The 115,343-nt window shown below is 50.0% G+C and carries 91 protein-coding genes, 2 tRNA genes and 1 riboswitch (2 of these 94 running past the window's edge); of the genes, 57 read left to right on the top strand and 36 right to left on the bottom strand.

Annotation, left to right across the window (positions count from 1 at the left end):
• The 3 genes from ACTJJS_RS26055 to ACTJJS_RS26045 all read left to right on the top strand — a co-directional run.
• Positions 1 to 175: the 3' end of a hypothetical protein gene (locus ACTJJS_RS26055; RefSeq protein ID WP_440666222.1), read on the top strand. It extends 1,637 nt beyond the left edge of the window; only the last 175 of its 1,812 coding nucleotides appear in the window; the start codon falls outside the window, past its left edge; the stop codon is at positions 173 to 175.
• Complete coding sequence (locus ACTJJS_RS26050) at positions 175 to 1,110, top strand: hypothetical protein (RefSeq protein WP_440666221.1); 936 nt, start codon at positions 175 to 177, stop codon at positions 1,108 to 1,110. The genes ACTJJS_RS26055 and ACTJJS_RS26050 overlap by 1 nt, the downstream gene beginning before the upstream one ends.
• A 338-nt stretch (positions 1,111 to 1,448) precedes the next feature.
• Positions 1,449 to 2,544 (top strand): IS3 family transposase gene (locus tag ACTJJS_RS26045; protein ID WP_440666220.1). Its coding sequence is split into 2 segments (ribosomal slippage): positions 1,449 to 1,711 and positions 1,710 to 2,544, totalling 1,098 coding nucleotides; the frame shifts between segments, so codons are not numbered across the junction.
• Positions 2,545 to 2,807: 263 nt separating this feature from the next.
• On the opposite strand, the gene ACTJJS_RS26040 is transcribed toward ACTJJS_RS26045, so the two are convergent.
• Positions 2,808 to 2,881, bottom strand: a tRNA-Pro gene (locus tag ACTJJS_RS26040).
• A 180-nt stretch (positions 2,882 to 3,061) separates the two neighbouring features.
• Positions 3,062 to 3,229, bottom strand: coding sequence for a phosphatidate cytidylyltransferase (locus ACTJJS_RS26035; RefSeq protein ID WP_168874509.1), 168 nt, complete (start codon positions 3,227 to 3,229; stop codon positions 3,062 to 3,064).
• 100 nt (positions 3,230 to 3,329) lie between these two features.
• On the opposite strand from ACTJJS_RS26035, the gene ACTJJS_RS26030 reads away from it, so the two are divergent.
• The 4 genes from ACTJJS_RS26030 (at position 3,330) to ACTJJS_RS26015 (ending at position 10,481) form a co-directional block, all read left to right on the top strand.
• On the top strand, positions 3,330 to 3,941 hold the full coding sequence (locus ACTJJS_RS26030) for an RNA polymerase sigma factor (protein WP_168874510.1): 612 nt from the start codon (positions 3,330 to 3,332) through the stop codon (positions 3,939 to 3,941).
• A 66-nt stretch (positions 3,942 to 4,007) separates the two neighbouring features.
• Positions 4,008 to 5,024, top strand: coding sequence for a FecR family protein (locus tag ACTJJS_RS26025; protein WP_440666218.1), 1,017 nt, complete (start codon positions 4,008 to 4,010; stop codon positions 5,022 to 5,024).
• A gap of 77 nt (positions 5,025 to 5,101) precedes the next feature.
• A complete protein-coding gene (locus ACTJJS_RS26020; protein WP_440666217.1) occupies positions 5,102 to 8,647 on the top strand; it encodes a SusC/RagA family TonB-linked outer membrane protein in 3,546 nt (1,181 codons plus the stop codon).
• A 25-nt stretch (positions 8,648 to 8,672) separates the two neighbouring features.
• Positions 8,673 to 10,481 (top strand): RagB/SusD family nutrient uptake outer membrane protein, encoded by a 1,809-nt coding sequence (locus ACTJJS_RS26015; protein WP_440666216.1) that lies wholly within the window; start codon positions 8,673 to 8,675, stop codon positions 10,479 to 10,481.
• Between the two features lie 133 nt (positions 10,482 to 10,614).
• Here ACTJJS_RS26015 and ACTJJS_RS26010 read toward each other — a convergent pair whose 3' ends face one another.
• Positions 10,615 to 11,331, bottom strand: coding sequence for a phytanoyl-CoA dioxygenase family protein (locus ACTJJS_RS26010; protein WP_440666259.1), 717 nt, complete (start codon positions 11,329 to 11,331; stop codon positions 10,615 to 10,617).
• Between the two features lie 242 nt (positions 11,332 to 11,573).
• Here ACTJJS_RS26010 and ACTJJS_RS26005 point away from each other — a divergent pair, with 242 nt between their 5' ends.
• Entirely contained in the window at positions 11,574 to 12,647 is a 1,074-nt protein-coding gene (locus tag ACTJJS_RS26005) for an NADH:flavin oxidoreductase/NADH oxidase (RefSeq protein ID WP_440666214.1), read from the top strand.
• Between the two features lie 22 nt (positions 12,648 to 12,669).
• Here the strand turns inward: ACTJJS_RS26005 and mgrA are convergent, their stop codons facing one another.
• Both mgrA and ACTJJS_RS25995 read right to left on the bottom strand, forming a co-directional pair.
• The gene (gene mgrA / locus ACTJJS_RS26000) at positions 12,670 to 13,671 is read right to left on the bottom strand and encodes an L-glyceraldehyde 3-phosphate reductase (protein WP_440666213.1); all 1,002 of its coding nucleotides are present in this window, start codon (positions 13,669 to 13,671) and stop codon (positions 12,670 to 12,672) included.
• 170 nt (positions 13,672 to 13,841) lie between these two features.
• On the bottom strand, positions 13,842 to 14,762 hold the full coding sequence (locus ACTJJS_RS25995) for an acyl-CoA desaturase (RefSeq protein ID WP_168874517.1): 921 nt from the start codon (positions 14,760 to 14,762) through the stop codon (positions 13,842 to 13,844).
• A 171-nt stretch (positions 14,763 to 14,933) separates the two neighbouring features.
• Here ACTJJS_RS25995 and ACTJJS_RS25990 point away from each other — a divergent pair, with 171 nt between their 5' ends.
• A complete protein-coding gene (locus ACTJJS_RS25990; protein WP_440666210.1) occupies positions 14,934 to 15,500 on the top strand; it encodes an HdeD family acid-resistance protein in 567 nt (188 codons plus the stop codon).
• 87 nt (positions 15,501 to 15,587) lie between these two features.
• Here ACTJJS_RS25990 and ACTJJS_RS25985 read toward each other — a convergent pair whose 3' ends face one another.
• Positions 15,588 to 16,091 (bottom strand): RNA polymerase sigma factor, encoded by a 504-nt coding sequence (locus ACTJJS_RS25985; RefSeq protein WP_168874519.1) that lies wholly within the window; start codon positions 16,089 to 16,091, stop codon positions 15,588 to 15,590.
• Between the two features lie 166 nt (positions 16,092 to 16,257).
• Between ACTJJS_RS25985 and ACTJJS_RS25980 the strand changes: the two genes are divergently transcribed.
• The 5 genes from ACTJJS_RS25980 (at position 16,258) to ACTJJS_RS25960 (ending at position 26,311) form a co-directional block, all read left to right on the top strand.
• Positions 16,258 to 17,202 carry a FecR family protein gene (locus ACTJJS_RS25980; protein ID WP_440666209.1) on the top strand — a complete coding sequence of 315 codons (945 nt, stop codon included), beginning with the start codon at positions 16,258 to 16,260 and terminating at the stop codon, positions 17,200 to 17,202.
• Between the two features lie 95 nt (positions 17,203 to 17,297).
• Positions 17,298 to 20,747, top strand: a complete 3,450-nt coding sequence (locus ACTJJS_RS25975; protein ID WP_440666208.1) for a SusC/RagA family TonB-linked outer membrane protein — start codon at positions 17,298 to 17,300, stop codon at positions 20,745 to 20,747.
• Between the two features lie 18 nt (positions 20,748 to 20,765).
• Positions 20,766 to 22,208, top strand: coding sequence for a SusD/RagB family nutrient-binding outer membrane lipoprotein (locus ACTJJS_RS25970; protein ID WP_440666207.1), 1,443 nt, complete (start codon positions 20,766 to 20,768; stop codon positions 22,206 to 22,208).
• Positions 22,209 to 22,410: 202 nt separating this feature from the next.
• Positions 22,411 to 25,032, top strand: coding sequence for a M1 family metallopeptidase (locus ACTJJS_RS25965; protein ID WP_440666205.1), 2,622 nt, complete (start codon positions 22,411 to 22,413; stop codon positions 25,030 to 25,032).
• Between the two features lie 91 nt (positions 25,033 to 25,123).
• Complete coding sequence (locus ACTJJS_RS25960) at positions 25,124 to 26,311, top strand: hypothetical protein (RefSeq protein ID WP_440666203.1); 1,188 nt, start codon at positions 25,124 to 25,126, stop codon at positions 26,309 to 26,311.
• Here ACTJJS_RS25960 and ACTJJS_RS25955 read toward each other — a convergent pair.
• On the bottom strand, positions 26,308 to 27,609 hold the full coding sequence (locus ACTJJS_RS25955) for a cobyrinate a,c-diamide synthase (protein WP_440666201.1): 1,302 nt from the start codon (positions 27,607 to 27,609) through the stop codon (positions 26,308 to 26,310). The two genes, ACTJJS_RS25960 and ACTJJS_RS25955, sit on opposite strands and share 4 nt — an antisense overlap.
• Positions 27,610 to 27,671: 62 nt before the next feature.
• On the opposite strand from ACTJJS_RS25955, the gene ACTJJS_RS25950 reads away from it, so the two are divergent.
• The 7 genes from ACTJJS_RS25950 (at position 27,672) to ACTJJS_RS25920 (ending at position 33,161) form a co-directional block, all read left to right on the top strand.
• Positions 27,672 to 29,144 carry a cobyric acid synthase gene (locus ACTJJS_RS25950; RefSeq protein WP_440666200.1) on the top strand — a complete coding sequence of 491 codons (1,473 nt, stop codon included), beginning with the start codon at positions 27,672 to 27,674 and terminating at the stop codon, positions 29,142 to 29,144.
• On the top strand, positions 29,141 to 30,163 hold the full coding sequence (locus tag ACTJJS_RS25945) for a pyridoxal phosphate-dependent aminotransferase (RefSeq protein ID WP_440666198.1): 1,023 nt from the start codon (positions 29,141 to 29,143) through the stop codon (positions 30,161 to 30,163). Before ACTJJS_RS25950 ends, ACTJJS_RS25945 begins: the two co-directional genes overlap by 4 nt.
• The gene (gene cbiB / locus ACTJJS_RS25940; RefSeq protein ID WP_440666196.1) at positions 30,148 to 31,083 is read left to right on the top strand and encodes an adenosylcobinamide-phosphate synthase CbiB; all 936 of its coding nucleotides are present in this window, start codon (positions 30,148 to 30,150) and stop codon (positions 31,081 to 31,083) included. Before ACTJJS_RS25945 ends, cbiB begins: the two co-directional genes overlap by 16 nt.
• Before the next feature lie 10 nt (positions 31,084 to 31,093).
• Positions 31,094 to 31,936: an SDR family oxidoreductase gene (locus ACTJJS_RS25935; RefSeq protein WP_440666194.1), complete on the top strand. Its 843-nt coding sequence runs from the start codon at positions 31,094 to 31,096 to the stop codon at positions 31,934 to 31,936.
• A 14-nt stretch (positions 31,937 to 31,950) separates the two neighbouring features.
• Positions 31,951 to 32,325, top strand: coding sequence for a hypothetical protein (locus tag ACTJJS_RS25930; protein WP_440666192.1), 375 nt, complete (start codon positions 31,951 to 31,953; stop codon positions 32,323 to 32,325).
• Positions 32,326 to 32,353: 28 nt separating this feature from the next.
• Positions 32,354 to 32,659: a hypothetical protein gene (locus ACTJJS_RS25925; protein WP_440666191.1), complete on the top strand. Its 306-nt coding sequence runs from the start codon at positions 32,354 to 32,356 to the stop codon at positions 32,657 to 32,659.
• Between the two features lie 193 nt (positions 32,660 to 32,852).
• Complete coding sequence (locus ACTJJS_RS25920; protein WP_440666189.1) at positions 32,853 to 33,161, top strand: hypothetical protein; 309 nt, start codon at positions 32,853 to 32,855, stop codon at positions 33,159 to 33,161.
• 164 nt (positions 33,162 to 33,325) lie between these two features.
• On the opposite strand, the gene ACTJJS_RS25915 is transcribed toward ACTJJS_RS25920, so the two are convergent.
• Positions 33,326 to 34,015 carry a uracil-DNA glycosylase family protein gene (locus ACTJJS_RS25915; RefSeq protein WP_440666188.1) on the bottom strand — a complete coding sequence of 230 codons (690 nt, stop codon included), beginning with the start codon at positions 34,013 to 34,015 and terminating at the stop codon, positions 33,326 to 33,328.
• Positions 34,016 to 34,053: 38 nt separating this feature from the next.
• On the bottom strand, positions 34,054 to 36,129 hold the full coding sequence (locus ACTJJS_RS25910; RefSeq protein WP_440666186.1) for an ATP-binding protein: 2,076 nt from the start codon (positions 36,127 to 36,129) through the stop codon (positions 34,054 to 34,056).
• A 314-nt stretch (positions 36,130 to 36,443) separates the two neighbouring features.
• On the opposite strand from ACTJJS_RS25910, the gene ACTJJS_RS25905 reads away from it, so the two are divergent.
• The 3 genes from ACTJJS_RS25905 (at position 36,444) to ACTJJS_RS25895 (ending at position 40,194) form a co-directional block, all read left to right on the top strand.
• On the top strand, positions 36,444 to 37,673 hold the full coding sequence (locus tag ACTJJS_RS25905) for a YdcF family protein (protein ID WP_440666184.1): 1,230 nt from the start codon (positions 36,444 to 36,446) through the stop codon (positions 37,671 to 37,673).
• 64 nt (positions 37,674 to 37,737) lie between these two features.
• The gene (locus ACTJJS_RS25900; RefSeq protein ID WP_440666183.1) at positions 37,738 to 38,658 is read left to right on the top strand and encodes an NAD-dependent epimerase/dehydratase family protein; all 921 of its coding nucleotides are present in this window, start codon (positions 37,738 to 37,740) and stop codon (positions 38,656 to 38,658) included.
• Between the two features lie 71 nt (positions 38,659 to 38,729).
• Positions 38,730 to 38,840: riboswitch (SAM riboswitch) on the top strand.
• Between the two features lie 175 nt (positions 38,841 to 39,015).
• Positions 39,016 to 40,194 (top strand): trans-sulfuration enzyme family protein, encoded by a 1,179-nt coding sequence (locus ACTJJS_RS25895; protein WP_168874537.1) that lies wholly within the window; start codon positions 39,016 to 39,018, stop codon positions 40,192 to 40,194.
• On the opposite strand, the gene ACTJJS_RS25890 is transcribed toward ACTJJS_RS25895, so the two are convergent.
• A complete protein-coding gene (locus ACTJJS_RS25890) occupies positions 40,145 to 41,356 on the bottom strand; it encodes a dicarboxylate/amino acid:cation symporter (RefSeq protein ID WP_440666181.1) in 1,212 nt (403 codons plus the stop codon). The two genes, ACTJJS_RS25895 and ACTJJS_RS25890, sit on opposite strands and share 50 nt — an antisense overlap.
• A gap of 147 nt (positions 41,357 to 41,503) precedes the next feature.
• Here ACTJJS_RS25890 and ACTJJS_RS25885 point away from each other — a divergent pair, with 147 nt between their 5' ends.
• A complete protein-coding gene (locus tag ACTJJS_RS25885; RefSeq protein ID WP_168874539.1) occupies positions 41,504 to 41,833 on the top strand; it encodes a NirD/YgiW/YdeI family stress tolerance protein in 330 nt (109 codons plus the stop codon).
• 14 nt (positions 41,834 to 41,847) lie between these two features.
• Here ACTJJS_RS25885 and ACTJJS_RS25880 read toward each other — a convergent pair whose 3' ends face one another.
• A complete protein-coding gene (locus ACTJJS_RS25880) occupies positions 41,848 to 42,825 on the bottom strand; it encodes a sulfite exporter TauE/SafE family protein (protein ID WP_440666179.1) in 978 nt (325 codons plus the stop codon).
• A 204-nt stretch (positions 42,826 to 43,029) separates the two neighbouring features.
• Between ACTJJS_RS25880 and ACTJJS_RS25875 the strand changes: the two genes are divergently transcribed.
• From ACTJJS_RS25875 to ACTJJS_RS25865, 3 genes are read left to right on the top strand one after another with little or no spacing between them, the layout of a single operon-like run.
• The gene (locus ACTJJS_RS25875) at positions 43,030 to 44,316 is read left to right on the top strand and encodes a hemolysin family protein (RefSeq protein ID WP_440666178.1); all 1,287 of its coding nucleotides are present in this window, start codon (positions 43,030 to 43,032) and stop codon (positions 44,314 to 44,316) included.
• Positions 44,317 to 44,327: 11 nt separating this feature from the next.
• Positions 44,328 to 45,191: a pirin family protein gene (locus ACTJJS_RS25870; RefSeq protein WP_440666176.1), complete on the top strand. Its 864-nt coding sequence runs from the start codon at positions 44,328 to 44,330 to the stop codon at positions 45,189 to 45,191.
• Positions 45,192 to 45,240: 49 nt separating this feature from the next.
• On the top strand, positions 45,241 to 45,912 hold the full coding sequence (locus ACTJJS_RS25865) for an MgtC/SapB family protein (RefSeq protein WP_440666175.1): 672 nt from the start codon (positions 45,241 to 45,243) through the stop codon (positions 45,910 to 45,912).
• Between the two features lie 43 nt (positions 45,913 to 45,955).
• Here ACTJJS_RS25865 and ACTJJS_RS25860 read toward each other — a convergent pair whose 3' ends face one another.
• Entirely contained in the window at positions 45,956 to 46,234 is a 279-nt protein-coding gene (locus tag ACTJJS_RS25860) for a hypothetical protein (RefSeq protein WP_440666174.1), read from the bottom strand.
• 277 nt (positions 46,235 to 46,511) lie between these two features.
• On the opposite strand from ACTJJS_RS25860, the gene ACTJJS_RS25855 reads away from it, so the two are divergent.
• Together ACTJJS_RS25855 and ACTJJS_RS25850 are read left to right on the top strand one after the other, a co-directional pair.
• Positions 46,512 to 46,688 (top strand): hypothetical protein, encoded by a 177-nt coding sequence (locus ACTJJS_RS25855; protein WP_168874445.1) that lies wholly within the window; start codon positions 46,512 to 46,514, stop codon positions 46,686 to 46,688.
• 3 nt (positions 46,689 to 46,691) lie between these two features.
• The gene (locus tag ACTJJS_RS25850; RefSeq protein ID WP_440666172.1) at positions 46,692 to 47,330 is read left to right on the top strand and encodes a hypothetical protein; all 639 of its coding nucleotides are present in this window, start codon (positions 46,692 to 46,694) and stop codon (positions 47,328 to 47,330) included.
• A gap of 125 nt (positions 47,331 to 47,455) precedes the next feature.
• On the opposite strand, the gene ACTJJS_RS25845 is transcribed toward ACTJJS_RS25850, so the two are convergent.
• The 9 genes from ACTJJS_RS25845 to ACTJJS_RS25805 all read right to left on the bottom strand — a co-directional run bounded on the left by ACTJJS_RS25845 (position 47,456) and on the right by ACTJJS_RS25805 (position 61,094).
• Complete coding sequence (locus ACTJJS_RS25845) at positions 47,456 to 49,045, bottom strand: beta-N-acetylhexosaminidase (RefSeq protein WP_440666170.1); 1,590 nt, start codon at positions 49,043 to 49,045, stop codon at positions 47,456 to 47,458.
• A 68-nt stretch (positions 49,046 to 49,113) separates the two neighbouring features.
• Positions 49,114 to 52,041: a DUF4132 domain-containing protein gene (locus ACTJJS_RS25840; RefSeq protein WP_440666168.1), complete on the bottom strand. Its 2,928-nt coding sequence runs from the start codon at positions 52,039 to 52,041 to the stop codon at positions 49,114 to 49,116.
• 18 nt (positions 52,042 to 52,059) lie between these two features.
• On the bottom strand, positions 52,060 to 53,193 hold the full coding sequence (locus ACTJJS_RS25835; protein ID WP_168874548.1) for a VWA domain-containing protein: 1,134 nt from the start codon (positions 53,191 to 53,193) through the stop codon (positions 52,060 to 52,062).
• A complete protein-coding gene (locus tag ACTJJS_RS25830; protein ID WP_440666167.1) occupies positions 53,194 to 55,566 on the bottom strand; it encodes a DUF5682 family protein in 2,373 nt (790 codons plus the stop codon). It lies immediately after the preceding gene.
• Between the two features lie 15 nt (positions 55,567 to 55,581).
• Positions 55,582 to 56,661: an ATP-binding protein gene (locus ACTJJS_RS25825; protein WP_168874550.1), complete on the bottom strand. Its 1,080-nt coding sequence runs from the start codon at positions 56,659 to 56,661 to the stop codon at positions 55,582 to 55,584.
• A 13-nt stretch (positions 56,662 to 56,674) separates the two neighbouring features.
• Positions 56,675 to 58,144 carry a DUF5691 domain-containing protein gene (locus ACTJJS_RS25820; protein ID WP_440666165.1) on the bottom strand — a complete coding sequence of 490 codons (1,470 nt, stop codon included), beginning with the start codon at positions 58,142 to 58,144 and terminating at the stop codon, positions 56,675 to 56,677.
• 127 nt (positions 58,145 to 58,271) lie between these two features.
• Positions 58,272 to 59,582 (bottom strand): SWIM zinc finger family protein, encoded by a 1,311-nt coding sequence (locus tag ACTJJS_RS25815; RefSeq protein ID WP_440666163.1) that lies wholly within the window; start codon positions 59,580 to 59,582, stop codon positions 58,272 to 58,274.
• 309 nt (positions 59,583 to 59,891) lie between these two features.
• Positions 59,892 to 60,176 carry a chaperone modulator CbpM gene (locus tag ACTJJS_RS25810; protein WP_440666162.1) on the bottom strand — a complete coding sequence of 95 codons (285 nt, stop codon included), beginning with the start codon at positions 60,174 to 60,176 and terminating at the stop codon, positions 59,892 to 59,894.
• A 12-nt stretch (positions 60,177 to 60,188) separates the two neighbouring features.
• Complete coding sequence (locus ACTJJS_RS25805) at positions 60,189 to 61,094, bottom strand: DnaJ C-terminal domain-containing protein (RefSeq protein WP_440666160.1); 906 nt, start codon at positions 61,092 to 61,094, stop codon at positions 60,189 to 60,191.
• A 267-nt stretch (positions 61,095 to 61,361) separates the two neighbouring features.
• On the opposite strand from ACTJJS_RS25805, the gene ACTJJS_RS25800 reads away from it, so the two are divergent.
• On the top strand, positions 61,362 to 63,785 hold the full coding sequence (locus tag ACTJJS_RS25800) for an FdhF/YdeP family oxidoreductase (protein WP_440666158.1): 2,424 nt from the start codon (positions 61,362 to 61,364) through the stop codon (positions 63,783 to 63,785).
• Positions 63,786 to 63,836: 51 nt separating this feature from the next.
• The gene (locus tag ACTJJS_RS25795) at positions 63,837 to 64,766 is read left to right on the top strand and encodes a Dyp-type peroxidase (protein ID WP_440666156.1); all 930 of its coding nucleotides are present in this window, start codon (positions 63,837 to 63,839) and stop codon (positions 64,764 to 64,766) included.
• A gap of 60 nt (positions 64,767 to 64,826) precedes the next feature.
• On the opposite strand, the gene ACTJJS_RS25790 is transcribed toward ACTJJS_RS25795, so the two are convergent.
• The 8 genes from ACTJJS_RS25790 to ACTJJS_RS25755 are packed head-to-tail and all read right to left on the bottom strand — an operon-like array spanning position 64,827 to position 71,367.
• Complete coding sequence (locus tag ACTJJS_RS25790) at positions 64,827 to 65,141, bottom strand: DUF59 domain-containing protein (protein WP_440666154.1); 315 nt, start codon at positions 65,139 to 65,141, stop codon at positions 64,827 to 64,829.
• Positions 65,138 to 65,566 carry a SufE family protein gene (locus tag ACTJJS_RS25785; protein WP_168874556.1) on the bottom strand — a complete coding sequence of 143 codons (429 nt, stop codon included), beginning with the start codon at positions 65,564 to 65,566 and terminating at the stop codon, positions 65,138 to 65,140. Before ACTJJS_RS25785 ends, ACTJJS_RS25790 begins: the two co-directional genes overlap by 4 nt.
• 15 nt (positions 65,567 to 65,581) lie before the next feature.
• A complete protein-coding gene (locus tag ACTJJS_RS25780) occupies positions 65,582 to 66,829 on the bottom strand; it encodes an aminotransferase class V-fold PLP-dependent enzyme (protein WP_440666152.1) in 1,248 nt (415 codons plus the stop codon).
• Positions 66,830 to 66,839: 10 nt separating this feature from the next.
• Positions 66,840 to 68,150 carry a Fe-S cluster assembly protein SufD gene (gene sufD, locus ACTJJS_RS25775; RefSeq protein ID WP_440666150.1) on the bottom strand — a complete coding sequence of 437 codons (1,311 nt, stop codon included), beginning with the start codon at positions 68,148 to 68,150 and terminating at the stop codon, positions 66,840 to 66,842.
• A 13-nt stretch (positions 68,151 to 68,163) separates the two neighbouring features.
• A complete protein-coding gene (gene sufC, locus ACTJJS_RS25770; protein WP_078670616.1) occupies positions 68,164 to 68,928 on the bottom strand; it encodes a Fe-S cluster assembly ATPase SufC in 765 nt (254 codons plus the stop codon).
• Between the two features lie 44 nt (positions 68,929 to 68,972).
• Positions 68,973 to 70,418: a Fe-S cluster assembly protein SufB gene (gene sufB / locus ACTJJS_RS25765; RefSeq protein ID WP_440666148.1), complete on the bottom strand. Its 1,446-nt coding sequence runs from the start codon at positions 70,416 to 70,418 to the stop codon at positions 68,973 to 68,975.
• Between the two features lie 13 nt (positions 70,419 to 70,431).
• Positions 70,432 to 70,758 (bottom strand): HesB/IscA family protein, encoded by a 327-nt coding sequence (locus ACTJJS_RS25760; protein ID WP_168874558.1) that lies wholly within the window; start codon positions 70,756 to 70,758, stop codon positions 70,432 to 70,434.
• Between the two features lie 39 nt (positions 70,759 to 70,797).
• The gene (locus ACTJJS_RS25755; protein ID WP_440666145.1) at positions 70,798 to 71,367 is read right to left on the bottom strand and encodes an NADPH-dependent FMN reductase; all 570 of its coding nucleotides are present in this window, start codon (positions 71,365 to 71,367) and stop codon (positions 70,798 to 70,800) included.
• Positions 71,368 to 71,504: 137 nt separating this feature from the next.
• On the opposite strand from ACTJJS_RS25755, the gene ACTJJS_RS25750 reads away from it, so the two are divergent.
• Positions 71,505 to 72,161 carry a helix-turn-helix transcriptional regulator gene (locus tag ACTJJS_RS25750; protein WP_247655089.1) on the top strand — a complete coding sequence of 219 codons (657 nt, stop codon included), beginning with the start codon at positions 71,505 to 71,507 and terminating at the stop codon, positions 72,159 to 72,161.
• A gap of 44 nt (positions 72,162 to 72,205) precedes the next feature.
• On the opposite strand, the gene ACTJJS_RS25745 is transcribed toward ACTJJS_RS25750, so the two are convergent.
• Genes ACTJJS_RS25745 through ACTJJS_RS25735 form a run of 3 tightly spaced genes read right to left on the bottom strand, consistent with a single transcriptional unit; the run spans position 72,206 to position 73,725 of the window.
• Positions 72,206 to 72,619, bottom strand: a complete 414-nt coding sequence (locus ACTJJS_RS25745; protein ID WP_168874560.1) for an EamA family transporter — start codon at positions 72,617 to 72,619, stop codon at positions 72,206 to 72,208.
• Between the two features lie 33 nt (positions 72,620 to 72,652).
• A complete protein-coding gene (locus ACTJJS_RS25740) occupies positions 72,653 to 73,150 on the bottom strand; it encodes an N-acetyltransferase family protein (protein ID WP_440666143.1) in 498 nt (165 codons plus the stop codon).
• Positions 73,151 to 73,167: 17 nt separating this feature from the next.
• Positions 73,168 to 73,725, bottom strand: a complete 558-nt coding sequence (locus ACTJJS_RS25735; protein WP_440666141.1) for a GNAT family N-acetyltransferase — start codon at positions 73,723 to 73,725, stop codon at positions 73,168 to 73,170.
• 200 nt (positions 73,726 to 73,925) lie between these two features.
• On the opposite strand from ACTJJS_RS25735, the gene ACTJJS_RS25730 reads away from it, so the two are divergent.
• The 5 genes from ACTJJS_RS25730 to ACTJJS_RS25710 all read left to right on the top strand — a co-directional run bounded on the left by ACTJJS_RS25730 (position 73,926) and on the right by ACTJJS_RS25710 (position 81,613).
• Entirely contained in the window at positions 73,926 to 74,627 is a 702-nt protein-coding gene (locus tag ACTJJS_RS25730; protein WP_168874562.1) for a response regulator transcription factor, read from the top strand.
• Complete coding sequence (locus ACTJJS_RS25725) at positions 74,624 to 75,994, top strand: ATP-binding protein (protein WP_440666138.1); 1,371 nt, start codon at positions 74,624 to 74,626, stop codon at positions 75,992 to 75,994. Before ACTJJS_RS25730 ends, ACTJJS_RS25725 begins: the two co-directional genes overlap by 4 nt.
• Before the next feature lie 70 nt (positions 75,995 to 76,064).
• Positions 76,065 to 77,345, top strand: a complete 1,281-nt coding sequence (locus tag ACTJJS_RS25720) for a TolC family protein (protein ID WP_440666136.1) — start codon at positions 76,065 to 76,067, stop codon at positions 77,343 to 77,345.
• 17 nt (positions 77,346 to 77,362) lie between these two features.
• Positions 77,363 to 78,475: an efflux RND transporter periplasmic adaptor subunit gene (locus ACTJJS_RS25715; protein ID WP_440666134.1), complete on the top strand. Its 1,113-nt coding sequence runs from the start codon at positions 77,363 to 77,365 to the stop codon at positions 78,473 to 78,475.
• 18 nt (positions 78,476 to 78,493) lie between these two features.
• Positions 78,494 to 81,613 carry an efflux RND transporter permease subunit gene (locus ACTJJS_RS25710; protein WP_440666132.1) on the top strand — a complete coding sequence of 1,040 codons (3,120 nt, stop codon included), beginning with the start codon at positions 78,494 to 78,496 and terminating at the stop codon, positions 81,611 to 81,613.
• 80 nt (positions 81,614 to 81,693) lie between these two features.
• Here the strand turns inward: ACTJJS_RS25710 and ACTJJS_RS25705 are convergent, their stop codons facing one another.
• Complete coding sequence (locus tag ACTJJS_RS25705; protein ID WP_168874567.1) at positions 81,694 to 82,836, bottom strand: AI-2E family transporter; 1,143 nt, start codon at positions 82,834 to 82,836, stop codon at positions 81,694 to 81,696.
• A 131-nt stretch (positions 82,837 to 82,967) separates the two neighbouring features.
• Here ACTJJS_RS25705 and ACTJJS_RS25700 point away from each other — a divergent pair, with 131 nt between their 5' ends.
• Positions 82,968 to 84,059: a family 20 glycosylhydrolase gene (locus ACTJJS_RS25700; RefSeq protein ID WP_440666130.1), complete on the top strand. Its 1,092-nt coding sequence runs from the start codon at positions 82,968 to 82,970 to the stop codon at positions 84,057 to 84,059.
• Between the two features lie 195 nt (positions 84,060 to 84,254).
• Here ACTJJS_RS25700 and ACTJJS_RS25695 read toward each other — a convergent pair whose 3' ends face one another.
• Positions 84,255 to 85,181: a helix-turn-helix transcriptional regulator gene (locus ACTJJS_RS25695; protein ID WP_440666128.1), complete on the bottom strand. Its 927-nt coding sequence runs from the start codon at positions 85,179 to 85,181 to the stop codon at positions 84,255 to 84,257.
• A 327-nt stretch (positions 85,182 to 85,508) separates the two neighbouring features.
• On the opposite strand from ACTJJS_RS25695, the gene ACTJJS_RS25690 reads away from it, so the two are divergent.
• From ACTJJS_RS25690 to ACTJJS_RS25665, 6 genes are all read left to right on the top strand, one after another.
• Positions 85,509 to 85,898 carry a hypothetical protein gene (locus ACTJJS_RS25690; RefSeq protein WP_440666126.1) on the top strand — a complete coding sequence of 130 codons (390 nt, stop codon included), beginning with the start codon at positions 85,509 to 85,511 and terminating at the stop codon, positions 85,896 to 85,898.
• Between the two features lie 58 nt (positions 85,899 to 85,956).
• Positions 85,957 to 86,304: a DsrE family protein gene (locus tag ACTJJS_RS25685; protein WP_440666124.1), complete on the top strand. Its 348-nt coding sequence runs from the start codon at positions 85,957 to 85,959 to the stop codon at positions 86,302 to 86,304.
• A gap of 176 nt (positions 86,305 to 86,480) precedes the next feature.
• Positions 86,481 to 87,344: a DUF6089 family protein gene (locus ACTJJS_RS25680; RefSeq protein ID WP_440666122.1), complete on the top strand. Its 864-nt coding sequence runs from the start codon at positions 86,481 to 86,483 to the stop codon at positions 87,342 to 87,344.
• A gap of 850 nt (positions 87,345 to 88,194) precedes the next feature.
• The gene (locus tag ACTJJS_RS25675) at positions 88,195 to 88,512 is read left to right on the top strand and encodes a hypothetical protein (RefSeq protein WP_168874573.1); all 318 of its coding nucleotides are present in this window, start codon (positions 88,195 to 88,197) and stop codon (positions 88,510 to 88,512) included.
• Positions 88,513 to 88,620: 108 nt separating this feature from the next.
• Positions 88,621 to 90,540, top strand: coding sequence for a menaquinone biosynthesis decarboxylase (locus ACTJJS_RS25670; protein WP_168874574.1), 1,920 nt, complete (start codon positions 88,621 to 88,623; stop codon positions 90,538 to 90,540).
• Positions 90,512 to 91,003: a DUF6265 family protein gene (locus ACTJJS_RS25665; RefSeq protein ID WP_440666119.1), complete on the top strand. Its 492-nt coding sequence runs from the start codon at positions 90,512 to 90,514 to the stop codon at positions 91,001 to 91,003. Before ACTJJS_RS25670 ends, ACTJJS_RS25665 begins: the two co-directional genes overlap by 29 nt.
• A gap of 163 nt (positions 91,004 to 91,166) precedes the next feature.
• Here ACTJJS_RS25665 and ACTJJS_RS25660 read toward each other — a convergent pair whose 3' ends face one another.
• Positions 91,167 to 92,750, bottom strand: a complete 1,584-nt coding sequence (locus ACTJJS_RS25660; RefSeq protein ID WP_440666117.1) for a peptide chain release factor 3 — start codon at positions 92,748 to 92,750, stop codon at positions 91,167 to 91,169.
• A 102-nt stretch (positions 92,751 to 92,852) separates the two neighbouring features.
• Here ACTJJS_RS25660 and ACTJJS_RS25655 point away from each other — a divergent pair, with 102 nt between their 5' ends.
• From ACTJJS_RS25655 to ACTJJS_RS25635, 5 genes are all read left to right on the top strand, one after another.
• The gene (locus tag ACTJJS_RS25655) at positions 92,853 to 94,106 is read left to right on the top strand and encodes an ABC transporter permease (protein ID WP_168874577.1); all 1,254 of its coding nucleotides are present in this window, start codon (positions 92,853 to 92,855) and stop codon (positions 94,104 to 94,106) included.
• 24 nt (positions 94,107 to 94,130) lie between these two features.
• Positions 94,131 to 94,430 (top strand): hypothetical protein, encoded by a 300-nt coding sequence (locus ACTJJS_RS25650; protein ID WP_343746172.1) that lies wholly within the window; start codon positions 94,131 to 94,133, stop codon positions 94,428 to 94,430.
• Positions 94,431 to 94,494: 64 nt separating this feature from the next.
• Entirely contained in the window at positions 94,495 to 95,499 is a 1,005-nt protein-coding gene (tsaD, locus tag ACTJJS_RS25645) for a tRNA (adenosine(37)-N6)-threonylcarbamoyltransferase complex transferase subunit TsaD (protein WP_168874579.1), read from the top strand.
• 207 nt (positions 95,500 to 95,706) lie between these two features.
• The gene (locus ACTJJS_RS25640; RefSeq protein WP_440666115.1) at positions 95,707 to 97,833 is read left to right on the top strand and encodes an alpha-L-fucosidase; all 2,127 of its coding nucleotides are present in this window, start codon (positions 95,707 to 95,709) and stop codon (positions 97,831 to 97,833) included.
• A 7-nt stretch (positions 97,834 to 97,840) separates the two neighbouring features.
• The gene (locus tag ACTJJS_RS25635) at positions 97,841 to 98,563 is read left to right on the top strand and encodes a tRNA1(Val) (adenine(37)-N6)-methyltransferase (RefSeq protein WP_440666113.1); all 723 of its coding nucleotides are present in this window, start codon (positions 97,841 to 97,843) and stop codon (positions 98,561 to 98,563) included.
• Here the strand turns inward: ACTJJS_RS25635 and ACTJJS_RS25630 are convergent.
• Positions 98,558 to 99,769 (bottom strand): NAD(P)-dependent oxidoreductase, encoded by a 1,212-nt coding sequence (locus ACTJJS_RS25630; protein ID WP_440666111.1) that lies wholly within the window; start codon positions 99,767 to 99,769, stop codon positions 98,558 to 98,560. The two genes, ACTJJS_RS25635 and ACTJJS_RS25630, sit on opposite strands and share 6 nt — an antisense overlap.
• Before the next feature lie 141 nt (positions 99,770 to 99,910).
• On the opposite strand from ACTJJS_RS25630, the gene ACTJJS_RS25625 reads away from it, so the two are divergent.
• The 7 genes from ACTJJS_RS25625 to ACTJJS_RS25595 all read left to right on the top strand — a co-directional run.
• Positions 99,911 to 99,994: transfer RNA gene (locus tag ACTJJS_RS25625), tRNA-Leu, on the top strand.
• 655 nt (positions 99,995 to 100,649) lie between these two features.
• Entirely contained in the window at positions 100,650 to 101,189 is a 540-nt protein-coding gene (locus ACTJJS_RS25620) for a UpxY family transcription antiterminator (protein ID WP_168874583.1), read from the top strand.
• Between the two features lie 7 nt (positions 101,190 to 101,196).
• Positions 101,197 to 103,632 (top strand): ABC transporter permease, encoded by a 2,436-nt coding sequence (locus ACTJJS_RS25615; RefSeq protein WP_440666109.1) that lies wholly within the window; start codon positions 101,197 to 101,199, stop codon positions 103,630 to 103,632.
• An 11-nt stretch (positions 103,633 to 103,643) separates the two neighbouring features.
• Positions 103,644 to 110,174, top strand: coding sequence for an amino acid adenylation domain-containing protein (locus ACTJJS_RS25610; RefSeq protein ID WP_440666108.1), 6,531 nt, complete (start codon positions 103,644 to 103,646; stop codon positions 110,172 to 110,174).
• 12 nt (positions 110,175 to 110,186) lie between these two features.
• Positions 110,187 to 112,064, top strand: coding sequence for an asparagine synthase (glutamine-hydrolyzing) (asnB, locus tag ACTJJS_RS25605; RefSeq protein ID WP_440666106.1), 1,878 nt, complete (start codon positions 110,187 to 110,189; stop codon positions 112,062 to 112,064).
• Positions 112,065 to 112,147: 83 nt separating this feature from the next.
• Positions 112,148 to 114,172, top strand: coding sequence for a MupA/Atu3671 family FMN-dependent luciferase-like monooxygenase (locus tag ACTJJS_RS25600; RefSeq protein WP_440666105.1), 2,025 nt, complete (start codon positions 112,148 to 112,150; stop codon positions 114,170 to 114,172).
• A 10-nt stretch (positions 114,173 to 114,182) separates the two neighbouring features.
• A protein-coding gene (locus tag ACTJJS_RS25595) for an amino acid adenylation domain-containing protein (RefSeq protein WP_440666103.1) crosses the window boundary here: on the top strand, positions 114,183 to 115,343 show its start. 2,055 nt of this gene lie beyond the right edge of the window; only the first 1,161 of its 3,216 coding nucleotides appear in the window; its start codon is at positions 114,183 to 114,185; its stop codon lies off the right edge, out of view.

Here is a 115,343-nt window from a genome sequence, read left to right as displayed (position 1 = left end):
GATTGGTGAGGTAGCTAGAAAATGGATCGAGAGAATAATACAAGATTTAAATAACCGTGATTTTGTGCATGATGAGGCAATGGTCGATCAATTGAAAAAGAAAATAGGTATAATTGGTGAACCGGTTATTCGCACACTTTTGCTGCAACGACTGGATCATGAAACCGAATACTAATGATTCCAATAAAACTCCCTAATGCTGCTGCTTTCGAGCAGCTCCACCAAAAGGTAATTCTCTCCTATATGGCTGATCCTATGAAGAAGACGGGGTTGGCGAAACTCAATGCATGGTTGAAAAAGAATAATATTCATAAAGGGACCTTTGCTGAAGTATTGATTGCAAAGCCCAAAGATCTCATACGAATTGCGGACCAGTTGGATCAAATTAAATGGAAAGTTCCTTCTGAAGTTGAGAATCTAAAGAAATTATATGAAAAATTTTCTGTTGTAAAAAAGACCCCATTTAGGATAGGAAATAATCGATATAGCGGCTATACGTTTGTTTCTATGACCGGTGTGACGGTTTGTCCTTATTGCAATAGGAACTATGTTTTGAATGTTCCTGGTGAAAATAATAGAACTAGTGAATTGGATCACTCTTTTAATAAGGATACATATCCGCTTTTATCACTTTCGTTATACAACCTAGTGCCGGTTTGTAAGCCATGTAATCATATAAAAAGCAACAAGAGGGGGCGGTATTACAACCCGTACAATTCTTCAATAAAGATATTTCCTAAATTCAGAGTTGAAATTAAGGCCCCTATGTTGTTTAATGATTTGGATTCCTTTGATCTTCGCATGAGCGTACCGAAAGATTTTAAAGACAATATCAATAACCTATTTATTGACAAGCTTTATAGTTTGCATAAGGATTTGGTTTTGGACATCATCCGTAGGAAGTATGTGTATAATGACACCTGGATCAAGGATATTTTTAACCAGTTGAAGGATTTAAATTTGCCGTATGGAAAGGTTTTGAAAAATGAAGATGAATTGCTGAATTTATTATTGGGAGTTTTCATCGATTCCGTCGATTTTCATAAGCGTCCTTTTTCTAAATTGGTAAGTGATGTTTGGGCACAAATAAAAAAAGATAAGCGAATTTAATTGCAGAATTTTCAATCATATCCTTCCTTTTTAATAATCAGTAAACTTCTTTGTAAATGCATAGTGCTCAAAAAGATTGGCACAACTGCTCCATGGATTGTTTAAGTATTATACTTCCTACATGGGTTGAAGAATAGTACAGATTTTTTGTGAAAGCTATATTAAATTTGACACTTAAGGGAACTCTGGTGTGAGTTATTGCTGCCAAATTGAATAGATAAAATTTCTTTTATTTACTTGCAACAAAATTTTTTGGGCCTGTTCAAATTGTAAGTACCCCTATTGTGGTGACAGTTTAAACTTAGAAAAAAACGCTAAATTTAAATTGAACTACTATCATGAAAAAGACCAGATTCACAGAAACCCAGATTGTGTCTATTTTGAAGCAGCAGGAGAACGGGCTTGCCACAAAGGACATTTGTCGCGAACACGGCATTTCTGAAGCCACTTTCTATAACTGGAAAAGCAAGTATGGAGGCATGGAGGCTTCAGATGTGAAGCGCCTCAAAGACCTGGAGGAAGAAAATTCCAGGCTCAAAAGAATGTATGCGGACCTCTCCCTCGACAATCAGATACTGAAGGATCTATTCACAAAAAAAGCTGGGCCCTTCCACAAAAAGACAAGTAGCAGAAGAACTGGTCTGCGACCAGGGTGTTTCTGTGAGCAGGGCCTGTCGAATAGTTTCCTTTCCCCGTTCGAAGTTTTACTATCGTAGTCGTAGAAATGACCAGGTACTGATTGATGCCCTTCAGGACCTTGCTTTTAAGCATACTTTCTACGGCTTTCGCAAGCTTTTTGCCTATTTGAGGCGTGCTGGCCATCACTGGAATCATAAAAGAGTATATCGGGTATACAGGCAGCTTAAACTGAATAAGAGGAAGAAGCTCAAACGGAGAGTGCCTGCCCGTATCAAACAACCATTGCAGCAGCAAACCAATGTTAATATCATCTGGAGTATGGATTTCATGAGTGATAGCCTGACCGGAAACAAACGCTTCAGGACATTTAACGTGATAGATGATGGCTCCCGGGAGGTCTTGGGTATAGAAATCGATACTTCACTATCCTCATACCGAATTGTGCGGGTATTGGAAAAAATTATTGAATCCAGAGGGAAACCAGCTGCGATAAGAACTGATAATGGCCCGGAGTTCACTTCCGGGTACTTTGAACAGTGGTGCCATCAGCATGATATCAGGCTACAATACATTCAACCAGGCCGACCGATGCAGAATGGTTATATCGAACGATTTAATCGTCTTTACAGAGAAGCCGTCCTGGATGCCTATATTTTTGAGGACTTGTACCAAGTAAGGGAATTAACCGATGCCTGGATCGAAGAATATAACCAGAGAAGACCCCACGAATCTTTGAAAAACATGACGCCTTGCGAATGGAAAACAGAGTTGCAAAAATCAAGAAACTCCATTTAATCGCTGTTACCTAGATGGGGTACTTACACTCTCACACAAAGCAAATTCCTAATTCTTATTATGGCCGAAGTTCGCGGAAGCCTACAATACGTGTATGATGTCCCGTTTGAGCGTTGGGATGACCTTCCCGTCACAACAAAAATTAATCATATGAAATAGATTTGGATAGTGTTACCGGAACCTTGTGTTGAATCAATTTTATTTGGAGGTTACAGGAAACAAAAAAGCACTTACAGTAATATGTAAGTGCTTGATTTTGTTCGTCGGGACGACTAGATTCGAACTAGCGACCCCTTGCACCCCATGCAAGTGCGCTACCGGGCTGCGCTACGTCCCGAAACTTTTTTCCGGTGTGTTTCCCGTTTGACGGGGATGCAAAAGTAGGTAATTATTTGAATTAAAAAAATATTGCGTTACTTTTTTTCAAAAATAGTTGCTTTAACTACTTGGTTGTCTTTACAAAACAATGTAGGAATAACGAATATTAAACTGAATTTTATTTATTCCCGAATGATAATCAATTCTTCCGGGTGCCGCGGGAAATCAGCCAGATGATCAATGCAATCACCACCGCCACGATAATTATACCGGTCCATACACCGGCCTTAAAAATACCACCGACAACTTCGCAGCTGGTCATCATTACGATCATCATTACTAACAGGAGAGAGGTAAGCTTTTTCATGGATATCTTTTTAAATGAACGCGATACATATCCCGTACCAAAAAAGATTTGCATTTGTCAGAATAATTGCACAGCTTTATCTAACTCAACCAAAATAGTTATGAACACAGGGAAAGCAGTACGCGCAGACCTGAAAGTGGTGCCTTCCCATTCCTCACTTTGGGGACGCCTGCTGGAGGGAGATCGCCACGCCTTCGCTGAAATATATAAAACCCATGTTGATCACCTCTATCATTATGGCATGCATTTCTGCCGCGACCATGAAAGGGTGAATGACAATATCCAGGACCTGTTCCAGGACCTCTGGCTTACCAGAGAACACCTGAGCCCGCAGGTACAGCATATCCGCTATTACCTGATCAGCAGCCTGCGCCGTCGCCTGCTACGCTCCCTGCAAAAAGACCGCCGTTGGCAATACCGCGACTCCTGGGAGGGGTTTGAATTTGAGTTCACCACCCCACAGGAGAATAAACTGATACAGGAAGAGACCGCAGCAGAACAAAAGAAGCTGTTACAGGCTGCACTCGGTAACCTGACCCGCCGCCAGCGGGAAGCCATCTACCTCCGTTTTTACCAGAACCTCAGTTACAACGAAGTGGCCGGTATCATGTCCATGCAGGTGGATTCCGTGTATAACACCATCTCCAAAGCTATCGCCATCCTCAAAAAGAACCTGCCTTTCCCGCTGCTGTTGCTGTTTTTGGGAAGATGAAAAAAAATCTCCCAAAAAGTGATGAGAAAAAACCCGTTACCTGCTCTTTAGTAAAAAGACCGCCACTTGGCCCGTAAAGATTATCTGTCATATAGCGCCCGTGACTTTGCCCTGGACGAGGATTTCCAGCAATGGGTGCTGCAACCGTCCACCAGGAATGTTTTCTGGGAACACTGGCTGCAGCAACACCCGGAGAAGGAAAATGACATCCGGGAAGCAAAACAACTGCTACAAGGCATCAGCTTCACATCGTATCAGCTCTCTGAAGGGCAGAAAGAGGAGCTGTGGGCAGCTATCAGCGGGGGACTGGAAGACGAGGCGCCCATCACGGCAACGCCTACACGGTCGCACTGGCGACAGCTGTGGAAGTATGCGGCAGTCCTGCTGTCAGGCATGCTCCTGGCCGGCGGATGGTCCTGGTGGCGCGAAGACCATACACCCACCATCGTGAGCGCGCATACCCGCCTAGGGGAAGCGAAAACGCTCCTGCTGCCAGACAGCTCGGAAGTAACGCTCAATGCCGATTCCCGCCTGTTGTACGCCACCTCCGGCAAACAAAGGGAGGTATGGCTCGACGGCGAAGCTTTCTTTCATGTAAAACACACGGTCTCACACCAGCGGTTTGTGGTGCATACCTATGACAATATCAATGTAGAAGTACTGGGCACACAGTTTAATGTCAACAGCGCAGGCAAAGAAGTGGTAGTGGTACTGCAACAGGGAAAGATACAGCTTAATATCGAAGGCCGGAATACCTCCATGGCCCTGCAACCGGGAGAAATGGTACGGTACAACAAACAGGACGGCGACTTTACCAAAAGCAGCGTCAATGCCAGCCAGTACGTTTCCTGGCATACCGGCCGCCTCGTGATGGACGATTATTCCCTCGCCGATGCTGCGGCATTTATGCAGCAGGTCTTCGGCAAAACCATTATCGTTCCGGATACCCAGCTGCTGAAATACAAAGTGTCGGGCTCCATGCCCATCATCTATAATGCTGATACCATGCTGGTACAGCTGGAAAAGGTTTTCCGAATGAAATTCAACCAAAAAGGCGACGAAGTCTGGATACAAAAGAAGTAATACCCGCGTAAAAGGCAGGCCACCTTTTGCTGCAACCAAAATCTCATTATTAATATTAATCGTCAAAACCCGTTCACATGAAAAGAGGTTTACGTGTGGCGCTAGTGCCCTCTTTAGCCCTGTATTTCCTATTTCAATCGGTTGCTGTCCCGGCCCTGGCTGCCACCGGCACTCCTGCGGCCCCCCTGCGTCCGGGAACTACCGGCCAACCCGATGAGTCTTCCCTGAAAGATGTGCTGCACCTGATAGAACAACGTTTTAACGTATCTATCGCTTACAAAAGCAACCTGGTGAAAAGCAAACGGGTACAACTGTCCGTCGACGGCTGCCAGACAGTGGAAGAAGCACTGCATAAAGCATTGGCACCATTTAACCTGCATTTCGAAAAACTAAGGGACCACTTTTACATGATCACCGAAAAAACAGCGCCCGCAGCGCCTGCTACCTCGTCAGGCCCGCTGCAGCAGCGCCCGGTGAAAGGTACCGTGAAAGATGAAAAAGGAAATCCCATCGCCGGCGTGACCGTAAAAATACCCGGCACCAGCATCGGCACCGTTACCAATGCGGACGGCGTATATACCATCTCCGTGCCCGGCAGAAGTGATGACCAGCTGGAAGTGACCTTCATCGGTTTTGAAACACAGCGTATAGTCGTTGGCGATAGACAGCTGGTGAACTTCACCCTGAAAGAAGGCGCCAGCGCACTGAACGAAATTGTGGTCACCGGTTATACCACCCAGAAGAAAAAAGACCTCACCGGGTCAGTGGCAGTGGTAAACATTGAGCAGCTGAACCGGCAACCAACGGCGCAGGTAACGGAACAGCTGCAAGGACAGGCATCAGGCGTGACCGTCATTGGTTCCGGTCAACCAGGTGAAGCGCCACAGATCAGAATCCGCGGTATCAACACCTTCGGCTCCAACTCCCCCCTGTATGTGGTGGACGGTGTGCCCACAACAGATATCGCTGACCTCAACCCCAACGATGTGGCCAGCCTCCAGGTACTGAAAGATGCCGGCGCTGCCTCTATCTACGGCGCCCGCGCCTCTAACGGCGTGATCGTTATCACCACCCGCAGGGGCACCGGCAAAGTATCCGTTCATTATGACGGGTACTACGGCCGCCAATACCCGAAAAAAGGCAATGTCTGGAATACCCTCAATCCCACAGAACAGGCACAGCTCCGCTGGATGGCCTATACCAATTCCGGTCTTAATCCACATACCCCGCAATATGGCAACGGCAATGCGCCGGTCATCCCCGATTATATCACCCCCGATGGCGCCATGGAAGGCGATCCCGCTGTGGACCCTTCCAAATATTATGTGAATCCAAACTTTACTGATCAAAACGATTATAACAACTTTTACCGCATTGTACGTGCCAACAAGGCCGGGACTGACTGGTATCACGAAGTCTTCCGCCCGGCCCCCATCACCAGCCACAACGTAGCTGTGAGCGGTGGCGGGGACCGCGGCAATTACCTCTTTTCCCTCAATTATTTTAATCAACAGGGTACGTTGCTGAACACCTATCTGAAAAGATATACGATCCGCTCCAATACCCAGTACAACATCACTGATCACATCAGAGTGGGGGAAAATCTCGCTTTTTCGATGACGGAAAACCCTGCTGTGGAAATCAACAGCTCCGACGCGGCCATCGGCCACGCCATGCGCGAACAAAGCATCATACCGGTGTATGATATCAAAGGCAATTTTGCTGGCTCCTGGGGCGATGCCCTCGGAGATGCCTATAACCCGGTAGCAATGCAGGCTCGCACCAGAAACAACAAAGGCCTTAACACCCGTTTGTTTGGTAACATCTACGGAGAAGTGGACTTCCTGAAATACCTCACCTTCCGTACCAGCTTTGGCGGTGAGATCTATTCCGGGTGGTCCCACTCCTTTACCTATCCGCAGTATGAGAACAAGGAAAACAATACTTCCAACTCCTACTCGGAAGGTTCCAATAACGGCCATAGCTGGACATGGACCAACACGCTGACCTATCACCAACGCTTTAATAATACACACGACCTGAAAATACTGGCCGGCACAGAAGCGTTCGACAGCCGCAAACGCGCTGTAGGCGGCACTACCAAAGACTACTTTACTTTTGATCCGAATTTCCCGGACCTCAGCACCGGCACCGGCACTCAGACAAACTACAGCAACCGCGAACAGGAAGGACTGTATTCGCTCCTCGCAAGAGTGGACTATTCCTTCCGTGATAAATACCTCATCAGCGCCACTATCCGCCGTGATGGTTCTTCGAAGTTCATCAACAACCGCTTCGGCACCTTCCCCGCTGTAACAGCAGGCTGGCGCCTCTCCGAGGAAGCCTTCATGAAACCGCTCACCTGGATCAGCGACCTGAAAATCCGTGGCGGCTGGGGCATCATGGGCAACCAGCTCAATCTCAGCGTCAACAACGGGTACTTCCTCTATGGCGGCAAACGCAGCGCCAGCTATTATGACCTGGCAGGTACCAACAATAGCCTCACGGCCGGTTTCGCAGGCATGCAGATCGGTAACCCCGATGCAAAATGGGAAAGTGATGTCAACGCCAACATCGGCCTGGACGCGTCCCTGTTCAAAGGTGAACTGGACTTCTCCATCGATTATTACAGCAAAGACATCAAAGACCTGCTGTACAATCCTGAGCTGCCAGGCCTCGCCGGTACGGCCGCACAGCCGTTCGTGAATATCGCGCAGATGAAAAACCATGGCTTCGATTTCTCTGTCGGATGGCACAAGGAATTCAGCAACAAACTGAAACTGAATGTTACCGGTACGCTCACGACCTACAAAAACGAAATCATGAAGATCGCCGACGGCGTGGACTACTTCGATGGTGACAGCCGCCGCTTCGATGGCAGCAACATTATCCGCAATGCGGTAGGTCATCCGGTGTCTTCGTTCTTCGGCTATCAGATCGAAGGCTTCTGGAACAGCGCCCAGGAAGTAACAGATGCGGACGATAAAGTAAAGAAAGCCACCAATAACCCGGACGCTTTCTACCAGGAAGGCGCCGGCATGGGACGCTTCCGCTATAAAGACATCAACGGCGACGGCCGCATTACGCCGGACGACCGCACTTTCCTCGGTAATCCCAACCCTGATTTCACCTACGGTATCAATATCGGCGTAGCCTACAAAAACTTCGATTTCAATATTTTCCTCTTCGGTACACATGGCAACCAGATATGGAACAACGTTCGCTGGTGGCGCGATTTCTATTCATCATTCGAAAGCGCAAAGAGTAAAACAGCGCTCTACGATTCCTGGCGCCCTGACCATAAAGATGCCAAAGCGCCTATACAGGAAGTGGACGGCTCTGTCAGCACACAAGGCGTTCCCAACTCCTATATGGTGGAAAACGGCGCCTATCTGCGCGCTAAAAACGTAACGCTCGGATATACGCTGCCGGCCGGCTCCCTGTCACGCTTACACATCACGAAGTTCCGGGTATATGTGCAGGCAGCCAACCTGTTCACCATCACCAAATATTCGGGTATCGATCCTGAAATCGGCGGTTCCAATATCACCGACTTCGGCGTGGACGAAGGCGCATACCCGAATCAACGCCAATACCTCATCGGGGTGAACCTGGCTTTTTAATCGTTGCTCACTTAAATTAAAGACCATGAAAACATTCTATCATATAGTGTTGGGCGCTTCTTTTACAACCCTGCTGCTCGCCGGTTGTAGCAAAAGTTTCCTGGAGCGAGAACCACAATCGGCTTTACAGGAAGACGCACTCACCAATAAAAAAGGGGTGAACACACTGCTCATCGGCGCATATGGTGCGCTCGACGGACAGGACTATCAGGACGGCGATATGAAAAACCTCTCCGGTGGCAGTGGTTACGCCGTATCACCGGACAACTGGATCTATGGCAGCGTGGCCGGTGGCGATGCCCACAAAGGCAGTGACCCCAGCGATGCGGCCCCTATTCTCCAGATCGGTACTTTCGTCGCCAACTCCAGCAACGGCTTCTTCAATGATAAATGGAGAGTAGACTATGAAGGAATTCGTCGCTGTAACTTCACCCTGCACGTGCTGGCCAAAGTGACCGACATGACAGACGCGGAGAAGCAGGTGGTGGCAGGGGAGGCCCGCTTCCTGCGCGCCCACTATTATTCCGACCTCAAGAAGATGTTTGATAAAGTGCCCTGGGTAGATGAAAATTCAGCCAACTATCAGAAACTGGTGGTAGATGATTATAAAGTACCGAATGATAAGGATATCTGGCCGATGATCGAAGCGGATTTTAAGTACGCCGCGGATCACCTGCCCGAAACACAAAAGGAGGTGGGCCGCGCCAATAAATGGGCTGCCGTGGCTTATCTCGCTAAAACATTATTGTTCCAGGGAAAGTATGCGGCCGCTATGCCGCTGCTGGAAGATGTGATCAATTCCGGCGTTACGACGAAAGGTTTGAAATTTGGCCTGATGGAGCATTTCCACGATAACTTCGATGCTTTCACGGAAAATAACAGGGAAGCGGTCTTCTCCATACAATACAGCGCCAATGACGGTTCCGGCGGTACCGGTAATGCCAACCAGGGCGAGATGCTGAACTATCCGTACAACGGCCCTTTCAGCTGTTGTGGTTTTTATCAGCCTTCACAGGACCTGGTGAACTCCTTCCGTACTAATGATGACGGACTGCCTTATCTCGACGATTTTAATCAGCATCCGGTAAAAAATGATATGGGCGTGCCCGATACCGTAGCTTTTACACCGGATAACGGCAACCTGGACCCGCGGCTGGACTGGACCGTTGGCCGTCGTGGTATTCCTTTCCTCGACTGGGGCCTGCATCCGGGCATGGCATGGGTACGCAACCAACAGTCAGCAGGCCCTTACGCGGCGCTTAAAAATGTGTACATGCAGGTGAACCAGGACAAATTTTATGACGGTAACGCCTGGGCGCCGGGCAATGCCATCAACTATGTACTGATACGTTTTGCCGACGTACTGCTGATGGCGGCCGAATGCCAGGCCAATGCCGGCAGCCTCGATAAGGCGCAGGCATATGTGAATATGGTCCGTGAACGTGCAGCCAATCCCGTAGGATGGGTAAAGGAATATATTGACCCCAATGACCCTATGGGTGGTACCACCGATGAACCTGCGGCCAATTATCACGTAAGCCCCTATCCGGCAGGCGCCTTCGCCGGTGGTGGAAAAGATTTTGCGCTGAAAGCGGTCCGATTCGAACGTAAGCTGGAACTGGCCATGGAAGGACATCGCTTCTTTGACCTGGTAAGATGGGGGCTGGCACAAACAGAGATCAACCGCTATTTTACCTATGAGAGAACGATCACCTCTGATATTGCCAGCGGTAATTTCAGTGCTAGAAACAGGTATTACCCGATTCCGCAACGGCAGATAGACCTGAGCGTGAAAAACGGTAAGTCAGTGCTGATTCAAAACCCGGGGTACTAAATCGGAGTTTGATTTGTGAAATTATAAGAATGAATAAATAATAAAATAAAAAGATCGAAGTACATCGCTTCGATCTTTTTATTTATCCGCTTTGATGGTCGCCGAAATCAAAAAATCGTGCATCAAAAAATTCCTAAATTTTTTCAGACCACATCAATCCGCCGGGAAGTCCGCTGTTGCAGAATTCCATATGTACCACCCTGCGGCTGGCGCCACTGGTACTACGTGACGACGCATGCATCAGCAAGGGCCGCATAATCATAATACCACCGCTTTTTACATTGCAGCTTACTTCAGGAGTGGCTTGCAGGGAAATACTGTCCGGCCTTACAATGCCCTGTAAATGTGTGCCGGGTATCACTTTTAGCGCTCCATTCTGTGCGTCGGTATCATCGAGGTGCAGCCTGATGGTGTAGATATTTTCCAACAGCGACAGTGGCGGCTGCACGGCATACTGACCCTGCTTTACCGTCCACGGGCCAAAACCTTCTACCGGCAGGCGCTCGCTGACGGAGACGGTCAGGTCCTGGTGCCATGCCACAAACCAGTTGGACTGGCCCGGCTTATCGAAATAGATGGATTTCACCGGTACATAATCTTCTCCAAACAGTGTATGAATGATGCGCTGTAATGCCGGCGTAAAAATAGTGCTTCGCACACCCGGCACTGATTGCAGAAACTGCCGGATGGCAAACAGATCGGCCGTCTTACGGAACACCGTCTGACTGGTGTCGGCAGCAGCTACCTGTTGCAGGATCGCCTGCACCTCTTCTCCCGAAAAGATATCTTCCAGTACAGTATAGCCTTCCGTGGCCAGTTGTTGCCGATGTACTTCGATATTTTCTATCATCTTCAAATGTAGGGGTTATTTGTTGAATGCCCCTTCGTTTACTCTTTGACACGCATACGCACGGAGCCAGGCCCTTACCGGCTTTCCATCTCAGTATATGCGTTGCAGTAGCTATTTTAAAGGAGCGGCGTGTAGTTCTTTACATAAAATACATGGGTTTACTGCGTCCTCCTCTGGCATCTGTTTATATGATGGCCGTTCGGGCAGAATACCTTATTTTTAAGCAGATAAAACGAGAGACCATGGCGCATTTGTTCACTCCCCTGCAGCTGAGGACCGTCACGCTGCGTAACCGTATCGCGGTATCACCCATGTGTGAGTATTCTTCTGAAGATGGTTTTGCCAACGACTGGCACCTGGTGCATCTGGGCAGCCGGGCGGTAGGCGGGGCCGGACTGGTGTTGACTGAAGCGGCGGCGGTGTCTCCGGAAGGCCGCATCTCCCCGCAGGACCTCGGCATCTGGAAAGATGAGCACATCCCGATGCTGCAACGTATTACGGCATTTATTGCCGCGCAGGGAGCGGTGCCGGGCATACAGCTGGCACATGCCGGTAGGAAATCCAGTACGCGAAGGCCATGGGAGGGGAGCGGCAAGGTAACGCCGGCAGATGGTGGTTGGGAAGACGTGTATGCGCCCAGCGCCATTCCGTTCAATGACGGCTATCCGATGCCGGTAGCCCTCACCCAGGAAGGCATCCTGGAAGTGCTGAACGATTTCCGGAAGGCGGCCGCCAGGGCCTTGCAGGCCGGCTTTAAAGTAGTGGAGATACATGCGGCGCATGGTTACCTGCTGCACAGTTTCCTGTCGCCGCTGAGCAATCAGCGTACTGACGAATACGGCGGCAGCTTTGACAACAGGATACGTATGCTGTTACAGACAGTGGAATCCGTACGGGCAGTATGGCCAAAGGAACTGCCGCTGCTGGTTCGTATATCCGCTACCGATTGGGCGCCCGGCGGCTGGGACCTGGAGCAGTCCACACAGTTGGCCGCCCTGCTGAAAGCAGAAGAGGTGGACCTGATCGATTGCTCTTCCGGCGGACTGGTGCCGCATCAGAAGATCAGCCTGGGACCATTGTACCAGACGCCTTTTGCAGAGGAAATCAAAAAGAAAGCAAAGATAGCCACCGGCGCGGTAGGACTTATCACCACCGCCCAGGAGGCAGAGTCGATCATAGAACAGGGAAGGGCAGACATCGTGCTGCTGGCGCGTGAGCTGTTGCGCGATCCTTATTTCCCGTTACGGGCGGCCCATCTGTTGGGCGATACCAGCGTTAAATGGCCGGTGCAATACGAAAGAGCGAAACCCCGCTGATAAAGGCCTGCGGCCCGGGGCGTTAGCCCCGGCCGTGCAGGATATTTTCTATTTTTTCCAGTTCTGCTGAAGTAAAAGACACGTTCTTCAATGTATCCAGGTTGTTGTCCAGCTGCGCTACGGAGCTGGCGCCTATCAGTACTGTGGTGATACGTTTGTCTTTCAGTATCCATGCCAGCGCCATTTGAGCGAGGGACTGGCCGCGCTCCTGCGCCAGGCTGTTGAGCTGCCTGATCTTCGCTATTTTCTCTTCTGATACTTCATTCTCCTGGAGGAAGCCGCTGGGTTTGCTGGCGCGTGAACCTGCGGGAATACCGTTCAGGTAACGGTCCGTAAGCAGGCCCTGTGCTAACGGAGAAAACGGAATACAGCCGATACCGTTAGTTTCGAGCACATCGAGCAGACCGTTTTCCACCCACCTTTCAAACATGCTGTATTTAGGCTGATGGATCAGGCAGGTGGTACCGAGTGATTTTAGTACGGCGACAGCCTCTTTGGTTTGTTCCGCGGTATAGTTGGAAAGGCCCACGTATAGCGCTTTTCCCTGTTGCACGATGCTGTGCAGGGCGCCCATCGTTTCTTCTATCGGTGTTTCAGGATCAGGGCGGTGGGAGTAGAATATGTCCACATATTCCAGTCCCATGCGGCGCAGGCTTTGGTCGAGGCTGGAGATAAGGTATTTACGGGAGCCTTTGTCACCATAAGGGCCGGGCCACATCAGGTAACCGGCTTTGGTGGAGATCACCAGCTCATCACGCAGATGCCCGGTGAAATCCTGGCGGAGGATACGTCCGAAATTTTCTTCCGCACTGCCTGGCACCGGGCCATAGTTGTTGGCCAGGTCGAAGTGGGTAATACCTTTGTCGAAAGCGCGCCGGATAATACTACGGCCATTTTCATAGTTGTCAATAGAGCCGAAGTTGTGCCACAGGCCCAGTGAAATAGCCGGCAATTGCAGGCCGCTTTTACCACAACGGTTGTACATCATGGCATCATATCTGTCGGTAGCTGGAGTATATTGCATGTAAGGTGTTTTTTTTCGGCAAACAAGATAATAATCAATTACGAATTACGAATTACGAATTAATATGAGGAGATTACTATTTACCTAAAAAACGAAGACCTGAGCAGTAATCCGCTCAGGTCTTCGCTAAAAAAATTCGTAATTCGTAATTCGTAATTCGTAATTCGTAATTAATCCTGTAATTGTGCTTCGGGCACGGCTACACGTCCTGCCTGGATATCTTTCAGCTTGTTGCTGTTCTGTACTTTGGAAGGCACAGGACGGATATCCCATACAATGCCAAGCCAGCCCAGTGTTTTGATCACATAATAGCTGATGTCTATTTCCCACCAGTAGAAACCCTGACGGGCAGCGCTCTGGTAGTAGTGGTGGTTGTTGTGCCATCCTTCGCCCAGGGTAATCAGTGCCAGCACAAGGCTGTTGCGGGACTGGTCGCCGGTATAATAGCGTTGGTTGCCGATTTTATGCATCAGGGAGTTGATGGTAAAGGTACCGTGGTACAGAATAACGGTGCTGAGGAAGAAGCCTATCAACAAGGTAGACAATCCCGCTGTCCAGTCGAACCATCCGGTGCCGTTTACTTTATTGCCCACAAAATATACGGCGATGGCCAGTATCACAGCCGGCACCATGTGCCATTTGTTGAGCCAGAAAAGTTCTTTCGCCTTATGGTCTTTGATCAGGTCAAAACGAGTAGGTTTGTATTCAGGGCCCATGATCCAGCCGATATGGGCGTACCAGATACCATAGATATTGGCAGAGTGAGGATCTTCCGGCGTGTCACTGTGTTTATGGTGAATACGGTGATTGGCAGACCACCAGAGCGCGCCTTTCTGTAAGCTGCTTTGTGCGCCGCCTGCAAGGATAAATTGAAAGAATCGCGACGTTTTAAATGCGCGATGCGAAAAATACCGGTGATAACCGGCAGTTACAAAAAACATGCGCACTACGTACAATACGCCGCACAGTATCCAGTCAAATGCAGTGGTGCCAGTAAAAAATGCCAGCAGGGGAACTGCATGAATTCCCAGAAAGTCCACTTGATGCCACCAGTTAGGTGATTTTCTGTCTTGCTTGATCGCCTTATTCATTCTGCAAATATAGTTTCCGTGGTCTATTAAATTTATGATTTAAATCATTTTGACAAAGTTAGGGCATTTCGCCGGCCAAACCGAGAGTATTCGTCCCGAACTTTTTAAGCGAATAGGTGTTAGGAAGATATAGATTGTCATTATTTTATAACAATAAAATAAAATTCATATATGTCACAGGTCCTGTCAGCTGTCCGCAACAATGTAAAGTATTGGTGGCTTTATCTGCTCAATGGCATCATCTTCATCATTGCGGGCTTCATTGTTTTCAGTAATCCATTCAGCAGTTATATGCTGCTCAGCATCTTTTTCAGTGTAACCTTATTCGTGACCGGCATTTTTGAAATCATATTCGCTACCGGCAACCGGCGCTCCATGCACGGCTGGGGATGGTCGCTGGCATCGGGCATTATAGACCTGGTGGTGGGTTTCATCCTGATGTTGTACCCCGCTATCAGCATGGCGGTCATCCCCATTTTTCTGGGGTTCTGGTTCATGTTCAAAGGCATCAGCCTGATTGTGTTTGCTATAGCGCTCAGCACAGACAAAATTCCCAATTGGGGCTGGGTACTGGTGGGCGGTATCCTGCTGATCATGATCGCCATCGTAATACTTGACAACCCCGCCCTGGGAGTGGCCACAATCCTGGGCGTGATGGCGGCGGCCTTCTGGGTGACCGGTGTATTGAGCATCATTTTCGCTTTCCGGCTAAAGCATATGAAGAGATTATTTCAATAACTATATGTCGATATAAGACAAAAGGAGCAGGCATCACTTTGATCTTGCTCCTTTTGTCTTATATTATTTTATTGTTTGATGAAATACCTATCGTCCCAGTTCTTTCCTCAGAAATTTCAACGCCCTGTTCATCTGTGTTTCTATAGTACCGGTAGTGATATTGAGCCGGGTAGAAATCTGTTTGTAGCTATAGGCATGCTCTTTATGCAATCTGAAAATCTGCTGCTGTTGTGCCGGCAAACGGTTGATAGTGGTTTGCAGCCTGCGTTGCAGCTCCTGTTCCATTAATTTCTCTTCTGGGGAAGGAGCCGTGGTTTCCGGCGTGTATTGGGATAGCGCCTCTTCCTGTCGCGCTTTTTTGCGCAGTTCGTCCAGGAACAGGTTTCTGCCATAGACTTTTAATAAAGCGATTATTTTTTCATCGTCCCGGATACTGTCAAGGTTCTCCCATACCCTGATATAAGCCTGTTGCACCAGGTCGGCGCAGAGGTCATGGTCTTTGCAAAGTGCGAACAGTACCCCAAAAAGTTTGTCATAGGTCTGGTCTATTATCCGCTGCAGCCTTTCTTCCTGTTGATGTGCCAATGACATGTTGATTTTTGTACGCCGCAAAATTACGGTGGTGTTAACTGCCCGTAGATTAACAAATTGTTAAGCCCGCTTTTTTTGTACAGGCATTTTTCATTGTGTACGTGTATTATTCAAACACGGCTTCCGGAGAGGGACTGACAGGCTACCGGGAAGCACTAAACGAAAAATGGACCAGGAACGCATCATAAAATATTTTCAGGGACACTGTCCGGCAGAAGAAGCCAGACAGGTGCAACAGTGGCTGGACCAGCAGGGCGCCGAATGGATAGATCAATTCATGGAGCAGCACTGGGACGCCATCGCGCAAACTTCCACCGGAGAGGAACGCCGCCATCTCGCTTCGCAGGTGATTGCCATGGCGCCGGCGACTAAGGGGAAATGGCGCCGGCTCACCACAGCCGCCGCCGCTGCATGCGTGGCCGCCGTTGCCGCCGCCGCCTGGTGGGCATTCTCTTTGTCTGCTCCACAACAGCTGGCCTGGACGGAAATACGTAACGACAGCAATATCGTTCGTACCATCCAGTTGCCGGACGCGTCTACCGTTACGCTCAACAAACATGCGGTGGTCCGTTATTCATCTGCCTATAATAAAAAAGACAGACAGGTGGAACTGGCAGGGGAGGCCTTCTTTGAAATCCATCCTGATGCCAACAGACCATTTGTGCTACAAGCCGGCAACACCACCGCCCGCGTATATGGCACCGCCTTTAATGTTAACGCGCTGCCGGGCGCGGGAGAAACACGCATCGCCCTGCAAAGCGGCAAAATCGGCGTTACCTGCGACAGCCTCTCCGGCGAAAAAATCCTGTCCCCCGGGCAATTACTCATCTTCGATAAACATACACATCATACAACTGTTACACAGCTTCCGCCTGCACACGCCGACAGCTGGCGCAAAGGGCAGCTGAATTTTGTCAATACGCCATTTAAGGAAGTATTGCTTCAACTGGAAAATACATATGGACTGCATTTTATTTATGCCGGCAAACCACAACAACAAACCGTAACCGCCGTGTTCCCGGCCAACGATCTGCCGAAAGTGTTACAGCACCTGGCTTTCATCTGGGAGCTTGATTTTCAGCAGCGGAACGACAGCATCATTATTCAATAAACATATTCACCTGCATTGATCTGTAAGGCATCGCCCAAAGCGGTGCAGGGGGACTATTTATTCCTGTAAAGCAAACAAAACTTCAAAACAACAGTATGAAAAAGAATCTGCAACGGTGGCTCCAACCTGTTTCCGGATGGCAATACCGCGCAAAGATTGGTTGCTGGTCATTAGCACTGGTAGCTGTAATGAGTGCCCAGGTACAGGCCCAGGCCATCCAGGTGGACCTGCACGGTTCCAACCTGGCAATGGTAGTGGCCAGCCTGCAAAAACAGGCGCCCGGTTACCATTTCTCCTATCAGCAACAGGCACTGGAAAAAGTAAAGGTGGCGCACATCACCTTTCATCAGTCCAGCGTTAAAGCGGCCCTGGAATACCTGCAAAAAAATTACGGCCTGCAGTTCCTACTGGAAGGCAACCAGGTATCTGTGAAGTACAATCCTGCTCCGGCCGGCGCCACTACGGACATCCAGGTGGTACAGGGCAAGGTGACCGATGATGCCAACACCCCGCTACCGGGCGTAAGCATCATAGACCAGCACGGCAAAATGCTGGGCACCACAGACGTTTCCGGTGTATTCTCCGTGAAAACCACTACCGGCAACACCCTCATCTTTTCATACATGGGCTTTACCCCGGAAAAATATACGGTGACCGGCAAGGAAGATGTTGTTAAAATATCCCTGAAACCCAACAGCCGCGAACTGAACAGTGTTGTAGTCACTGCGTTGGGTATTTCCCGTGAGCAGAAAAGCCTAGGCTTCGCTACACAGAAATTGGATGGTAGCGCCGTCAGCGCCGCGCCTACCAATGGTTTTGTCAATGCCCTCAGCGGTAAAGTGGCAGGCCTCAACCTCACCAAAGCCGGCGGACCTATGGGCAGCAGCCGCGTCGTGCTCCGTGGGGAAAGCATCCTCGACGGACAAGGCGGTGAAGCGATCCTCGTGGTAGACGGCGTAATCGTGAATAAATCCTTCAACGGCACCGGCCACCAGGGATACCTCGGCAACGACAGTCCCATCGACTTCGGCTCTGCGCTCACAGACCTCAACCCGGACGATATCGAGTCTATCAACGTACTGAAAGGCCCCAGTGCTGCGGCATTGTACGGCGCCCGCGGTGCCGGCGGCGCCATCATCGTGACCACCAAAAACGGCAGCCGCAATACAAAAGGTATGGGCGTGACCGTTAGCAGCAACCTCGCTTTCGACCAGATCAACAACTGGCCCGATTACCAATATGAATACGGTCAGGGTACCAACAACGCCAAATATTACTCCTACGGCAAAACAGCCGACGGCTCCAATACTTCCTCCACCAGCTCTTCATGGGGGCCTAAGTTCGACGGACAGTCGTACTTCCAGTTCAACTCACCCATGGACGCCAACGGCGTAAGAACAGAACGCACGCCCTGGGTGCCCTACAAAAACAACCGCAAGGATTTCTTCCGCACCGGTCTTACCAATACCAACACCGTTTCCGTGGCAGGCAGCAATGACAAAGGCGACATGCGCCTCAGCTTCACGCACATGAAGAACGAATGGATCATGCCTAACACCGGCTACAAACGTTACTCCATCTCGTTCTCCGGTAATACACAGGTAAGCAAAAAAATCTCCCTGTCTACCAGGATCGACTATACGAACAAAATCGCTGACAACCTGCCCAACTCCGGCTATAATAACCAGTCTATCGCTTATTTTATCAATTTCCAGAACCCCAACGTGGACCTGAACTGGTATAAGCCTTACTGGAAGCCAGGCAGAGAAGGCATTGAACAGAACCATCCTTTCAGTTCATTGATTGACAACCCGTACCTGATCGTAAATGAAATGATCAACGCCTCCAACCGGCACAACGTTACCGGGAACGTGATGGCGAAGTACAAAATTCTTGACAACCTGGAACTGATGCTGCGCAGCGGCCTCGATATGGGCTATGAATTCCGCAACCAGCGCCGCCCCAAAAACACCCAGAAGTTCCAGGATGGTATGTACCGTCAGCAGACCGTAATGAACTACGAAAACAATAACGACTTCCTGCTGCGTTACAATAAAAATATCGGCGCCGATTTCAATATCATTGCCAGCCTGGGCGGCAACGTACGCAACCAGCGCCGCTATTATACTAACCAACGCGCTGATAAACTGGCTGCCGTAGGCGTGTACAACCTCGCCAACAGTAAAGACCCGGTGCTTTCCAGCTCTTCCCGCCCTGTGGCGCAGGTAAACAGCCTGTACGCTTTTGTGAACACTTCCTGGAAAAATAAACTGTTCCTCGATGTGACGCTTCGCAGAGACCAGTCCAGCACCCTGCCGCTGCAGAACAACGTGTTCTATTATCCTTCCATCGCTGCCAGCGCCGTGCTGAGCGAAATGGTACACCTGCCGTCTTTCGTGTCTTATGCCAAACTGCGTACTTCTTATGCCAGCGTTGGGTTTGATGCGCCTTTCGGCACCTACTCCCTGGAGAAAGACTATGAGTCCGGCTCTATCACCGGCAGCATGAGCAATCCCACCACCATCCCTAACCCGAACCTGCAACCGCAGCGTAACAACGCGTTGGAAATAGGTACAGAATGGAAATTGTTCAGCAACCGTGTAGGCTTCGACGTTACCTGGTACCGTCAGCGCGCTATCAACCAGATCTCCGCTATCCCGATCGATCGTTCCACCGGTTATGAATACCAGCTGGCCAACGTAGGCATCGTGGAGAACAGGGGCGTAGAGGTGATGCTGAACGTAACACCGGTGAAACTGAAAAACTTCCAGTGGAAGTCTACCATTAACTGGTCACGCAACCGCAATGAGGTGATCAGGCTGAACCCGGAAGTAGGTACTTCCCTGATCATCGCCGAAGGCCCGAGAGGCACCCTCGAAGCAAGAGAAGGCCATCCCCTCGGAGAGCTGTACGGTATTGGCTTCCAGCGCAGCCCTGATGGACAGATCGTGTACAAGAACGGTCTTGCGCAGCTGTCTTCCGAAGCTACCTTCCGCGGCAATGCCAATCCGGACTGGAGAGGTGGCCTGAACAACCAGTTCACCTATAAAAACCTGTCCCTCTCCGTACTGTTCGATATGCGTCAGGGCGGTAAGATCTACTCCCTCACACACGCTATCCTGGCCGAACAGGGCAAGATCAAATCCACCCTGCCGGGCCGCGACAATGGCCTGATAGGTGACGGTGTGATGTTGGACGCTAACGGTAAATATGTGCCTAACAATGTGCTGGTCACCAATATGGACCAATATTACAACGCCATCTATGATCGAAATAACGTAGAGTCCAACACGTTCGACGCTTCCTATATCAAACTGCGTGAAGTGGTGCTGAGCTATAACGTTCCTGCCAGTGTTTTTGGCCGTTCTTTCATCAGAGGTGCCGCGGTGAGCCTTTATGGCCGCGACCTCTTCGTATGGTCCAACTTCCCGGCCTTTGATCCGGAAACCGCCACACTGAACAGCTCTTCCATCGTACCGGGTTTTGAAACAGGTCAATTCCCTTCTACCCGTACCCTGGGCGTTAACGTAAAACTCAATTTCTAATACAACATACAGGCATATATGAAAAAGTATTTTATTTATATGGGTGTCGCGATAGGACTGTGTACAAGCGTAGCCTGTACCAAGGACTTTGGGGACATGCAGCATAACCCGGAAACACTGAAAGTCGTGCCGGCAGGCAACTTCCTCAATGCCATCCTGTACGATGGCATGAACACCGGCCTGAGAGAATCCCACCGTATCAACAATGAGCTGATGCAGGTGACCGTGACCGAAATTTCCACGACTGACCTGCACCGGTACATCATCAAAAACACAGAGTCAGACTATCCCTGGGAAAACTACTATCTCACGCTGAACAACGTGAAAGATATGCGCGCCTCCGCCAAACTGGCCGGGGAAGTCAACAGCGAAGCGGTAGCGCTGACACTGTGGGCCTGGCTTTTCCAGAACCTGACCGATATCTATGGAGACATCCCTTACCAGGATGCCCTGCGCGGATATCCGGACAACCAGCTGCAAAACAGGTTTGACCCGCAGCAGGATATCTACCGCGACCTGATCGCCAAGCTGGACACGGCCAACCGCCTGTTTGCCACCAGCAAAGGCATAGAGCAGGGGGATGACCTGTTGTTCAACAGTGCGGCCGTTCCTGCTAACATCATCAAATGGAAAAAGCTGTGTAACTCCCTCCGCCTGCGTTTGCTGATGCGTATCGCGCACAAATCGCCCGACGCCCGCCAGGAGCTGGCCAATATGCTGAATGCGCCTGACAAGTACCCTGTCATGGTTAACAATGACGAGTCGGCCGTCTTGAAGTACACCAATATCAAACCTTTCCAGAACCCGTTCTTCAGCTATCGTGATTATGATTTCAACGGCGACCGGGCGCTGTCCGCTTTCTTCGTGAACAAGCTGACTTCCTGGAACGACCCGCGATTGCCGCTATGGGGCAAAAAAGCCAGCGATGGCGTATACAGAGGCATCCCCAGCGGATATAAACCGGAGCAGTTTGATGATATCTCCGGTATCAATGCTTCCACGCTCAACACAGACCTGAAAAAATCCAATCTCATCGGCACTATCATGACTTACGCGGAAGTGGAGTTCATCCGGGCGGAAGCCATTATGCGCGGTTATGCTACCGGTAACGCACAAACGGCATACGAAAACGGCGTGAAGGCATCCGTTACCTACTGGGGTGCGCAGGTGCCTGCCGATTTCCTGGCACGTCCGGGTATCGCGTTCAATAATACCCCTGAGCAGGTGCTTACCCAGAAATATTTTGCCCTGTTCTTTAACGATATGCAGCAGTGGTTTGAATACCGTCGTACCGGTTTCCCGGTGCTGCCGCGCGGAGAAGGGATTATGGCCGGTGTGGACATGCCAGCCCGTATGAAATTCCCGATCATCGTACAGACCATCAACGCGGCCAACTACCAGAACGTAGTGCAGGCCATGGGCGGAGATGATATTGCTACCAGGGTATGGTGGCAGAAATAACGATCGAATTGAGCATTTTATAATTAGATTATTTAGAGGCGAAGACCTGAGCGGATATAACCCGCCCAGGTCTTCGCTTTTTCAATAACCCAATAAGCCAATCATTAAATAATTAAATGATACTGGTCAAAATCCGTAAAGGTCAAAGTCGACAAATCGCAGTATATTTAGACACCACAAAATCTAACTTATCGCTAACGAGATGACACTACGCAAGATTTATTCTCTGGCCTCCCTGTTGCTGTGTGGAATTGCACAGCCTTGTCTGGCACAGAACACGCCGGTTTCCCGGTATGACCATCATGAGGCATTTTCCCCTTTGTTTTATCCGTCTAACGGAAACGAATACAGGAGCGCGGGAGGACAGCCCGGGCCTAAATACTGGCAAAATGCCGCCGACTATAAGATCACCGTCGCCCTGGATACCCTCCAACACCGCATATCCGGCAGCGTATTGATCACTTATAAAAACAACAGCCCAGACCATCTGCCTTTCTTGTGGCTGCAGATGGACCAGAACGTGTACCGCGAGGATTCCCGCGGCACCGCCACGGTAGCGGCCACTGGCGACCGGTTTGCCAACCGTACCTTTACCAAAGGGTTTGAACTGAAGTCGGTAGATGTGGTGAGCAATGGCAAAAGCAGCGCTGCCAAATACCTGGTAGACGATACAAGAATGCAGGTACGGCTCTCAGACGCCCTGAAGCCGGGAGGCAGCCTGCAATTGAAAATAGATTATAGCTATACCATACCGGAATATGGTACTGACCGTACCGGCCGCCTAAACACCCGTCACGGATGGATATACGAAATTGCCCAGTGGTACCCCCGCATGGCCGTGTACGACGATGTGCTGGGCTGGAACAATATTCCTTACCTGGGAGCATCTGAGTTTTACCTGGAGTACGGCAACTTCGATTATACTATTACCGCCCCGGCCAACATGGTGGTGGTAGGCTCCGGCGCGCTCGTCAATGAGGCACAGGTACTGAACAGCACGGAAGCGGCCCGCATTGCCAAAGCGCGCAACAGCGAAGCTACCGTGATGATCCGCGATACCACCGAATTTCATAATGCTGCCGTAAAAGGTAACCGTACCTGGCATTTCGTCTGTAAAGAATCCCGCGATGTGGCATGGGCCGCCTCCGGCGCTTTCATCTGGGATGCTGCCCGTATGAACCTGCCCGGTGGCAAAACAGCGCTGGCACAGTCGGTATATCCGGCCGAATCAGCTGCCCCCAATGCCTGGCGCCGTTCTACAGAGTTTGTAAAGGGCTGTATTGAACATTACTCCAGCCAATGGTATCCCTATACTTATCCTGTGGCGACGAACGTGGCCGGGATAGTAGGCGGGATGGAATACCCCGGCATTGTGTTCTGTTCTGCCAAGTCCACCAAAGGCGGCCTGTGGGGCGTTACCAGCCATGAGTTCGGCCATAACTGGTTCCCGATGATCGTCGGTTCCAATGAACGTAAATATGCCTGGATGGATGAAGGCTTCAACACTTTCATCAATGGCATCGCGGCGGCATCTTTTAACAAGGGGGAATTCAATACGGAACAGTCCGGACAACGCGCGGCGGCTTCCATGTTCGGCTCCAATGCGGAAGCGATCATGAACACGCCCGATGTGATCGGTCTCCGCTACAACGGCGTGGCAGCCTATTTTAAACCTGCCATGGGCCTGAAACTGCTGCGTGACCAGATCCTGGGACATGAAAGATTTGACTATGCCTTCCGGGAATACATCAAACGATGGGCATTTAAACACCCAACACCGTGGGACTTCTTCCGTTCTATAGAGAATGCCGCAGGCGAAGACCTGGCGTGGTTCTGGCGGGGCTGGTTCTTCAATACCTGGAAACTGGACCAGGCGGTGAAGAGCGTAACCTACGTTGGCAGCGACCCGGCCAAAGGCGCTATTATTACCCTGCAAAACCTGGAACAGCTGCCTATGCCGGTAGTGATGACCGTCCGCACGGAGAGCGGCCGCGTTGATACCGTGCGCCTGCCGGTGGAAATCTGGCAGCGTGGCGCTACCTGGGCTTATCATCATCCGTCCAAAGAAAAACTCGTCAGCGTTATCATTGACCCGAAGGGCGATATGCCGGATATTAACCCGTCCAACAACAGCTGGAAAGCCGAAACCGGAAAACCAGTACCGGCGGGAACTACCGCGGCTACGGTGCTGAAAGGCTATATCAACGCCATCGGCGGCAGCGAAAAACTGAAAGGCGTGAAAGATCTTTCCATAGAAGCACAGGGAGAAACACAAGGCACGGAAGTGGAATTGAAATCACTGTACAAGGTGCCCGGCAAAATCTGGCAGGCGGTCACTATTCCGGCTATCAACGGTGTGGCGTATAAAGTGGCTGTCAACGGAGACTCTGCGAGAATGTGGCAGATGGGCCGTGAAATACCGCTGGGGCCTTCTGAAAAAATAATGCTGAAAGAAAAAAACCAACTGTTCCCCGAACTTTCCTGGCTGGAAACACCGGATAATGTGAAAGTGGAACTGGCGCCTCAAACAGAAACGGTCAATGATGAAGACGTATATGTACTGACCATCGCCACCGCCAACGGCAGCCTGCAAAAGAACTATTACAGCGCCAAAACAGGCCTGAAAGTACGCACCCTGCTGCTCAGCGGACAGGAAGGCTCACCGGCCAGCAATGCCGTAACAGACTACCTGGAATACCGCAATGTAAACGGCGTACAGATACCTTCCCGGTTCCGCACCACCGCCGGCGGTTTTGATACCAACGTAAAGGTCGTGAAGGCGGCCATCAACAGTAATCTCAGCGACGACGTATTTACCAGGTAAACGTTCGTTAACAAATCATATCCGGTAACAGATATAGGGATGCCCGTTTTTCCTTATGTTTGTTACCGGATTTTTATTGTATTAACCCTTTATGCAGCAACAGTATACCTATAGCCGCGGTTTCCGCATCTTTGTTTTTTGCCTGGTAACTCCTTTTGCCCTGGTGCCTTTGTTGGCCATCTATGGCATTATAGTGGAGGGGATCAGGTCTTCAGTGGAAATGCTTGTTGCTTTTGTCACAGTGCTGCCTTCTGCCGCCCTGGCTTTTTATTGTATCAATGAAATGTTGTCGGTGGTAACGTTGCGTGATGACGGCATACGTTATAAGTCTTTTTTATACAGCAGGGAGCTGCTTTGGCTGGATATATGGGGATACCGGTGGAATCAGGGTACACTGGTGCTTATCCCCGCTGTAAAAGGAAAGAAAAAACTGAGTGTGTCGGGCTATCGCACCGGTTACCATGAAATAGCCAGGTGGGTCCTGGACCGGTATCCTGATCTGAGCGGTAAACTGCCGGATGAAAACATCGTTGCATCGCATAAAGCTGACCTCCACTACAATTATCAGCTGAGAATGGCCAGGTATACGGCCCGGGCATTCAATGCTGCGGCCTTTGTGTTGATGGTGGCATGTTTCTCTTTTCCCAGGCCGTTGCCCTCTGCCGTTTTTTTACGCTGGCTGCCATTGTTGATAGTAGCCATGCTTGCCATCATACCGGTGGCGCTGGAATATCATAAAGGCCGGCTTCTTGTTTCCGAAACCAAAAAGGTACAGACATTGCCTAACATAGGATTGGCGATATTGTTTAGCGCAGCAGGCCTGTTTGTGTTGTGTGTCCCTGTATATAACCTTCGTCTGAAGACATTGTGGATGGCCACTTTGGTGATCGTAACGCTATTTACCCTGCTGGTAATAGTTGCTTCGCGGCACATGAAAGTCTCTATCGGGAACAAGATATGGGGAGTGGTCAGCTTTTTGATTTTCTTCACACCGGCCGCTTTCGGCTCGATCGTTTATCTTAATACCTTCTTTGACCACAGTACTCCTCAGTTGTTTGAGACCACCGTATACGATAAGAGGATCAGCAGGGGGAAATCTACCAGTTATTACCTGGTGATGAAGCCATGGGGGCCTGTAACATCTGCGACGTCTGTTTCAGTTGGAAAAAAGAAATACGAAGCTGCCAATATCAACGACGTTGTAACGATGGAATTGCATAACGGCGCCTTTGGGCTGCCCTGGTATACGCCGCAGTTATGGAAAAAACAGGACTATTAACCAAGCCATCCCAATACCCGCTGCAGTCCCTCTATATTATCTCCCCAATAAAAATGCATATAACCCGCCAGTATCCGTGGCGTGTGAAACACCACACCGGCAACGGTTTCCTGCCGGGCGTTCAATATACGTATAGCCGGCCCCGTGATCTCCGGCACTTTCTCATATTGTGAATAGTGAAATTCGTGTCCCCTGAAAACCTCATTGCCGATATGTATTTCCCGGTAGCCCAATGTGAGGGCTGTATGTTGCATACTGGTACTGACCTTCAGCAGCCCGGCCATCGGCCATGGCTGTCCGTTTTCATCGATGATGTTTTCGCCGAGGTACATCATACCGCCGCATTCCGCCAGTATCCGGCCTTCGTATTGCCGTAACTGTTGTAACAACGTAGTATTGGCAGCCAGCTGTGGCAGATACAGCTCGGGATAACCGCCAGGAAAGTAAAGCAGGTCCGCAGGTGGCAGGGAAGTTGCTGCGAGCGGACTAAAGTAACGGATATCCCCCAATTGGGACAACGCAGCGATATTCTCCCTGTAAGTAAAATTAAACGCCTCATCCCGGGCGATAGCGATTTGTAACCGGCCTGGGGAAGCGGGCGTAATCACTGCGGCTGCCGGCTCCGGCCGTAGCGTGTGTTGCAGCAGCAGTTCCAGGTCGATATGTTCGCTGAGATGGTCCGCTGCGGTATCGATAACGGCATTATAGTCAGTCTCCCCGGAAATATGCAGTCCCAGATGACGTGAAGGAATCCTGATGTCCGGTCTTTCCGGCAGATAGCCTAATACCGGCACGCCGGCATCGGCGGCGGCTTCTTCGAGTATACGATAGTGGGAGGGCGCATTCACGAAGTTAAAAATGACGCCCGCCAGTGTAATGCCGGGAAAAAAATGCCTGTAGCCGTACAACAGCGCCGCGGCGGAGTAGGCCATGGCCTGGGCGTCTACTACCAGTATCACGGGAATGTCCAGCAGTGCGGCAAGAGCGGCGCTGCTGCCTTCCATTTTATGGGCGCCGTCAAAAAGTCCCATCACGCCTTCGATGATGCTGACATCGGCCTGCCGGGCATAGCGCTGGTATACTTCGAACAAATGAGGCTCCGGCATTATAAAAACGTCGAGGTTGACGCTCTCCCGGCCTGCTGCCAGCGTATGGTGTTTCGGATCAAGGTAGTCAGGCCCGCACTTGAAAGGCTGTACCCGCCGGCCGCTACGTTGCAATGCCCGCAGCAAGGCGAGTGTGATGGTCGTTTTACCGGCGCCGCTGTGAGGCGCGGCGATAAGGAACTGTGGTTTCATGCCGGACAAAGATAAGTTTGTGAAAGTTAATATCTTCGTTGCCACTTGATGTTATGGATACCATGAAACAACTCCGGCCGGTAATGTTCGTCGGCACCGCTTCTGATGTGGGTAAAAGCGTGATTACGGCGGGGTTCTGCCGTATATTTAAACAGGACGGCTACTATCCGGCGCCTTTTAAGGCGCAGAATATGTCGCTCAACAGCTACGCTACGCCCGATGGCCTGGAGATAGGCCGGGCACAGGCGGTACAGGCGGAAGCGGCCGGGGTGCCCTGCCATACTGATATGAACCCGGTGCTGCTGAAACCTACCAACGATAAAACATCTCAACTGGTACTGCATGGCAAACCGGCCGGTAACCAAACGGCATGGGAATATTTTATGCAGGACGACAAACGACTGCTGTTTGAAGAAGTGAAGGCTTCCTTCGACCGCCTGTCGGCACAATATAATCCGGTAGTGATGGAAGGGGCAGGCAGTATATCTGAACTGAACCTGCGTGACCGTGATATTACCAATATGCGTATCGCTCTGCATGCGGGAGCAGCGGTGTACCTCATTGCGGACATCGACAGGGGCGGTGTTTTTGGCAGCGTGTATGGCACTGTCGCGCTGCTGCCACCGGAAGAAAAAGCGCTGCTCAAAGGTATTATCATCAACAAATTCCGCGGTGATATCCGTCTCTTTGAAGATGGCCGAAGGCAACTGGAAGCGATCACCGGTGTTCCGGTAACGGGCGTATTGCCGTATTATCACGATATTCATATAGAAGAAGAGGACTCGGTGGCGCTGTCGCTCAAACACAAACGGCAGATGCAGGGACGGATCAATGTCGCGGTGGTACTGCTTCGCCATATGTCAAATTTTACTGATTTTAATGTGCTGGAGAAAGATGACCGTGTGAACCTGTTTTATACCGATAACCCGGCGGAGATCACGGAGGCCGATATTGTCATCGTCCCCGGCAGTAAGAACACCCTGGCCGATCTGGTGGCGATAAAAAATAACGGCACCGCCAGGGCTATCACGGAAGCGTACAAACGGAATAAAGTAGTGATCGGGATTTGCGGAGGGTATCAGATGATGGGCATTTCCATTGCTGACCCGTACGGGGTGGAAGGGGAGCCGGGCAGCATGCCGGGGCTGGGCATCCTGCCGGTATCTACGGTCCTTGCCCGTGAAAAGGTGACCCGGCAGCGCCGTTTCACCTACCGTCAGCAAACAGCCGCCTGTGAAGGATATGAAATACACATGGGCGTCACGGAAAGCGAAAAACCATCCCCCCTGGCCACCCTGGATAATGGGGAGCCTGACGGGTACTTCCTGAATGATAAGTGCTGGGGCACTTACCTCCACGGCATACTGGACAATACCACGGTGCTCAACGACCTGCTGTCGGCCTGCGGCCATCAGGTCGGCACAGGGCAAAGCTTCGACTACAAGGCCTTCCGGTCTGCTCAATATGATAAACTGGCTGCTCATATCCGGCAACACCTGGACATGGACGCGGTCTATAAAGCCATTCGCTTATGATACTAGGACACGGAGACGACGCTTACCTGTTTGACCGCCCCATTGTGGCTGATTTCAGTTCCAATGTATATTATGGCGGCATGAAGGAAAAACTGGTACAACACATCACCGGCCACATTCGCGGGGTAGACCATTACCCTGATGCGGCTGCCGGCAGGCTGCAACAGCAAATTGAACAGCGTACGGAAATGGCGCCAGGCATGGTGATGGTCACCAACGGCGGTACGGAAGCTATCTACCTGGTGGCACAGGCCTTCAGCGGCTCGTCCACCACAGTGGTAGTGCCCACGTTTGCGGAATATGCAGATGCCTGTAAGTTGTATGGGCATGAGGTGAGTTATTTTTTCTGGGAGAAGCTGGCGCCGGACACCCGGTTTATCACTGACCTGGTGTTTATCTGTAACCCCAACAATCCCACCGCCCAGGCGATGAACGAAGACGGGCTGTTACAACTGATACAGTTCAACAGCCGTTCTGTTTTTGTCATTGATGAAGCCTATATACAATTCACCCGTAATGCCGACAGCCTGTTGCCACACCTGCACCGGCTGCCTAACGTGCTCGTAGTGCGCTCGCTGACGAAGTCCTGCTGTATCCCCGGCCTGCGGCTGGGTTATCTGGCTGGCCAGAAACCGCTGCTGGACAAGGTACGGGCCTACCGCATGCCATGGTCGGTCAACAGCCTTGCGCTGGAAGCGGGATATTACATCATGGACCATCCGGCGGAATTTGAAGTGCCGGTAGATTCCCTGCTGGCGGATACTTACCAGCTGTGGGAGGGCGTGCGGAAAATGCCGGAATTCAATGTATATCCTACCCATACCCATTATTTCCTGTTTGAAACACTGACAGGCACAGCGGCTGAACTGAAGCGCTGGCTGGTGAATACCTATGGCATCCTTATCCGTGATGCGTCCAATTTCTACGGACTGGAGCAGGGGCACTGCCGCATTGCCTGCCGCAATAAAGAGGATAATACGTTATTACTAACCGCCCTGCGCAAATGGACCCTTTCGTAAAATTCGTGTTGCCGTTGCTGTTAGGTTACGGGCTGGACCTCCTGCTGGGAGACCCTCGCAGCTGGCCACATCCGGTGAAGTATTACGGTCATCTGATCAGTTTTTTCACCCGGTGGCTTAACTGTGGGAGGGGACGGCTGTGGAAAGGAGCGCTGATGACCACAGGGTTATGCGTGTTCGTCTTTTTATTTTTCTATTATATACAGTATAGCCTCGGGCACTGGCCATGGGCACAGGTATTGTTTGCATCGGTCATGGTGTTTTTTGCCCTGGCCAATAAAAGCCTGCTGCGGGAAGGCCGGGAAGTGTTTGATGCCTTGCAGCAGGACGGGCTGGAAGCCGGACGCAAACGGCTTTCCTGGATCGTGGGACGTGATACGGCTGCCTTGTCCCCCAATCAGATACGGACCGCCGTAATGGAGTCGATGTCTGAAAACCTCAGCGACGGCGTCATTGCGCCGCTTTTTTATTATGCGTTGCTGGGTGTGCCGGGGATCATGTTGTATAAGATGATCAACACGCTCGATTCCATGATTGGTTATAAAAATGATGAGTACCTGTATTTCGGCAGGGTGGCGGCACGGCTGGACGATGTGGCCAATTTCATTCCTGCCCGGCTCACTGCTTTGCTGATGGTAATAGTAACAGGCAGTGGCCGGGCGGCACAGTATGTGCTGCGTTTTGGCCGGGCGCATGCCAGTCCCAACGCCGGTTATCCGGAAGCGGCGCTGGCGGGTATCCTGCATTGCCGCTTCGGTGGTCCTAATACATATCACGGGCGCATGGTGGTGAAACCGTATATCGGTGAGCAGGCCCGTGATATTGAGCATACGGAATTCCGTAAGGTGTTGTATGTAAACCATGCCGTTACACTGGTAATGGTGCTGGCTATTTGTTTATGGGGTTATTTAACTATTTGAGTATTCCGGTATGGACCAACCTTTTCAGAAAATAAGCATTTTAAGCTGCGGCTGGCTGGGAAAGCCGTTGGCAATAGCGTTGCAACAAAAGGGCTACGCCGTAAAAGGCGCCCGTACATCCGCCGAAGGCGTAAAAGAACTACAGGAAGCGGGTATCGACGGGCACATCGTAGTGTTATGCAATGGTCGGCCGCAGGCGCCTGAAACATTCTGGGATGCAGACGTGCTGGTGATCAATGTGCCGCCCCGCAACCGGGAGAGAGGTGTACAGGCGCATATCGAAGAAATCAAAGGGCTGCGCGAAAAGCTGGAAGCCACAGGCATCAAAAAGGTGTTGTTCGTGAGTTCTACCTCCGTATATGCCGATGTTGACGGCATCGTAACGGAAACGGATATGGCAATTCCGGAAGCGCCCAATGGCGCTGCTTTAAGGGAAGTGGAGCAACTGTTGTTGCAATCCCCTGCCTTTAGTACCACCGTGCTTCGTTTCGGTGGACTGATCGGTTATGACCGGGTACCTACTGCGGCTGTATTACAATCGCAGCGCCGGAACAACGATGCGCCGATGAACGTCATACACCGTGATGACTGCGTTGCCATTATCTGTCAACTGATTGAAAAAGAGATCGGAGGTGAAATTTTTAATGCCTGTGCCGGTGGGCATCCAACGCGGTATCAGTATTACAGCGTGGCTGCAAAGGCTTTTGGGCTGGAACTGCCGGAGAAACAGCCATCTGGTCAGCAGTCTGCTAAAATAGTGAGCTCGGAGAAGTTAAAACAGTGGCTCGGCTATGAATTTATCTACGATGATCCGTTAACGATATTTGATACTCCCGCTGCCGGAGGGAAATGAAACCCTGTAATCCTATGAGCCTGTTGTTCAGAAAGATACTTTCCGCCGGCCTGATAGCCCTGTTTCCGCTGATGATGGTGGCGTTGATGACGTACCGTTTTCAGGGCCCTATTCCTTTATTGTATGATTGGTGGTTGGGCGCGATGTTTATATGGAGCGCTTTTTTTTATGGGATGATTTGTCCGTTGTTTTATCAAAAATACCCTTTTGTTTTTAAGTGTTTTGTTTGGGTAGGATTCCTTTCTTTGTTAACGGGTGTTACTGCCTGGTGGTATTATTACAGCTATTCGAATTCTGGTGAAATGCTTTTCTGTACCGTGTTTGATAGAGGTTTTATCAGAGTGATCGAGTTTCTGTCAGTTGATAGTTGGTGTTGGAAGAAGTATTAATTTAGCGAAACAATATAATTTTTTGATCATGGAATTACAGCTGGTTTTAGCCAAATTGGATGTTCTGGATGAAAAAGTTGATCGCAGGTTTAATGCTTTGGAAACACGTATCGGATCGCTGGAGGACCGCATGGATACCCTGGACCACCGGATGAATTCCCTGGAGAAGAAAGTGGATTCACTGGAAGCCAAAGTGGAGATGCGGTTTAGTGTAGTAGACCTTCGTTTTGAAGCATTGGACTGTGTATTGAACAACATCCGGGAAGACATCGGGAAAATTGCGGAATGGGTACCTTTTCGTACGCCACCGTTAGCACCGTTGCTGCGCGGTTAACGGCTGATAGTTGCCCACATTGTTTACATGGAATCAATCGGGGCCCCGCTGTTTTGGCAGCCGGGCCTTTTTATTTGCCGTTCTTCCCGCTTGTTTGTGTTTTTGTCAGGTAAAAAGAGTAAATTGTATAGCTGTCTGATGCCAACGACAGCCATGTCTCTGATTTACCTAAACATCTAAACCTCAAGTAGCTGTGAACCTGCTATTCATAGGCGTTGTCGCCTTGTCCCTATGGTTGCTCTATCTTCAGTATAAGAGCAATGCCCGCAAAAGAAGCCGTTTACTGACACCAGTGCGGCCAGCCAGCATTCTGAAAATTAACAGTTATACGTCTTTCGGTATTATGGCCACCGTCCAGTTTAAAGACGACGCCTGTCCGCAATTAGGCGAACGTATCCAAAAGGAAGGAAGCCTGTACAAAATTACCGGCGTGCTGCCGGAAGACAGCCCGCAACCGGAACGCCATCAGCGGGTATGGGACTGCCGCCTCGAAAAACTGTAAGAGAAAAACCATGATTGCTGCTGATTCGCCGGATTTCGAAAATCAGCGCGAATCAGCGATCTGAAACGGCTATTCGTTAGAGACTGTATATCAGCAGCCGAAGGTGAATCTTTGCCTTGCAAAATAGCAGCAGTCAATCTGTGTTATTAGCTGAATCAGTCGTTTCAGTCACCGCTTAGCGCTGTGATATACTTATCTACATACACGTCTTTTGTTTTGCTTTTATATTGCATCACAAACCTGGGGTGCTCCAGCGGGACGACCTGTTGGAAGAAGTGTTCTTTTTTGTTCAGTGCTTCAAGGAAAGCTGCGTTTTTACCGGTGCCCATCACGTAACACACGCTGGTATCTATGTCCCAGGTGAGCTGTTTGCGCAGACTTTCTATGATGAAGGGGGTGACTGCTTTGGTGAGGGCTGGGCTGTCGTAGTAATTGTAGTTGATCTCCTTTCCGCCGGCCTGTTGTTGCGTAAAGCCGAGCGGGCATATAGAGCCGATATAGAATTTGTGGTAGAACTTTTTTACGCCGCCGTAGGCATCAATCACATCGTATACAAACACGGACGAGGGTTCATGCGATTTAAACCCTTTAATGGTGATGCCGCATTTTTCCGCCATGCGTTTGGTGTCCGTGAAAGGCACGCCGGTAGCGCCCGAACCAAGGCGTCCTGGGTTAATGCCCAATATCATGCGGCGCTGCGAGTGGTCGTTGTAGAACTTTTTATAGAACTGTTCCATGATACCGTTGATTTCCGGATTTTCACGGAACGGGTTCATGATACGGATACCGGCGGGCAGGTGACCGTTGAACACAAGATTTTTATTAAAGTCGATGATCTGGTCTGCGAATGTCATACGACAAGATAGGACAGAATCCGCGAATATCCTGAAAGTTATACCAGCAGGCCGTGCGCGCTGATTTTCTCGAGGATGTCTTCTTCCCGGTACGGCTTCATGATGTAGTCATTCAGACCGCTGTTCATATAGCTGGCCACATCGTCGTCCAGTATGTTACCGGTAATGGCGATGATGGTAACGCCGGCTTTTTTCTTGTCGGGCAACTGCCGGATCTGCTGTGTGAGCGCGATGCCGTCCATGCCAGGCAGATCAATGTCTGTCAGGATCATATCAAATGATTCACGGACGTAGATGGTCAGCGCCTCTTCGGCGGAGCCGGTGATCACGTGTGCGATGCCGAGCCTGTCCAGCAGGAGGGCCAGCAATTTTTGATTCAGCACACTGTCTTCCACTACCAGCAGCCGGATGTGGGAAGGAGCGGCAGGGGTGGTGTCGGGGGATTCGGTAGAGTTGTTCACGGGCATGGTAATTTTGATGGTACCAGGTGTTTGAACGGCAGCAGGATACCTTATTTCGAAATTGAACGTAGTGCCTTTTCCGGGTGTACTTTTTACTTCTATTTTCCCATCATGCAGGTCGATAATTTTTTTAGCGATATACAACCCAAGGCCGCTACCTTTGGAAACGCCGTTAGGCCCCTGTGTGAAAGCGTCAAACAGGTTCGGCAGCACATCTTCCGGGATGCCGGAGCCGGTGTCTTTAACAGACACCTGCAACAGTTCGCCATCGCGCAGCCAGGCAGTCACGGTGATTTCTCCCTTACTGGTGTATTTGATGGCGTTGGCGACCAGGTTGATCAGCACTTGTTTCAGCCGGAACACATCGCCATATACTTGCTGCGTGGTAGGGAAATAAATGCAGGGCTGCAGGCGGAGCGATTTGATATTGGCCTGTACCTGCAGGCTGGTGCAGACTTCCTCGATGGCGGTGCGGGGGGAGAATTTCTCTTGTTTTAAAGAGGGCTTGCCGCCTTCCATCTGCGTATAATCGAGTACGTTGTTGACTACAGACAACAGCATCTCCGCCGAATTACGGATAGCGGAGGTCGTTTCTCCCGGTTGTTCCCGTTCCAGCTGGCTGGTATAGCCCAGCAAAGAGTGGATAGGCGTCCGTATCTCGTGGCTCATGGTGGAGACAAACTCACTTTTCTGCCGCGCGTATTTCTCTGCCTGTTGTTTGGAACGTAACAGGGCCAGGTCATATTTATAAAGCCGGATAATACCGTAGATGATGATGCCGGTCAGTAACAGCAACAAGGGAATTTCCCAATACGTGTGTTTGTCCATCGTATAAAGGGAATTGCCGATGTTCTGACTGAGCACCCAGCGTTTTTTATCTGTTTCCGCCACCATGTTTTTGCGCAGATTGGCCAGTACCTGCTGCAGGACGTTAAACAACCGTTGGTTGGCCATCACCAGCGCATATTCCTTGCGGTTAAGGTTGGCGTGGCTCTGTGCCGCCTGCCGCATGAACTGCTGATAGCTTTGCTGCATCTTCTTCAGGTCTGCGGTGGAGATAACACTGGTCTGGCTATCAGCGCCGGAGTCCCGTTTGATGACTTTTACTTCCTGTTTCGTTTGCACCGCGGCTTTGTTGGAAATAGCGTCCTTGATACGGCCGAATAATTTCTTTTTAGGCTTGACGGTGGCAGAAGAGGAAGTGATGATGGTATCGATCTGTTCCCGCTGGGGCAGCTTTATCTTTTGCAGCTCCTGTATCACCAGCGGCGTTGCAGTGGTGTCCCATTGTTGCGATAGTTGCAGCAGGGAGTCCACATACAGGCGGGTATGCAGGAATAGCTGGGTCTTGGCCTCTTTGTCGGCCAGCAGCTCCTGTACCTGTTTCTGTTTGGAGGCGGCGCCTATGGCAGTGTCAATATGGGCGCTCACGGATTCCAGCGAAGCCACATAGGAGTGGAGATAAGCCGGGTCGTAGGTGAGGGTATAAAAACGAAAATCGTTGTCTGCTGCGTATAACAATTGCACGGCCTGGTCAATATGCCCTGCATCTGTTTTGGTGGCCACCAGGTCCCGCACGCCCGCACTCAGCTGGTCTGCTGCCCGCTTACGCAAAAAGATGATCATAAAGAAGGTAACCAGGATGACTACCATCAGAATGACTATTGCGAACCGGAAAAAACTTTTTCTTTCGTAGGCGTTGTACATTATTGCTTGGATTGGAAGTTGGCACGAAAGAGTGAATGTGACTCTCCGGCGCGGTGAAATTAACTCATTTTCCGTATTGGTGGTAAAAGCCACTTATGGCGAATATGTTGGTGTGTATGTAATTTTAAATTATTGAAATATGTATTATGATTGGAAATGTATTATTGATTTTTTAAATTCTATATTCAAGTAAATGTTATTTAAAGGTAATTTGTACTTTGCTGTTCTATTCTAAAACAATAACACTTTCGTGGACGATTATGAATTATTACGCATGGATAATAGTCCCTTTATGCAGCAGCATACTGGCCGCCTCCGCTCAAACTCCCGCACCAGACCCTGGTTACAGGCAACTACAGGAAAAAAACATAATCGTAAACAGGAACTTTTACCTCTTTACCCTACTGGAACACCTGCCGGAAGTCAACAGGCTGGTGCTGAAAGACACCAGCTTTATACGGTGGAACAATATTTATCGCGGTAAGCTGCAGTCGGCACATCGTCCGACAGACATACAACTTGACGATGCCACTATCGCCCGCTTTAATGCCTGCTTCGCCAGGATGCTGCAACAGCATCCGCGGGAAATGGGCACACTCCTGCAACATATGCGCCGTTCAGGTTTTTTTCAGTTATATGCCACTGAACCCGACAGCACGCTGCTCACAAAAGCCTGGCAGGACGCCGCCCATGGAGTGAATTATATCCTCAACGCCTATACGACCAATAAGGGTTTCCGCTACCCTAAAATCGACTCGGCTTCTTTTTATGTGGAAAGCCCTGCCTATAAACAGGCGCTGACAAAATTAATGACTTCCGTTGCCCGCAGTACCTCCACCAACAGCCTGTTTTTCCAGTCGCCGCTGGCAGTGGCAGTGGGACTGCTGGTATTGAACAAACATGATGAATGCGCCCGGTACATGCCATTGGAGGAAACTAACAAAGACGCCTACACGAAAGTGAAGACGGCCGACTGGAACAAATATGCTTACTCCGCATTGCTTATTCCAGGCGCCGGCCCGGGAGACAAGGCGTCCATCAGTGATGCCGGTAAAAACCGCTGCCGCATTGGGGCTGAGATGTACCATAGCGGGAAAGCTCCCTTTATCATCGTTTCCGGTGGCCACGTGCATCCATTTGGAACACCCTACGCAGAAGCGGTGGAGATGAAAAAATATATGGTCAGCGAACTGAAAGTACCGGCCGATGCGATTATTGTGGAGCCTCATGCACGGCATACCACTACCAATGTCCGCAATGCTGTCCGCATTGCCTGGAAAAGCGGCATGCCCCTGGAAAAGCGGATGCTGTGCGTATCTGATGCCTTGCAACTGTATTACGTGGCCAGCCCGGTTTTCGGCAAACGCTGCGAGGAAGAACTGAACTATCAGCCGGCGGCGGACATGCAGCAGGCCGACCTGAACTTCCTTTCTTTTATGCCAGATCTGAAGTCGCTGCAGGCCAACTCACTCGACCCGCTGGATCCCTGATCGCGGACCACAGTATGTACCATGATGAATCGTCACACTTGTTATTCATAAAACACACAACTTCATGTACACTATCCTCGGCGCCGGTGGCGTAATCGCCAATGAACTGGCCAAAGAACTGGTAAAAAACGGAAAGCAGGTACGACTCGTAAGCCGCTCTCCTCAAGCTGTTGCCGGCATCACCGACCTGGTGGCCGCAGACATCACTGACGCCGCGCAAACCCGCCGCGCGGTGGCCGGCGCTACTGTCGTGTTCCTCACGGCCGGACTGAAATATGACCATAAACTATGGGCCGTTGCATGGCCCCGCATCATGAGCAACGTCATCGAAGCATGTAAAGCGGAAGGCGCTAAACTGATCTTCTTCGATAACGTATATTCTTATGGGTTAGTGAACGGCCCGATGACAGAAACCACCCCCTACAATCCTGTCAGCAAAAAAGGAAAAATCCGGGCCGCTATTGCCACGCAACTAATGGAAGAAGTCAAAGCCGGTAACATCACGGCCACTATCGCCAGGGCAGCGGACTTCTACGGCCCCGGCGCAGACAAGACCGGCTTCCTCAACCTGCTGATCATCGACAAATTCAAAAAGAAAAGTTCCGCCATGTGGCTGGGCAAAGATAACGTCACCCATAGCTACACCTTCACCCCCGACGCCGGCAAAGGACTTTACCTGCTTTCCCAGGACGATTCCTCCTGGAACCAGGTATGGCATCTGCCTACTGCCAATCCGGCCCCGGACGGCAAAGGATATATGGAGATGATCGCGCGCCAGATGGGCGTTAAGCCAAAGTATATGAAGCTGAACCGCTTCCTCATCGCTGTTTCCGGCCTTTTCGATTCCACCATCCGCGAACTGGGGGAGATGTTGTACCAAAGCAACTATCCCTATATTTTCGATTCGTCCAAATTTGAAAAACACTTTCAGGTAAAACCTACTTCCTATGAAGAAGGTGTTAAACTTACCCTGCAATATGAATAGTCTACAAAATTTGTAGGAAATAAATTTGGTAGTTTGAATTTGTGTCCTATCTTTGCACCAGTTCTTTTAATCGCTTATCAAGAAAGGAGGAGGGAAATGGCCCGACGATACCTTAGCAACCTTCATCATGGCACTGATGAAAGGTGCTGCATCCATCCCGGCTTTGCCGGGAAAGATAAGTATCTACATTTGATTGTTATTTCATTTAGATATTTTATTATAGGAATGCAGCGGATATATACCCGCTGCATTTTTATTTTAATGACTATAGTAAAATAACACAATAACCAAATCTCTTGATGGGCGCTGCATAGAACTTGTTTATTCATTTTTCATCAAACTAAAAAACAAGTACAGATGAGCACTATCACATCACTGATCCATTCTATTCCCGTAGATCCGCAAACAGGCGCAATCGCTGTTCCCATCTACCAGACATCCACCTTCGTACAGGAGGCTCCCGGTGTAAACAAAGGTTATGACTATGCCCGGTCCAACAACCCCACCCGCGAAACAGCAGAAAAAATCATCGCCGGACTTGAAGGAGGCGCAGCCGCTTCCGCCTTTGCCAGCGGCCTGGCAGCCATAGACGCTGTCATCAAACTGCTGAAAGCCGGAGATGAAATTGTGGCGGTAGATGATATCTATGGCGGCGCTTTCCGCCTCTTTCATAAAGTGTATGAAAAATTCGGTATCAAAGTGCACTATGTGGACACGGCCGACACACAGGCGGTATTCCAGGCCATTACACCGGCGACACGCCTTATATGGCTGGAAACACCCACCAATCCTACGTTGAAGATTTCTGATATTGCGGCCATCAGCCGTATTGCCAAGGCAAGTAACTGTCTCCTTTGTGTGGACAATACGTTTGCGTCACCGGTGCTGCAGCAGCCACTGGCCCTTGGTGCCGACCTGGTCATTCACAGCGCCACCAAATACCTGGGCGGCCACAGTGACCTGATCGCCGGTGTGGTAGTGTCTAAAACGCCACAGCTGGGAGAGGAGATTAAATTTTATCAGAACGCCTGTGGCGCTATCCTGTCACCGTTCGACAGCTTCCTGCTCATACGCGGCATTGAAACGCTGCACCTGCGCATCCGCCAGCATGTGGCCTCTGCACAGGTCGTCGCCGAATACCTTGAACAACATCCGGCAGTGGATAAAGTGTTTTATCCGGGACTGCCTTCCCATCCCGGCCATGCGTTGGCCAAACAACAGAGCAAGGGCTTTGGCGGCATCATCTCTTTCTCATTGAAAGACGACCGCGAAGAAGCAGCTACCGCTTTTGTGACATCCACCCACTATTTTAAACTCGCTGAAAGTCTCGGCGGTATTAAAAGCCTGGTGAGCCATCCAGCTACCATGACCCATAAATCCATACCGGCCGAAAAAAGAAAGGCTGCCGGTGTGAGCGACAGCCTGATACGTTTGTCTATAGGCCTGGAAGAAGCGACCGACCTGCTCGCCGACCTGGAGCAGGCCTTTAAACACTTACCGCAGCCCGCTTTGGCAGAAACCGGGTTACCAGCATAGCGGCTACGTTATCTCCCGTCGCGTTTAAAATGGTGGCCAGCGGATCTACCAGGGTGCCGATCACCATCAGCGGCGGGAGCGCCTCCGGGGGGAAATTGTATACCGACATCACCAGCAGCTCCCCGATGTAACCACCGTTGGGAATGCCGCCTTCCACAATGCTCACGATGACGGTGATGCCCAGTGCCATCACAATCACGTTGACACTGTCGAAACCTTTGCCGTACATGGCAAAAACAACCGCCATCTTAATGATGGAGCTGATGCTTGAACCATCTTTATGCAACGTTGCGCCCAACGGTACCACCACGTTGCCTACGGATGCCGGCACCCCCATCCTGGGCACCGCTTCCAGGTTGGCCGGAATAGTGGCGATGCTGCTACCGGTGCCTACAGCAGTGAGGGTGGGAACGATATTGTTTTTCCAGAAAATCTTTACTCCCCTGAAACCGCCGGCCACAAAGGCATAGAAGCTGAAGCCAACCAGGAAATAAAGAGCGCCGAAGCCGTAATAGATGCCCAGCGAATGCGCATAGGTGCCAAAGAGCTGCGGGCCCACTGTCCCTACCTGATAGGCGAAATAAGCGCCCAGCCCCAGGGGGGCGGCCTTCATCAGCAATGCCAGCAGGTCTTTCATCACCTCGTTGCCGGAGTGGAGGAAACGCCGGAAAGAGGCGCCCCGTTCCCCCGCCCGCATGGCAGCCATACCGGTCAGTACCGAAAAGATAATGAACGGTAACATGTTCTTGCGGGAAAGCAACTCGTAAAACTCGCTGACCGTCAGCAGCCGTGTCAGCTGCTCGCCAAAAGTGCCGGCGCTGGTATGATCTGTTACAGGCGTCAGTACCACTTTCTGATGAATGGGAAATATCCAGACGGCCACAATAGTCAGAAAAGCAGCAATCAGCAATGTGCTGAGAAATACCAATGACATCACGCCCAATACCCTTCCCAGCCGGTGCGACGCATCGATATGCGCAATGGCAGACGCGATCGCAAAAAATACCAGCGGTATGACAGTCGTAAATAAAAGGTTGAGAAAAATATCACCAATCGGTTTGATCACTTCCACCTTTGGCCCCAATAGCACCCCGGCTATGGAACCTGCGATAATTCCGCCCAGCAGCAGGAATATACCACGGTAATTCTTGAGGACTTCCATGTATGGAAATTTATTTCTTCCCGAAAGCTAGCACATTTCACGCATATTATTTAAATATGAATTTTAGACGGTAAGACAACGTTACCGCCTATACGTGTAACCTTTTGGCCCTCCCGCTTGTTACACTATCAAACCAACATCGTCCATATGAAATGTTTGTTACTGGGTTTATTATTACCGTTGTGTTTTCTTGCCCAGCATAAGTACTATACGATAGGAGAAGTCCTGAAAAACGCACGGCAGCTGACTTACGACAGTACGACAGTAAAAATCAAAGGGTACATCACCGAAAAGGTCGGTAAAACCACCTATCTGCTGGAAGACCGTACCGCCGAGATCCGTGTGGATATTGCAGATAAGTTCCTGCCCGGCAAACCGTTCAGCGACAGGGAGGAAGTGATCGTCGAAGCCTGGGTACAGTATGAAATCAACAAGCCGGTCACCCTGACGGCTAACCGGCCTGTAACGCATGATTAGAACCAGATGGTAGATTACAATAGCTTAAACACAAAGCTGTAGATGCTCTTGATGCTGGCCGCGATCACAATGATGGACACCGCCATCATAATGGTTTTGGCAGAAATCTTATTGGACACCCTGGCTGCAATGGGAGAAGCCACGGCGCTGCCAATGACCAGTCCCAGTACCGCGTCCCAGTGAACATGGGACAGTGCGGCCACAAAGGTGAGGGAGCTTAGCATGGCGATAAAAAAGCGGGTAGCCTTTACCGTGCCCAGTGAAAAACGGGGGTGCCTGCGGCCCGCAATAAGAGAGGACAGCACGATAGAGCCCCATCCGCCACCGCCGATGGCGTCGATAAAACCGCCGCCAAAGCCCAGCAGCCCGATACGGTTTATTTTTTTGCCGGTATGTTGGGCGCGTTGTGCCTGAATAGCCCGCTTAAAGATAATAGAGCCCAGTATCAGGGTATATAACGATACCACCGGTTTGGTGTACATCGAATAATGTTCGAGAGAGGAGAGGAGGTAGGCGCCGATCACTGCACCGGCAATGCCCGGGATGATCAGGATTTTAAACAATTTTTTATTGACATTGCCCATTTTGAAGTGCATCCATCCGGCAATGCCATTGCTGAGGATTTCCGATATATGCACCGCCGTGCTGGCAGAAGCGGGCGGAATGCCCATGCTCAGGGAAAACGTTGTGGAGGTTATGCCGTAAGACATGCCAATGGCGCCGTCAATCATGGCAAACAGGAAGCCCGCCGCCAGGAAATAGTAAAAAGTAAGCGGCACGTCTTCCACATGCACCCTGAACGTCGGTACAAAGTACCAGACCAGGGCAAGCGTTATCGTCAGGAGTAAAATACCTGTCAACCAATAAATCCATCGCTGCTTTTTTACTGCGGCGGCATCGCCGCCAGTCACCGCCCCGCTAACCAGCAGGGGCTTCAGTGTTGCTTCGTCCGCAGGCACTGTGGTGACTATTGTGGTTGTTTGTTTCTCCATTTTTAAACAATGAGCCAGCCTAATTTGTCCACAAAATACATAAACTCTATGAAATTAGTAGACTACTGTGTGAAATTTTTTTTATGCAAGCGCAAAGGGACGCTCTTTCTGCTTTGCGTCTTTGCGTATGCAGCTTTGCGAGAAAAACAGACGCATAAAAATTGATTTACCTATATTTGGGGTTGCGAACCAATTACCACATTCATGCTTTTGCAGGTTTTTCTGACTTGTTTTCTAGTTTTATTAAATGGATTTTTTGTAGCGGCGGAATTTGCCATCGTGAAAGTACGTTCTTCACAGATCAACAGCAAAGGCGGCCTGAACAGGGCCACAACGGCGGCCAAACATATCCTGGGTAACCTCGACGGCTATCTGGCGGCCACTCAGCTGGGCATCACCCTGGCCTCCCTCGGCCTGGGCTGGGTCGGCGAATCTGTCGTAACTACCCTGATCCTGCGGCTGATGGACGCATTGCACATCCGGATGACGGAAAGTACAGCGCATAACATCGCCATACCGGTAGCTTTTCTGACCATCACCATACTGCACATTGTTTTCGGTGAACTGGCCCCCAAATCGATGGCCATCCGGAAACCGCTGCCCACCACCCTGACAGTGGCCCTACCGCTGCGGTTCTTTTTCGTTATTTTCCGGCCGTTTATATGGCTGCTCAATGGCCTGGCCAACAGCATCCTCAGGTTGATCGGTTTAACGCCTGTAGGCGAGTCTGAAATCCATTCGGAAGAGGAACTGAAGCTCATCATCTCCGAGAGCCAGGAAGGCGGCGCTATCGAGGAAACCGAACGCGAACTGATCCAGAACGTGTTCGAATTCGATGACAGCCGCGTAAAAGAAATCCTGACCCACCGCAAAGACATCTCCGCCCTCGATATCAGCAAACCCTTCCAGGAACTGATAGACCAGGTGATCAAAGACGGCTATTCCCGTTACCCGGTGTATAGCAATACCCTTGATGAACTGAAAGGCGTTATTTATACCAAAGACCTCGTTAAGGGCGTGCTGGAAAAAACGCTCACCAACATACAGGATATCCTCAAGCCCTGCTTCTACGTGCCTGACAGCATGAAGATCAAGGACCTGCTCCGCACTTTCCAGAGCCAGCGCCTCCAGATGGCGGTGGTGACCAACGAATTTGGCGATACGGAAGGTATCGTTACCATGGAAGACATCCTCGAGGAACTGGTAGGAGACATCCAGGATGAACACGACCAGGAAACCCCTATCGTAGAGAAAAAGGACGAAAACACCTACCTGGTGGACGCCCATGAGTATCTCGCTGATATTAATGAGCTGCTGCCGGTGCCACTCCCCGAAAGTGAACATTATGAAACACTCTCCGGTTTAATCAACTATATCCATGGTAACATCCCGAGAGAAGGAGAGGTGCTGGTCATAGAAAATTACGAAGTGCTGATCCTGAAGATGTTCAGAAGCTCCGTTGAGAAAGCACGCTTAAAGTTGGTCCGATAAAATATTGCCATATGGAAAAGAAGGTCCTGCACGTGATTGAAGGCCGGGAAAAACATATTACCGACACGGAAGTGGTAAGGCAACCGCTGCCCTCTGCGCAGTTCCGTTTCGCCAGCCCGTTTATTGTGCTGCACCATATGCCGGCAAAATACTATGCACCGGGCGCTCCGGCAGAAAGGCTGCACCCGCATCCGCACCGTGGCTTTTCACCGGTAACCTTCATGCTGCAGGGACAAGGCTATCACCGTGACAATGCAGGCAATGCCATGACGGTCACCGCCGGTGACGTGCAATGGATGTTCGCCGGCAAAGGCATCCTCCACAGCGAAGGTCCCTCTGAAGATTTTCTCCGTAAAGGCGGCAACTATGAACTGCTGCAATTGTGGTTCAATGCACCGGCTGCCCGTAAAGGCGACGATCCCTACTATCAATATGTAAAAGGCGCAGACATGCCAGCCGTGGCCCAGGCCGACGGAGTGCAGCTGACGCTCGTCAGCGGTAACTATGAAGGCAAAACCGGCCCGCTGCAAAATTTCACTCCCATCATCGCCATCTGGGGTGCTATACAGGCCGGCAAATCCGTTACGCTCAAAGCTACGCCGGGCTACTGGACACTGCTGTATGTGGTGGACGGACAAATTACGGTCAATGGTACTGCGGTCAACGGTTATCACCTCGTGATATTTGACAGGGACGATGCCGCGGAAGATATTCAGATCACCTGCAAAGAAACAACCCGCATACTCTATCTCTGCGCAGAACCGATCAATGAGCCGGTAGCGGCCAAAGACAACTTCGTCATGAACACGGCCACAGAAGTGGACCAGGCCATCGCCGACTACAAAAATGGCCTCTTCGGCACACTGGAGGCGTAAACAACGTACAGCCATTCCTGTTACAGAATAATACAGTAACTTTAATAGTATGATCCCATGGACGGAAATACTGTTAAGGCTTTCGCTTGCCGCCCTGTTCGGTGGCATGATCGGCCTGGAGCGGGAACGCAAAGACTGGGCTGCCGGTTTGCGTACACATATGATGGTATGCGTAGGTGCCGCGCTCACAATGATGGTTTCCGCCTACGGCTTTGAAGATATCCTCGGCAAGCCCAACGTAGTACTGGACCCTTCCAGGGTGGCCGCGCAGGTGATCAGCGGCATTGGTTTCATCGGGGCAGGCACCATCCTCTTCCTGAAAGAAGGCGTCATCAGAGGCCTTACCACCGCAGCAGGGCTCTGGACGGTAGCGGCCATCGGACTGGCTACTGGCGGCGGGATGTATTTTGCCGCACTAACCGCCACCGTGATCGCCATTATTATCCTGTGGGCACTGCAACCCCTGGAAAAAAAATTCCTCTCCCGCTTTGAACATAAAAGCATTCGCATTGTCACCTTCGAAAGAAGTAAATCGGTAGAACTGATCAACAACCTTTTTCACAACAGCACCCTCTCTATCATCGGTTGTAATATTGAACAAACAGACACGCTTTTTCTGTTGAGCATCCGCTTTAAAAATCTGGACAAGACCACATTTACTGCATTGGTAGCCGAAATACAGGCCGACAGCGGAGTAAAGGAAATTTCCTGGAGCGCGTAAAAGCATAAAAAAGCCCCGACAATTGTCAGGGCGGTAAATTACTTTACATGATCGAATCTTTTTTGTAAGAGCTATCTCTCTGATGTTTTTTCATGTCTTTTTTCATCTCCTTTTTTTCCTTCTTCATTTTACGGGCAGGATTAATAGTATCCCTCGTTCTGGGAGGAAAGGTATCCTGCAGGATTTCCTGGTACCCGGCCTGTTTCACCAGCTCATCCTGATTCATGGGATTAGCCTGTAGCGTACGGTCGGCGTTGCCCTGGAACAGAAAAAATACAAACAATACGATCATGAGTCCAATTGTAGCAGGAAGGTTCTTCATAAAATTCATTTTTTGTCAGTAGATAGATGACCAATATCATGCTGGATTTTGCACCAATGGCACGGACAGGCATAAAATATTGAAAATGACCTGTTGTGGCCACCACTTCAAAATCTGTTTGCAGAGACCAACCAGGCCCACAGTGTGGATTTTGGCCGTCATTCAGGGGAAGGGGAGTGACAATGGCGGAGCTTCGAAAGCGCTACCTGTGGTAAATCCGGCACTAAGGCACTGCATTTGCAGCACGTCCTGTATTATTCACCTCAAAATACAGGTTATGAAAAGTACAAGAAGTGAAAATACACATCAGAGCAAGCAGATGCCTTTGAGCAATATGCCCAAGCCGGAAATACGGGACAACCTTGACAGCCGTAAAAACGAGGAACAGGATTTTAAAGGTTCAGATACCACGCACAACCGAAAGGCGCACAAATCATCCAAACATAAACGATAAACTATGTTGAAGCATGTAATGTATTTGTTGGCCTGCAGCTGTCTGGCCGCCACTTTCACAGGCTGTAACCAATTGACTGAGCAGAAGGCTAATCAGCAGGACAAGGCCAATGACAGTACCAGGCCGCCAACACCTGCACCAACAGAAAACAGGGCTACTTTTAAACTGGACACTACTTTTAAAGATTATCGTTTTAGTGTGTCTACCCGCGGCGACGGTACGCTGCGTAACCTCTATGTTGGTATAGGCAACGTAAAGGATTCCAGCCGTATGGACACCATCATTGAAAAAGACGTGAAAGGCAATATCGCCGGCGTGGCGGTAGCAGACCTCGATAAGGACGGGCAACCGGAGGTATACGTTTTTAATACTTCTACCGGCACCAGTCTCAACGGAAAAGTATACGGCCTTGTGGTCCAAAAGAAAGGAGCGATAAAAATCAATACTGGTGACATCGACAGCCTGAACGCAAAAGACTACCAGGGAAGAGATTCTTTTTATATTCAAAATAGCGAACTGGTACGCACGTATCCGGCCTTCGAGGAAGGTCAGCGCCAGGCCCTGACGACGGATAAAAGGAAGATCATCCGTTATCAGCTGGTGAAAATCGGTAACGGCTATACGCTGAAGAGCAAATCCTGATTTAGGGATCTAGAGATTTTTTGATTTTGGAATTTTGGATTTAACGAAATGATTATCATATAATCTTCGCTCTTACAAATCTCAAAATCCCAAAATCAAAAAATCCCCAAATCCGTAAATGTTATTTACCGGTGATAGAAGATGCTATGTTCGCTCCAGCGGGCATAAAAGTTTGCCAGGGCCTTCTCAAATTCGCGGTAGTTCTTATTGGCCGAAAGTGTCCAGCCGTCTTCTGCATAAGCCGCGAGGCGGGGATACACTTTTTCTTCCATGGACATTTCATCTGGTATCCATTCTCCCCACATCTGACATCCTGTGCCCAGAATTTTGTGATGGTATTTTGCGTCCAGCCCTGCAGGAATAGGATCGAAGGCATATGCCTTTTCCAGTGATATCTGTTCGTAGTTGTAATCCAGGTACGTAGCGGCATGGTAGGAGTTGACCACATCGTATCCTTTTGATACCGCATCGGTGATCAGTTTAAGTTCGCCTTTCCAGAAATGTACGATCGTGCCGGGGGCCAGCTGTGTAGTGCCCACGTCTTTGGTGTCGTTGTATTCATGCAGTTTGGCGCCCATGATCTCATTCCAGCCCATCATGCGGCGTTGTTTGCCAGCAAGGTAAGTGGAAATGTTATTGGTGAAATAAATCTGGAGATCTGCGGGAGTGGCCAGCTGATTCGCTTTCATATAGGCCTGTACGCCGGCATCGGCTTTCCACTGGTCGTATTTCACTTCATCGCCGCCAATATGGACCACTTTGGAAGGGAAGAGCTGCATCACTTCGTCCAGTACATCATGCAGGAAACCAACTACTTTTGGATCTGCCACATTGTATACATCGTAGTGTACGCCAAACTTTCCCGGTACTTTGATAGGCGCCTGTTGCGTGCCCAGCCAGGGATAAGAGGCGATGGCCGCAGCAGAGTGGCCGGGCATTTCTATTTCAGGAATAATGGTGATGTGACGGGCGGTGGCATAGGCAATAATATCGCGGATCTGGTCTTGCGTATAAAAACCATCATGCGGTTTACCGTCATAAACAGTGCTGTTCCAGCTGCCGGTTTGCGTAGAATCGCGGTGACTGCCCACTTTCGTCAGCAGGGGATATTTTTTGATCTCTATCCGCCAGCCCTGGTCATCGGTCAGATGCCAGTGGAAGGTGTTCATTTTCAGTGCGGCCATTTCATCCAACAGCTTTTTAACGGCGGTTGCTCCTTTAAAGTGGCGCGCTTCGTCGAGCATAAAGGAACGCCAGCCAAAGCGGGGTTTGTCTTTTATTTCCACGCCGGAGATAGTGAAACCGTTAGTCTCATTATAGTGGATAAGTTGTTGGAGGGATTGTACGCCATAAAATATTCCGGCGTTGGTGGCTGCGGTGATAGTGGCTCCGGCAGGCGTAACTTTCAGGAGGTAGCCTTCCTTACCAAGGGAAGAGTCTAGCTTCGGATTGAGTGATAAACGGATATAGTTGTTTTGGGCGGCAGGTTGTAACGGAAGCTTCAGGCGGATACGGTTGTTAAATGCTTCCTGGAGGTATTTAGCCTCTCCGGTACTGGCGCCAGCTACGATGGCGGTCGTACCGGAGAGTTTGAAAATGCCGGTGGTAGCGGTTACCTGCGTGGGTTGCGGTATAAGGCGTTGTGCCTGCAACTTTTTGGCAGTCACGGCCAGCAACAGGCAGCTGCTGATGACCATGGATTGAAATCTGAGCATATATGTATTTTATTGTTCACAAATCTAACGAACGATAAAATACAAAAAAAATCTCATGTTTAAATGCTTCAGGCCACTTCTACCTTTTGCCGGGACACGGCGATATCGGTGATCGCCTCGGAATAGAATACCGGTGGTACATGGCCAAGGGGCATCAGGCACTCATCGGTTTCTTTGTCCGGATTTCTGGACCAGCGTTGCCGCATTTTGGTTTTATCTACAAAATAGAGGGTGCCCAGTTTGTAGCGGAAACCTTCTTCCTTATAAATGCTGCTCATTTCCACGATCACTTCCAGCTGGTTTTCATCATCTGTTTTGTGGTAGGCATATACATATTTGCCTTCAGCGCCTTCACTGAGCTTCCAGCCTTTCTGCTCCATATGTTTATTGAGCAGCGTGCTTTCGAGGGCAATGTCCTCAAAGTCATGCACCAGCGTAGTATCGGCCTGTTGCGGCGGGATAGCGGCCACGGGCCTGTCCAGTTGAGGGAACACGGCTTCGATGCCATCTTCGGCAAAACGCTGTTTCCATTGGGCGATTGCTTCACTGCTGAGGTACAACGGATGCAACACCCGGATGGAGGCGCCGGCGGGAATGTTGACCAGCCGGCCGTGAAGATCAGTCAGGCTGCGGTCGTTGCGGCACTGGAAACCGGTGATCAGCTGGTCCTGTGCGTCATACAAAGCCCAGAGTAACCGGGTGGCATATACGAACATGACCGGGTGGTGGAGAAAACACTGTTGCCATTGTGCCGGTTCCCATTTGCGTTGCACCACCAGGAAATGTTCGAGCCTGGCGGTTTGCTGCTTCACGGTTTCGGCGATGGCTTTGCCCAGTTGTTTGATCCTTTCTTTGGTTTCAGCCGTAATGGCGACCGGAATGAATTTAAGTTTCCGTTGCCTGTTATTGATCGCAGCGAGTTTAAACTGCTGATCGATATACAAATAATAGGTATCGCCTTTCACATCGAAGGGCAGGAGCATGTCTTTAAAGCCGAAATCAGGAACGATACGGTCGCCCAGTTCATGCATGCTGATGCCCAGTTCGGCAGCAGCCTGTTGCATGCCGGCTAACGCTGCCGCCCCTACGTTGGCTTTACGGACGCGGTATTTGCGGGACAGGAATTCTACGGTATGCAGCGCGTGTTTGCTGCCATGCATGGCCAGCGCGCCAACGCCGTGTTCTGCCATGCGCAGCCTTTTTTCACCGATCCACTGGTAGATGGCCTGTTCGAGGGTGAGGGCCATCCGGTCGTCGCCGGTGAGGCCGGCCAGCGCCAGCAGGTATTTCGCTTTGGCGTCGCCATTGCGGGACAGGTACAACTGGAAAAGGTGCATGGAGAAGTCGCCGCTGGTGGTACGGTCTATCAGGCGCAACAACGGCCTGGCTTCCATGTCAACCGTCATCTCCTCTATGCGCGACATGCGGTAGAGAAGAAAACGTTTCATGTCCAGCGTAAGGGCTTCGCCGTTGAGCAGATATAAAGGTGGTAATACCGTGTCGTCCAGCCATTTTTCAAGCGGTCGGTTGAGTTTGTGCCGTTTTTTGGCGAAGGCCACCAACTGTTGTGCGGTAGTGGTGTCATCTTCTCCTGCAAAGGTATGGCCCAATGTTTCCAGCATCAGGTCGCGTGCGTCGTCGTTGATTTCCTGCTGGAGTGCCTGTTGGAGCAGCTGTCTGGCTTCGGGCATGTCCAGCCTGCAGAGTATCTGTACGGCGGTAAGTCGCTGCTCTGCTTTCTTATGCTGTAACAGCAGGCCTGCGCGTTCGAGCGCCTGCGGATGATCTGCCAGTATAACGGCAACGAGCATACGCACCGATTTCAGTTTATGCAGGGTGAAGTCCCATAACCTTTCAGCATACAATGATGCGTCCAACCGGGTGAGCAGCGGGAAAATATGTTTGGCTTCGTAATCGTTGTCAATAGCTTTGAGCAACAGGGGAACGGCCTGGTTGCCCAGTTCCTGTTGTATCAGCTGAAATGCTTCCGGATGCAGGTATTTTCTTTCGTCCAGATGGGTGTCGAGATAAAGAATGGCCTGTTGCCTTTCCTGACGGAGCAGCTGGCCTACGGCGATCACATCGGGCGCTGGCAGCGAGGAAGCGCTTCCCATGGCCATCTGCTGCTGGCGGAACGCCTGGCCGGTAATGCTGCTGTTGCATTCCTGCAGGTAAGCATAAGCGGCTTTCAGCAGCTGTGGTTGATATGCTTCCGGTTGATATTGGGCCAGCAGGTAATAACCACACAGTTGTGCGGTATAGTCAGGCAGTGTGGCCAGATGGGCCACGGCTTTTTCTATCAGCGGCAGATATTTGTCGGTATTGAGCTGCAACAGTACCCGCGACAGCTCTAGGTTGACAAATCCTTTGTCCGGCTGGGCGAGGATATACTCGAGGTACTCCGTTTCACGTTCCGGATGTCCTTTGGAGAGGAGCCGGAAAAAGAGCGAGTTCCAGCCTTGTTGTTTCCAGGTGCGGAGGTAGGCGTCAACAGTCGGCCATTCCGCGCTTTTGATCAGGTCCTGGAGGAATTTTCGCAGTGGCGTGAATTTCAGTGGCGCCAGGTCAAAGTTGTGGCCGTCGCCCGAATAGATGATCAGGATAGAACCGATGTCTTCAGTACTGCAGCCTCTTTGTTGCAGGTAGCTGGTAAAGTAACTGAAGCGCATAACGATGGCGGATGCGGAACCGGGTGTGTCCAGCATCGGCACAACATGTTGAAGAAACCTGTCCCGGCACTGCTGCCAGACGAGGGGATCTGCGAGCAGTTGTAATACCAGCCGGTCATTGTCGTCCCACTGGTCGGGCAGTTTCAGCAGCTGTACAAAAACGCCCATTTCGCGGGCGATCGTTGCATCAGTGCATACAGGCGGGTGAATGGTTTGCCCGGTAAGGAAAGCTACCCCATCCTGCAGCTGCGCGTAATGGCTGCTGTCTTCATAAAGCTGTTGCTGTCGTTCGATAAAAGGTAGTATAGTTTCCTTAGTATATGGCATAAGGCTTAAATAGGTTCTTTATTTTTTCAGGACGATATCCTCGCGGGCAGCCCACTGGGAGATGTCCTGTTTGCTCAGCGCCGTGGCCATCATATCCGGGAATTTGTCTGGCGTGCAGGCAAATACCGGGATACCCAGACCGGCAAGGAACTGTGCGTTTTCATGATCATATGAGGGTGCGCCTTCGTCGTTGAGGGCCAGTAATACCACCACCTGTACGCCACTGGCGGCCAGGTCGGTAAAGCGTTTGCGCATGCCGGTTTCATCGCCGCCTTCAAACAGGTCGGTGATCACTACCAGCACGGTATCTGCCGGCCTGGTGATCAGTTGCTGGCAATATTGCAGGGCCAGGTGAATATCGGTGCCACCGCCCAGCTGTACGCCAAACAGCAGTTCCACAGGGTCCTGCAGTTCTTCTGTCAGGTCAGCGACAGCGGTATCAAATACCACCATCTTCGTTTGTACGGCAGGGATAGAGGCCATCACTGCGCCGAAGATGCCGGAATACACGACGGAGGCGCCCATGGAACCGCTTTGGTCCAGGCATAGCACCACATCTTTCAGTGATGACCTTCTGCGGCCATAACCGATCAGTGTTTCTGGTATCACTGTTTTATAATCCGGTTGATAATGTTGTAAGTTTTTTCTGATGGTCAGGTCCCAGTTGATTTCCTGATGGCGGGGCCGCCGGTTGCGGACGCTTCTGTTCAGGCTGCCGGTAATGGCCTGTTGCATGGGTTGCGATAGTTTTTTGAGCAGTTCGTCTACCACCTTTTTTACGACCTGCCTGGCGGTGTCTTTGGTTTTCTCCGGTATCACGCGGCTGAGCGTCATCAGGGTGGCTACCAAGTGTACATCTGGCTCCACGTTTTGCAGCATTTCTTTTTCCAGCAGCATGGAGGTGAGGTCCAGTCGTTTAAGGGCGTCTTTTTGCATCACCTGTACTACGGAAGAAGGGAAATAGCTGCGGATATCGCCCAGCCAGCGGCTGACGTTGGGGGATGAGCCTCCCAGGCCGCCTTTGCGGTTGCTGTCGTAAAGGGCTTCCAGCGTTTTGTCTACCTGAAGGTCGTTTTTGTCGAGGGTAAATGCTGTACCGTCATTGTTATCGCCTCCCAGGATCAGTCGCCACCGTCGTAAATTTTCTTCCATTTATTCTGCCTGGTTTTCAGGGTGAAAAAATCCCAACATCTGCATTACCACCGGGATGCCGAGGGCAGCCCGTGCATCGTCGATGCCGCTGGCCACGGTGGTTTGCACCGGACCGCTACCGGTCCCTGTTCTCACTTTTTCCCCCAGTTTTTTCCTTTCCGGGGCGGTAAAGTTAGAAAAGGTGCGGCGTAATAATGGCAATATCTGCATGAAAATATCATTTTCCAGCTGTCCTACCCAACTGCACACCATATTCCAGAGGGTATCATCGAGCAGCAGGAGGGTGCCGCTGCCTTTGAGGAAGCCTTCCAGCCAGGCTGCCGCCACCGCTGGCGTATTGGCTACGGACATGGCTATACTGAAACGGCTGAAAAGGGCTTCGCTGTCCAGTATTTTAAAGTCAAACAACAGGCGGGAGGCGTACCCGGCTATCACCGGGGCCGACTGGCTGTTGGCGGAAATAGCCTGTAATGTGCCAGTCCACGCACCGGTCAGGTCCGGATGTTGCAGCAGGTTAATGGCGTCGTTCATGGCCTGGAACTGTTGCAACAGTTCCAGTGCTGCATCTTCTCCTACAGAAGTGCAGGCGGCCGGTAAACTGATGCATACCCTGCTGATCATGCTCTCCACGATGTTCATCACCAGGTCTGCATCTGTTTTGCGCACGTTGCCATAACGGGTGATGTCCACCAGCGAAGGCACTACTTCCAATAGTTGCAGTACGTCGCCTGCGGCGGCGGCGAGGTTGTTGATGCGTAGTATCAGCGCGTCCACCACTTTGGGCAGTTCCGCCGGCAGTGCGGATTCCAGCATCCGGCATACTTCCCGGAGGGTGGCTGTTTTGCCGGATACGTCCAGCACATATTGGGTCACGGCTTCCAGGACAGTATTGCCCCAACTGCCTTTTTCAATGATGTCTACTGAAAACGAGGGGTCCCATTGCAGGCGCCACTGTTCTTTAAAGGTGCCTTTACCGGAGGTCTCCTGCCGCTGGCCCCAGCGGACGCCCAGCAGCTCCAGCCGGTGCAGGAAGATACTGCGTTCCAGGTCTGTGTCTTTACGGAGGTCCAGTGTATAATCCTTGAAGTCCGCCGTTTGTGGCAGCCGCAGTTTTTTCTGCTGCCGCTCAATGTCGGCTTGCAGCGGAGGTTTGGGAATATCCGAAGGCACCTGTCCGATGCGGTTGCTCACGATCAGTTCGTCCCGTATCAGCTGCATCAGCACATCTTCGCCGTTGCATAAGATGCTGAGGGTGGCTTCGTTGAGCTCTTCGAGGCCCGGACGGGAATACTGCCGCAGGGATGCCAGCGCATTGGCCAGCCTTACCGCTTCCAGCACATGGGCCACGGAAGTGTCTTTCTGCTGTTCGCGGAACAGTTTGGCCACCAGTGCCATCCAGCGGGTTCCGTCGTCTGACGGGTGGTCCCATACATGCTGGTACCATCCGGGAGAAGGCACGCCGGCACCGTAACCGCTTTCATAACTCAAACGGCTATATGTCCATGGTATCCAGGTACAGTCTATTTTTACTTTAGGCAGCCCTTTGAGCAGATCGTTATCTGCTTTCCGGGTGGGCATGTTTTTCAGGGCGGGCGCATGCCAGGCGCCGCATATCACGGCTATGCGCGTGAACATTTCTTTTTCAGCCTGACGGACCATATTGCGCATCCAGGCTTCGCGCAGCTTTTCCATGCGGCTGTCGCGCGAAGGCAGTTCCTCGCGCAGCGCTTCCATGGCGTCGCTTACGGCATCAAACACCTGGTCGTCCGCCTGCCGGTATTCAAACATATGTTCCCACCATCTTTCGCCGTCGTCATACCCTGCGGCTTCTGCGAGGTAAGCGACGGGGTCGTGACGGAAGGTGGCCGGGCTGAGGTGTTCGGTAGGAAAGTCTTCGTCTTCTTCGTCAGCTACGGCAATGAGGTCGCCAGTTTCTCCGGGTAGGGAAGTGAATTTGGCAGCGGCCAGTTCCGGCGCAGGGCTGTCCGTTTCCGGCACCTGTGCAGCTTCCTGTTTCCGGAGCGCGGCTTCGGCAGCGGCCTGTTTTTCTTTTTCGAGGGCAAATACATGCGTCAGTGGCAGATCCATGAACCGCACGGGAATATGCTGCCGTTGGGCATAACCGATCGCCTGCCATTCGGGGGAGTATTCAGCAAACGGGTAAAAGCAGGAATGCTGCGGATTATCGGGCTGGTACACCAGTATGGCCACTGGTGGTTTCAACGCTTCATGGCTGGCCCACGGAAGGATGTTGTCAGCTTCCGGCGGGCCTTCCACCAGCACAATATCGGGTTGCAGCGCCTCCAGGAAATTTTTGACGTTCCTGGCGGAGCCGGGCCCATGGTGCCGGATTCCAAGTATATGAACAGACATGATTACACAGTTAGGTTATTGCAAATCGCGGCAGGCACGATATACATCTTTCCACTCATCGCGGGTTTTGACAACAGTTTCCAGGTATTCCTGCCATACCAGTTTATCCTGCACCGGGTCTTTCACCACTGCGCCGATAATGCCGGCAGCCAGATCGGCTGCTGTCAGCCGTCCGTCGCCAAAATAGGCGGCGAGGGTCAGGCCGCTGTTCACAACAGAGATGGCTTCTGCGGTGCTGAGTGTGCCGCCGGGTGATTTGATTTTTGTTTTGCCGTCTTCCGTGACACCGTTGCGCAGCTCGCGGAAGATGGTCACGATGCGGCGTATTTCTTCCAGTGCCGGTTTTTCCGCCGGTAGTTCCATTACTTTCTCAAAACTTTCCACCCTTCTTTTTACGATGTCGATCTCTTCTTCCATAGTGCCGGGCACGGGCAATATCACGGTATTGAAGCGGCGTTTCAGTGCGCTGGACAGTTCATTGACGCCTTTGTCGCGGTTGTTGGCGGTGGCGATCACATTGAAGCCTTTGGCCGCCTGCACTTCGGTGTTCAGCTCGGGTATAGGCAGTGTTTTTTCTGAAAGGATGGTGATCAGCGTGTCCTGTACGTCTGCACCGATACGGGTCAGCTCTTCAATACGGGCGATCTTGCCTTCCTGCATGGCGCGCATTACGGGTGTTTCCACCAGCGCCTGACGGGAAGGGCCTTCGGCCAGCAGGCGGGCATAGTTCCAGCCGTAACGGATGCTCTCTTCACTGGTGCCGGCAGTACCTTGCACGATACGGGTGGAGTCGCCGCTGACAGCGGCGGCCAGGTGTTCGCTCACCCAGCTTTTGGCGGTGCCGGGCAGGCCGTACAGCAGCAGGGCGCGGTCTGTCGCCAGGGTGGCCACGGCTATCTCCATCAGTCTTTTGCTGCCAATGTATTTAGGGCTCACCTCAAATCCGTTTTTCAGTTTGCCGCCGATCAGGTAGGTGACTACCGCCTGTGGCGACAACAGCCAGTTGTGCGGCCGTTTGCCGCTGTCCTGCTTTTTCAGCTCTTCCAGTTCGGTGGCGTACAGGGCCTCTGCGTGTTGGCGTAAGGTGTCAGACATGGTATATAATAATTTAGCTGTTTTTTGTGAATGATTGTTGTATAAACGTTTTGATCTGTAATAGTCCTACCAGGTGCATGGAAATGGATTTCCAGTAAGTCTGGTAATTTTCGTTCTCCGTAGAGATCCCGTCCAGCGCAAATTTTATGGAAGAGGGGATGAGCGTGATAAAATCGCCCATGGTGCGTTGTGAATAGGTGTACGGGTTTTTTGCGCAGAACCGGAATATCTTCATGGCCAGCTCTTCGCTCCATACTTGCTGCAGCTGTCCTACGTAATTCATCACCAGGCTGCTGTGCGCATCAAAGTGTTGCAGGATATAGGTGTCCTGCTGATCGGGCGGCAGCAGCGGCAACAGGGTCATATGGAAGGTATCACTGTGCTGTACAAACGAAAGCGCACGTTTTTTATCCGCAAACCAGCTGATAGCCTGTGCCAGCGCCGGAGCAAAGGGTTTGAGCGCTTTCTCGTGATGGAAGAGGTCTGTCACTTCTTCAAAGGACGCCTTAAAATGTTCCTCCCACATTCTTGGATGTACCAGTGCTATTAATTGAGACAGGATGTATTCATCGTCCGATATGCGTGCGTTGTTGCTGAGTTTGTCGATACCGGTTTTGAAGATCTCTGCATCCGGAGGAATGGCCGGCGTTACCGCTATTTTCCCTTTGGGACCTATGCGGATGGAGCTTTCCAGCAGTTGCCAGTATTGTTCATGCAGACTGCTGCCGGGAATTTTTTTCAGCAGTGTGAGGGCTGCCTCTTTTACCTGTTTGCTTTTTTCCTGTTGAAGTGTTTCCAGCCATGGTGCGTCGTCCATGCTGATACCGGTAGTGAGGGCAGTTAACAGTTCGGCTTTTACCGCGGCGCTTTCTTTGGGCCAGGTGGCTTGCAGCAGGGCCCGTGCTTCGGCCGGTTGTTCTCCGCGGATACGGGTGAGGGCTTCCAGGCGCTGTGCTGTGGTGCCGTTTTCCCACATTTCTTCCGTAGTGTCTGCAACTACGGAGAAGTTCCATTCACGGTTGAACTGTGCCAGCCATTCACCGCGTTTGCCGCAACAGGCTGCCGCCAGGTTGCGCAGCGATTTATGGCGGCTGGCGCTTTCCAGGATGCGTGGCAGGTATTCGGGCGGGAGCACCTGGTTGTTGCGCATGCATAGTTCCAGCCATAGGTAGAGCAGCGGTATATTTTCGCTGTCGAGCGTATGGTGGAGGGACTGGATAGCGGTAGCGCCGCAATAGGGTTTAGTTTCCGGTGCGCACGCCGTCATGGTAGATGGTCCGCCGGTTACGGCCATAGCGCCGCTTTGGCGGTAGTTGAGCACCAGTGAGGCCAGTTGCAGGAACTGTTCTTCCCGGTCTGTCCCACGGGAGGCCAGCACTGTTCCCGCTGCCGCCTGTAAAGGGGCGGGGAGGCTGCCGGTGTCCAGCTGCTTTTTAGCGGTGCCCAACAGGGCTATATTAATAATGTCGTTCCAGGACTGCATCGTTGTTTGCTTAATTATTGTTCAGGGACCGGGCTGTCTTAAAGTTTTTCCTGCAGGCAGATGACCGGGCCTTCTGTCCGGATCGGCGTTTTATAACAGCGACGCCTATACGGATATGGGTTGTCGGTTACAGCACTTTATATTTCTGCTGGTGCCAGACGCCAATGGGCTCATATTGTGTTTCGCGGCCGATCACGGCCATGGGTAACGGTTGGCCGCCACTGAGGGCGAGCAGTTTCCACAGGCTGCGGAAATCCGGCCGTAGCTGCATTTCCTGCCCCTGGTCGTCTCGCAGCCACCACTGGCCGTTTCGTTGTACCGGTGTAAGCGCGGCAATCGTATATACCTGATCGTTATAGAGCGGCCACAGGCTGCTGACCTGTGTCTGGGCGGTCATCACGTCTGCCCAGCCGGTATGACCGCTAAACTGACGGACTGCCGTAGTGGCCTGCTGTGTTTTGATCAGCGCCCGCATAGGGGCGGCTGACGGGTAATATACGAGTTCTGCCTTTATACAGCTGCCTGGTGCAGGCATCAGCTGTACCTGCGGCTGATGGCGGATCGTAAATTGCAGCACCAGCGCTGCGCGGCGGGTGGTAAGGCCGTATAGCCAGTACCGTTCGGTAATGAGGCGGTCGTCTTCGGTACTTTGTTTACCGAGGACCAGCCAGGTGTCTGTGATGCCGGTTTGTGCTTTGAGTTCTTCCTGTGACTGTGCATAACCGACAAGCGTCCGGATGTCTTGCCGGAGCGCGGGCGCCAGTTCGTCCAGATGGCCATAGGCCTGTGCGGCCAGATATAGCCGCAGCAGTTGCTCCATAAAGGTATGTTGCCAGCCATCGCTGTAGTAGCTGATTTCGGCCATCTCCCGGAGTATGGCCGCCAGTCCGGACGCCTGTGCGTCTACCATGCGGCGGGCCATGTTTTCGCACATGTCAGCGCCTTTGTCAGGCAGACCGATAATCCCGTTGCGGACAAGGTCTTTGCTCCACCGCACCAGTTCTTCCAGTCCGTCGCTCACTTTCCGGTGCCGGGCTTCCGTTCTTTTGTTTTGAGCGGCTTCGTCCACCGGTTTGGCTTCTGTGGGCTGCTGCGCCTTTTTCTCTGCTTTCTCCGAGCGCTTGCTGATCCATTCTGTTACCCAGGCGGGTTGTTCCTGTTGCACAAAGGAGGCTTTCTCCCTGGCATAATACAATAAAAGGCCAACGCCATGTTTACACGGGAACTTACGGCTTGGGCAACTGCAACGGAAAGCCATGGCGCCGGTATCCACCTGCGTCTGATAAGGCTTGCTGCCGCTGCCCTGGCATTCTCCCCACAGGGCGGCCTCACTGTAGCCGGTACTGACCCATTTGGCCGGCCTGGCCAGTTCTTTCCCCGCTTTGCGGGACGATTCATCGGGTGCCATTGCCAGCACCTGTTCTTCCGTTAGGTCCAATTATGCAGTTATTTATTATTTGGTTATTGGCTTGGTTATTTAATCCGTAGCATGTGCCAAATTAAGTCAAAGTAGCTGTTGATGAACAATGCTACAAATTAAATAATTTCATAAAATAAAAGCCAAATATCGGTGAATACTACGCAATGTATATAGTAACAGCGCAATTTCCGGCGTAAAAATAATCTTTTAGAGAAAAGAAGGATGGTTGCAGCAGAAGTTTAAGTAGAGAGGGTAAAATATTCATTATGAAATAAATATAACGGTTGTTTAAAGTTGAATAAAGAGAAGGGGCAGCTATCCGTCCGGCTAACCGGGAATCTGTCCGCCAAGTTGCCTGATCGTGGCCTGCAGCAATTGCACCCGTTTCAACAGGTGGCTGATGGCCTCCAACCCCTCCATATTTATCTGCAAATCGAAGTGTAACCGCATGTATTTTTCCAGCAGAGGCAACTGGTCGTAATGCAGGTAAGTGACCTGTTCCTCCCGTGTCAGCACGATCAATCCGTGATCGTCCAGATCAACTATAAAAGAAGTGGCGATATTGTAATGCTGACTGCATTCTTCTATTGTCAGTTTATCATTGTTTTCCATACCAGCATAATTTTATCGTTCGTCGGATAATTGCTGAAAGAGTGCTTTTTCTTTCTCAGAGAGACTAGTGGGTAATTTGATCTGCCAGGTGATATATAAATCGCCGAACATACCCTCTTTTTTGTATACCGGAAATCCTTTTCCTTTCAACCGTACGGTTACGCCGTTCTGTGTTTCGGGTGCGATCTTCAGCTTTACTTTCCCGCCTAAAGTGTCCACCACCTGTTCTCCGCCTAACATGGCCTTGTACAGGTCCAGCGGCACATCGCAGTAGAGATCATTCCCTTTCCTGGTAAAATTTGTATCGTTTTTAATCCCGAAGGTGATATACAGATCACCTTTAGGTCCGCCATTCATGCCCGGTCCCCCATAGTGGGCGAGTTTGATCTCCTGACCGTTTTCAATACCCGCAGGCAAAGTGATGCGGATGTTCTGTCCGTTGACCGTAAAGGTTTGTTGATGCGTTGTATAAGCCTGCGACAACGTTATTTCGAGTTTGGCATGTATGTCCTGCCCCCGGAAACGGCCTTGTCTCCCTCCGCTGCCGCCGAACATAGACGAAAAGAAATCGGAGAAATCATCTTCCCCGCCACTATAGGTATAGTGTTGTCCTTCGCCGAAAGGATGGCCCTCATACCGGGACTGACCACTATAGGCATTTTGTTGTCTTCTGGCTTCCTCGAACTGTTCCGCATGTTTCCAGTCCTTCCCGTACTGGTCATATTTTTTGCGTTTTTCCGGATCGCTGAGCACTTCGTTGGCCTCGTTGATCTGTTGAAACGTCCTGCCAGCCTCGGGATTGTCAGGGTTCAGGTCAGGGTGATGTTTCCTGGCAAGTTTCCGGTATGCTTTCCTGATGTCATCAGCGGAAGCATCTTTGTTTACACCTAAAGTCTTGTAATAGTCAATGTATTCCATATCATCCTATATTCTTTTTAAAGGGAACAGCCGTTTGTATGGAGCGGGTATCGCTGTTGGCGATGCAGATGAATAATTTACAAATAAAAATGAACCTGAGCAAAACTACTTACGGGGCATCGCCGGATAAAAGTTATTTCCGCCGGTGATGCCAGTGGTGCCGGCCTGGTCTCGATTGTTTTTGGTAAATTTATAATAGTTACACCGTTGGCAGATTGATTTTATACAGGGAGTAAATTTCTTTTCAATTTAAACCGAGCATGCCTTATGGAAAACAGGGACAATATCCGCGATAACGCTCAGGATGAGCAACATAAAACAGATATGGAAGGAGAGCATCATCGGGAGCCGTCAGCGGAAAATCCCTTTGTGCTTTCCGGGCACCTGAAGGTTACCCCGGTTGAAAAGAAGGCTGCCGGCATCCCCGCTGTATTAGCCTCGTTTGCAGACCTGATCGAAGAAAAGACGCTCGTCCGGGGTGCCAAAGCGTTGTTCAGCATGAACCAGTTTGACGGGTTTGACTGCTCCAGCTGTGCCTGGCCTGATCCCGACGATGACCGGTCTCCCCTCGCAGAATACTGTGAAAACGGCGCCAAGGCGTTGGCGGAGGAAGCTACTTCGAAAAAAGTCACTCCCGATTTTTTCGCCCGGAACCCCGTGTATGATCTCTCGCTATTGGACGATTACCATATCGGTAAAATGGGCAGGCTTACTGATCCGGTATATCTGCCCAAAGGAGGCTCGCACTACCAGCCCATCAGCTGGGAAGACGCCTTTCAGAAGATAGCGGCCCACTTCAACGCATTGGCATCGCCCGATGAAGCGGCGTTTTATACTTCCGGCAGGACCAGCAACGAAGCCTCTTTTGTTTACCAGTTATTTGCAAAGGAATTCGGCACTAACAATATGCCGGACTGCTCCAATATGTGCCATGAAACCTCCGGCTCAGGCCTGCGTCCGACGATAGGCATCGGAAAAGGAACGGTAACCCTGGAAGATTTTTATGAAGCGGAAGTCATCGTTATAATCGGTCAGAATCCCGGCACCAACTCTCCCCGTATGATGAGTGCCTTGTCAAAATGCAAAACAAACGGAGGGAAGATCATCGCTGTTAACCCCCTGCCCGAAACAGGGCTTATGGGCTTTAAAGATCCGCAAAAAGTAAAAGGCGTCCTCGAAGGTGTAAAACTGGCGGACCTCTATCTGCCCGTGAAGATCAACGGCGATATGGCTTTGCTGAAAGCTATTGAAAAGCTGTTGCTCGACTTTGAAAAGGAAACGCCGGGGAAAGTGCTGGACAGGGCCTTTATCGAAGAAAAAACTACCGGATTCCCGGCATTTGAAAAACAATTTGAGCAGTATCATTTAGAAGCGCTTGCAGAAAGCTGTGGCGTGCAAACTACCTTGCTGTACGAAGCAGCACAAATGCTGAAGTTCAAAAAGAGGATTATCATCTGCTGGGGCATGGGTATTACGCAACAACCCAATGGAGTGGATATGGTAAGGGAAATGCTGAACATCCTGCTGATGAAAGGCAGTATCGGCATCAAAGGCGCCGGCGTATGCCCGGTACGCGGTCATAGCAATGTACAAGGCAACCGGACCATGCTCATAGATGAAAAGCCCGCCGATGAGCAGCTGGACAGGCTCGAGAAGTTCTACGGATTTAAAATGCCCCGTAAACACGGGTACGATGTGGTGAGAGCCATCAAAGCCATACATGAGGGTAAAGTAAAAGTACTGTTCTGTATGGGCGGCAACCTCCTTTCTGCCGCACCCGACACCACGTATACCGCCGAAGCACTGAGAAAACTGGACCTTCTGGTATGCGTTTCCACAAAACTTAACCGCGGACATCTGGTCCATGGGAAGGAAACCATCATTCTTCCTACCTATTCAAGGGCGGACCATGATATTGTAAACGGAGAATTACAAATTATCAGCACCGAAAATTCCATGGGCGTGGTACAATCCTCGAAAGGCGTACTGAAGCCGGTATCCGACAATCTCATCAACGAAACACAGATCGTGTGCAGAACGGCCATGGCCACTTTTGGCAGCAAATCGGTGGTGAACTGGCAACGGTACCACGACAGCTATGATGCGGTGAGGGACGATATCGCGCAATGTATTCCCGGTTTTGAAAACTATAATGTGAGAGTACGCCGGAAGGGCGGGTTTTATTTGCCTAATGCCGCGCGGGACGAACAGCGCTTTGCGGAACAGAATGACTATAAAGCACCGTTTACACTGACAGACATACCGGTCAACCACCTTGCGGATGATGAGTACCTGATGGCCACTACCCGCACGCATGATCAGTTTAATACGACCATTTACGGGCTGGATGACCGCTATCGTGGCATCCATCAGGAGCGCCGCGTGATTTTTATGAATGAAAAAGACATCGCCGGTGCTGGTTTTAAAGCCGGAGAGAAGGTGGACCTCTTTAACTATGATGACGGGATAGAACGGATTGCTCCGTTGTTTGTCATTGTTCCTTATCCTATTCCCGAAAAGAATACAATGACTTACTTCCCGGAGACAAATGTGCTTGTTTCAGTTAACAACGTAGTAAAGGAAAGCAATATGCCGGCTTCTAAATATGTGAAAATAAAAATCAGGAAACATGACCCTGCCGTATATGGGAAAGTAGATGAAATGCTTTACCGGGCTACCGGACAAAAGTAGTTGCCCACACCACATCACCAATGTAATGCAGTTAAAATACAAAGCATTTCTATGACAGCATCTCAGAATGTCCTTAACTACCAGGGCAATAATACCATCTTTCTGGTATGGCTTTTTAAACCGCATTCGGAACTTAAAGCAGCGTTCATGCGTGTTTGCGCGCTTGTAGAAAACCTCAACAATTCGGGGCAGACCCGTTTCCCGGATTCAGGCGCCACCTGTGTCATGGGGATCGGGCATGATGCCTGGCTGAAGCTCGGTTTGCCGAAGCCCCTTCCCAAAGAGCTGGAAAACTTTCAGCCTGTTGTTGGCGCCAAGCACAGCGCTGTGGCTACTGCCGGGGATCTCCATTTTCATATTAAAGGTAGCCGGCCGGCTGTCTGTTTCGACATGGCTGCGGCCATTACGGAAGCGCTTCGGCCGGTGGCGGATTGTATTGAAGAAGTTCATGGGTTCCGGTATTGGGACGGCAGGTCCATACTAGGGTTCGTGGATGGCACCGAAAACCCGCATGGGGAGGAGAGAGCGGCGTGCGGGTTAGTGGGCGCTGAAGATGCGGCTTATGAAAACGGCAGTTATTTGTTTGTACAAAAGTATATACACAATCTGGCAGCTTTTAAGGCTTTAACCGTTGAAGAGCAGGAGAAGGTATTTGGCCGCTACAAAGAGAGTGATGTAGAAATGCCGGATAATATCAAACCTTCCAATTCGCATATAGCGCTGGCCAATGTGGGAGATGATTTTAAAATTATCCGTGATAACATGCCATTCGGAAATATGGCGACCAACGAAATGGGGACGTATTTTATCGCTTATGCACGTACTTTCAGTACGGTAAAGAAAATGCTGGACAATATGTTTATTGGGTCGCCGGCGGGTAACTATGACCGGTTGCTGGATTTCAGTACTGCTAAAACAGGGACTTTGTTTTTTGTGCCGTCTGCGACTTTTATTTCGACGGTGGCAGATGGAGGTATGTAACGTGCAAAAACAAAAAAGCATTTCCAGGGAATCGTCAATTACCTGGAAATGCCTGTCAGATTAAAGAAACCCAAGCTCCAGTTTGGCTTCTTCGCTCATCATGTCTTTACTCCACGGTGGATCAAAAGTAAGGTGTACATCCACCTCAGACACGCCTTCGATATTCCGTACCTTTTCATCCACTTCGCGGATGATGTCACCGGCAACCGGGCATCCCGGGGCCGTGAGCGTCATATCAATACCGATGCGGTTGTTCTCTTTGATCTTGATAGCGTATACCAGGCCCAGTTCCCAGATGTTGACAGGGATTTCCGGGTCATATACGGTTTTCAGCTGTTCTTCTATCTTTTCCCTTAATGTTGTTTCTTCGCTCATGACTGGTTTGTTTTTGCCTGGTAGGCTACTGCATAAAGTTTCATCTGTTTGAGCATGCTCAGCAACCCGTTGGAGCGGGTGGGGGAGAGATGGCTGCTCAGGCCGATGTCATTGATAAAGTAGATGTCCGCGGTGGCTATCTCTTTCGGCGTATGTCCGGAAAGCACGTAAATCATCAGGCTTACCAGCCCTTTGGTGATCACGGCATCGCTGTCGGCGGTGAAGAACAGTTTCCCGTCCCTGAGCTCGGTGTGCAGCCACACGCGTGACTGACAGCCTTTGATCAGATTTTCCGGTGTCTTGTATTCTTCTGCAATGAGCGGCAGGTCTTTGCCCAGTTGGATAATATATTCATATTTGTCCTCCCAGTTGCTCATTACTTCAAAGTCGGACTTTATTTCATCCTGTCTTTCGTTGATCGTCATAATAGTAGTCTCCTTTTACCGCAGCATGGACACAGCCCGATTGATACCGGCTACCAGCTTGTCAATGTCTTCCTTCGTATTATAGAAGGTGAGCGATGCGCGAACAGTGCCGGGGATTTTAAACTCATCCATCAGCGGTTCGCAGCAGTGGTGCCCTGTTCTTACGGCAATTCCCTGCTGGTCCAGTAATTCACCGAGGTCAAACGGGTGAATGTCGTGTATCAGGAAGGAAATGGCGCCGCTTCTGCGGGCGGCATCGCCGATGAAGCGGATGCCATCTATCTGCCGCAGTTGCTCCAGTGCATAGGCCTGCAGTTGTTCTTCCCATTGCTGGATTTTGTCGAGGCCTGTCTGCTGCAGGTATCTGATCGCTGCCCCTAAACCGATGGCGCCGGCAATATGTGGTGTGCCGGCTTCAAATTTATAGGGCAGTTCGTTATAGGTAGTTTTGGCAAAAGTAACGGTCTTGATCATATCACCGCCACCCTGGTAGGGAGGCAGTTTGTTCAGCCATTCAGTGGTACCGTACAATACCCCGATGCCGGTGGGACCGTAAATTTTATGTCCGGAGAAAACGAGGAAATCCACCTGCAGGGCCTGCACGTCGATGCTCATATGCTGGATGGCCTGTGCGGCGTCCAGCAGTACGGGGATCTTACGGGCATGTGCCTGTGCGATGATTTCTTCTACCGGGTTGATGGTGCCCATTGTATTGGAAACATACGTTACTGCTACCATTTTCACCGTATCGTCCAGCAGGGTGGAAAACGCGTCCATCTTCAGTTCTCCCTTTTCATTGATAGGGATCACTTTCAGGGTGGCGCCACTTTCTTCGCAGGCCATTTGCCAGGGAACGATGTTGGAGTGGTGTTCCATGGCGGAGATGATCACGCTGTCACCTTCCTTCAGGAAACGGCGGCCCATGGTATTGGCCACCAGGTTGATCCCGTCGGTGGTGCCTTTGGTGAAGATCACCTCGTGGGTATGCGCTGCGTTGATAAAGCCGGCAACAATTTCACGGGCTTTTTCGTAGGCGTTGGTGGCTTCCTGGCTCAGATGGTGGACGCCGCGGTGCACATTGCTGTTATATTCTTCGTAATACCGGGCTTCTGTTTCTATAACTGTCAGCGGCTTCTGCGTGGTAGCCCCGTTATCGAGGTATACCAGCGGTTTGCCGTGCACCAGTTCCTGCAGGATAGGGAAGTCCCTCCTGATCTGCTTTACGTCCAGGGCTGTGGTTTCTATGTTAGCAATATGTTCCATTGGATGGGTATTAGTTGTTCATGATGGCGGCAATCTGTTCCTGCAGGTAATGTTGCAGGGCAGGTACCTTCACTTCGTCTGTAATATCATGGGAGAACGCATTTACCATCAGTGCTTTGGCAGCATCTTCCCCGATACCGCGGGAGCGCAGGTAGAACATGGATTCTTCGCTGAACTGTCCGGCGGTGAAACCGTGGCTGCATTTTACGTCATCTGCATAAATTTCCAGCTGCGGTTGTGAGTTGATATCTGCTTTAGCGCCCAGCAGCAGGTTGTTGTTCTGCTGGAAGGCATTGGTTTTCTGTGCTTCCTGGTGTACAAGTATCCTGCCGGTGAAAACGCCGTTGGCGCTGTCTAGCAGTACCCCTTTGTACAGTTCGTTGCTGTTGCAGTTAGGCATGATGTGGTCCATGAAAGTATGGTTGTCCACATGCTGTGTGCCGTTGGCAAGATACAGGCCGTTCAGGTTCGTTTCCGTATAGCTGCCGTTGAGTGCCACGCTCAGGTTGTTGCGGGTGAACGGGGTACCGGGCAGGGTGAAATTAAAATGGTGGTAACGGCTGTTGGCCTGTTGCTGGGCGGCGGTAGTATGCACTTCACGGAAGTGCTGGTCGCCCTGTTGGATATTGTAATGCCACAGTTCCGCATTGTCTTCCACGACTGTTTCCAGTACGCTGTTGGCGAAAGTCACCACGCCGTTGTCCGGATGAACGGAGCTTTCGATGATGGTAGCGGCGGCATTCCTGTTCAGCACCCACAGGTGGCGGGGCTGGATAAAGGCATGCTGTGTGGCGGTGTATACATGAACGATATGTACCGGTTTGTCGATCACCGTGTTGGCGGCCAGTTCTATAAACAGGCCGTCGGCGAAGAGGGCGGTGTTCAGCGTGGCCAGTGATTCCTGGGCCAGGTGGTGTTGTTTGTTGAACCACTTGGTGAAACCAGGCGCCTGTGTGTGGGCGCTGAGGGCGCCGATGGTAATACCTTTGCCGGCGGGCAGTTCAGACTGGTCTGCCTGCAACTGGCCGTTTACCAGCACAATGCGGTAGCAGTCCAGTTCCGGAATGGCAGCCTGGGCTACCACGGAGGCAGGCACGGTAGTGGTGGCATACAACAGTTCATAAGGGAATTCCTTCAGATAACGTTGTATGTTGGAATAACGCCATGCTTCTGTTTTCAGTGTGGGAAGACCCAACACTGAGAAGCGTTCCAGAGCCTCCCGGCGGACGTCTTGCAGATCGTCCTGCGCCTGGCAGGTCGATAATGCGTTTACATCGGTCGTTAACGCCTGGTAAAAAGGCAATGTAATATCACTCGTCATAATGGTATGCTTCTTATACTGATTCTTTCAAATGTAACTCTTCCTTCAGCCAGTCGTAGCCTCTTTCTTCCAGTTCCAGGGCCAGTTCCTTGGTGCCGGTTTTGATGATACGGCCGTTGTACAGCACGTGTACAAAGTCAGGCACGATGTACTCCAGCAGGCGCTGGTAGTGGGTGATGACTACAAAAGATTTTTCTGCGTCACGGAGTTTGTTAACGCCGTTGGAAACGATACGCAGGGCGTCGATATCCAGACCGGAGTCTGTTTCGTCGAGGATGGCCAGTTGAGGGTCCAGCATGGCCAGTTGGAATATTTCGTTGCGTTTCTTTTCACCACCGCTGAAACCTTCGTTCAGGGAGCGGTTCATCAGATTGGCGTTAAAGTCTACCAGCTGCTGTTTCTCTTTGGTCAGTTTCAGGAAGTCACGGCCTTCAATGGTAGGCAGGCCTTTGTAGGTCCTGATTTCATTGAGGGCTGTTTTCAGAAAGTTCAGGTTGGATACGCCCGGAATTTCAACAGGGTATTGAAACGCCAGGAATACGCCTTCACGGGCACGGTCTTCGGGAGACAGGTCCAGCAGGTTTTTACCGTTGAACCATACTTCCCCTTCGGTAACGGTATAGTTGTCACGGCCTGCGAGCACGGAGGCCAGCGAACTTTTGCCGGAACCGTTGGGGCCCATGATGGCATGTGTTTCGCCTTTACCTATTTCGAGGTTAATGCCTTTCAGAATTTGTTTCCCTTCTACTTCTGCGTGCAGATTTTTAATCGTCAGCATGATTGTTTTATTTCGTTCTGTATGTAGTTAATTGGATAAGCGAATTATCCAACGCTTCCTTCAAGTGTGATAGATAATAATTTCTGTGCTTCCACGGCAAATTCCATGGGGAGCTGGTTCAGTACTTCCTTCACGTAGCCGTTTACGATCAGGGCCACTGCTTTTTCCGTATCGATGCCACGGGCGTTCAGATAGAAGATCTGGTCTTCTCCGATTTTGGAGGTGGTGGCTTCGTGTTCGATCATCGCGGTTTTATTGCGTGATTCGATATATGGGAAAGTGTGGGAGCCGCAATCGTTGCCGATCAGCAGGGAGTCGCACTGGGTAAAGTTACGGGCGTTATCGGCACGGGGGCCAACGGCCACGAGGCCGCGGTAGCTGTTATCGCCTCTGCCGGCAGAGATGCCTTTGGAGATGATACGGCTTTTGGTGCCTTTACCGATGTGGTGGATTTTGGTACCGGTATCTGCGATCTGTTTGTTGCGTACTACGGCCACGGAGTAAAATTCCCCTTCGGAGTAGTCGCCCTGCAGGATTACGCTGGGATATTTCCAGGTGATAGCGGAACCTGTTTCCACTTGTGTCCAGGAGATCTTGCTGGCGTTGCCTTTGCAGATGCCTCTTTTGGTCACGAAGTTGTAGATACCGCCTTTACCGTCTTTATCGCCGGGGTACCAGTTCTGTACGGTAGAGTATTTGATTTCCGCATGGTCCAGCGCTACGAGTTCCACTACTGCGGCGTGCAGCTGGTTTTCGTCGCGCATGGGGGCGGTACAGCCTTCGAGGTAGCTTACATAGCTGCCTTCATCGGCGATGATAAGGGTACGTTCAAACTGGCCGGTGTTCTGGGCATTGATACGGAAGTAGGTGCTCAGTTCCATCGGGCAGCGTACGCCTTTGGGAATATAGGTGAATGAGCCGTCAGAAAACACAGCGGAGTTCAGCGCGGCGAAAATGTTGTCAGAGTGAGGGACTACGGTGCCCAGGTATTTTTTTACCAGGTCAGGGTATTCCTGTACTGCTTCACCGAAAGAGCAGAAGATAACGCCCATCTCTTTCAGTTTGCCTTTAAAGGTAGTGGCTATGGACACGCTGTCAAATACGGCGTCTACGGCCACACCGGCGAGGGCCTTCTGTTCATTGAGCGGAATGCCCAGTTTTTCGAAGGTGGCCAGCAGTTCCGGATCTACTTCATCGAGGCTGTTGAGTTGTTTTTTCTTTTTGGGAGCGGCATAGTAGGAGAGTGCCTGCAGGTCCAGCTCCGGCATTTCGAAGTGCTGCCAGGTGGGGAACTGCATTTTCTTAAAGGCGGCAAAGCCTTTAAGGCGCCATTCCAGCAGCCATTCCGGTTCATTCTTTTTAGCGGAAATAAAGCGGATGATATCTTCATTCAGCCCCGGAGGAGCGATATCCATTTCAATATCGGTGGTAAAGCCAAACTCGTACTCCTTATTGGCTATATCATCTATTATTTCGTTACTGTTCATCATACGATTTTGATATTTATACCGCGAAGCTTTCGCCGCAGCTGCATGTTCTCGTTGCATTCGGGTTGTTGAAGAAAAGGCCTTTGCCATTGAGGCCGTCGGAGTAGTCCAGTTCAGTGCCATAGAGGTAGAGCAGGCTCTTCATCTGTACGACTACCTTTATTCCCTTGTCTTCAAATACCTGGTCTCCTTCCTGTTCTTCTGTTTCAAACTTCATGACATATTCAAGGCCGGAGCAACCGCCGCCTTTTACCCCTACTCTTACGAAAGTGCCGGGAGCGTGATGTTCGGTCTCCATCAGTGTCTTGATATATACTCCAGCTTTTTCTGAAACGGTTATCATAATTCAGAATTTTTAAATTGCTAAAACTGAACGGGTGGCTCAGATTGCTGTCCCGGCTGCCACGTGTGACTGCGCGGCGGAGAGCAGGGATACCATCATATCCAGCTTGGTTTTATAAAATGCAGTAAACCCGCTGGTCTGCGGGTCATAAAGATTATTTTTCAGGATAGGCAAAGAGTAGGGCAGTACCCAGGCCCTCAATGCTTTGGCTACGGCATCCATGGCGTTGATTCCCTGCATGGCCTGTGTGCCGTCGGCCCAGGAGAGCAAAGCTACAACCTTTCCGGTTAAATATGGACGTTGGTGTTTGCTTGTCAGCTCCAGCCAGTCCAGGCAGTTCTTCATTGCACCCGTCATGCTGCCATGATATAAAGGCGTCATCCAGATCTGAAGGTCTGCCTTGCAGAATGCCTCACACATCGCTGCCACGCTCTCCGGCTTTTTGGCCGCTTCCAACATGGAAAAAAACGGGATCTCTTTCTCGGCCAGGCTGAAAATCTCGGTCGGTAACCCCTTTTCTGTCAGGCCTGCTGACAGGTATGACGCCAGCCTGTTAGAGGTGGCTTCAGGGCGGGTGTCAGTAGCGCCGTTAAATATGAGTACGTTCATTAATACCTAAGATTTAGAGATTTAAGAGATTATGAGATTTACGGGTGACAGATGTGATCTTAAAATCATCTAAATCTCAAATTTCTTTTTTTTAGCTCCCACAAAATTACGACATTTACAATAAAACAAGTAATAACTTGGAAAAATATCCAACACGAACCAAAAATGCCGCTGACAGGTTTTTGATGCTGATCAAGACCAAGGGCCCCCTGTCTGCTGCCGAACTGGCCGGTGAATTGGGTATCACCACGGAAGGCGCCCGCCTGCAGCTGGTAAAGCTGGCTGAAGAGGGCTTGTTGCAGTTTGAAAGTATATCCAAAGGCGTCGGCCGCCCCATGCAAATATGGAGCCTGACCCCGCTTGGCAATGCCCGCTTCCCGGACAGTCATACCGAACTTACGGTAGACATCATCCAGACCATTAAAACGGTACTGGGCCCCGAAGCACTGGCCAATGTGATCAAAGCACGCGAAAAGAACCAACAGGAGAAATATAATACCGCCCTGGAAGGGGTTAACGGCATCGAAAACAGGTTGACCGCCTTTGCGGCCATCCGAACCGGCGAAGGATACCTGGCAGAGTGGAGAAAAGAAGGAGATGTGTTCCTCTTCATTGAAAATCACTGCCCTATCTGCTGCGCTGCCGCCACCTGCGACAATATCTGTACTTCAGAGATGAATACCTTTATCAGCGTTATCGGCGAAGAGGTACAGGTGACACGCCTGGACCATATCATAAATGGCGCCCGCCGCTGTGTCTACAAAATCAGACAAAACACTGTCCCTGCCATTTAATCAACCCGGCATTGAATGATTTGATATTATCAGACAGCTGCCAGCTATTTGATGATCAATACCAGGGTGCCTGAAATTATCAGTAAGGCACCAATCGCCGTTTTCCAGGTAAGCGCCTCCTGCAGGAAAATGGCGGACAAAATGATCGTCAACGCCACACTTAGCTTATCCACCGGCGCCACCTGCGACACCTTGCCTATCTGCAACGCCTTAAAATAAAAAATCCACGAGAAACCGGTAGCCAGGCCGGACAGCACCAGAAATATCAAAGTGTGCCTGGTCAGCGTCACTCCCTTATATTCCCCTCTTGCCAGCACAATGCCCCATGCCACCAGTAAAATGATAATGGTACGGATGCCCGTGGCCAGATTGGAAGGCACATCCGCCACGCCTATCTTGGCAAAAATCGCTGTCAGCGCCGCAAATGCAGCCGATAATAAAGCATATATCCACCACATAATAAATTACGAATTACGAATTACGTAGAATGTTTACACTTTGAGGCCTAATATCTTCAGCGTCCGGGCCTGCCCGTCCAGCACGGCCACATCAGGCAGATGCGCCCATTCCGCAAACCCTTTGGCATGAAACAACTTCAGGCTGGGAATGTTGTGCGCGAAAATAAAACCTAACAGGGTATGGATGCCAAATTTCGGCGCCATATCAATGGCATGTTGCAGCACCAGCTTTCCGTAACCCTTGCCACGCGTATGTTCCGCCAGGTAAATGCTCACCTCTACCGTGCCATCGTAAGCGGGCCGGCCGTAAAAAGAAGAAAAACTGATCCATCCCACCAGCTCCGCGCCATCATATACCATCCACAAGGGACGATGCTCCGGATTGTGCGCCAGAAACCAGGCCTGCCGGCTTTCCACGGTCACCGGCGAAGTGTCTGCCGTTACCATCCTGCCTGCGATAGTGCTGTTATAAATCTCAACGATCTGTGGTAAATCCCCGGGGACCGCATCCCGGTACTGCAAATGCATCATATGTCTGATAAAGAAAATTATTGCCAGATAGTCTCCCGGTCATATTCCCGGCGAAGTAAACTATACAGGTCCGCATCCACGAACTTCCCCTTTTCAAAGAAAGCATCGCGTAACATCCCTTCATGACGGAACCCCACCCGCCCCAGTAAACGGGACGACGCTGCATTCAACGGATCTACGAAAGCTTCCACACGGTTCAACTGTAATTCCTCAAACACAAATTGCAGGATCTGTCCGATAGCTGTGGTCATAATACCCTTGCCCCAATAAGAGGGCAACAGGTCATAACCCAGCTCTATTTTATAGTGCGTTTTGTTCCAGTGGTGGAAACCGCAGGTGCCCACCAGTTCGTCTTTGTCTTTGAAAGTAATGGCCCAGCGCATTCCTTCCTGCTTTTCCCAACGTTCACGGAAATACGTAATGATCTGGGTTGCCTCGGTAATATTGGTAAAAGCGTCAATGTCCATGTACCGTGTCACTTCTTCTTTGGAAAAGAGGGAGAACAAAGCAGCGGTATCTTTTTCTGTAATAGGGCGGAGCACCAGTTGTTCTGTGCTGAGTACGGGTAGTTGCATGATACGGTGCTTGTTTTAGGTTGCCTGCAAAACTAATCGATCTGCTTAAATAGTACTAACAAAATGTTGGTCATCAACCTGTATTCATCACACAAAATGTGAAAATTTATCCATCTCCCTATGTTTTAATCTCCCTTTAATGCCCGCCAACTGAAACATTCCTACTTTTGCTTAGATCATAGTATAATAATACTTCAAGTATGAAAATATTGGTTATAGAAGATGAGTCCAAAGTAGGTGCCTTTATTAAAAGAGGACTGGAAGAACACCACCATCAGGTGGACGTATATACCGACGGACTGCTGGGGCAACAGGCAGCATTGGAGCAGGACTATGATCTGATCATACTGGACATCATGTTGCCAGGCATCAACGGCCTGACCATCTGCAAAAACCTCCGCACCCGCGATATCACTGCACCGGTGCTGATGCTCACCGCGCTGAGCGCTACCCATGATATTGTGGACGGTCTCAATGCAGGTGCTGACGATTACCTCGCCAAACCATTTCATTTCTCCGAACTGGTGGCCCGCGTAAACGCCCTGTCACGCCGCAAAAACAATTTCAAACAGGAAAAAGAGATACTTACCCTGGCCGACCTGCGCCTGGACACTACCTCTAAAACCGCCAGCAGGGAGGGACAGGAAATCACCCTCACCGCCAAAGAATACGCCCTGCTGGAACTGCTGCTCAAAAATACCGGCAAAGTGCTGTCCCGCGCGCTCATCTCCGAAGCGGTATGGGGACTGGAATTTGATACCGGCACCAATACCATCGATGTGTACGTAAACTATCTCCGCAACAAAATCGAAAAAGGCTTCAGTGGCGAAAAGCTGATCCATACGGTAGTAGGAATGGGATATGTCATGAAAGTTAAAAGCACCTGGCAGCAACAGCTATGAAGATAAGGCACCGTTTATCATTACAGTTCACCCTCATCACCGGTATTATCCTTGCCGGGGTGTTTGTATTGATATACCTGCTGTCTGCCCAATATATCCGCAACAGCTTCTATAAACTGCTGCAGGTAAGGGCGCTGGTCACCGCCCAGGTGTACCTCGAAAAAGACGAACTGACCAAAAAGAAATTCCTGGAGATAGAAAAAAGCTACGCCCAGAGCATCCCCGACGAATCCAGCAATATTTATGATCAGGACAACCAACCTGTTTTCCTGGAAAAGGTAAAGTACAACTGGCCGCCATCGCTGCTGAACACCATCCGTAAAAACAATACCTACCGCTTTACTTTCGGGGAGAAGTACGGCGTGGGCATGTTTTACCCCGACAATCAGGGCGACTTTGTGGTGATCGTGACCGCCCGCAACAAAGCCGGCGAACAACAACTGCAATATCTCGCGCTGATACTGGTCGTCATACTCTGTATATCCCTGATCGTTACCTTCCTGCTGGGCCAGTGGTTTGCCAGCAAAGCGCTGCATCCCATCCAGAGCATTAACAGGCAGGTGAAGAAAATACGTTCCAACAACCTGCACACACGGGTGGAGCAGGGGCGTAACAAAGACGAGATTGCTGAACTGGCCGGAAATTTTAATGAGCTGTTGCAACACCTGGAACAGGCTTTTGAGATGCAGCGCTCCTTTGTGTCCAATGCCTCGCATGAATTAAGGACACCGCTGACCACCATCATTGGCGAGATAGAAGTCACCCTGCACCGGGAACGCAGCCAGGCCGAATACATCGCTACGCTGGACACGGTGCTGGACGAGTCGGAAAAGCTGAAAGTGATTACCGACGGCCTTTTGCAGCTCACCCGCATAGACGTGGTCCTGACGCCTGCGAACACAGAAGCTGTGCGGCTCGACGAGCTCCTGTGGGAGATACAGGAACACTGGCAGTACAAAACACCGCCCTGCCAGGTCGACGTGGTGCTGAGCGATCTCCCGGAAGATGCCTCGCGGCTGGCCATCCGTGGCAACCGGCCTTTGTTGATGCTGGCATTGCAAAATATTGTCCGCAATGCCTTTAAGTTTTCACACCATCAGCCTGTAACCCTTCGTCTTACCTATAGTTCCAATTGCCTTGTCATCTCTGTGAGTGATAAAGGCATTGGCATTGCGCCCGGAGAACTGGATAAAATATTTCTGCCACTCTACCGGGCAGACAACGCCTATACGTTTGCCGGCTACGGCATCGGGCTGGCCATGGCCCAGCGCATCTTTCAACTCCATCAGGCCACGATCACCGTGAGCAGTGTCCTTGGGCAGGGCACCACCTTTAACATTTTTTTTCCGGTTGATATTAAAATCTAATTTTGTTTTAACTTCATTCTAATTAGTGCTTAATAGCCTATCGCCATCTTTGCAACGAAAAATCAGTTGTATGACGATCAGACTAGCATTACAAGCCTTTCCTGTACTGTTGGGCATCCTATGGAGCTGTTGCGTACGTGCGCAACCGTTGGATACCCTGAAACTTACGCTACCGGAGGCAGAGCAGCAGCTTCTTCAGAAGAATATCCCACTGCTGGCACAAAAATTTAATATCGACGCCGCCAGGGCAGAGGTGATCACCGCCCGGTTGTGGGACAATCCCCAGGTAACTTTCGAGAATGTATTGTACAACCACACGACCAAAAAGTGGTTCGACTTCTCCTACAATGGTCAAAACTCCCTCCAGGTACAACAGTTGTTCAAGCTGGCCGGTAAACGCAATAAAGCTGTGCAACTGGCCCAAAGCGGCGTAAAGATGACAGAATACCAGTTCTTCGATCTGCTGCGTACCCTCCGTTTCTCCCTGCACGACAACTTCTTCGATCTCTATTACAAACAACAATCGCTGCAGACATTCGGCCGCCAGATCGCCTTCCTGCAGCAGATCGTTAAAGTATTTGAACAGCAGAAAGCCATGGGCAACATCGCGCCCAAAGAGATCATCCGTATTAAGTCACTGCTGTACGACCTGCAACACGATGCGCTGGAAATGGAAAAAGATATTCAACAGACACAGTCCGACCTGGCGCTGCTGATTCGTGTGCCCGCCACCGTTAACATACAGCCGCAGCTACCGGACACACTGGCAGCCATGCCTGCATCGGCCTTGTCTTTTCAGACATTGCTGGACACCGCCAGGGCCAACCGGTACGATCTTAAAATTGCCCAGGAAAATGTCCAGTATAATAATCTGAACCTGCGGCTGCAACGTTCCCTCGCCGTACCCGACATACAGCTGGGCTTTTCCTATGATAAGCAGGGCAACTTTGAAAGAAACTACAACGGCCTCAATATCTCCATGCCGTTGCCGTTCTTTAACCGTAACCAGGGAAACATCAAAATGGCGAAAGCCCAGCTGGAGGGCAGCAAGCTACAGCTCAACGGTACGCAGGACCAGCTGGAACATGATGTCATGAACAGTCTGCAGCAGGCGCTGAAGACCGAGAAGCTGTTACAGGAGTTTGATCCCGGATTTGAGCAGGAATACACCACCATGATGCGCGAAGTGGAAAAAAATTACGGGCTGCATAATATAGGGCTGCTGGAATTTATAGACCTGTATGACGCCTACCGCAACAACGTGCTCAAAATGAACGAGCTTAAATACGACCGACTCAACGCACTGGAGCAAATCAACTTCGCTACCGGCGCTTCCATTTTCCATCCTTGATCAAACACACCAGAATCATGCAAAACATTAAAAAGCTTTATATACCTGCAGCTGTTTTTATTATATCCATCCAGGGCATCATCCTCACCGGCTGCGGCAGCAAAACAGTCCCGGACAAAACCGCCCGGTGGGCGCTCAGTGACTCCCTGCTTCGCACGCTGGTGGTGGATACCGCCACTACCGCTTCTATGGACAACGAAATTATGCTGACCGGAAAAATCAGCGAAAACGAAGACAAAACAGCCCGTATATTCCCGATGGTAAGCGGTATCGTTACTGAAGTGAAAGTCCATTCCGGTGATTTCGTTAAAAAAGGACAAGTGCTGGCCGTGATCAAAAGCCCTGAAATGGCAGGCTTCACTGCAGATCAACGTATAACCGCCAGCGATATGGCCACTGCCAAAAGGAATATGGAGGTGGCAGAGTCCTTTTACAAAAGCGGATTAAATTCCCGTAAGGACTACGAAGAGGCAAAAAGCAACTACGATAAAGCCGTGGCGGCCTACAATAAGTCCAGCGCCGTGCTGGAAATAAACGGTGGTGCGCATCAGACCAGCTACATGGTAAAAGCGCCGGTGCCGGGATTCGTGATCAACAAAAGAGCCGCTGAAAGCATGCAGTGGCGGCCGGATAACTCAGACCCCATCTTTGTTGTGGCCGATCTTAACAATGTATGGGCCATGATCAATGTCTTTGAATCAGACATATCCGGTATCCGGGAAGGCGACCAGGTGCAGATGTCCACCTTGTCTTATCCTGACAAAACCTTTACCGGTAAGATAGATAAGATCTACAATGTGCTGGACCCCGAGACAAAAGTGATGAAAGCCAGGGTGGTAGTGGATAACCCCGGCTTTTTCCTGAAGCCGGAAATGTTTGTGCGCGCCAAAGCCAAACGCCATGTGGATTCCAATATGGTCAGCATTCCGTCCCGCGGCATCATCTTCGATCATGATAAATACTATGTGCTGGTGCTCACGAACACCAAACCGGGCGTAGCCATCCGGGAAGTACAGGTGGCCAGGACGGTAGAGGGCCGTGCTTATATCGCCTCCGGGTTGAAAGAAGGGGAGCGCATCATCGCTTCCCGCCAGGTATTCATTTATGACACACTGAGCGATCAGCAGTAAACCCTAAAGGCCAGCATTATGAACAGATTCATTAAGCAGATACTAGCTTTCTCCCTGAAGAATAAATATTTCATTTTTTTTGCCGCCGGCGTGATGGCCATTGCAGGTTATCTCAGCTTTAAACAGATAGGGGTGGACGCTTTCCCGGACGTGACCAACACCACGGTGACCATCATCACCCAATGGCAGGGGCGCAGCGCGGAAGAAGTGGAAAAATTCGTGACCCGTCCCATCGAGATAGCGATGAACAGGGCGCAGAAAAAAACACATATCCGTTCCTCCTCCCTGTTTGGACTGTCTGTGGTGAAAGTGATCTTTGACGATGATGTGGATGATACTTTCGCCCGGCAACAGATCAATAACAATATCGCGTCCGCCAACCTCCCGGAAGGGGCGGACCCCGAGATAGAACCGCCATACGGCCCTACCGGAGAGATTTACCGGTACACGCTGGAAAGCAGCAAACTGAATATCGAGCAACTGAAAACGCTGCAGGACTGGGTGGTGGAACGCAATCTACTGGCCGTGCCCGGCGTGGCGGACATCGTGAGCTTTGGTGGTGAAGTGAAAATTTACCAGGTGACCATGAATCCTGATAAAGCCGTACAGTACAGCATCACGGCGCAGGAAATGTATCAGGCGCTCTCCAAAAGCAATATCAACGTTGGTGGCGACGTGATCGTCAAAAATGCGCAGGCGTATGTCGTGCGCGGCATCGGGGTGCTCAATAACGTAGAGGAAATCAAGAACGTGATCGTAGACCACATAGGCGGTACGCCCATCCTCGTAAAAGACGTGGCCGACGTGTCAGTGGCGGCACTGCCGCGCCTGGGGCAGGTGGGCCGCGACCGCGACAATGATATGGTGGAAGGTATTGTGGTGATGCGCAAAGGCGAGAACCCGGCCAACGTGATCGTGGAACTGAAGAAAAAAATTGAAGAACTGAATACCCGCATCCTGCCGGACGATGTAAAGATTAAAACATTCTATAACCGGGAAGACCTGATCGATTTCTCCACTCATACGGTGTTGCACAACATGATTGAGGGCATCATCTTCGTGACGGTGATTGTTTTCATTTTCATGGCCGACTGGCGCACGACGGTCATCGTAGCGGTAGTAATACCACTGGCCTTGTTGTTTGCCTTCATCTGTCTGAAGTTGAAAGGCATGAGCGCCAACCTGCTCTCTATGGGCGCTATCGACTTTGGCATCATCATAGACGGCGCAGTGGTAATGATGGAAGGGATCTTTGTGGTGCTGGACAGGAAGGCGCACCAGGTGGGCATGGAGCGGTTCAACCGCCTGAGCAAACTGGGCATGATCCGCAAAGCCTGTATGGAAAACGGTAAAGGTATTTTCTTTGCCAAGCTGATCATCATCACCGGGTTGCTGCCCATCTTCACCTTTGAGAAAGTGGAAGGCAAGATGTTCTCCCCGCTGGCGTGGACGCTGGGCTTTGCCCTGCTGGGCGCACTGATACTTACATTTACGCTGGTGCCGGCCATGGCCAGTGTGCTGCTGCGTAAAAACGTGAAGGAGAAAGAAAACTTCTTCCTGCGGTTTGTGCACAAAACCACGTCACGCCTCTTTAACTATACTTTCCATCACCGCCGGCTGGTGTTCACCCTTTCAATTGTAGTGCTCATCATTGGACTGTACTGTTTCCGTTTCCTGGGAACGGAGTTCCTGCCACAGTTGAATGAAGGCGCTATCTATATCAGGGCCACCGGTCCGCTGAGCACTTCCCTCGAAGAGTCGGTGAAAGTGGCCGATGAGATGCGTAAAAAGATACTCGCCTTTCCGGAAGTGAGGCAGGTGATGTCGCAAACGGGCCGTCCCAATGACGGTACCGATGCTACCGGTTTTTATAACATAGAGTTCCATGTAGACATTTACCCGCAGGATGAATGGAAGAGCGGGATATCCAAGGAGGAGCTTATCCGGAGGATGAATGGAAGACTGGACGGGACGCCCGGCGTAACGCTCAATTTTTCCCAGCCTATCATGGATAACGTGGAAGAAGCGGTATCTGGTGTAAAAGGTTCCATTGTAGTGAAGCTCTTTGGGGATGATTTTAAGACCGTCGAAAAACATGAAGAGCAGATCGAAAAAATCCTCAAAACGGTGAGGGGCATTGAAGATTTGGGCATCATGCGCAATATCGGCCAGCCGGAGCTGCGCATCAATCTGAACCAGCAGAAGATGGCACTATATGGCGTCACTACAGAAGATGCCAACTCTGTTATCGAGATGGCGATCGGTGGTAAGGCCGCCACTAAGATATACGAAGGGGAGAGAAACTTTGACCTGCGTATCCGTTACCCGGAAGGGTTCCGTGAAGATGAAGTAGCGATTGGCAATCTCTCTATTCCTACGTTGCGGGGCAACAAAATACCGTTGAAGGAAATTGCCGATATCAGCCACATTATCGGGCCGAGCATGATTTACCGTGATAAACACCAGCGGTACGGAGCGATCAAGTTTTCCGTACGTGGCCGTGACCTGGGCAGTACTATTGATGAAGCCCGGAGAAAGGTGGGCGAGCAGGTAACGTTGCCCAAAAACTATTTCCTGGAGTGGGCCGGCGACTTTGAAAACCAGCAGCGTGCCACCAAAAGGCTGACGCAGGTGGTGCCTATCAGCCTGCTCCTGATTTTCCTGTTTCTCTTTATCCTGTTTGGACGTATGAAAGATGCCCTGCTGGTGCTGAACAACGTGCCGTTTGCCATTATCGGTGGTATTTTCTCGCTGTGGCTGACAGGCATTAACTTCAGTATTTCCGCCGGTATAGGGTTTATCGCCTTGTTCGGTATCTGTGTGCAGAACGGCGTGATCCTGCTGACCAAGTTCAAAACGAATATCCGGGGGATGCATCAGTATTCCGACAGCCTTTTGGCACAGGCCATACATGATGGCGTGGAGTCGCGCATACGGCCGGTGATCATGACAGCGATGATGGCCGCCATCGGATTGCTGCCGGCTGCCATGAGCCATGGTATTGGCTCTGAGACGGCACGGCCATTGGCCCGCGTGGTGATCGGAGGGTTGATTACCGATACGCTGTTCAACCTGTTTATTTTCCCGATTGTGTTTTATTGGGTATACCGCAGCATGTTGAGAAAGGCAGAAGCGTAATAGTTTAGTTGGTTGTTTTATAAAATGAGAAAAGCCGCAGGAGTTCGTCTCCCGCGGCTTTTTGTATATAAGCTTAGTAATTATTTTTTTTCTGGTGAGTCAGGTGTTTCTGCGAGATTATCTACATCAGGATGGCCTTTTTCTTCGGCTGCCTGGTTTACCTTTTCGGTTTTCTCTTTTTGTTCATCTCCCAACAGGATGGCCCAGGGGTTCATATAATCCACACTTTCACAAACGATTTTAATAATAGCGATGATGGGGATGGCGAGGAACATACCAGGGATGCCCCATAACATGTTGCCCATGACTACGCCGATGATGGTCACCAGGGCGTTGATCTTCACTTTGGAGCCTACGATGCGGGGGAGGAGCACGTTACTGTCCAGCAGGTGGATGAGGAACAGCGAGATGCCTACCTGTAGCGCTGCTATAGGCGTGCCCGTGGTGAGGGTAACGAGCATGCTGATGATCAGGGCCGTGAAAATGCCGATATAGGGGATGATATTGAAGATGGCGGCCATTACCCCCAGCAGGATAGCGTATTTGATACCAAGGATCAGGAATACGGTGGTATTGAGAAGGGCCACCACGACCATTTCTATCATCAGGCCGCCTACGTAGCTTTTGATGATAAAGCGGGTGCGGGCGAGCACATCGAGCAGGGTGTCACGGTGTTTGTCCTGAAACAGCCTCACGAGGAAGGTCACCAGCAGTTTGCGGTAAAACAACATGAAGAAGGAATACAGCAGCACAAAAACCACAAAGATGATCAGGGAAGACAGTGACAGGAAAGTCTGGCTGATAAAGCTGGTGGCTGTTCCGAGTGTTCCGAGGGCCGCTTTTTGCAGGTAGCTGAGCTGCGCGTTGGAGCTGATATGGAATTTATGGTCAATCCATCCCTGGAGGGAAGTGACCGTGTCCAGCAGTTTCTTTTCCAGCTGTGGAAAGTCCGCGATGAAGGCCTGCATCTGCGTGCCCATGGCGAGCATGATCAGGAGGATAACGATCACGAACAGCAATACGGCGATCGCGGAGGCCAGTCCCCGGGGGAATTTATGTTTTTCCAGGAAATACGTTACCGGTAGTAACATAATGGAGATGAGGAAGGCAAACAGCAGCGGGATGATGATCCCACTGGCCGTATGGGCGATGTACACCAGTAAAATGAGCGATAAAAGGGTAAAGGTAAGCCTCGCGTTAAAAGGGAGCTTAAACTCGGTCATGGATTTGCGTTTAGTCAAATTTATTAAAAATCATATGTTTTTGCATGTGAAATTATCTAATGCCGGATTTCGTTATATAAAAAGCGATGCATTTGCTATTTTGTTGCAAACGCTGGAAAAAATTGCCCTTTATGAAAAAACTATTGACCATGCTATTGCTGCTGTTGGGCAGCACTGTACTGTTTCCCTCTTCTTCCATCGCCTTACCGAAAGATACCCTGCCTGTACGAGGTTTCTGCATTGCCGCGCCTACAGGGGCCGGACTGGCGCCCTTTCTGAAATTTATCCGCGAGGAACTGGCGCCGCGGCACATCAACACGCTGGTACTGCGGGTGGATTTCAATTATGAGTATACCTCTCATCCTGAGCTGCGCGACCCTGGCGCGCTGACGAAAGCGCAGGTAAAGGAGCTGGTGCAGGTATGCCGGCAGCATCAGATCCGGCTGGTGCCGCAGATCAATCTGTTGGGGCATCAGTCATGGGCCGGTACCACGATGAACCTGCTGAAGGTGTACCCGGACTTTGACGAAACCCCCTGGGTGAAGATGCCGGAGAAATATGAATGGCCTAACGCTGACGGCCTGTATTGCAAGAGTTATTGCCCGTTGCACCCGGGCGTCCACAAAGTGGTGTTTGAGCTGGTGGACGAGATCCTGGACGTGTTTGAGGCGACTGCGTTCCATGCCGGCATGGACGAGGTGTTTTACATCGGCGAGGATAAATGTCCGCGCTGCGGGGGCCGCGACAAAGCCGAGCTGTATGCCGGCGAGGTATGGACCATCCGCAATCACCTGGCGCAGAAAGGCCGTACCTTGTGGATTTGGGGCGACCGCCTGCTGGACGGCAAAACCACCGGTATGGGCATGTGGGAGGCCAGCATGAACAATACACACCGTGCTGTGGACCTGGTACCGAAAGATATTGTGATCTGCGACTGGCACTATGAGCGTCCTGACAAATCGCCCGTTTATTTTGCGTCCAAAGGATTACAGGTGATCACTTGTCCGTGGCGTATGCCCGACAATGCGGTAGCGCAGCTCAGGGACATGTATGATTTCCGCGCCACCGCCACGAAGGAAATGAAACCCCGTTACCAGGGCATGATGCAGACCGTATGGTCAGATGCCGGCCATTTCCTGGATGAGTTTTATGGCCGTGGCAAACCGCAGAAAGACACTGTGAACACAAGCGCCAACTGCTTCCGCGCCATCTTCACGAAATAAGAAAGCAGGAGAAGCGACATCATAAACGCAACAGGGTTGGCCAATAGACCAGCCCTGTTGCGTTTATGAAAAAACACTATCGCAAACAGAGAATGAAAAATAAGAAAGCACTGCTGCATTAACATCGTCATTCTGCTAATGACAGACACCTGAAACACAACGTAGCCCAGGGCTTCAGCCCTGGGAATCCTGGGATCAATAATGTTTACGCAGCAGCGGTATATAAATTTCGCAGGCGGATGTGCCGTTGAGTACCATAAAGAAGTGGTTGCCGCTCATTTTGAAATTTCCTTCTTTGCAGTTCTGGTTAATGAAGTTGTACATGGGAATGCCGGCTGTGGCAAAGTCCATGGGCACGGGGAGCCGCAGGTAGGTGCCGCCGGGGATGCGTTTGCGCATCAGGTAGCCGTAGTTGTTTTCCATGTGTTGGTGTGCGGCCGTAGCGTGTAGCGGGATGCTGAGGCCGGCGTAGATGGATATTTTTTCGTAGTCGGTCACCGGTACGGAGTCCAGTGTTCCGGTGATGATTTTAGCGGTGGCTATTTCTATCTGGCCGAGTATTTTGCTGAAGGCGTTGAAGTACTGGTTCATTTTGACGATCATTTCACCGATGGGGTTCTGGCCGCGTGACAGCAGGGAGTAGTACAGTACCGAGTCGGGGAGTTGTACTCTTTCGCCACGGTCGTACCGGAAGAAGTTCCCGAAGATATCTGTGCCTGTTGTGGTGGTGATGGTTTCAATGATCTGGATGGTCCTTTTTTCGTTGGGCAGTTCCGCGATGCGACGGAATTCTTTGGGGCTTTCCTTAAAATGTTGTTTGAAAGCCTTGCTGAAAGCTGCTGTTGTAGCGTATCCGCAAAGGTCGCTGATGATGCCGATGGAATGGCCGCTATGGCGCAACAGGCCGGCGGACAGTTCAAGGCGATGGCGTTTTACATAGTGCCAGAAAGGTTCTCCCATGTAATCGGCAAAGTTGTGATAGAAATAGGAGTAGGAGATACCGAGGCGGTCGGACACGTCTTTGATACTGAAGGTATCGCCTACGTGATCGTCCGCATAGGACATCCCCTGCAGAACAAGGTGCTCCAGTTGTTGCTTGGTGATAACAGCAGTTTTTAACATACTCGATTTTTGGTTACTTCACGGGATGGGTGATTCGCTTTCTTCCTTATTAAAAATGGGCACGGATGTATTATAGTTATCTTCCAAGTTAATTTTTTTTGGTGGTAACCCGTTTGTTTTTTTGAGAAAAAAAATTACCGGTTGATAACCAGTATTGTATAATCGGGAAAATGAATTTATTTTGATCATATGGAGATTTTCTGCTATTGATTTCCCCTGATTTTACCCACCGGATGATTCAAAAAAAGCCAGATTGGACAACTTTTTATCAGGTTGATTTGATAATTTTAAAGACAAGGCTATATCCGGCTAACCATTATTAAGACATTGCAACGCTTTATTTCCATCCGGTATTTCTGCTTACTGATCCTGTTATGGGGTTGTGCCGGCCGTGACGACGCCCGGCAGGATACCGTGCCAGTACAAACGGCCGGCGACAGCCTGGTATGGGCACTGTATATACTGGTGCCCTTGTTTTTACTGCTGGCAGTCCTGTTGGTGATATGCTGGATGGTGATGGTACGCCAGCGCAAAGCGCTGCTGCTGGCGGAGGTGAACCTGCATCAGCAGGAGGTCCGGGCTGCCTCGCTGGTATTCCAGTTGCGGGAAGCTTCCCGGAGGTACAAAGCGTTGGAGCGTAAAACCGCCACTTTACAGCCACGTAAAAATTCCGGTGGTCCCCAGCCGGAAGAAGACGACGATTTCCCCGATATGTAACGACTGCCACCCGGTTTTTTTTTGCCGCATTTACCGCTATTTCAGTAGGTTTGTTGCCATGCAAGTCATTTTTCAGATCACGTCTGCTGCCGCGGATGCCCAAAAAGCTTTATTGGGCCAGCTTCACAATCTGTTACAATATTATCACGAACAGCAATCCCGTATAACCGTGGAGGTAGCCGTGCATGGCGACGCCTGGCCATTGTTGTTGACGGCAGACAATCCATTGGCAGATAAAGTAAAAGAGCTGCATGCCCGGTCAGTACGCTGGCTGATTTGCCGGAATACGATCAATGGCAGACAGCTGAAGACGGACCAGCTGTTGCCTTTTGTGGAGGTGGTGCCTGCGGCCGTGGCCCATCTGGTGGAGCGGCAGGCAGCCGGTTGGTCATATATCCGTTGCTGATAGTTTTTCCGGATTTGTTTTTCACAGCGTATTACTTAATTGGTTTATTAGTTTATTTTTACATCTTTGATAGTTTATTGGGAAAGAAGGCTTTATTTTTGAGAACTGTTCACCAAATAAAACTGTTCATTAAAACGTTAAATAGATCAGGACTAACCTCTTAAAACCAAAATACTTTGAAATTCAGAAAATTTGCCGGAATACTGTTGTTATCCATGGCAGTACCCTTTTTTAGCTTCGCGCAGGATTGGCATATAGGTGCTTTTGCCGGTATTTCCAACTACAGTGGTGATCTTGTTCAACAGAAGGTAGACCTGAAATACACGCGCCCTTCACTGGGGTTGTTGGTAAGGAAGGACATCAACCGTTACCTGACGTTAAGGGCCGGTTTCACGTGGGGCATTGTTGCCGCTGCGGACAGCACCAATGCGGAGCCTAGTCTGGTGGCCCGTAACCTCAGTTTTAAAAGCAACGTTTTTGAAGGCAGCCTGATTGCTGAAATTAACTTCCTTGATCTCGATGAAAAAGGATTTACGCCTTTTGTGTTTATTGGCGTAGGTGGTTTTGGTTTTGACCCTACTGCCAAAGACATATCCGGTAACGTAGTACGTTTACGTCCGCTGGGCACAGAAGGGCAGGGCCTTCCGCAATATCCGCAACGCCAGCCTTACGATCTTTTTGCCTGGTCTTTCCCGATGGGCGCTGGTGTGAAAGCTATCCTCAACGACAAATGGACCCTCGGTTTTGAAATAGGGCTGCGTCCTACCACCACTGACTATCTCGATGATGTGAGCACCAACTACGTAGATCAGAACACCTTGCTGGCCTATCGTGGCCAAAAGGCCGTTGATATGGCTTTCCGTGGCGATGAGCTGACCGGCAAACAAACACCTGGCGTATATCCTCCTGATGGCTCTAAACGTGGTTCCGCCAAATATAAAGACTGGTACGCTTTCTCCGGTTTGACCATCACCTATCGCCTGGGCGGCGGCAGCGGATGGGGCAAAGTGAAAGCGACAAGATGTCCGATATTGCGGTAACAGCAATGGCCGTGATTTTTGCTGATTTGTCTGATTGGAAAGGACCTCAACAGGAATAAAAATAAACGGGTTTATTAATGATACCGGAAGCCTCTGTGTTTTATCACAGAGGCTTTTTTAATAAGCAGCAAGAGGAGCATTTCGTTTATATCTTCCTACATCAGGCGGACCGGTAAAAATCATGGCCATCATAGTTATGGCATGGAGTTTGTCTTTGCACCCCGACTTTCAACCCCCAATAAAGTCCATTTATAAACTGTATCCCGGCCCTTCCAAGCCGGGATTTCTTTTGTGGTAAAGGGATTACGTTTATTGGCATAGTTGTTGGTTTTATCTGTTTAAACAGGTAAAGAATCGCAAACACCAGCTTAAAGTAGCTGCAGCATGGTTCAGAAATCGCGGAGAGAGTAACGAAACACCACAATGTAAAATAGGCTGGTCTGCATTCTCCTGTAAAGGTCAAATCGAAATGTCATGAAGAAACTATTATACGCAGCAACCGTGGTAATGTTGGCAGGAACGATGAGCCTTTCTGCGCAACACAGGCCACCGGCACCGCCGTTTCCGCCGCCGCCTCCACGGCATCTTCCACATCCGCCTTTGCCACCAAGGCCACCAAGACCGCCGAGGCCTCCGTTTCCGCCGCATCATGTACACAGGCCGCCAAGGCCGCCGATGCCGCCTCACCGGAGACATTACAAAAAACATAAACATTATAAACACAGATACAGCTACAGCTATGCCGGATACCCTGGCGCCCTATATGCAGCTAATTCCGTCGTTACACTGTATAGCCTGTAAAACACCGCAACATTTATTTACCAACCGATCTTAACAAAAACCGAGAAACATGAAAAAAGTACTGCTGATGATGCTGCTCCTGGGAGGTACCGTAGCTACCACCTACGCCCAGAGAGGCTGGGACCGCGGAAGAGGCTGGGGCCACGGCCGTGAAAAACACTACGATAAGTGGGAACGTAAATACTGGAAAGACAGGGATTGCCGCAGATGGGACGATGACGACTGCTACCGCCCGAGAAGAAGGGTAGTATATGCTGAACCTGCTTATTATCCGGTACCAGTGCCTGTTCCGCCGCCACCGCCAAGACCTTACTACGCGCCACGGCCCAGAGCTGTGTTCCACGCTGGTGTCACTATCGTCAATTGATAACTGAGAACAGATAAATGAGATGCCTCCCGGTATTATTCCGGGGGCATTTTTTATTGCGGCGCGGTATGTTTACTTTTGTTGACTGGTTTATTAGATAATTTAACAATGGCATATAAAAATCTCAGGCACTTTATAGAGAAGCTGGAACAGGAAGGAGAACTGCAGCGCATCAGCACATATGTGGACCCTAAGCTCGAAATAGCGGAAATCACCGACAGGGTAAGTAAAATGCCCGGTGGGGGCAAAGCCCTGCTGTTTGAAAATACCGGTTATGATTTTCCGGTACTGATCAATTCCATGGGCAGCTATAAACGCATGTGCATGGCATTGGGCGTACAGGAGCTCGACGATGTGGCCCATGAAATAGAAGAGCTGTTTAAAATGCTGTCCAAACCCAAGGAGAGCATCCTCGATAAACTGGCCATGTTGCCTAAACTGGGACAATTTGCTTCCTGGATGCCTAAGGTCGTGAGCGGAAAAGGCGCCTGCCAGGAAGTGGTGATGGCCACTCCAGACCTTGGCAAACTGCCGGTGCTCACCTGCTGGCCTAAGGACGGTGGTCCGTTTATCACCCTTCCCGTGATCCACACCAAAGATCCGGTCACCGGTAGCCGCAACGTAGGCATGTACCGCATGCAGGTGTTTGAAAAAGATATGACCGGCATGCACTGGCATAAACATAAAGTTTCCGCCAAACACTTCATGGAGTACAAAAAACTGAACAAACGTATGCCCGTGGCCGTAGTGCTGGGCGGCGACCCGGTTTACACCTACTCCGCCACCGCGCCGCTGCCGGAAAACGTGGACGAATACATGCTGGCCGGTTTCCTTCGCAAGAAAAAAGTGGAGCTGGTAAAGTGTATTACCCAGCCGGAGATTGAAGTGCCCGCAGATGCCGATTTTGTGATAGAAGGATATGTAGACCCGGGAGAAGAACTGATCTGGGAAGGGCCTTTCGGCGACCATACCGGGTATTACTCCCTGGCCGACTGGTACCCTCGCTTCCATGTGACTGCCATCACCCATCGTAAAGATGCCGTATATCCGTCAACGATAGTAGGCATTCCGCCGCAGGAAGATGCCTGGATAGGCAAGGCCACCGAACGTATTTTCCTGGCGCCTATCAAAATGACGCTGGTGCCGGAAATTGTTAACATGGAAATGCCCGTGGAAGGCGTGTTCCATAACCTCGTGATCTCACAGATCAAAAAAGACTATGCCGGACAGGCGCAGAAAGTGATGAATGCCATGTGGGGCGCCGGTCAGATGATGTTCAACAAAATATTGGTGGTAAGTGATGAAGGTGAAAGTATCACCGACTATAAAAAGCTGGCGCAGTACGTATTCCGTAACCTTAATCCGGCTACGGACATCTACCTGAGCCAGGGCCCTATGGACGTGCTGGACCATTCCTGTTCCAAAATGGGTTTCGGTGGCAAGATGTGCATTGATGGCACCCGGAAGTACGAAGAAGAAACTGACAACGCTTACCAGCAGGCGCCCGCGCCGAAGTCGCTGGACGCGGCTTCCATCATGCAGCAGTTCCCAGAGATAAAAGGCATCAACAGCAGTCTGCTGGCCATAGATATCCCCTGTGTCCTGGTGTCTGTGCAAAAGAGCCGTCCTTTCCATGTGAGGGAGCTGAACGAGCAGCTGTATACGCTGCCTGCGCTGGAAGGCGTAAAGATGGTGCTATATGTGGAACATACCGTGGACGTGACCGACCTCGCTTCAGCCTTATGGCGTTTCTGCAATAACATGGACCCTAAGCGTGACAGCTTTGTGGTCCGCAAGCCTGCAGGCAATGGCCGCTATATCGGCGCCATCGGTATGGACGGTACGCTGAAGACAAGGTTGCTGGACAACTTTGAGCGGGACTGGCCCAATATCATTGTGGCAGACGACGATACGATCCGTAAAGTGGACGCCCTCTGGAAAGACCTGCAGATAGGGCCTTTCGTGGCTTCTCCCTCTCTTAAATACAAACATCAGATTTATGGTGAAGAAGCTGTGGTGGAGCAATAGCCTGGTGCTGTTGTTCCTGCTGGCAGGCAGTTTGTCTGCCACCGCGCAGGTACGCCCTGCCGATTTCAGGATGCTTGACAAACTGGCCGGCACCTGGAAAATGAGGACCAAACTGGGCGCTGTAGTAGAGACATGGTCACGCACCAATGATTCTACCTGGACAGGCAGGACCTGGCGTGTAGCCGGCGCCGATAGCACGCTGCAACAGTCGGTGGAACTGGCGCGCCGCGGCAACGATATCTTTTTCATTCCCGTTTACGAAGGCCGCACTGCTACCACGCCTATCCGGCTTAAGCTGCGGGTGCTGAAAGAAATCGGGTTTGTAGCAGAAGACCTGGCCAATGATTTCCCAAGGAAGGTCACATATCGGTTTAAAGACGCCGAACATCTGGATGCCCGGGTGGAAGGCAAGCGGGACGGGACTACAGAGGAGTATATATTCCCGTACCAACGGGCGGAATGATCAATTACAAATTACGAATTACGAATTACGAATTACGAATTTATACGGGGAGATCATCCCGGATTATAAAAGCGAAGACCTGAGCAAATATTATCGCTCAGGTCTTCGCTTTTATAATTCGTAATTCGTAATTCGTAATTCGTAATTCGTAATTCGTAATTGATTATTTGTGGATTTCGGACGTGAAATTGAACTGTATTTCCGGGTTGTTGGTCCTTTCAGTGTTGAGGTACCATTCGGACTGGGCCAGGTATACGAGGTGCCCGTCTTTGTCTTCCACGATGTTGGCGGATTTGAAGCGGATGAACTCCTCGATTTTGTCTTTAGGGCCGGTGATCCAGCAGGCTTTATAGAAGGGCAGTGAGTTGAATTGGGCAGCGGCGCCGTATTCCTGGAGGAGGCGGTATTGAATTACCTCGAACTGGAGATCGCCTACGCAGCCGATGATTTTGCGGTTGCCGCCGTGCTGGGTAAACAGCTGGGCCACGCCTTCGTCTGTCAGCTGGCGGATGCCTTTTTCCAGTTGTTTGGTTTTCATCGGGTCTTTGTTGACCAGTTCCTTGAACAGTTCAGGGGAGAAGCTGGGGATACCGGTGATGAAGAAGTTTTCGCCTTCGGTGAGGGTGTCACCGATTTTGAAGTTGCCGGTATCGAACAGGCCTACCACGTCGCCGGGATAGGCGTCGTCCACGATATTTTTTTCACGGGCCAGGAAGCTGTAAGGGTTGCTGAAGCGCACGTCCTTATCGAGGCGAACGTGATGATAGAATTTGTTTCTTTCGAATTTGCCGGAGCATACGCGCAGGAAGGCGATACGGTCGCGGTGGCGGGGATCGAGGTTGGCGTGGATTTTAAAGATGAAGCCGCTGAATTTATCTTCATGCACATCGATTTCGCGGGAGCTGGCTTCGCGGTTGCGCGGTGTTGGCGCTATTTCCACGAAGGTGTCCAGCAGGTCTTTCACCCCGAAGTTATTAACGGCGCTGCCGAAGAAAACCGGGGCCAGTTTACCCTGCAGGTATTCTTCTTTATCGAAGGTGTCGTATACGCCTTCGATCAGTTCCACATCACCGCGCAGTTGTTCCGCGTCTTTGGTGTCGAAGTGTTCGTCCACGAAGCTGCTGGAGAGATCGGGGAGGGCCACCACGTCTTCGTCGGTCGCTTTTTTATTGGGCTGGAAGGCCACGAAGCTTTTATCGTACAGGTTGTATACCCCTTTGAAGTCTTTACCCATATTGATAGGCCAGCTGAGGGGTCTTACGCGGATGTTGAGTTTTTCTTCCAGTTCATCGAGCAGGTCGAAGGGGTATTTACCATCGCGGTCCATTTTATTCACGAAGATGATCACGGGCGTGTCGCGCATGCGGCATACTTCCATGAGTCTTTCCGTTTGTTCTTCCACCCCTTTCACGCAGTCGATCACCAGTACCACGCTGTCCACCGCGGTGAGGGTGCGGTAGGTGTCTTCCGCGAAGTCTTTGTGGCCGGGGGTATCGAGGAGGTTGACCAGGATATCGCGGTATTCGAAGGTCATAACCGAAGTCGCTACGGAGATACCTCTTTGCCGTTCAATTTCCATGAAGTCGGAAGTGGTGTGCTTCTTGATTTTATTGGATTTCACCGCGCCGGCAGTCTGGATGGCGCCGCCGAACAGGAGGAATTTCTCTGTGAGCGTAGTTTTACCGGCATCCGGGTGGGCGATGATAGCAAAGGATTTTCTTTTATTTATTTCGTTAGCGTACTTCATATAGAACCAAAAAATGGCTGCAAAGGTAACTAAATTTTTTTTCCGGCTATATTTCGTGTTTATTGGCGAGGTGGGTGCCTATAAATCCTTTAAATTTGGAATATGATAGCTACCCTTAAAATATTACTGACCAGTTTGAAGATGGCTGTAGATGAGCTGCGGGTGAATAAGCTGCGTACATTTTTGTCGCTGTTGGGCATTACCATCGGCATATTCTGTATTATCACGGTTTTTACGCTTACCAACAGCCTGGAGAGGAATGTCCGGAGCGACCTGGCCGCGCTGGGCGATGATGTTATTTACGTCCAGAAGTGGCCCTGGGGAGGTAACGGGGAGTATCCGTGGTGGAAATACATGAACCGGCCGGTACCGGAGTACAAAGACTTCCGGACTATCCAGGACAAGGTGCAGAGTGCCAGTTATGTAGCTTTCAATTTCGATGTTTCTTCCAAGAAGGTGGAGTATGGGGACGATTACATGGAGGGGGTGACGATGATGGCTGTCAGCAATGATTTTGACAAAATACAGCAGATGCAGATTGTGCAGGGGCGTTTCTTTGCCAATACGGAAAGCAACAGCGGCACCAATGTGGCCATTTTGGGAGCTACCATATGGGACGGCCTTTTCCGGTCGCCGGAGCAGGCACTGGGCAAGATCGTGCGGATCATGGGACGTGACGTGAAGATCATCGGTTTGCTGAAGAAGAAAGGGGAGAGCATGATAGGCGGGCCCAATTACGATAATGCGATCATACTGCCATACCGGTTTGCCCGTACGCTGGTAGATGAGCGGCGGTATGCAGATCCTTACATACAGGTAAAGGCCCGGGCCAACGTATCCATGACCCAGCTGAAGGACGAGCTGCGGGGCGTGCTGCGGGCGTCGCACCGGCTGAAGCCCCGGGAGGAGGATGATTTTGCGCTGAATGAGATCAGTTCCGCCAGCGAAAGTCTGAACTCTATCTTTGGCGCCATCAATGTGGGCGGTTTTTTCATTGCTATTTTTGCGCTGATCGTAGGGGCCTTCGGGATTGCCAATATCATGTTTGTGACGGTGAAGGAGCGGACCAGTATTATTGGCCTGAAAAAGGCCATCGGGGCCAGAAGGGGTATTATTCTGGCGGAATTTCTCATGGAAGCCGTCGTTTTATGTCTGATTGGGGGATCTTTAGGGCTGGTGCTGGTATATCTCTGTACAGTTGTCATAAATTTGGCAAGTACCTTCCAGATGTATTTGTCCATGGGAAATGTTATCCTTGGACTGTCCATTTCTGTGGTGGTAGGCATCCTGGCCGGCTTCATACCTGCATATTTTGCCAGCAAACTGGACCCGGTAGTGGCTATCAGGAGCAATTAATGATCATCCCTCAAATAAACTGGTATGAAAACAGTGTCCCTATGCGCGGTTCTGTTTATATTTGCAGCGTGCAAAACGTCGCCGCCGGCCAGTAGTTGCCGGTATGCCGGTGTGGTAAAGGATTTGAGCGGTATTGACGGCTGTGGGCTGGTGATTGAAATGAAAGACGGCACCATCCTGTTACCGGTCGAGTTTGCGGTACCGGGGTTTACCCTGAAAGCGGGACAGGCGGTGAAGTTTGATTTTATGGAGCTGAAAGACCGGGTCTCCACTTGTATGAGTGGCCGGACAGTGCGGATAGAGTGCATCCTGGAAACGAAATAATGGATAGTAAGTATATGCAAAGAGGCGGGAGTATTCCCGCCTTTTTTGTTTATTTTTGCCGCTTATGTCAGTGAAAATACTAGCGATAGAATCTTCCTGTGATGATACCGGCGCAGCGGTGCTGGAAGATGGAAAGGTGCTGTCCAACCATATAGCGAATCAGAAGATACATGAACAATACGGTGGCGTGATCCCGGAACTGGCCTCCCGTGCGCACCAGGAGAACATAGTGCCGGTAGTGGACATTGCCCTGCGTACAGCGGGGGTGAAGCCGGAGGAACTGAGCGCCATCGCCTTTACACAATCGCCCGGCCTCATAGGCTCTTTGCTGGTAGGCAGCTGTTTCGCCAAATCCATGGCCATGGCCCTCAACAAGCCGTTGATCGGCGTACACCATATGCAGGCGCATGTTTTGGCCAATTTCATTGACGATCCCAAGCCTGATTTCCCTTTTCTCTGTCTGACCGTTTCCGGAGGGCATACACAGATTGTGCTGTGTGAAAGCCCGCTGAGCATGCGCGTTATCGGTGAAACCCTTGACGATGCTGCCGGTGAAGCTTTTGACAAGAGCGCCAAGTTGCTGGGGTTGCCTTATCCCGGAGGCCCGTTGATAGATAAATATGCCCAAACTGGCGACCCTGGCCGATTCAAATTCCCGGAGCCGCGTATTCCCGAGCTGAACTTCAGTTTCAGCGGCCTGAAGACGGCCATCCTTTATTTCCTACAGGAAAACCAGCAGCAGGACCCGGCTTTCATTGAAAAGAACCTGCCGGACATCTGTGCTTCCATTCAACAGCGTATTATCAGCATCCTGCTCAATAAAGTATTGAAGGCCACCCAGGAAACGGGCATCCGTGACGTGGCCATTGCCGGCGGCGTCAGCGCCAACAGCGGCCTGCGGAAAGCACTGCAGGAGCATGGTGAAAAATACGGCTGGCGCACTTTTATTCCCAAGTTTGAATATTGTACTGACAATGCCGGTATGATCGCCATTGCCGCATACTACAAGTACCTGGCTGGCGCATTTACCGCACTGGACGCTGTGCCCACTGCAAGGGCCGCCTTTTAACCATCCGTTGTCCGTCGGCCGGACATGCCCTGCCGGCACACCTTGCCGGCACCAACAGCTATGCCGTACAGGGCACGATGTTTATTTACCACTATAAAAAGAGAAGATGGTATCCCTTTATGTACGTTAAACGATTTAGCTTTAAACCAGTGCGAAAGAGCGGAGAGACAGCAAAGCCAAATGAAACAGCAAGTACACGTTAGTTATATGAAGAAGATCAGCATTTTTTTGTGGGCATTATCCCTGACAGTGGCCGGTTATGCACAGGACACCACCTTACAGCATAGCTGGAAGGACCAGAAGTATTCCATGTTTATTCACTGGGGAGCCATTTATTCCACGCTGGGAGGCGTATGGGAGGGCAAGCCCGTGACCCGCGGCTACAGTGAACAGATACAAGCACATGCCGGTATTTACAGCGATGTGTACGGCGATGTGGCCAAACGTTTTAACCCTGCGCACTGGAACGCTGATTCCATTGTACTGCTGGCGAAGGCGGCGGGCATGAAATCGGTGGTGATGACCTCCAAACATCATGATGGTTTTTGTATGTTCCATTCCCGTTACACCGACTATAACGTGGTGGACGCTACGCCGTTGCACCGGGACGTGCTGAAGGAGCTGGCAGAAGCCTGTCACCGGCACGGACTGAAGTTCGGATTATATTTTTCGCTGATAGACTGGCATTATCCGCAGGCATATCCTATCTCCAGCAGCAATAGTGATCCTATTACGCCCGAGCATCATCAATTCAATAAAAACCAGGTAACAGAGCTGATGACCAATTATGGTCCGGTATCAGAAATCTGGTTTGATATGGGCTCTCTGACAGCAGACCAGAGCCGGGAGCTGGCGGACATTGTACACCGGCTGCAGCCCGGTTGTATGGTCAGTGGCCGCTTAGGCAATGATGCCGGCGATTTTTGCGTGATGGGCGACAATCAATATCCTGACTATAAGATAGCGTCCGCGTGGCAGACGCCCGCCTCTGTATACGATGAAACGTGGGGCTACCGTTCCTGGCAGCAGCATGGCCCTGCCGCAGATAAAGCCCATGAGAAACTGTTAGGCCTTATCAAAGTGGTGAGCCGTGGCGGTAACTACCTGTTGAACATCGGGCCGCGTGGCGATGGTTCCGTAGTGGACTTTGAAAAAGACGTGCTGCTGCGCAACGGCCAGTGGCTGGAACGCAATGGCGAAGCTATTTACAGCGCGCAGGCCAATCCTTTCGATACTACTTTCGCCTGGGGCGAAGTGACCACCAAACCCGGCAAGTTATACCTGCACCTGTTGCAGATGCCTGCCGGCGGCACGATCGTACTACCCGGACTGGCCAGCCCTGTCACGCAGGTGCAGCTGCTGGACGGCAACAAAAAACTGTCCTGCAAAGTCACTACCCGCGATGGCGCCACCATTGTACAGTTGCCCGCTGGGTTTCAGTTGCCCGGGCAATCCGTGCAGGTACTGGCGCTCACCTGTAAGGGAGGCGTGCGCATCACCCCGTTGCACCTGCTGAAAAATCCGGCCGTGCTGAACAGGCACAACGCCATTCCGCTGTATAGTTTTTCCGGTATTGATTATGACAGCTATTACCGCAGCCAGGTGGGCGACCGCTGGGCCTTTACCAGCGCGCGGCCGGCACATATGAGCGTAGTGTACAGCGCAGCAGAACAGGGCAAGACCATGCAGGTTACGCTCAACGGCGTACCGCAGGAAGTAGTGCTCAACAACGGCACTGTAAAACCGCTCAACAACTCTGCAGCGCAACTGCAATGGGGACCGATGTATTATTCCGGTCCTTATTGGTCAGACATTGACGGCACGCACGGGGACCTGAAAAATATTGACTTAAGCAAACCCTTGTCAGCCAAAGCGGGCAAGCCGTGGGAGCTGCATGCCGACTGGAAGAACGACAGCGTGTACACCATGCCCGGCGACCGTAACCTGGGATGGTATGTGTTGCAGGAAATTACGGCGGCAGCCGCCGGCGACTACCTGGTTGGGTTTACCAGCGGCGATGGGATTGCCGTATATTTGAACGGTGAAGAGCAGGTGGTATATAACAATCCTGAGCGGGGCGGTACACAGCGGGAAGTGCTGCTGTTGCCTTTGAAAGCCGGGAAAAACCAGCTGGTGGTGAAGTTTTACAGCCGTTTTGCCAAAACACCGGTCTGGGGCATTCACCGCCAGGTGCCACAGGAGATGTACGTGCAACAGCTGCCGCAGCAGTTGCACGGCGGTAACCGTGAGCAGGCCATAGAAGTAAGGCAGGCGAAGCCGGTGTCTGTACACCGCAATCTCCGGATGCCGAATTTATCAATTGTGATGGAGTAATAACAGCATGGGGAACAGCTATTTCCGATTTAAACAATTTAACATAGACCAGGAGCACTGCGCCATGAAGGTGTGTACAGATGCCTGTATACAAGGCGCTTTCACGGCGCAGTACCTGGCTTCAGGCGCCCTAACGGTATCGGCTATACTGGATATTGGCGCCGGCACGGGGCTGTTGAGCCTGATGATAGCGCAGCAGATAGCCGTTCCCGTTACCGCCGTGGAGCTGGACCCTGGCGCCGCCATGCAGGCAGCCGCCAATTTTCAGGCATCGCCGTGGGCCGACCGGCTGGTGCTAACGCAGCAGGATATACGAACAATGACGGCAGTCACGCCGTTTGACTTTATTGTCACCAATCCGCCTTTTTATGAAACGGCCTTAAAGAGCGGCCATGCGCAGAAGGACCAGGCCATGCATGCCACCAACCTGGGGTATGAAGAGCTGTTGGCTGCGATAGACCGGCAGCTGGCGCCGGAAGGGGAATGTTCCGTACTGTTGCCCTATGTGCAGTTTGAATTGTTCCGGGAGCTGGCATCCGCGAAAGGTTATCATCTGCGGAAAGTATTACTGGTAAAGCAGAGTGTTAAACACGGGTATTTCCGTGCAGTAGGCATTTTCAGCAGAACAGCGGGAGAGGCGCAGACTTCGGAACTGTCTGTTTATGATGAAAACAACCGTTACACCCCGGCCTTTGAAAACCTGTTAAGGCCTTACTACCTCAAGTTATAGCGGATGCACATAGTCGTCCAGGTATTCAAAATGATGCGTAAGCAGGCCATTGGCCGCGATGGTTGCGTTTTCGATCATGATGCTGTGAGACTTCAATAATTCCTCAAAGACATATTTCATGATCTGGTCACCGAAATACTGGGAGGCGTCCCGGGGCAGTTCGTTGGGCAGGTTGCTGACGCACATCATGTCTACCGTGTCCGGCAGATAAGGGGCTGTTTGCTCCATCGTGTCCTTTATGACGCCGTACACCGGGTCTTCGATGGTACTGTCGCCCAGGTTGCAGGGCACGGAGCCGTTGGTGTCGTCAGTGATGTCCGCGATCACTTTGATGTGGAAGTTTTCCTTTTTGAGGTCCGCCGCATTGAACAGGGGAGGGATGTTGTGGTCCCAGTAGATGCCGTTCATCAGCACGTCGCTGACGGTTACATATGGCAGGAAGCGGCACTCGTAGGCTTCCGGGTGCGCATGAAAATCGGCCCGGCTGTAGGTTTTATCATTTTTCCGCAGGTATAGTTCCCCTGCTTTCAGTTGCGTGTAAACGGGGTAGGCGTATTGGTTGACCAGGTACTCTTCCGGCGGGATGTATTTGATGCCGAGCAGTCCCATGATCTCCAGTACGCCCGCTGCCACGCGGCCGGAGCCGGTGACCACGATTTTCATCGGGGGGAGTTTGACGCCGAAATAATGGGTGATCAGTTCCTGGAAATCGTGGCAGGTATGTACCGGTTTGAAGGTGAAGGCGCCGGTTTTCCTGCCGAGGGCCAGCAGTCCGTTGTGGGCGCCTACCACGCCGGCGAAGAAGCCGAAGCCCAGAATCCTTTGCCCGTCGGGATGTACGAGGCATTCATAATCGATCAGCGTGATGTTTTTTTCCAGGACCACCTGCAGCATACGCCGGTTGTGCGGTTGTTTTTTCTTGGTGTGACTGAAGAAAAGATAGGTCTTGCCCGTGAGCAGGTGTTCCGGGGGGACTTCCTTGATGCCAAGCAGGAGCGCACACTCGCTGAGGTCTTCCTGCAGCGTGATGCCTGCCTTGCGGTATTCCTCGTCGCGGAAGCAGCGGTGCGGGGAAGGCTGCACCAGTACCTGTACCTGGGGGTAATGTTCCATGATCCATTGGCACTGCCGGGGTGTAAAGGCCACGCGGTTGTCGTGTGGTTGTTTTTCTTCCCGGATGAGGCCTATAGCAATCCTTTTTTCCATCTTTGAATTTACTGCAATTTTTAATGCTTTTGTAACCGGGAGGCTTACACGAATATTTTTTTGAAAATATATTTTGCGGATTAATAAAAGTTTTTCTACATTTGCATCCCGCTTGACGCGGAAAAGGTCTTGAAAAAGATTGCCCAGATGGCGGAATTGGTAGACGCGCTAGACTCAAAATCTTGTTTCGGCAACGGAGTGCAGGTTCGATTCCTGTTCTGGGCACAAGATAAAGCCTTCATAATCAAAGTATTATGAAGGCTTTTTTATTTCCCATTGTTTGCATTCCTACCGTCTTTATATTCATACACTTACTCCCGTTTTTCTCTGACATTTATTCCGGCACTTACCTGACACATCATTTTGACGCACTCAAAATAGGCCAAAGCCACAGCAGCTCTACAATTGTAGTGATCACAGCAGAATATTTTACTCTTTTGACGGGGACAGGAATGCGAAAAAAAACGTATAGCCGTAAGCGTAGTTAGGCGATGAATATCATCTCATAATATTTGCAAAAAAAAGTTGGTGGTATTTTTAAAATACTTTATCTTCAACAGCGTATTTCGTTAAATGAAATTAACCCGACTGACTGATCTGTAACATCAGTTAGTTTAACAGTAAAACTCAGACCTATGCTGACCAGGTAGTTACAATTGTAGTTGCTTATGTTAGATCATCAATGTGTTAGTCCACCAATATAGATGCATTGAAATCGTCTCAAGATAACCTTAAGATGCCCAAATGGCACTCATCGTAGCGGCAGCTATGCCTTGTCTCCAAATCATGCACCGAAATCTCATCTGCGAAAATTTCAGCTAAGCACCCTCCATTTCTGTAATAATTAACTGTCTTTCTTGAATATTTCAAAATGTTTGTTATGAGTACGTTTATCCCCGGTTGGTATTTAATTTATACCAAGCCACGACAAGAACGAAAGGTGGTAGGATCGCTGGCTGGTCTCGGAATTGATCATTTCCTGCCAACCATTAAAACAGTAAGCCAACGAAGTGATAGAAAAAAAACGATCGAAAATCCCATGTTCCCGTCTTATGTTTTTGTCCATCCTAATACTGTCAACGAGCTGTTTGCAGGACAAGATCTGGACGGAGCTGTATCGTATGTTAAGTTTGGAAAAAGGAAGGCCATTCTTGCACCGGAAGTAATTGACAATGTTAAGATCATTGCTGCGAATGCGAAGAATATCGAAATTTCATATGATCACTTTTCGCCCGGGGAAAAGTTGATCATTCAAAAAGGAGCACTCGCCGGATTACAATGTGAAATGATCTCCTATAAAAATAAGAATCTGGCCCTGGTAAGAATAGAACTGTTGCAACGGAACATTATTGTGGATGTTGAGGCCGGGCACCTGAATGCTCAACTATCCGTTAAGGACATGACCTGTAAAACGTATTGAAAGAGTTATGCGAAATGGTATCTATTTAAATATTTTCCTTAGAAACATTGGTAGGAATAAGCTCTATTTTACTATTAATTTAATAGGGTTAATCATCGGTATCACTACCAGTCTGTTTATTTTCCTGTATGTGAGCTATGAGTTTAGTTATGACCGTTTTCATAATAACGGAGAGAATATCTATCGTATAGCGGTAAACAATTATCAGGAAGGTAAACTGTCATCTGCTGATGCCATGGCTTATTCCGGGCTGGCACCTGCTTTGAAAGCAGACATTCCTGCTATCAAAGACTATGTCAGGCTGAAAGGCGAAAATGGATTTATAGGAAGAGAGGATAAAAAGGATACCAGGTTTAAAGAATTTAAGATATTTTATGCTGATCCACATTTCTTTGATTTCTTTTCCTTCCCGTTAATAAACGGTGATAAACAGACTGCCCTTAAAGAGCCTAATACGGCTGTTATTACGGCTGCTGCTCAAAGGAAATATTTTGGAAATGAAAGCGCTCTTGGAAAAACAATTATTTTCGATGGAAAGGAAGTATTTAATATCACAGGGATCATGGCCGATCTGCCGGAAAATTCACACCTGAGGCTGGAGTTCCTTTTCTCTTATAGCACACTTTATCACATTACGGGGCGGGACTCTGCTGAAAACAGCCTGGACTGGAACGAGTTTTACACCTATATCCGGCTGGACCCTGATACGAAAGCAGGCAGTGTAGAACATAAAATAAATACTATCGCCACAGCTATAAAAGGAGAGCGGCTGGCTAAAGCGGGACGTAAAGAAACACTTTTCCTGCAACCTTTAAGGTCCATTCACACGGCATCTGATCTGCTACATGAAATAAAACCGGCGACCAGTGATAAAACACTTTATTTCTTCCTGCTGGCAGGGGTCATTATTCTGCTAATTGCCTGGATAAACTATGTGAACCTGACCACCATTAAAGCTTTCGAACGGGCCAAGGAAGTAGGGATTCAAAAAGTGCTGGGAGCTGAACGCGGAGAGCTGATGAAAAGATTCCTGCTGGAAAATACCATCACCAACCTGGCAGCTGTTATCATCGCTATTGTATTCCTGCTGGTGCTTCCTCCACTTCTGTTTAATTATCTGAATACACAATTATTCGCAGAAGCCCCGCTCCGGCATACAGGTACCTGGATAATAATAGGAGCCATTTTTCTGTGTGGTGTTTTTATTACAGGGATATATCCTGCTACATTGATGTCTTCTTTTATGCCGGTGTCCATATTGAAAGGTAAATTTAAACGCTCCCCACGGGATATCTTTTTAAGAGAAGCGCTGGTAGCCTTTCAGTTCCTGATTACGATGATGCTGATAGGAGTTACCCTGGTTATCTACCGGCAGATAAACTTTATGCTCAGCATGAATAAGGGCATAAATATCGAACGAATGCTGGCTATTGAATCCCCTCGTGTTTTCTCCAATGATACCATCCCCTATAAACTACTATTCGAAGGATTTAAACATGACCTTAGTCGCAATAAGAATATCACGAACGTGAGCTTTACCACGACTGTTTCAAGTAAGGAAAATTATTGGAAAGAGCCTGTCCGGTTGAGCAATGAGGAAGTATTCAAGTCCAGGGAGATTGAAGTGGCGGGAGTAGACCAGGATTTTATGAACACTTTCCAGATCCAGCTGAAAGCCGGCAGATTCTACGCTGATGAGTTTCCTGCTGACGGTGGAAGGAGCATTATCCTGAACGAAGCGGCAGTTAAGTACCTGGGAATGGACAATGCTGATGACGCACTTAAGAAGAAACTGGTACTTTGGGATAACGAAAGGGATATCGTAGGCGTTATTAAAAATTACTACAACTTATCCCTGAAAAGAGATATTTCTCCTACCGCATACGTTTTCCGATATGTCCCGAGATCGTATGTCACGGTAAAAATTGATAACGCTGATAATTTTTCAGATGTCATTAAATATTGCCGGGCGGAATGGGACAACTTTTTCCCGGGGAACTCTTTCGAATACTTTATTGTACAGGACTCTTATGATAAACAGTACCAGGACGAGATACGCTTTAAGAAGATTTTTATTTTATCAACGATACTTGCTTCGCTGATCGCCTGCCTCGGACTGTTTGGCCTTACCCTGTACGAAACCATACAGCGCAAACGTGAGATCGGTATCAGGAAATCATTGGGTGCCACCACGTTTGATATCGTGAAGCTGCTCAGCCTGAAGGTTGTTAAAATACTGGCCATTGTCATTGTTATTGCGATACCGATTATTCACATCAGCATGAGTAAATGGTTGTCCGGATATACCGTGCATATAACCCTAAGCGTATGGATCTACCTGCTTACTATTGTGTTAATCACCCTGATAACACTTTTTACAACTGTCTACCAGTCTATAAAAGCTGCCAACAACACGCCTATACAGTCTCTCCGTAACGAATAGTCAAGGATTTTATGAATGTCAATATCATCGATTGCCTGCTACATAATGCAGCGATCGGAAACTCCGTGGGAATAACTCTGATCAATAGTGAGCATGACAGTGAACTGATGTCGTATCGGCAACTGCTGCATGCGGCGCAATGTATGTTGCATCAGCTACAGGAAAAAGGTGTTGCAAAAGGGAATGAGATCGTCTTACAGATCGAAGATAATAAGACCTTATTAATCGCCTTCTGGGCTTGTGTGATCGGAAAATTTATTCCTGTGCCGCTGTCCGTAGAAAGTAAAGCCTCTCATAAAGTTAAGCTGACAGCGGTCTGGAAAAAATTAAACCATCCTTATCTGTTCACCGACAAAAAGCAGTTGGAAGATATCCGGGACATCATGGTGGCGGAAGGACTACAGGAATTGCCAACACGCAGCATTGTATGGGAAGAGCTGAAGACATCAGGCCCTTTGGCCCCTGTGGCGGTAACAACTGGTGACGATATCGCTTTTATACAGTTCTCTTCCGGCTCGACAGGCGATCCTAAAGGCGTTATATTGACACATGATAATTTGATAACAAATACAAAGGATATCATCAGTGCATCCGGAATGGACAGCAATGCCAGATCTCTAAGCTGGATGCCGTTGACGCATGATATGGGAATGATCTGTTTTCACCTGAGCAGCCTTACGGCAAATATCAACCAATACCTCATCCCTACATCGCTGTTTATCAGACGACCGGTTATGTGGATCAGTAAAGCAGGTGAATACGGTGCAACCCACCTGTACTCGCCCAACTTCGGTTATCATTATTTCCTGCAGGCGCTGGAAAGGTTGCCCGGGGTACCGGAATGGGACTTGTCGTCCGTGAAATTAATTTATAACGGCGCAGAACCGATCTCTTATGAAATATGCCGGCAGTTTGTAGAAGCATTGACGCCGTATAAGCTGAAGAAAAACGTAGTGTTTCCCGGATATGGACTGGCAGAGGCTTCTGTGGCGGTCACTTTATCAGAATTGGACCAACCACTTGTTGTATTAAACCTGGATAGAAATCATCTGCAGGTAGGGGAGTGTATTCAGGAAGCGGAATATCCGCAGGACGGTGTGGCGTTTGTTGGAGTAGGTTATCCTATTATTCACTGCAAAGTGCGCGTCTGTGATAAAGCCGGCGTCATACTTCCCGAGGGGCATATCGGACATGTGCAGATAAAGGGAGGAAATGTGACACGGGGATACTACAATGACGAGGTACGGTCCGCGGAATTATTTACAGCGGATAATTGGCTGAAAACAGGTGATATTGGCTTCTTTCGCGGTGATATGTTATTTCTGACAGGCAGAGAAAAAAATATTATAATTATAAATGGTCAGAATTATTATCCACAAGACATAGAAAGAGCGGCTGAAAAGGTCCCCGGCCTCGAACCAGGAAAGGTTGTCGCCTGCGGTGTTCCTGATCTGGATGGACGGACCACCCTGATTGTTTTTATATTATACAAAGGAACATTGGCTGGTTTCCTGCCGGTTGCGCAAAGCGTGAAAAAATTTGTCCTCGATGCCACCGGGCTTATTGCGGATGATGTATTGCCGGTAAAGAAAATCCCTAAAACCACTAGTGGGAAGATCAGGAATTTTGCCCTGGTGAAACAATATCAAACAGGGGAATTTGATAAAATCCGGCAGGAATTACGCACACTATTCACATCCACCCATATAAATACCAATGTAAAGGAAAAACTCGCCGCAGTATGGAACTACCTTTTCGGAGTAGTGCCGGAGCCCGGGCAATCTTTCGTTGAAATGGGATTGAACAGCCTGCAGGCCATGTCATTGTTGAACAGGTTGAGGATTGACTTTGACACAAACCTCACTGTAAAAGACCTGTTCGTGTATCCTTCCATCAGCAAGCTGGCAGCACTGCTGGAAGCTCAGCGATCTCCAGTGGAGGTAACAGTGTACACCGGGCAGACAGTGGGAATGCCTGATGAAGCAGGCAAAATGCTGCCCATGCAGCGTAAGTTCTGGTACCTGCATCAGTACAATGAGGAGAGTAAAAGTGCATTGAATATCGCCTTATCAGCATCTGTAAAGGGACATATACAAATAGCCGCTTTGGAGACGGCCGTCAACAGATTGATACTCCGGCATGAATGCCTGCGGTCTTCGTTCCTGCTGAAGGAGAATGACCCCATGCTACAGGTGCAGGAACTGCCGTTGAGTAATGAGATTGAAATAATGGATATGTCCGGAGAAGCGAACCCGGTTGGAGTGGCAAACGAATGGATGATGACGGCGGTAAACAGACCGTTTAATCTAACAGCCGCACCACTAATGAGATGTTGTATTGCCCGGTATGGCCAGACGGAGAGCCTGCTTTCACTGGTCTTTCATCATATCATAGCAGATGGCTGGTCTCTGACCATATTTGCCAATGAGCTCACCGAAGATTATAATGCCGCCGTGTCAGGCGCCGTATTACCGGAACGGCAAAAAGCTGCCGCCACCTCTGCATTCATCTCATGGTACAACAGCCAGCCGGCCCGGTACTTTCAGAAGGACATGGACTACTGGAGAAAGCAGCTCCTGGATGGGTTAATACAGCCTGAACTGCCTGTATACAACAGGAAAACTGCCTTGCTGTCATTCAAAGGAGGACAAGTGACTACGCAGTTGCCCGTTGAACTGATCGGGTCTGTCGACAGCTACTGCAAAACACAGGAGGCCACTCTTTTCATGGGCCTGCTGGCAGTATTGCGGGCCCTGTTGTTCAGGTATACCGCACAACCCAAAGTTCACCTGGGTATAAATACCTCAGGTCGGAACAGTCATCTGCTGGAACAAATGACCGGATGTTTGCTGAACCAGGCTATTTTAGGAATAGAGGCGGGCAGAGCAGATACTTTTGAATCCCTCCTGCAGAAAGTAAGGACAGCAGTAATAGAGAGCCTTGACCATCAGGTATTGTATTTGGATGGACTATTGGAACAAATAGCTGATGAAGGAGAGCTGTCCTGGGTGGCACCAGATATCTTTGTCCTCTTTCAGAACTTCGCTGAGCTTCCCAGCCTGCAGGGAATGGAGAAAAGCGGTCTGAATATCACTCCCAATGAGCTCCCCGTCAATACAACGCCTGCTAACATGATTTTTGAATTTATCATCGGGCATCCCGGCGAAGCAGTCAATTTGAATCTCAGATATAACAGCAACCTGATATCGGAGCAGGCGGTGGAAAGGTTGCTGGAACACTACAAAAATTTGTGTGCGGGCCTGGTCCGGAAAACAGATGTACCCATACTGGACATACCATTGTTGTCCGGCGAAGAGCACGTGCAGCTGTTGACCTGGGGCCGGGGCAACAAACGCGGGGACGTGTTCACTCCTGCCTGCGCAATGATCGCCAAGCATGCATTACAACGTCCCGACGCCATAGCTGTCATAGCCCAAGAGAGGTCAGTCACCTACCATGAGCTGACCGTGGAAGTTGACCGGGTTGTGGCGCTGCTGCAAAAGAAAGGAGCAGTCAAAGGAGACCCTATCGGCGTTTTAATACCCCGCTCCGCCGAAGCAATCATATTAATGCTGGGGATTATGAAAGCAGGTACTGTCTATGTGCCTATCGATACTGCTTATCCGGTTGCGCGTATACAATATATCATAGAGGATGCGGCTGTCAAATTTGTATTTGCCAATACAGAAACCCGGCCATTACTGGATACGATAGGAGGTGTAAACGTGCTGTTCAGTACCGATAGTACGCCCCGGACGGCGGCAGACACTTCTGAAGACAGTCGCTGTTACCAGGAAGATCCGGCTTATATCCTATACACTTCCGGATCCACCGGGAAACCGAAAGGGGTGATCATCAGCCATGGCTCCCTTGTGGACTATGCCAATACTTTTGTCAGATATTTTGAGATCACTTCTGCTGATAAAGTATTGCACCAGGCTACTATCGCTTTTGACATTGCCATGGAAGAGATATTTCCGGTATTGACAGCCGGAGGTAGTGTCGTTATCGCTGAAGAGGGCGGACGGGACATCGAAGGGCTCATCGACCGGATAACTATGCATGACGTAACCGTGGTGAGCACTACGCCAATGGTCATATATGAACTAAATAAAAAGGATTTTTTCCTGAATAAACTACGGATATTAATCAGCGGGGGAGATAAATTGAAGGCAGCTCATATAGATAGACTGTTGCCGGCCGTATCAGTTTATAATACGTATGGCCCTACAGAAACAACTGTCTGTGCAACCTATTATAAAGTCGGCTCAATTGAAAACGCTTCCCTGATCGGCAAGCCTATCGAGAATCGCAACATCTATATTGTGGACGCACATGGTGATTTGCAGGTAAAGGGAGGCATCGGCGAAATATATATTGGCGGTAAAGGACTGGCATTGGGATATGTTAATGATCCCGAACAAACAGGGCTGGTATTTGGTAACCACACATTTACCAGTGAACGGCTCTATCGTACCGGCGACCTCGGAAGGTGGAACTCAGCAGGGGAATTGGTGTTCCTGGGACGAAAAGATGAACAGGTAAAGCTACATGGCTATAGAGTGGAAATCGGAGAGATTGAGCAGGCATTGCTGCATACGCCAGGAATAAAAGACGCCGCAATAATTAAGGACGACAGGGATGATAAGCTGAAATTATATGGATTTTATACTGCTGATAAAGAAATTGAAAAAGAAAGCCTGCTGACTGCTCTCAGGAGTCAATTACCTGCCTATATGTTGCCGCTGTGGCTGACTTATCTGGACCGGATGCCGTTGACCGGGAACGGAAAGGTAGACAGCAAGGCGTTATTGGCCATCATAGATATACATCAACAGGATGTCTCGAAGCAGTATACTACTTCCCGAAACAGTACAGAGGCAGAAATACTTAAACTATGGTCAGCAGTATTGGAACAGGAGATCAATGATATTGATGCTAACTTTTTTGAACGCGGTGGAAATTCCATTCTCGGAACCCGTGTCTTACATGCACTTATAGGACTGCTAAGGGTTGATGTGAGCCTGGCAGATCTTTTTATGTATCCGACGGTACGCTCGCTTATGGCTGCTCTCGCGGCCCGGCCATTTAATGTGAAAGGATTGGAGAAAGTCCCTCCCAGACTTTATTATGATTTATCCTATGCACAACGCAGAATGTGGCTTCTCACACAAAAACAACAGAATGAAAACGCCTATGTAATAACTGCCAGCTACAAAGTGACGGGAAACCTGGATGTCGATGTGCTTAATCAGGCAATGGACATCATGATCGCAAAACACGAGATGTTGAGAACGACATTTGTAGAAACCGAAGGAGATATCAAGCAACGGGTGTATGCTTTAGCTCCTGGAGGATTTGCTGCGGAGGTAGCAGTCATGGAGAAGGATGCGCTCACAAACGGAATGCTGAAGAAGGAAATATACACGCAGCTGCGGCGGCCATTCGACCTGTCGGTATGGCCACTGATAAGAGTTGTGGTATATAAACTGGCAGGTGAAGAACAGGTTATTTTCTTTAATATTCATCATATTATATGTGATGGGCTATCTATGAATATCCTGGCTGCAGGATTATTCGAATTGTATTATGAGCTAAAATCGGGAGGGGCGTCTGCCCGGCATGTAAAGCCGGCGGACGTTGATTATACGGATTATGTATACTGGCAGCAGCAGTTACTGAACGATCACACAGGCGCTGAAAGCAGCGCTTACTGGCTTAAAAAAATAACGGATACTCCCCATCTTTTACAGCATTTTTCCATCAGGCAAGAGGATGCTGTTCCTACCGTGTCCGGAGCTACTATACTGGAGGTATGGCCGCAAGATGTAATAAAGAAGATCCGGCAGTTTTGTACACAGTATGCCACCACTTCCTATGCTTTGCTACTGTCGGTGGTCAAAGTACTGTTGTATACCTATGCGAAAGGTCAGCCGCTAATTACCGTAGGAAGCCCGTTTTCAGGACGGACACTGAAAGAGCTTGAAACGGTTGTCGGGCTGTTTCTGAATAATATTGTTTTACAAACAGCGATAGCTCCCGGAGATACTTTCGCGATGTTGCTGAAAAACGTAAAAGAAGAGATCGCACATGCTATGAAGCATCAGCAATATCCCTATGATAAGCTTGTAGAGGAACTGCACGGACATCGGTCATCCCCGGATAACCCATTTTATGACGTGTTGGTAGTACATCAGGAAGACCGGTTGACAGATATAATAAACGGATTCAACGGTAATGCACATACGCTAAGATTACAGGACCTGAGAATTTATAATCCGATAAGTAAATTAGGACTTAGCTTTTTTTTCCGGGAAGCGGTCAGTCACCTGGCAGTAGAAATAGAATACAGCACCAGGCTGTTCAATGGACCGCTCATTACCAGGATGGCCGGGGACTTACTAAAAATGACACAAATTGTGCTGGCTGATCCGGAGATACAAATGCGGGCACTCAGGTTGCATTTCCAGGATGAGGTAACCCGGGAAGAACATAGCTCCTTTAAAGACGCTACCCTTATTAATATTGATGACAGTTTTTAAAATAATGTACTTATGTGCGGTATTACCGGTATCTATGATGTTCAAAAAAGACATCCGCTTAACAAGGCGCTTTTGGCTGATATGTCAGAAAAACTTATACATAGAGGCCCGGATGACTGCGGGTATTTTATCTTGCCGGAATCCGGAGTGGGATTGGGGTTCAGAAGGCTTTCCATTATTGACCTGAGTAGCGGTAACCAGCCTCTGTTCAATGAGGATGCATCTAAAGTAATGATTTGTAACGGGGAGATATATAACTATAAGGAGCTTAGAAGCCAACTGCAGCAAAAAGGGCACTCGTTTAAGACTAATTGCGATGTGGAAGTGATCATACATCTGTATGAAGAATATGGAATTGATTTTGTCAATATGCTGAACGGACAGTTTGCTTTCGCTATATATGACAAAATCAGGAACAGCATTTTTCTTGTTCGTGATCATGTGGGAATAGCGCCGCTCTTTTATACTATCCAGGATGACGTACTGATTTTTGGATCAGAGATAAAGGCCATTCTGCAGCATCCGCTGGTAAAAAGGAAGGTAAACCTACAGGGGCTGGACCAAATATTCTCTTTCCCGGGATTGGTCAGCCCTACCACCATGTTTGAAGGGATTCATGCACTGAGTCCGGGGCATTATTTGTATAAGGACCAACACAAAACTGAAGTAAAGGAATATTGGGACCTTGACTATCCCCTGGAAGGAGAAATCAGCTATGATAAGGATGAACAGTATTACATAGACGGCTTGCAGGAAGTACTGGAAAAAGCAGTGCGCTATAGATTAAACGCTGATGTTCCGGTAGGCTTCTATCTTAGCGGAGGGCTGGATTCATCGCTGGTGGGGGCACTGATAAAAAAAATAGTGCCGGAAAACAGCAGGTCTTCGTTTTCCATTACATTTAATGACAAGGGTATTGATGAGGCACGCCACCAGGAACTTATGGTGTCTCACCTGGATTCGGACCATAACCGCTTCCGGTTTGACTGGGAAGATATTGCAGGCCGTTTGCAAAATGCGATTTACCATGCTGAAACACCATTGAAGGAAACATATAACACTTGTAGCCTGGCATTGTCGGAAATGGTGAGGAATAACAATATAAAAGTGATTCTGACAGGCGAAGGCGCAGATGAATTGTTCGCGGGTTATGTAGGATATAGGTTTGACAGGAAACGTCAACACGAGAAGACAGGCCCGCTGGACACGGAGGCAATGCTGGAACAGCAAATACGGATGAAGCTCTGGGGTGATGAACATTTTAAGTATGAAAAGGATTTCAGAGCTGACGAAGAAATAAAAGAGGCTATTTACTCCAAAGCAGTATACGATACCTATAATCAGTTTAACAGCGTAAGAGAGCATCTTGTTAATAAAGAAAAACTGAATGGGCGTGACCTGGTGCACAAAAGATCCTATATTGACTTCAAACTGCGTATATCAGACCATCTGGTAGCAGACCATGGAGACCGTGTCAGCTACGCTAACTCAATCGAAGCGAGATATCCTTTCCTCGATATTGACGTAATCAAATACGTGGCGACAATACCGCCGTCGATGAAATTGTTTGATATGGAGGAAAAATACATATTGAAAAAAGCCGCTTCTTCCCTGTTGCCGAAAGAAATCATCAACCGGGAGAAATTTAGCTTCGTCGCCCCGGGCAGTCCCTACCTGATGAAACAAAACATCGAATGGATCAATGATATACTTTCCTATGACCGCGTCAAACGGCAGGGATTTTTCAACCCGGATACGGTGGAACGCCTCAAGAAAATGTATACACAGGAGAACTTCAACATCAATCAGACGTTCGAAAGTGATCTGCTGATGATCATACTAACCTTTGGTATTTTCCTGGACCAGTTTGATATGCCTTATTATAACTAGGTGTTATCCCTGTGCCGCCTGGCGAAGCTGATATCATAAAGTACGTTAACCTTATTTCCAACTCACCACGAAGCAATACCGATATGAAATCTATTATCCTGCAAAGTTTATTCAGTAAGAAGTCATCGGTTTACTTGTCCAGACTGGCTTACTCAGATGTCAGCGTAGATCTCTCGTATGAACAACTGGCGAGCATAATATCGTCGCTCTCCCATCACATACAGCGAGAGAAAGAAGTGACTGGCCAAAAGGTCCTTGTCGTGGAAAGCGATCCTGCGACCGCATTGATCATTTTGCTGGCATTAGTTCATGCAAAAGCGGAAATTATACTGGTTGCGAACCTTGCCGCAACAGCTGTAGCTGAAAAGGAACAGCCGGTATGGATAATTGAAAACGGTAAGGCACTATTATCAGACGCCCTGGCAAGTGAACCTGAGGCCAACGTGTATAGTGCATCGACTGTAAAAAAAGCGGATATACATTTTAGCATATATACGCCGGAGCTGCCCGATGGGATTGTGTATGCTGCCGAAAGCCTGGACGCGGCCTTTGCTGAGTTGTCAAAAGGTATCTCGCCAATTGAGACAGACAAATATCTGATGGCAGACCACCTGTCGTTTGTCGCCTTTATAACAGAGTCTCTCTGGTGTCTGCTAAGTGGCATACATATCCTTAATTTTCCGGGCAATGGCGGAAATATCGCCGAATTGCGGTCTGATGCGGAGGAGTTTGTCATGGACTTTAGCTTGTTTTTCTTTGGGAGTACCAAAGACAGTACCGATATGGAAGGGTGCTATGATCTCCTGATGAATAGTGTGAGACATGCGGACAAACACGGGTATGCTGGTGTCTGGACGCCGGAGCGGCATTTTAATGAATTTGGCGGCCGGTTTCCCAATCCAAGTGTTTTGTCGGCCGCTGTCGCAGTGGCGACAGAAAAAGTGCAGATACGGACCGGTAGCATTGTAGCACCGCTGCACCACGTTGTAAGGATCGCCGAAGACTGGTCCGTCATAGATAATCTCTCAGGAGGCCGCACGGCGCTGAGCTTTGCATCCGGTTGGCAGTGTAATGACTTTATATTTGCACCGGAGAACTATGCCAACAGGCATGAGGTAATGCTGGACCAGATTGTACAGTTTCATAAGCTTTGGGCCGGCGAACAACTGCCATTTAAAAATGGCGTGGGAGATGAGATAAAGATAGGTATCTTTCCCAAACCCATACAGTCGCAGATGCCCATCTGGATCACAGTTTCAGGGAAAGAGGAGACTTTCGCGGATGCAGGAAAGTATGGAGCCAATATCCTCACCCATTTATTGTGGCAGGACCCCTCGGATCTCATTTCGAAAATTGGTGTTTATCGCCAGTCTTTAAAAGATAATGGATACGATCCGGCCTCACGGACCGTATCTGTCATGCTGCATACCTACGTAGGCAAATCATCTGACGAGGTACGCAAAATAGTGGAAGCACCACTTAAAGCTTATATACGCTCATCGCTGCACCTGGTAGAAACAATGACGGCTGCAGTGCGTAAGACCAACGGGAACAACGCCATAGGCAGATACGGAAAAAACGATGAGCAAACACCTGAACACATTAAGGAAGAACTGCTGGATATTGCTTTTGAGCGTTTCTTTTCAAATGCCAGTCTGTTGGGAGGTCACCAACAGTGTGAAAAAACATTGAAGCGCCTTCGCTCTTATGGGGTTGATGAAGTAGCCTGTCTTATCGATTTTGGGCTGGAGGATGCTACTATACTGCGAGGGTTGGAGGAATTAAAGGAGCTGAAAGCAAAATACCAGCCCGCGGCAAAGAAACGGTATGCGGGTAGTTTTATCATAAGAGCATCCGCTCAAACGTTGACGGGTCTTTATAAAAAAACGGGGCCCGCTATAGAGGGCTGTAAGAAGGTAGTCACTGACAGTCCGAAGGAATCAGGGCTCACTTTAGCGTTCCAGGACCAGATAAATGTAAAATATGATCTGCAGCGGCCTTATCCACTGGTCACCGCGGAAGAAGACAGTTCTTTCACCAAAATGAAGACGAAGCTTTACGAGCTTAACCTGGAACAGGCCAGTGAGCGCATAGAAGAGGATTTCTAAACAGTAACCTATGAACAAGAGAGTCATCCATACTATTGTGGACCACCATGCCCTGCAGTACCCCGAAGGTATTGCGATTGTGGACGCAGACGAATCGTTGCTGACTTATGCGGAGTTGAAAGAGAAGAGCGACAACTGCGCCTTCCTGTTACAACATCACCACATCGGAAAAAATAAAGTGGTTGCCGTTTTCCTACCCGAAGGAATTGGATACATCACGGCTATCCTGGGTGTTAACAAGAGTGGGAATATATTTATGCCGCTCGTTCCCGGATATCCGGTGGAGCGCCTCCGGTATTTGCTGTCCACTGTGAAGCCGGAAGCACTTTTAACAAACAAAGAATATCTGAAAGAAGCCTGGTCATTGTTATCAGGAACAGATACCTCGGGAAACTGCGTGGTACTGGATATAGATACGGTAGTTCCGCAAATGCCGTTACCGGATGTAGATGGTGAAGATAGTAATTACCTGATATACACCTCCGGGTCTACCGGCGACCCCAAGACCATTGAGGGGGTGCACAAAAGCCTGAGTCATTTTCTGCACTGGGAAATGACGGAATTCAAATTGGACCGGGGTGTAAACACCGCACTACTGGCCCCTGTCTCTTTTGACGTAAGTTTCCGTGATATTTTTATTCCTCTCTTGTGTGGCGGTACATTACATATCCCGGAAAGGTCTGTTAAGGCCGATCCGTCCGCCCTCCTGGAATGGATAGGAGCACGTCAGATTACAATGCTGCATATGGTGCCGTCTATATTCCGGCTCCTTATAAAAGTATTGGATGCCGACCCTGCCAGGCGAAGCCTGGTGAGCGCTGTCCGAAATATATTGTTAGCCGGTGAACCATTGTTTTATCGTGATGTGATAAACTGGCGTGCGATTAACGGAGACGGAACGAACCTGGTTAACCTTTATGGCCCGTCGGAGACAACACTGGCCAAAATATATCATCGGATTGAAACACCAGAACTTAATAGCGAAGCAGAGATCGTACCGCTGGGGTTTCCCCTTCCCAATACCATTGTGCTGGTCCTGAATGACGACAATCAGATTTGCCAGATCGGCGAGATTGGGGAAATATGTATAAAAACGCCCTTTAGAAGCAAAGGCTATTATAATGATAAGGCGCTTACTGCGGTAAAATTCTGCCAAAACCCATTGCACAAA

The sequence above is a fragment of the Chitinophaga sp. 22308 genome, assembly GCF_052045305.1.
GTDB classification, from domain to species: domain Bacteria; phylum Bacteroidota; class Bacteroidia; order Chitinophagales; family Chitinophagaceae; genus Chitinophaga; species Chitinophaga varians_A.
This window is presented reverse-complemented; position numbering and strand designations above follow the sequence as displayed.

What these genes read in the sequence shown, in the direction of transcription:
- ACTJJS_RS26050 (WP_440666221.1), top strand. Translation starts at nt 175, where the DNA reads ATGATTCCAATAAAACTCCCTAATGCTGCTGCTTTCGAGCAGCTCCAC.
- ACTJJS_RS26035 (WP_168874509.1), bottom strand. Translation starts at nt 3,229, where the DNA reads ATGAAAAAGCTTACCTCTCTCCTGTTAGTAATGATGATCGTAATGATG.
- ACTJJS_RS26030 (WP_168874510.1), top strand. Translation starts at nt 3,330, where the DNA reads ATGAACACAGGGAAAGCAGTACGCGCAGACCTGAAAGTGGTGCCTTCC.
- ACTJJS_RS26020 (WP_440666217.1), top strand. Translation starts at nt 5,102, where the DNA reads ATGAAAAGAGGTTTACGTGTGGCGCTAGTGCCCTCTTTAGCCCTGTAT.
- ACTJJS_RS26015 (WP_440666216.1), top strand. Translation starts at nt 8,673, where the DNA reads ATGAAAACATTCTATCATATAGTGTTGGGCGCTTCTTTTACAACCCTG.
- ACTJJS_RS26010 (WP_440666259.1), bottom strand. Translation starts at nt 11,331, where the DNA reads ATGATAGAAAATATCGAAGTACATCGGCAACAACTGGCCACGGAAGGC.
- ACTJJS_RS26005 (WP_440666214.1), top strand. Translation starts at nt 11,574, where the DNA reads ATGGCGCATTTGTTCACTCCCCTGCAGCTGAGGACCGTCACGCTGCGT.
- mgrA (WP_440666213.1), bottom strand. Translation starts at nt 13,671, where the DNA reads ATGCAATATACTCCAGCTACCGACAGATATGATGCCATGATGTACAAC.
- ACTJJS_RS25995 (WP_168874517.1), bottom strand. Translation starts at nt 14,762, where the DNA reads ATGAATAAGGCGATCAAGCAAGACAGAAAATCACCTAACTGGTGGCAT.
- ACTJJS_RS25990 (WP_440666210.1), top strand. Translation starts at nt 14,934, where the DNA reads ATGTCACAGGTCCTGTCAGCTGTCCGCAACAATGTAAAGTATTGGTGG.
- ACTJJS_RS25985 (WP_168874519.1), bottom strand. Translation starts at nt 16,091, where the DNA reads ATGTCATTGGCACATCAACAGGAAGAAAGGCTGCAGCGGATAATAGAC.
- ACTJJS_RS25980 (WP_440666209.1), top strand. Translation starts at nt 16,258, where the DNA reads ATGGACCAGGAACGCATCATAAAATATTTTCAGGGACACTGTCCGGCA.
- ACTJJS_RS25975 (WP_440666208.1), top strand. Translation starts at nt 17,298, where the DNA reads ATGAAAAAGAATCTGCAACGGTGGCTCCAACCTGTTTCCGGATGGCAA.
- ACTJJS_RS25970 (WP_440666207.1), top strand. Translation starts at nt 20,766, where the DNA reads ATGAAAAAGTATTTTATTTATATGGGTGTCGCGATAGGACTGTGTACA.
- ACTJJS_RS25965 (WP_440666205.1), top strand. Translation starts at nt 22,411, where the DNA reads ATGACACTACGCAAGATTTATTCTCTGGCCTCCCTGTTGCTGTGTGGA.
- ACTJJS_RS25960 (WP_440666203.1), top strand. Translation starts at nt 25,124, where the DNA reads ATGCAGCAACAGTATACCTATAGCCGCGGTTTCCGCATCTTTGTTTTT.
- ACTJJS_RS25955 (WP_440666201.1), bottom strand. Translation starts at nt 27,609, where the DNA reads ATGAAACCACAGTTCCTTATCGCCGCGCCTCACAGCGGCGCCGGTAAA.
- ACTJJS_RS25950 (WP_440666200.1), top strand. Translation starts at nt 27,672, where the DNA reads ATGAAACAACTCCGGCCGGTAATGTTCGTCGGCACCGCTTCTGATGTG.
- ACTJJS_RS25945 (WP_440666198.1), top strand. Translation starts at nt 29,141, where the DNA reads ATGATACTAGGACACGGAGACGACGCTTACCTGTTTGACCGCCCCATT.
- cbiB (WP_440666196.1), top strand. Translation starts at nt 30,148, where the DNA reads ATGGACCCTTTCGTAAAATTCGTGTTGCCGTTGCTGTTAGGTTACGGG.
- ACTJJS_RS25935 (WP_440666194.1), top strand. Translation starts at nt 31,094, where the DNA reads ATGGACCAACCTTTTCAGAAAATAAGCATTTTAAGCTGCGGCTGGCTG.
- ACTJJS_RS25930 (WP_440666192.1), top strand. Translation starts at nt 31,951, where the DNA reads ATGAGCCTGTTGTTCAGAAAGATACTTTCCGCCGGCCTGATAGCCCTG.
- ACTJJS_RS25925 (WP_440666191.1), top strand. Translation starts at nt 32,354, where the DNA reads ATGGAATTACAGCTGGTTTTAGCCAAATTGGATGTTCTGGATGAAAAA.
- ACTJJS_RS25915 (WP_440666188.1), bottom strand. Translation starts at nt 34,015, where the DNA reads ATGACATTCGCAGACCAGATCATCGACTTTAATAAAAATCTTGTGTTC.
- ACTJJS_RS25910 (WP_440666186.1), bottom strand. Translation starts at nt 36,129, where the DNA reads ATGGTAGTCATCCTGGTTACCTTCTTTATGATCATCTTTTTGCGTAAG.
- ACTJJS_RS25905 (WP_440666184.1), top strand. Translation starts at nt 36,444, where the DNA reads ATGAATTATTACGCATGGATAATAGTCCCTTTATGCAGCAGCATACTG.
- ACTJJS_RS25900 (WP_440666183.1), top strand. Translation starts at nt 37,738, where the DNA reads ATGTACACTATCCTCGGCGCCGGTGGCGTAATCGCCAATGAACTGGCC.
- ACTJJS_RS25895 (WP_168874537.1), top strand. Translation starts at nt 39,016, where the DNA reads ATGAGCACTATCACATCACTGATCCATTCTATTCCCGTAGATCCGCAA.
- ACTJJS_RS25890 (WP_440666181.1), bottom strand. Translation starts at nt 41,356, where the DNA reads ATGGAAGTCCTCAAGAATTACCGTGGTATATTCCTGCTGCTGGGCGGA.
- ACTJJS_RS25885 (WP_168874539.1), top strand. Translation starts at nt 41,504, where the DNA reads ATGAAATGTTTGTTACTGGGTTTATTATTACCGTTGTGTTTTCTTGCC.
- ACTJJS_RS25880 (WP_440666179.1), bottom strand. Translation starts at nt 42,825, where the DNA reads ATGGAGAAACAAACAACCACAATAGTCACCACAGTGCCTGCGGACGAA.
- ACTJJS_RS25875 (WP_440666178.1), top strand. Translation starts at nt 43,030, where the DNA reads ATGCTTTTGCAGGTTTTTCTGACTTGTTTTCTAGTTTTATTAAATGGA.
- ACTJJS_RS25870 (WP_440666176.1), top strand. Translation starts at nt 44,328, where the DNA reads ATGGAAAAGAAGGTCCTGCACGTGATTGAAGGCCGGGAAAAACATATT.
- ACTJJS_RS25865 (WP_440666175.1), top strand. Translation starts at nt 45,241, where the DNA reads ATGATCCCATGGACGGAAATACTGTTAAGGCTTTCGCTTGCCGCCCTG.
- ACTJJS_RS25860 (WP_440666174.1), bottom strand. Translation starts at nt 46,234, where the DNA reads ATGAAGAACCTTCCTGCTACAATTGGACTCATGATCGTATTGTTTGTA.
- ACTJJS_RS25855 (WP_168874445.1), top strand. Translation starts at nt 46,512, where the DNA reads ATGAAAAGTACAAGAAGTGAAAATACACATCAGAGCAAGCAGATGCCT.
- ACTJJS_RS25850 (WP_440666172.1), top strand. Translation starts at nt 46,692, where the DNA reads ATGTTGAAGCATGTAATGTATTTGTTGGCCTGCAGCTGTCTGGCCGCC.
- ACTJJS_RS25845 (WP_440666170.1), bottom strand. Translation starts at nt 49,045, where the DNA reads ATGCTCAGATTTCAATCCATGGTCATCAGCAGCTGCCTGTTGCTGGCC.
- ACTJJS_RS25840 (WP_440666168.1), bottom strand. Translation starts at nt 52,041, where the DNA reads ATGCCATATACTAAGGAAACTATACTACCTTTTATCGAACGACAGCAA.
- ACTJJS_RS25835 (WP_168874548.1), bottom strand. Translation starts at nt 53,193, where the DNA reads ATGGAAGAAAATTTACGACGGTGGCGACTGATCCTGGGAGGCGATAAC.
- ACTJJS_RS25830 (WP_440666167.1), bottom strand. Translation starts at nt 55,566, where the DNA reads ATGTCTGTTCATATACTTGGAATCCGGCACCATGGGCCCGGCTCCGCC.
- ACTJJS_RS25825 (WP_168874550.1), bottom strand. Translation starts at nt 56,661, where the DNA reads ATGTCTGACACCTTACGCCAACACGCAGAGGCCCTGTACGCCACCGAA.
- ACTJJS_RS25820 (WP_440666165.1), bottom strand. Translation starts at nt 58,144, where the DNA reads ATGCAGTCCTGGAACGACATTATTAATATAGCCCTGTTGGGCACCGCT.
- ACTJJS_RS25810 (WP_440666162.1), bottom strand. Translation starts at nt 60,176, where the DNA reads ATGGAAAACAATGATAAACTGACAATAGAAGAATGCAGTCAGCATTAC.
- ACTJJS_RS25805 (WP_440666160.1), bottom strand. Translation starts at nt 61,094, where the DNA reads ATGGAATACATTGACTATTACAAGACTTTAGGTGTAAACAAAGATGCT.
- ACTJJS_RS25800 (WP_440666158.1), top strand. Translation starts at nt 61,362, where the DNA reads ATGGAAAACAGGGACAATATCCGCGATAACGCTCAGGATGAGCAACAT.
- ACTJJS_RS25795 (WP_440666156.1), top strand. Translation starts at nt 63,837, where the DNA reads ATGACAGCATCTCAGAATGTCCTTAACTACCAGGGCAATAATACCATC.
- ACTJJS_RS25790 (WP_440666154.1), bottom strand. Translation starts at nt 65,141, where the DNA reads ATGAGCGAAGAAACAACATTAAGGGAAAAGATAGAAGAACAGCTGAAA.
- ACTJJS_RS25785 (WP_168874556.1), bottom strand. Translation starts at nt 65,566, where the DNA reads ATGACGATCAACGAAAGACAGGATGAAATAAAGTCCGACTTTGAAGTA.
- ACTJJS_RS25780 (WP_440666152.1), bottom strand. Translation starts at nt 66,829, where the DNA reads ATGGAACATATTGCTAACATAGAAACCACAGCCCTGGACGTAAAGCAG.
- sufD (WP_440666150.1), bottom strand. Translation starts at nt 68,150, where the DNA reads ATGACGAGTGATATTACATTGCCTTTTTACCAGGCGTTAACGACCGAT.
- sufC (WP_078670616.1), bottom strand. Translation starts at nt 68,928, where the DNA reads ATGCTGACGATTAAAAATCTGCACGCAGAAGTAGAAGGGAAACAAATT.
- sufB (WP_440666148.1), bottom strand. Translation starts at nt 70,418, where the DNA reads ATGATGAACAGTAACGAAATAATAGATGATATAGCCAATAAGGAGTAC.
- ACTJJS_RS25760 (WP_168874558.1), bottom strand. Translation starts at nt 70,758, where the DNA reads ATGATAACCGTTTCAGAAAAAGCTGGAGTATATATCAAGACACTGATG.
- ACTJJS_RS25755 (WP_440666145.1), bottom strand. Translation starts at nt 71,367, where the DNA reads ATGAACGTACTCATATTTAACGGCGCTACTGACACCCGCCCTGAAGCC.
- ACTJJS_RS25745 (WP_168874560.1), bottom strand. Translation starts at nt 72,619, where the DNA reads ATGTGGTGGATATATGCTTTATTATCGGCTGCATTTGCGGCGCTGACA.
- ACTJJS_RS25740 (WP_440666143.1), bottom strand. Translation starts at nt 73,150, where the DNA reads ATGATGCATTTGCAGTACCGGGATGCGGTCCCCGGGGATTTACCACAG.
- ACTJJS_RS25735 (WP_440666141.1), bottom strand. Translation starts at nt 73,725, where the DNA reads ATGCAACTACCCGTACTCAGCACAGAACAACTGGTGCTCCGCCCTATT.
- ACTJJS_RS25730 (WP_168874562.1), top strand. Translation starts at nt 73,926, where the DNA reads ATGAAAATATTGGTTATAGAAGATGAGTCCAAAGTAGGTGCCTTTATT.
- ACTJJS_RS25725 (WP_440666138.1), top strand. Translation starts at nt 74,624, where the DNA reads ATGAAGATAAGGCACCGTTTATCATTACAGTTCACCCTCATCACCGGT.
- ACTJJS_RS25720 (WP_440666136.1), top strand. Translation starts at nt 76,065, where the DNA reads ATGACGATCAGACTAGCATTACAAGCCTTTCCTGTACTGTTGGGCATC.
- ACTJJS_RS25715 (WP_440666134.1), top strand. Translation starts at nt 77,363, where the DNA reads ATGCAAAACATTAAAAAGCTTTATATACCTGCAGCTGTTTTTATTATA.
- ACTJJS_RS25710 (WP_440666132.1), top strand. Translation starts at nt 78,494, where the DNA reads ATGAACAGATTCATTAAGCAGATACTAGCTTTCTCCCTGAAGAATAAA.
- ACTJJS_RS25705 (WP_168874567.1), bottom strand. Translation starts at nt 82,836, where the DNA reads ATGACCGAGTTTAAGCTCCCTTTTAACGCGAGGCTTACCTTTACCCTT.
- ACTJJS_RS25700 (WP_440666130.1), top strand. Translation starts at nt 82,968, where the DNA reads ATGAAAAAACTATTGACCATGCTATTGCTGCTGTTGGGCAGCACTGTA.
- ACTJJS_RS25695 (WP_440666128.1), bottom strand. Translation starts at nt 85,181, where the DNA reads ATGTTAAAAACTGCTGTTATCACCAAGCAACAACTGGAGCACCTTGTT.
- ACTJJS_RS25685 (WP_440666124.1), top strand. Translation starts at nt 85,957, where the DNA reads ATGCAAGTCATTTTTCAGATCACGTCTGCTGCCGCGGATGCCCAAAAA.
- ACTJJS_RS25675 (WP_168874573.1), top strand. Translation starts at nt 88,195, where the DNA reads ATGAAAAAAGTACTGCTGATGATGCTGCTCCTGGGAGGTACCGTAGCT.
- ACTJJS_RS25670 (WP_168874574.1), top strand. Translation starts at nt 88,621, where the DNA reads ATGGCATATAAAAATCTCAGGCACTTTATAGAGAAGCTGGAACAGGAA.
- ACTJJS_RS25665 (WP_440666119.1), top strand. Translation starts at nt 90,512, where the DNA reads ATGGTGAAGAAGCTGTGGTGGAGCAATAGCCTGGTGCTGTTGTTCCTG.
- ACTJJS_RS25660 (WP_440666117.1), bottom strand. Translation starts at nt 92,750, where the DNA reads ATGAAGTACGCTAACGAAATAAATAAAAGAAAATCCTTTGCTATCATC.
- ACTJJS_RS25655 (WP_168874577.1), top strand. Translation starts at nt 92,853, where the DNA reads ATGATAGCTACCCTTAAAATATTACTGACCAGTTTGAAGATGGCTGTA.
- ACTJJS_RS25650 (WP_343746172.1), top strand. Translation starts at nt 94,131, where the DNA reads ATGAAAACAGTGTCCCTATGCGCGGTTCTGTTTATATTTGCAGCGTGC.
- tsaD (WP_168874579.1), top strand. Translation starts at nt 94,495, where the DNA reads ATGTCAGTGAAAATACTAGCGATAGAATCTTCCTGTGATGATACCGGC.
- ACTJJS_RS25640 (WP_440666115.1), top strand. Translation starts at nt 95,707, where the DNA reads ATGAAGAAGATCAGCATTTTTTTGTGGGCATTATCCCTGACAGTGGCC.
- ACTJJS_RS25635 (WP_440666113.1), top strand. Translation starts at nt 97,841, where the DNA reads ATGGGGAACAGCTATTTCCGATTTAAACAATTTAACATAGACCAGGAG.
- ACTJJS_RS25630 (WP_440666111.1), bottom strand. Translation starts at nt 99,769, where the DNA reads ATGGAAAAAAGGATTGCTATAGGCCTCATCCGGGAAGAAAAACAACCA.
- ACTJJS_RS25620 (WP_168874583.1), top strand. Translation starts at nt 100,650, where the DNA reads ATGAGTACGTTTATCCCCGGTTGGTATTTAATTTATACCAAGCCACGA.
- ACTJJS_RS25615 (WP_440666109.1), top strand. Translation starts at nt 101,197, where the DNA reads ATGCGAAATGGTATCTATTTAAATATTTTCCTTAGAAACATTGGTAGG.
- ACTJJS_RS25610 (WP_440666108.1), top strand. Translation starts at nt 103,644, where the DNA reads ATGAATGTCAATATCATCGATTGCCTGCTACATAATGCAGCGATCGGA.
- asnB (WP_440666106.1), top strand. Translation starts at nt 110,187, where the DNA reads ATGTGCGGTATTACCGGTATCTATGATGTTCAAAAAAGACATCCGCTT.
- ACTJJS_RS25600 (WP_440666105.1), top strand. Translation starts at nt 112,148, where the DNA reads ATGAAATCTATTATCCTGCAAAGTTTATTCAGTAAGAAGTCATCGGTT.